The sequence below is a fragment of the Amycolatopsis sp. NPDC004378 genome, from assembly GCF_053602455.1.
Genome location: NZ_JBSGDR010000002.1, coordinates 54,695 through 165,256 on the forward strand (window position 1 = coordinate 54,695; position 110,562 = coordinate 165,256).

The 110,562-nt window shown below is 66.1% G+C and carries 128 protein-coding genes, 1 tRNA gene and 1 pseudogene (1 of these 130 running past the window's edge); 42 read left to right on the forward strand and 88 right to left on the reverse strand.

The window, feature by feature from the left end; all coding sequences use genetic code 11:
• Positions 1–189: 189 nt before the first annotated feature.
• The 4 genes from ACWEN0_RS07795 (at position 190) to ACWEN0_RS07810 (ending at position 3,496) form a co-directional block, all read left to right on the forward strand.
• Entirely contained in the window at positions 190–1,293 is a 1,104-nt protein-coding gene (locus ACWEN0_RS07795) for a globin domain-containing protein (protein WP_451971938.1), read from the forward strand.
• 53 nt (positions 1,294–1,346) lie between these two features.
• A complete protein-coding gene (locus tag ACWEN0_RS07800) occupies positions 1,347–2,063 on the forward strand; it encodes a dienelactone hydrolase family protein (protein WP_451970015.1) in 717 nt (238 codons plus the stop codon).
• 144 nt (positions 2,064–2,207) lie between these two features.
• On the forward strand, positions 2,208–2,966 hold the full coding sequence (locus ACWEN0_RS07805) for a lytic polysaccharide monooxygenase (protein ID WP_451970017.1): 759 nt from the start codon (positions 2,208–2,210) through the stop codon (positions 2,964–2,966).
• Positions 2,951–3,496, forward strand: coding sequence for a DUF305 domain-containing protein (locus ACWEN0_RS07810; RefSeq protein WP_451970019.1), 546 nt, complete (start codon positions 2,951–2,953; stop codon positions 3,494–3,496). The genes ACWEN0_RS07805 and ACWEN0_RS07810 overlap by 16 nt, the downstream gene beginning before the upstream one ends.
• 76 nt (positions 3,497–3,572) lie before the next feature.
• Here ACWEN0_RS07810 and ACWEN0_RS07815 read toward each other — a convergent pair whose 3' ends face one another.
• Entirely contained in the window at positions 3,573–3,701 is a 129-nt protein-coding gene (locus ACWEN0_RS07815) for a hypothetical protein (protein ID WP_451970021.1), read from the reverse strand.
• Between the two features lie 3 nt (positions 3,702–3,704).
• On the opposite strand from ACWEN0_RS07815, the gene ACWEN0_RS07820 reads away from it, so the two are divergent.
• The gene (locus ACWEN0_RS07820) at positions 3,705–5,255 is read left to right on the forward strand and encodes an ABC-F family ATP-binding cassette domain-containing protein (RefSeq protein ID WP_451970023.1); all 1,551 of its coding nucleotides are present in this window, start codon (positions 3,705–3,707) and stop codon (positions 5,253–5,255) included.
• Between the two features lie 52 nt (positions 5,256–5,307).
• Here the strand turns inward: ACWEN0_RS07820 and ACWEN0_RS07825 are convergent, their stop codons facing one another.
• From ACWEN0_RS07825 to ACWEN0_RS07850, 6 genes are all read right to left on the reverse strand, one after another.
• Positions 5,308–5,733, reverse strand: coding sequence for a heat shock protein transcriptional repressor HspR (locus ACWEN0_RS07825; protein WP_364510460.1), 426 nt, complete (start codon positions 5,731–5,733; stop codon positions 5,308–5,310).
• A 5-nt stretch (positions 5,734–5,738) separates the two neighbouring features.
• On the reverse strand, positions 5,739–6,911 hold the full coding sequence (gene dnaJ / locus ACWEN0_RS07830; RefSeq protein ID WP_451970025.1) for a molecular chaperone DnaJ: 1,173 nt from the start codon (positions 6,909–6,911) through the stop codon (positions 5,739–5,741).
• Positions 6,912–6,941: 30 nt separating this feature from the next.
• Positions 6,942–7,649 (reverse strand): nucleotide exchange factor GrpE, encoded by a 708-nt coding sequence (grpE, locus tag ACWEN0_RS07835; protein WP_451970026.1) that lies wholly within the window; start codon positions 7,647–7,649, stop codon positions 6,942–6,944.
• Complete coding sequence (gene dnaK, locus ACWEN0_RS07840; protein WP_451970027.1) at positions 7,646–9,511, reverse strand: molecular chaperone DnaK; 1,866 nt, start codon at positions 9,509–9,511, stop codon at positions 7,646–7,648. The genes grpE and dnaK overlap by 4 nt, the downstream gene beginning before the upstream one ends.
• Before the next feature lie 274 nt (positions 9,512–9,785).
• Positions 9,786–10,019 carry a hypothetical protein gene (locus ACWEN0_RS07845; RefSeq protein WP_451970028.1) on the reverse strand — a complete coding sequence of 78 codons (234 nt, stop codon included), beginning with the start codon at positions 10,017–10,019 and terminating at the stop codon, positions 9,786–9,788.
• A gap of 30 nt (positions 10,020–10,049) precedes the next feature.
• Positions 10,050–10,820 carry a DUF4097 family beta strand repeat-containing protein gene (locus ACWEN0_RS07850; RefSeq protein ID WP_451970030.1) on the reverse strand — a complete coding sequence of 257 codons (771 nt, stop codon included), beginning with the start codon at positions 10,818–10,820 and terminating at the stop codon, positions 10,050–10,052.
• A 175-nt stretch (positions 10,821–10,995) separates the two neighbouring features.
• Here ACWEN0_RS07850 and ACWEN0_RS07855 point away from each other — a divergent pair, with 175 nt between their 5' ends.
• Positions 10,996–11,529 carry a YbhB/YbcL family Raf kinase inhibitor-like protein gene (locus tag ACWEN0_RS07855; protein ID WP_451970032.1) on the forward strand — a complete coding sequence of 178 codons (534 nt, stop codon included), beginning with the start codon at positions 10,996–10,998 and terminating at the stop codon, positions 11,527–11,529.
• Position 11,530: 1 nt separating this feature from the next.
• Positions 11,531–11,968, forward strand: a complete 438-nt coding sequence (locus ACWEN0_RS07860; protein ID WP_451970034.1) for a GNAT family N-acetyltransferase — start codon at positions 11,531–11,533, stop codon at positions 11,966–11,968.
• Between the two features lie 10 nt (positions 11,969–11,978).
• On the opposite strand, the gene ACWEN0_RS07865 is transcribed toward ACWEN0_RS07860, so the two are convergent.
• The 4 genes from ACWEN0_RS07865 to ACWEN0_RS07880 are packed head-to-tail and all read right to left on the reverse strand — an operon-like array spanning position 11,979 to position 13,801.
• Positions 11,979–12,413 (reverse strand): GNAT family N-acetyltransferase, encoded by a 435-nt coding sequence (locus tag ACWEN0_RS07865; protein WP_451970036.1) that lies wholly within the window; start codon positions 12,411–12,413, stop codon positions 11,979–11,981.
• 28 nt (positions 12,414–12,441) lie between these two features.
• Complete coding sequence (gene cynS, locus ACWEN0_RS07870) at positions 12,442–12,888, reverse strand: cyanase (RefSeq protein WP_451970038.1); 447 nt, start codon at positions 12,886–12,888, stop codon at positions 12,442–12,444.
• Positions 12,889–12,914: 26 nt separating this feature from the next.
• Positions 12,915–13,475 carry a TetR/AcrR family transcriptional regulator gene (locus ACWEN0_RS07875; RefSeq protein WP_451970040.1) on the reverse strand — a complete coding sequence of 187 codons (561 nt, stop codon included), beginning with the start codon at positions 13,473–13,475 and terminating at the stop codon, positions 12,915–12,917.
• A complete protein-coding gene (locus ACWEN0_RS07880; RefSeq protein ID WP_451970042.1) occupies positions 13,472–13,801 on the reverse strand; it encodes a DMT family transporter in 330 nt (109 codons plus the stop codon). The genes ACWEN0_RS07875 and ACWEN0_RS07880 overlap by 4 nt, the downstream gene beginning before the upstream one ends.
• Before the next feature lie 154 nt (positions 13,802–13,955).
• Here ACWEN0_RS07880 and ACWEN0_RS07885 point away from each other — a divergent pair, with 154 nt between their 5' ends.
• The 3 genes from ACWEN0_RS07885 (at position 13,956) to ACWEN0_RS07895 (ending at position 18,000) form a co-directional block, all read left to right on the forward strand.
• Positions 13,956–16,172: a (Fe-S)-binding protein gene (locus ACWEN0_RS07885; RefSeq protein ID WP_451970044.1), complete on the forward strand. Its 2,217-nt coding sequence runs from the start codon at positions 13,956–13,958 to the stop codon at positions 16,170–16,172.
• A 320-nt stretch (positions 16,173–16,492) separates the two neighbouring features.
• Positions 16,493–16,966, forward strand: coding sequence for a DUF742 domain-containing protein (locus ACWEN0_RS07890; protein ID WP_451970046.1), 474 nt, complete (start codon positions 16,493–16,495; stop codon positions 16,964–16,966).
• Positions 16,967–16,983: 17 nt separating this feature from the next.
• Positions 16,984–18,000, forward strand: coding sequence for a cation diffusion facilitator family transporter (locus ACWEN0_RS07895; RefSeq protein WP_451970048.1), 1,017 nt, complete (start codon positions 16,984–16,986; stop codon positions 17,998–18,000).
• Between the two features lie 10 nt (positions 18,001–18,010).
• Here the strand turns inward: ACWEN0_RS07895 and ACWEN0_RS07900 are convergent, their stop codons facing one another.
• The 3 genes from ACWEN0_RS07900 to ACWEN0_RS07910 form a co-directional block, all read right to left on the reverse strand.
• Positions 18,011–18,700 (reverse strand): CAP domain-containing protein, encoded by a 690-nt coding sequence (locus ACWEN0_RS07900; protein WP_451970051.1) that lies wholly within the window; start codon positions 18,698–18,700, stop codon positions 18,011–18,013.
• Positions 18,701–18,856: 156 nt separating this feature from the next.
• Positions 18,857–23,386, reverse strand: coding sequence for a DUF7507 domain-containing protein (locus ACWEN0_RS07905; protein ID WP_451970054.1), 4,530 nt, complete (start codon positions 23,384–23,386; stop codon positions 18,857–18,859).
• A 105-nt stretch (positions 23,387–23,491) separates the two neighbouring features.
• Positions 23,492–23,962 (reverse strand): MarR family transcriptional regulator, encoded by a 471-nt coding sequence (locus ACWEN0_RS07910; protein ID WP_451970057.1) that lies wholly within the window; start codon positions 23,960–23,962, stop codon positions 23,492–23,494.
• Between the two features lie 73 nt (positions 23,963–24,035).
• Between ACWEN0_RS07910 and ACWEN0_RS07915 the strand changes: the two genes are divergently transcribed.
• On the forward strand, positions 24,036–25,232 hold the full coding sequence (locus tag ACWEN0_RS07915) for an FAD-dependent oxidoreductase (protein ID WP_451970059.1): 1,197 nt from the start codon (positions 24,036–24,038) through the stop codon (positions 25,230–25,232).
• Here ACWEN0_RS07915 and dcd read toward each other — a convergent pair.
• On the reverse strand, positions 25,229–25,810 hold the full coding sequence (dcd, locus tag ACWEN0_RS07920) for a dCTP deaminase (RefSeq protein ID WP_451970062.1): 582 nt from the start codon (positions 25,808–25,810) through the stop codon (positions 25,229–25,231). The genes ACWEN0_RS07915 and dcd overlap by 4 nt on opposite strands.
• Before the next feature lie 22 nt (positions 25,811–25,832).
• Positions 25,833–27,026: an oxygenase MpaB family protein gene (locus ACWEN0_RS07925; protein WP_451970065.1), complete on the reverse strand. Its 1,194-nt coding sequence runs from the start codon at positions 27,024–27,026 to the stop codon at positions 25,833–25,835.
• 110 nt (positions 27,027–27,136) lie between these two features.
• On the opposite strand from ACWEN0_RS07925, the gene ACWEN0_RS07930 reads away from it, so the two are divergent.
• Positions 27,137–27,210 (forward strand) — tRNA-Gly (locus ACWEN0_RS07930).
• Between the two features lie 96 nt (positions 27,211–27,306).
• On the opposite strand, the gene ACWEN0_RS07935 is transcribed toward ACWEN0_RS07930, so the two are convergent.
• From ACWEN0_RS07935 to ACWEN0_RS08070, 28 genes are all read right to left on the reverse strand, one after another.
• A complete protein-coding gene (locus ACWEN0_RS07935) occupies positions 27,307–28,470 on the reverse strand; it encodes a site-specific integrase (protein ID WP_451970068.1) in 1,164 nt (387 codons plus the stop codon).
• Between the two features lie 3 nt (positions 28,471–28,473).
• Complete coding sequence (locus ACWEN0_RS07940; protein WP_451970071.1) at positions 28,474–28,692, reverse strand: helix-turn-helix domain-containing protein; 219 nt, start codon at positions 28,690–28,692, stop codon at positions 28,474–28,476.
• Positions 28,674–30,026, reverse strand: coding sequence for a replication initiator (locus ACWEN0_RS07945; protein WP_451970074.1), 1,353 nt, complete (start codon positions 30,024–30,026; stop codon positions 28,674–28,676). Before ACWEN0_RS07945 ends, ACWEN0_RS07940 begins: the two co-directional genes overlap by 19 nt.
• Positions 30,027–30,112: 86 nt before the next feature.
• Positions 30,113–30,715, reverse strand: coding sequence for a DUF2637 domain-containing protein (locus ACWEN0_RS07950; protein WP_451970076.1), 603 nt, complete (start codon positions 30,713–30,715; stop codon positions 30,113–30,115).
• Between the two features lie 29 nt (positions 30,716–30,744).
• Entirely contained in the window at positions 30,745–30,990 is a 246-nt protein-coding gene (locus ACWEN0_RS07955) for a hypothetical protein (RefSeq protein ID WP_451970078.1), read from the reverse strand.
• A 107-nt stretch (positions 30,991–31,097) separates the two neighbouring features.
• Complete coding sequence (locus ACWEN0_RS07960) at positions 31,098–31,313, reverse strand: hypothetical protein (RefSeq protein WP_451970081.1); 216 nt, start codon at positions 31,311–31,313, stop codon at positions 31,098–31,100.
• Positions 31,300–31,530, reverse strand: coding sequence for a hypothetical protein (locus ACWEN0_RS07965; protein WP_451970084.1), 231 nt, complete (start codon positions 31,528–31,530; stop codon positions 31,300–31,302). Before ACWEN0_RS07965 ends, ACWEN0_RS07960 begins: the two co-directional genes overlap by 14 nt.
• Entirely contained in the window at positions 31,530–31,745 is a 216-nt protein-coding gene (locus ACWEN0_RS07970) for a hypothetical protein (protein ID WP_451970087.1), read from the reverse strand. The genes ACWEN0_RS07965 and ACWEN0_RS07970 overlap by 1 nt, the downstream gene beginning before the upstream one ends.
• A complete protein-coding gene (locus ACWEN0_RS07975; RefSeq protein WP_451970090.1) occupies positions 31,745–33,136 on the reverse strand; it encodes an FtsK/SpoIIIE domain-containing protein in 1,392 nt (463 codons plus the stop codon). The genes ACWEN0_RS07970 and ACWEN0_RS07975 overlap by 1 nt, the downstream gene beginning before the upstream one ends.
• A 137-nt stretch (positions 33,137–33,273) precedes the next feature.
• Positions 33,274–33,465, reverse strand: a complete 192-nt coding sequence (locus tag ACWEN0_RS07980; protein ID WP_451970093.1) for a hypothetical protein — start codon at positions 33,463–33,465, stop codon at positions 33,274–33,276.
• A 44-nt stretch (positions 33,466–33,509) separates the two neighbouring features.
• Positions 33,510–33,758, reverse strand: a complete 249-nt coding sequence (locus ACWEN0_RS07985) for a hypothetical protein (RefSeq protein WP_451970095.1) — start codon at positions 33,756–33,758, stop codon at positions 33,510–33,512.
• Positions 33,759–33,799: 41 nt separating this feature from the next.
• Positions 33,800–34,021, reverse strand: a complete 222-nt coding sequence (locus ACWEN0_RS07990; protein WP_451970099.1) for a hypothetical protein — start codon at positions 34,019–34,021, stop codon at positions 33,800–33,802.
• A 96-nt stretch (positions 34,022–34,117) separates the two neighbouring features.
• Positions 34,118–34,300, reverse strand: a complete 183-nt coding sequence (locus ACWEN0_RS07995) for a hypothetical protein (protein WP_451970101.1) — start codon at positions 34,298–34,300, stop codon at positions 34,118–34,120.
• Positions 34,301–34,564, reverse strand: coding sequence for a hypothetical protein (locus ACWEN0_RS08000; RefSeq protein ID WP_451970104.1), 264 nt, complete (start codon positions 34,562–34,564; stop codon positions 34,301–34,303).
• A gap of 28 nt (positions 34,565–34,592) precedes the next feature.
• Positions 34,593–34,820 (reverse strand): hypothetical protein, encoded by a 228-nt coding sequence (locus ACWEN0_RS08005; protein ID WP_451970108.1) that lies wholly within the window; start codon positions 34,818–34,820, stop codon positions 34,593–34,595.
• On the reverse strand, positions 34,817–35,008 hold the full coding sequence (locus tag ACWEN0_RS08010) for a hypothetical protein (RefSeq protein WP_451970111.1): 192 nt from the start codon (positions 35,006–35,008) through the stop codon (positions 34,817–34,819). Before ACWEN0_RS08010 ends, ACWEN0_RS08005 begins: the two co-directional genes overlap by 4 nt.
• Before the next feature lie 144 nt (positions 35,009–35,152).
• Complete coding sequence (locus tag ACWEN0_RS08015; protein WP_451970114.1) at positions 35,153–35,371, reverse strand: hypothetical protein; 219 nt, start codon at positions 35,369–35,371, stop codon at positions 35,153–35,155.
• Positions 35,368–35,598: a hypothetical protein gene (locus ACWEN0_RS08020; protein WP_451970117.1), complete on the reverse strand. Its 231-nt coding sequence runs from the start codon at positions 35,596–35,598 to the stop codon at positions 35,368–35,370. Before ACWEN0_RS08020 ends, ACWEN0_RS08015 begins: the two co-directional genes overlap by 4 nt.
• Before the next feature lie 108 nt (positions 35,599–35,706).
• Positions 35,707–35,931, reverse strand: a complete 225-nt coding sequence (locus tag ACWEN0_RS08025; protein WP_451970120.1) for a hypothetical protein — start codon at positions 35,929–35,931, stop codon at positions 35,707–35,709.
• Positions 35,928–36,167: a hypothetical protein gene (locus tag ACWEN0_RS08030; RefSeq protein ID WP_451970123.1), complete on the reverse strand. Its 240-nt coding sequence runs from the start codon at positions 36,165–36,167 to the stop codon at positions 35,928–35,930. Before ACWEN0_RS08030 ends, ACWEN0_RS08025 begins: the two co-directional genes overlap by 4 nt.
• On the reverse strand, positions 36,164–36,379 hold the full coding sequence (locus ACWEN0_RS08035; RefSeq protein ID WP_451970126.1) for a hypothetical protein: 216 nt from the start codon (positions 36,377–36,379) through the stop codon (positions 36,164–36,166). Before ACWEN0_RS08035 ends, ACWEN0_RS08030 begins: the two co-directional genes overlap by 4 nt.
• Positions 36,380–36,402: 23 nt before the next feature.
• Positions 36,403–36,681 (reverse strand): hypothetical protein, encoded by a 279-nt coding sequence (locus tag ACWEN0_RS08040; protein ID WP_451970129.1) that lies wholly within the window; start codon positions 36,679–36,681, stop codon positions 36,403–36,405.
• A 19-nt stretch (positions 36,682–36,700) separates the two neighbouring features.
• Positions 36,701–36,934, reverse strand: coding sequence for a hypothetical protein (locus ACWEN0_RS08045; protein WP_451970132.1), 234 nt, complete (start codon positions 36,932–36,934; stop codon positions 36,701–36,703).
• Positions 36,934–37,164, reverse strand: coding sequence for a hypothetical protein (locus ACWEN0_RS08050; RefSeq protein WP_451970134.1), 231 nt, complete (start codon positions 37,162–37,164; stop codon positions 36,934–36,936). Before ACWEN0_RS08050 ends, ACWEN0_RS08045 begins: the two co-directional genes overlap by 1 nt.
• Positions 37,165–37,168: 4 nt before the next feature.
• A complete protein-coding gene (locus tag ACWEN0_RS08055; RefSeq protein WP_451970137.1) occupies positions 37,169–37,408 on the reverse strand; it encodes a hypothetical protein in 240 nt (79 codons plus the stop codon).
• Positions 37,405–37,644, reverse strand: a complete 240-nt coding sequence (locus tag ACWEN0_RS08060; protein WP_451970139.1) for a hypothetical protein — start codon at positions 37,642–37,644, stop codon at positions 37,405–37,407. The genes ACWEN0_RS08055 and ACWEN0_RS08060 overlap by 4 nt, the downstream gene beginning before the upstream one ends.
• A complete protein-coding gene (locus tag ACWEN0_RS08065; RefSeq protein WP_451970142.1) occupies positions 37,641–37,925 on the reverse strand; it encodes a hypothetical protein in 285 nt (94 codons plus the stop codon). Before ACWEN0_RS08065 ends, ACWEN0_RS08060 begins: the two co-directional genes overlap by 4 nt.
• Before the next feature lie 183 nt (positions 37,926–38,108).
• The gene (locus tag ACWEN0_RS08070) at positions 38,109–38,477 is read right to left on the reverse strand and encodes a hypothetical protein (RefSeq protein WP_451970144.1); all 369 of its coding nucleotides are present in this window, start codon (positions 38,475–38,477) and stop codon (positions 38,109–38,111) included.
• Positions 38,478–38,738: 261 nt separating this feature from the next.
• Here ACWEN0_RS08070 and ACWEN0_RS08075 point away from each other — a divergent pair, with 261 nt between their 5' ends.
• Complete coding sequence (locus ACWEN0_RS08075) at positions 38,739–39,158, forward strand: winged helix-turn-helix domain-containing protein (protein ID WP_451970147.1); 420 nt, start codon at positions 38,739–38,741, stop codon at positions 39,156–39,158.
• Between the two features lie 362 nt (positions 39,159–39,520).
• Here ACWEN0_RS08075 and ACWEN0_RS08080 read toward each other — a convergent pair whose 3' ends face one another.
• The 4 genes from ACWEN0_RS08080 to ACWEN0_RS08095 form a co-directional block, all read right to left on the reverse strand.
• Entirely contained in the window at positions 39,521–39,850 is a 330-nt protein-coding gene (locus ACWEN0_RS08080; protein WP_451970149.1) for a hypothetical protein, read from the reverse strand.
• A 323-nt stretch (positions 39,851–40,173) separates the two neighbouring features.
• The gene (locus ACWEN0_RS08085) at positions 40,174–41,361 is read right to left on the reverse strand and encodes a cupin domain-containing protein (protein ID WP_451970151.1); all 1,188 of its coding nucleotides are present in this window, start codon (positions 41,359–41,361) and stop codon (positions 40,174–40,176) included.
• 191 nt (positions 41,362–41,552) lie between these two features.
• Positions 41,553–43,112, reverse strand: a complete 1,560-nt coding sequence (locus tag ACWEN0_RS08090) for a hypothetical protein (RefSeq protein ID WP_451970153.1) — start codon at positions 43,110–43,112, stop codon at positions 41,553–41,555.
• Between the two features lie 168 nt (positions 43,113–43,280).
• Entirely contained in the window at positions 43,281–44,696 is a 1,416-nt protein-coding gene (locus ACWEN0_RS08095) for a helix-turn-helix domain-containing protein (protein WP_451970155.1), read from the reverse strand.
• Between the two features lie 481 nt (positions 44,697–45,177).
• On the opposite strand from ACWEN0_RS08095, the gene ACWEN0_RS08100 reads away from it, so the two are divergent.
• Positions 45,178–45,444, forward strand: a complete 267-nt coding sequence (locus ACWEN0_RS08100) for a hypothetical protein (protein ID WP_451970158.1) — start codon at positions 45,178–45,180, stop codon at positions 45,442–45,444.
• Here the strand turns inward: ACWEN0_RS08100 and ACWEN0_RS08105 are convergent.
• Together ACWEN0_RS08105 and ACWEN0_RS08110 are read right to left on the reverse strand one after the other, a co-directional pair.
• A complete protein-coding gene (locus tag ACWEN0_RS08105) occupies positions 45,439–45,708 on the reverse strand; it encodes a hypothetical protein (protein ID WP_451970160.1) in 270 nt (89 codons plus the stop codon). The two genes, ACWEN0_RS08100 and ACWEN0_RS08105, sit on opposite strands and share 6 nt — an antisense overlap.
• Positions 45,701–45,922, reverse strand: coding sequence for a hypothetical protein (locus ACWEN0_RS08110; RefSeq protein WP_451970163.1), 222 nt, complete (start codon positions 45,920–45,922; stop codon positions 45,701–45,703). The genes ACWEN0_RS08105 and ACWEN0_RS08110 overlap by 8 nt, the downstream gene beginning before the upstream one ends.
• A gap of 263 nt (positions 45,923–46,185) precedes the next feature.
• On the opposite strand from ACWEN0_RS08110, the gene ACWEN0_RS08115 reads away from it, so the two are divergent.
• Both ACWEN0_RS08115 and ACWEN0_RS08120 read left to right on the forward strand, forming a co-directional pair.
• Positions 46,186–47,052 (forward strand): helix-turn-helix domain-containing protein, encoded by an 867-nt coding sequence (locus ACWEN0_RS08115; protein ID WP_451970166.1) that lies wholly within the window; start codon positions 46,186–46,188, stop codon positions 47,050–47,052.
• A gap of 6 nt (positions 47,053–47,058) precedes the next feature.
• Positions 47,059–47,259 carry a DUF397 domain-containing protein gene (locus ACWEN0_RS08120; RefSeq protein WP_451970169.1) on the forward strand — a complete coding sequence of 67 codons (201 nt, stop codon included), beginning with the start codon at positions 47,059–47,061 and terminating at the stop codon, positions 47,257–47,259.
• Positions 47,260–47,270: 11 nt separating this feature from the next.
• On the opposite strand, the gene ACWEN0_RS08125 is transcribed toward ACWEN0_RS08120, so the two are convergent.
• The 5 genes from ACWEN0_RS08125 to ACWEN0_RS08145 form a co-directional block, all read right to left on the reverse strand.
• The gene (locus tag ACWEN0_RS08125; RefSeq protein ID WP_451970172.1) at positions 47,271–48,014 is read right to left on the reverse strand and encodes an ESX secretion-associated protein EspG; all 744 of its coding nucleotides are present in this window, start codon (positions 48,012–48,014) and stop codon (positions 47,271–47,273) included.
• Positions 48,015–48,020: 6 nt separating this feature from the next.
• Positions 48,021–49,202, reverse strand: coding sequence for a hypothetical protein (locus tag ACWEN0_RS08130; RefSeq protein ID WP_451970175.1), 1,182 nt, complete (start codon positions 49,200–49,202; stop codon positions 48,021–48,023).
• A gap of 38 nt (positions 49,203–49,240) precedes the next feature.
• Positions 49,241–49,882, reverse strand: coding sequence for a DUF3558 domain-containing protein (locus ACWEN0_RS08135; RefSeq protein WP_451970178.1), 642 nt, complete (start codon positions 49,880–49,882; stop codon positions 49,241–49,243).
• Between the two features lie 2 nt (positions 49,883–49,884).
• Entirely contained in the window at positions 49,885–50,385 is a 501-nt protein-coding gene (locus tag ACWEN0_RS08140; protein ID WP_451970181.1) for a hypothetical protein, read from the reverse strand.
• A gap of 286 nt (positions 50,386–50,671) precedes the next feature.
• The gene (locus tag ACWEN0_RS08145; RefSeq protein WP_451970184.1) at positions 50,672–50,944 is read right to left on the reverse strand and encodes a helix-turn-helix domain-containing protein; all 273 of its coding nucleotides are present in this window, start codon (positions 50,942–50,944) and stop codon (positions 50,672–50,674) included.
• 386 nt (positions 50,945–51,330) lie between these two features.
• Between ACWEN0_RS08145 and ACWEN0_RS08150 the strand changes: the two genes are divergently transcribed.
• On the forward strand, positions 51,331–52,440 hold the full coding sequence (locus ACWEN0_RS08150; RefSeq protein ID WP_451970186.1) for a hypothetical protein: 1,110 nt from the start codon (positions 51,331–51,333) through the stop codon (positions 52,438–52,440).
• A gap of 467 nt (positions 52,441–52,907) precedes the next feature.
• Here ACWEN0_RS08150 and ACWEN0_RS08155 read toward each other — a convergent pair whose 3' ends face one another.
• Together ACWEN0_RS08155 and ACWEN0_RS08160 are read right to left on the reverse strand one after the other, a co-directional pair.
• Positions 52,908–54,032 carry a hypothetical protein gene (locus ACWEN0_RS08155; protein ID WP_451970189.1) on the reverse strand — a complete coding sequence of 375 codons (1,125 nt, stop codon included), beginning with the start codon at positions 54,030–54,032 and terminating at the stop codon, positions 52,908–52,910.
• Between the two features lie 54 nt (positions 54,033–54,086).
• A complete protein-coding gene (locus ACWEN0_RS08160) occupies positions 54,087–54,836 on the reverse strand; it encodes an SDR family NAD(P)-dependent oxidoreductase (RefSeq protein ID WP_451970191.1) in 750 nt (249 codons plus the stop codon).
• A gap of 535 nt (positions 54,837–55,371) precedes the next feature.
• Here ACWEN0_RS08160 and ACWEN0_RS08165 point away from each other — a divergent pair.
• Positions 55,372–55,959 carry a LuxR C-terminal-related transcriptional regulator gene (locus tag ACWEN0_RS08165; protein ID WP_451970193.1) on the forward strand — a complete coding sequence of 196 codons (588 nt, stop codon included), beginning with the start codon at positions 55,372–55,374 and terminating at the stop codon, positions 55,957–55,959.
• Between the two features lie 240 nt (positions 55,960–56,199).
• On the opposite strand, the gene ACWEN0_RS08170 is transcribed toward ACWEN0_RS08165, so the two are convergent.
• Positions 56,200–56,583, reverse strand: a complete 384-nt coding sequence (locus ACWEN0_RS08170; RefSeq protein ID WP_451970196.1) for a DUF6355 family natural product biosynthesis protein — start codon at positions 56,581–56,583, stop codon at positions 56,200–56,202.
• A gap of 124 nt (positions 56,584–56,707) precedes the next feature.
• Positions 56,708–57,325 carry a histidine kinase gene (locus ACWEN0_RS08175; RefSeq protein WP_451970198.1) on the reverse strand — a complete coding sequence of 206 codons (618 nt, stop codon included), beginning with the start codon at positions 57,323–57,325 and terminating at the stop codon, positions 56,708–56,710.
• Positions 57,326–57,642: 317 nt separating this feature from the next.
• On the opposite strand from ACWEN0_RS08175, the gene ACWEN0_RS08180 reads away from it, so the two are divergent.
• The 7 genes from ACWEN0_RS08180 to ACWEN0_RS08210 all read left to right on the forward strand — a co-directional run bounded on the left by ACWEN0_RS08180 (position 57,643) and on the right by ACWEN0_RS08210 (position 64,956).
• Positions 57,643–58,857: a nucleotide disphospho-sugar-binding domain-containing protein gene (locus tag ACWEN0_RS08180; protein WP_451970200.1), complete on the forward strand. Its 1,215-nt coding sequence runs from the start codon at positions 57,643–57,645 to the stop codon at positions 58,855–58,857.
• 78 nt (positions 58,858–58,935) lie between these two features.
• Positions 58,936–60,198: a nucleotide disphospho-sugar-binding domain-containing protein gene (locus tag ACWEN0_RS08185; RefSeq protein WP_451970203.1), complete on the forward strand. Its 1,263-nt coding sequence runs from the start codon at positions 58,936–58,938 to the stop codon at positions 60,196–60,198.
• Positions 60,199–60,202: 4 nt separating this feature from the next.
• Positions 60,203–60,991 (forward strand): NAD-dependent epimerase/dehydratase family protein, encoded by a 789-nt coding sequence (locus ACWEN0_RS08190; protein ID WP_451970205.1) that lies wholly within the window; start codon positions 60,203–60,205, stop codon positions 60,989–60,991.
• 19 nt (positions 60,992–61,010) lie between these two features.
• Positions 61,011–62,231 carry a cytochrome P450 gene (locus tag ACWEN0_RS08195; protein WP_451970208.1) on the forward strand — a complete coding sequence of 407 codons (1,221 nt, stop codon included), beginning with the start codon at positions 61,011–61,013 and terminating at the stop codon, positions 62,229–62,231.
• A 143-nt stretch (positions 62,232–62,374) separates the two neighbouring features.
• Positions 62,375–63,508, forward strand: coding sequence for a cytochrome P450 (locus ACWEN0_RS08200; RefSeq protein WP_451970212.1), 1,134 nt, complete (start codon positions 62,375–62,377; stop codon positions 63,506–63,508).
• A 10-nt stretch (positions 63,509–63,518) separates the two neighbouring features.
• Positions 63,519–64,319: a class I SAM-dependent methyltransferase gene (locus ACWEN0_RS08205; RefSeq protein WP_451970215.1), complete on the forward strand. Its 801-nt coding sequence runs from the start codon at positions 63,519–63,521 to the stop codon at positions 64,317–64,319.
• 319 nt (positions 64,320–64,638) lie between these two features.
• Positions 64,639–64,956: a DUF6355 family natural product biosynthesis protein gene (locus ACWEN0_RS08210; protein ID WP_451970218.1), complete on the forward strand. Its 318-nt coding sequence runs from the start codon at positions 64,639–64,641 to the stop codon at positions 64,954–64,956.
• A gap of 265 nt (positions 64,957–65,221) precedes the next feature.
• On the opposite strand, the gene ACWEN0_RS08215 is transcribed toward ACWEN0_RS08210, so the two are convergent.
• The 9 genes from ACWEN0_RS08215 to ACWEN0_RS08255 all read right to left on the reverse strand — a co-directional run bounded on the left by ACWEN0_RS08215 (position 65,222) and on the right by ACWEN0_RS08255 (position 72,279).
• Positions 65,222–65,587, reverse strand: coding sequence for a hypothetical protein (locus ACWEN0_RS08215; RefSeq protein ID WP_451970221.1), 366 nt, complete (start codon positions 65,585–65,587; stop codon positions 65,222–65,224).
• 40 nt (positions 65,588–65,627) lie between these two features.
• Complete coding sequence (locus ACWEN0_RS08220; protein WP_451970224.1) at positions 65,628–66,179, reverse strand: LppA family lipoprotein; 552 nt, start codon at positions 66,177–66,179, stop codon at positions 65,628–65,630.
• A gap of 12 nt (positions 66,180–66,191) precedes the next feature.
• Positions 66,192–67,889, reverse strand: a complete 1,698-nt coding sequence (locus ACWEN0_RS08225; RefSeq protein WP_451970227.1) for an alpha/beta hydrolase — start codon at positions 67,887–67,889, stop codon at positions 66,192–66,194.
• On the reverse strand, positions 67,889–68,209 hold the full coding sequence (locus ACWEN0_RS08230; protein ID WP_451970229.1) for a hypothetical protein: 321 nt from the start codon (positions 68,207–68,209) through the stop codon (positions 67,889–67,891). Before ACWEN0_RS08230 ends, ACWEN0_RS08225 begins: the two co-directional genes overlap by 1 nt.
• 135 nt (positions 68,210–68,344) lie before the next feature.
• On the reverse strand, positions 68,345–68,602 hold the full coding sequence (locus ACWEN0_RS08235; RefSeq protein ID WP_451970232.1) for a hypothetical protein: 258 nt from the start codon (positions 68,600–68,602) through the stop codon (positions 68,345–68,347).
• A 187-nt stretch (positions 68,603–68,789) separates the two neighbouring features.
• A complete protein-coding gene (locus ACWEN0_RS08240) occupies positions 68,790–69,242 on the reverse strand; it encodes a histone-like nucleoid-structuring protein Lsr2 (RefSeq protein ID WP_451970235.1) in 453 nt (150 codons plus the stop codon).
• A gap of 160 nt (positions 69,243–69,402) precedes the next feature.
• Positions 69,403–69,660 (reverse strand): hypothetical protein, encoded by a 258-nt coding sequence (locus ACWEN0_RS08245; protein ID WP_451970237.1) that lies wholly within the window; start codon positions 69,658–69,660, stop codon positions 69,403–69,405.
• Between the two features lie 120 nt (positions 69,661–69,780).
• Positions 69,781–70,479 (reverse strand): hypothetical protein, encoded by a 699-nt coding sequence (locus ACWEN0_RS08250; protein ID WP_451970239.1) that lies wholly within the window; start codon positions 70,477–70,479, stop codon positions 69,781–69,783.
• A 39-nt stretch (positions 70,480–70,518) separates the two neighbouring features.
• A complete protein-coding gene (locus ACWEN0_RS08255) occupies positions 70,519–72,279 on the reverse strand; it encodes a hypothetical protein (protein ID WP_451970241.1) in 1,761 nt (586 codons plus the stop codon).
• 885 nt (positions 72,280–73,164) lie between these two features.
• Between ACWEN0_RS08255 and ACWEN0_RS08260 the strand changes: the two genes are divergently transcribed.
• Entirely contained in the window at positions 73,165–73,350 is a 186-nt protein-coding gene (locus ACWEN0_RS08260; protein WP_451970244.1) for a hypothetical protein, read from the forward strand.
• A gap of 613 nt (positions 73,351–73,963) precedes the next feature.
• Positions 73,964–75,091 (forward strand): plasmid pRiA4b ORF-3 family protein, encoded by a 1,128-nt coding sequence (locus ACWEN0_RS08265; protein ID WP_451970247.1) that lies wholly within the window; start codon positions 73,964–73,966, stop codon positions 75,089–75,091.
• A 169-nt stretch (positions 75,092–75,260) separates the two neighbouring features.
• Here ACWEN0_RS08265 and ACWEN0_RS08270 read toward each other — a convergent pair whose 3' ends face one another.
• A complete protein-coding gene (locus tag ACWEN0_RS08270; protein ID WP_451970249.1) occupies positions 75,261–75,641 on the reverse strand; it encodes a hypothetical protein in 381 nt (126 codons plus the stop codon).
• Positions 75,642–75,745: 104 nt separating this feature from the next.
• A complete protein-coding gene (locus ACWEN0_RS08275; RefSeq protein ID WP_451970252.1) occupies positions 75,746–76,072 on the reverse strand; it encodes a hypothetical protein in 327 nt (108 codons plus the stop codon).
• Positions 76,073–76,205: 133 nt separating this feature from the next.
• Between ACWEN0_RS08275 and ACWEN0_RS08280 the strand changes: the two are divergent.
• Both ACWEN0_RS08280 and ACWEN0_RS08285 read left to right on the forward strand, forming a co-directional pair.
• Positions 76,206–76,253: pseudogene (locus ACWEN0_RS08280) on the forward strand (hypothetical protein); the annotation flags it as partial.
• Positions 76,254–76,454, forward strand: a complete 201-nt coding sequence (locus ACWEN0_RS08285; RefSeq protein WP_451972028.1) for a hypothetical protein — start codon at positions 76,254–76,256, stop codon at positions 76,452–76,454. It begins immediately after the preceding pseudogene.
• A gap of 119 nt (positions 76,455–76,573) precedes the next feature.
• Here the strand turns inward: ACWEN0_RS08285 and ACWEN0_RS08290 are convergent, their stop codons facing one another.
• A complete protein-coding gene (locus ACWEN0_RS08290) occupies positions 76,574–76,936 on the reverse strand; it encodes a DUF3558 family protein (RefSeq protein WP_451971941.1) in 363 nt (120 codons plus the stop codon).
• Between the two features lie 630 nt (positions 76,937–77,566).
• On the opposite strand from ACWEN0_RS08290, the gene ACWEN0_RS08295 reads away from it, so the two are divergent.
• From ACWEN0_RS08295 to ACWEN0_RS08305, 3 genes are all read left to right on the forward strand, one after another.
• Complete coding sequence (locus ACWEN0_RS08295) at positions 77,567–78,265, forward strand: LPD29 domain-containing protein (RefSeq protein ID WP_451970256.1); 699 nt, start codon at positions 77,567–77,569, stop codon at positions 78,263–78,265.
• Between the two features lie 81 nt (positions 78,266–78,346).
• Positions 78,347–78,538, forward strand: coding sequence for a hypothetical protein (locus ACWEN0_RS08300; RefSeq protein ID WP_451970259.1), 192 nt, complete (start codon positions 78,347–78,349; stop codon positions 78,536–78,538).
• A gap of 245 nt (positions 78,539–78,783) precedes the next feature.
• Complete coding sequence (locus ACWEN0_RS08305; RefSeq protein ID WP_451970262.1) at positions 78,784–79,137, forward strand: hypothetical protein; 354 nt, start codon at positions 78,784–78,786, stop codon at positions 79,135–79,137.
• Positions 79,138–79,371: 234 nt separating this feature from the next.
• Here the strand turns inward: ACWEN0_RS08305 and ACWEN0_RS08310 are convergent, their stop codons facing one another.
• The 5 genes from ACWEN0_RS08310 to ACWEN0_RS08330 all read right to left on the reverse strand — a co-directional run bounded on the left by ACWEN0_RS08310 (position 79,372) and on the right by ACWEN0_RS08330 (position 84,345).
• Positions 79,372–79,797, reverse strand: coding sequence for a peptidase inhibitor family I36 protein (locus ACWEN0_RS08310; RefSeq protein WP_451970265.1), 426 nt, complete (start codon positions 79,795–79,797; stop codon positions 79,372–79,374).
• Positions 79,798–80,003: 206 nt separating this feature from the next.
• Positions 80,004–80,606 (reverse strand): LppA family lipoprotein, encoded by a 603-nt coding sequence (locus ACWEN0_RS08315; RefSeq protein ID WP_451970267.1) that lies wholly within the window; start codon positions 80,604–80,606, stop codon positions 80,004–80,006.
• 5 nt (positions 80,607–80,611) lie between these two features.
• Positions 80,612–82,363, reverse strand: a complete 1,752-nt coding sequence (locus ACWEN0_RS08320) for an alpha/beta hydrolase (protein ID WP_451970270.1) — start codon at positions 82,361–82,363, stop codon at positions 80,612–80,614.
• Entirely contained in the window at positions 82,363–82,680 is a 318-nt protein-coding gene (locus ACWEN0_RS08325; RefSeq protein WP_451970272.1) for a hypothetical protein, read from the reverse strand. The genes ACWEN0_RS08320 and ACWEN0_RS08325 overlap by 1 nt, the downstream gene beginning before the upstream one ends.
• Positions 82,681–83,160: 480 nt before the next feature.
• Positions 83,161–84,345 (reverse strand): AAA family ATPase, encoded by a 1,185-nt coding sequence (locus ACWEN0_RS08330; protein ID WP_451970275.1) that lies wholly within the window; start codon positions 84,343–84,345, stop codon positions 83,161–83,163.
• Positions 84,346–84,796: 451 nt separating this feature from the next.
• On the opposite strand from ACWEN0_RS08330, the gene ACWEN0_RS08335 reads away from it, so the two are divergent.
• Both ACWEN0_RS08335 and ACWEN0_RS08340 read left to right on the forward strand, forming a co-directional pair.
• Positions 84,797–85,216: a DUF6573 family protein gene (locus tag ACWEN0_RS08335; protein ID WP_451970278.1), complete on the forward strand. Its 420-nt coding sequence runs from the start codon at positions 84,797–84,799 to the stop codon at positions 85,214–85,216.
• Between the two features lie 86 nt (positions 85,217–85,302).
• On the forward strand, positions 85,303–85,932 hold the full coding sequence (locus ACWEN0_RS08340; RefSeq protein ID WP_451970280.1) for a hypothetical protein: 630 nt from the start codon (positions 85,303–85,305) through the stop codon (positions 85,930–85,932).
• Between the two features lie 178 nt (positions 85,933–86,110).
• On the opposite strand, the gene ACWEN0_RS08345 is transcribed toward ACWEN0_RS08340, so the two are convergent.
• From ACWEN0_RS08345 to ACWEN0_RS08360, 4 genes are all read right to left on the reverse strand, one after another.
• On the reverse strand, positions 86,111–86,707 hold the full coding sequence (locus ACWEN0_RS08345) for a hypothetical protein (protein WP_451970283.1): 597 nt from the start codon (positions 86,705–86,707) through the stop codon (positions 86,111–86,113).
• A 432-nt stretch (positions 86,708–87,139) separates the two neighbouring features.
• On the reverse strand, positions 87,140–87,871 hold the full coding sequence (locus ACWEN0_RS08350) for a hypothetical protein (protein WP_451970286.1): 732 nt from the start codon (positions 87,869–87,871) through the stop codon (positions 87,140–87,142).
• 15 nt (positions 87,872–87,886) lie between these two features.
• A complete protein-coding gene (locus tag ACWEN0_RS08355; protein ID WP_451970289.1) occupies positions 87,887–90,373 on the reverse strand; it encodes a hypothetical protein in 2,487 nt (828 codons plus the stop codon).
• Between the two features lie 871 nt (positions 90,374–91,244).
• The gene (locus ACWEN0_RS08360) at positions 91,245–91,892 is read right to left on the reverse strand and encodes a hypothetical protein (RefSeq protein ID WP_451970292.1); all 648 of its coding nucleotides are present in this window, start codon (positions 91,890–91,892) and stop codon (positions 91,245–91,247) included.
• Positions 91,893–92,268: 376 nt separating this feature from the next.
• Here ACWEN0_RS08360 and ACWEN0_RS08365 point away from each other — a divergent pair, with 376 nt between their 5' ends.
• Both ACWEN0_RS08365 and ACWEN0_RS08370 read left to right on the forward strand, forming a co-directional pair.
• Positions 92,269–97,122, forward strand: coding sequence for an AAA domain-containing protein (locus ACWEN0_RS08365; protein ID WP_451970294.1), 4,854 nt, complete (start codon positions 92,269–92,271; stop codon positions 97,120–97,122).
• On the forward strand, positions 97,119–97,994 hold the full coding sequence (locus ACWEN0_RS08370) for a DUF4145 domain-containing protein (RefSeq protein WP_451970296.1): 876 nt from the start codon (positions 97,119–97,121) through the stop codon (positions 97,992–97,994). Before ACWEN0_RS08365 ends, ACWEN0_RS08370 begins: the two co-directional genes overlap by 4 nt.
• Before the next feature lie 424 nt (positions 97,995–98,418).
• Here ACWEN0_RS08370 and ACWEN0_RS08375 read toward each other — a convergent pair whose 3' ends face one another.
• Both ACWEN0_RS08375 and ACWEN0_RS08380 read right to left on the reverse strand, forming a co-directional pair.
• Positions 98,419–99,540: an ImmA/IrrE family metallo-endopeptidase gene (locus tag ACWEN0_RS08375; RefSeq protein ID WP_451970299.1), complete on the reverse strand. Its 1,122-nt coding sequence runs from the start codon at positions 99,538–99,540 to the stop codon at positions 98,419–98,421.
• Positions 99,537–100,145 carry a hypothetical protein gene (locus ACWEN0_RS08380; RefSeq protein WP_451970302.1) on the reverse strand — a complete coding sequence of 203 codons (609 nt, stop codon included), beginning with the start codon at positions 100,143–100,145 and terminating at the stop codon, positions 99,537–99,539. The genes ACWEN0_RS08375 and ACWEN0_RS08380 overlap by 4 nt, the downstream gene beginning before the upstream one ends.
• Positions 100,146–100,289: 144 nt before the next feature.
• Here ACWEN0_RS08380 and ACWEN0_RS08385 point away from each other — a divergent pair, with 144 nt between their 5' ends.
• Positions 100,290–100,787 (forward strand): hypothetical protein, encoded by a 498-nt coding sequence (locus tag ACWEN0_RS08385; RefSeq protein ID WP_451970305.1) that lies wholly within the window; start codon positions 100,290–100,292, stop codon positions 100,785–100,787.
• On the opposite strand, the gene ACWEN0_RS08390 is transcribed toward ACWEN0_RS08385, so the two are convergent.
• A complete protein-coding gene (locus ACWEN0_RS08390; RefSeq protein ID WP_451970307.1) occupies positions 100,788–101,198 on the reverse strand; it encodes a helix-turn-helix domain-containing protein in 411 nt (136 codons plus the stop codon). It abuts the gene before it with no gap.
• A gap of 275 nt (positions 101,199–101,473) precedes the next feature.
• Between ACWEN0_RS08390 and ACWEN0_RS08395 the strand changes: the two genes are divergently transcribed.
• The gene (locus ACWEN0_RS08395; RefSeq protein ID WP_451970311.1) at positions 101,474–102,217 is read left to right on the forward strand and encodes a helix-turn-helix domain-containing protein; all 744 of its coding nucleotides are present in this window, start codon (positions 101,474–101,476) and stop codon (positions 102,215–102,217) included.
• Position 102,218: 1 nt separating this feature from the next.
• Here ACWEN0_RS08395 and ACWEN0_RS08400 read toward each other — a convergent pair whose 3' ends face one another.
• Positions 102,219–102,971 carry a hypothetical protein gene (locus ACWEN0_RS08400; protein ID WP_451970314.1) on the reverse strand — a complete coding sequence of 251 codons (753 nt, stop codon included), beginning with the start codon at positions 102,969–102,971 and terminating at the stop codon, positions 102,219–102,221.
• A gap of 218 nt (positions 102,972–103,189) precedes the next feature.
• Between ACWEN0_RS08400 and ACWEN0_RS08405 the strand changes: the two genes are divergently transcribed.
• Positions 103,190–103,816, forward strand: a complete 627-nt coding sequence (locus ACWEN0_RS08405) for a hypothetical protein (protein WP_451970317.1) — start codon at positions 103,190–103,192, stop codon at positions 103,814–103,816.
• A gap of 255 nt (positions 103,817–104,071) precedes the next feature.
• Here ACWEN0_RS08405 and ACWEN0_RS08410 read toward each other — a convergent pair whose 3' ends face one another.
• Positions 104,072–104,416 carry a peptidase inhibitor family I36 protein gene (locus ACWEN0_RS08410; protein WP_451970320.1) on the reverse strand — a complete coding sequence of 115 codons (345 nt, stop codon included), beginning with the start codon at positions 104,414–104,416 and terminating at the stop codon, positions 104,072–104,074.
• A 405-nt stretch (positions 104,417–104,821) separates the two neighbouring features.
• Here ACWEN0_RS08410 and ACWEN0_RS08415 point away from each other — a divergent pair, with 405 nt between their 5' ends.
• Entirely contained in the window at positions 104,822–106,867 is a 2,046-nt protein-coding gene (locus tag ACWEN0_RS08415; protein ID WP_451970323.1) for an ATP-binding protein, read from the forward strand.
• 14 nt (positions 106,868–106,881) lie between these two features.
• Positions 106,882–107,538 (forward strand): response regulator, encoded by a 657-nt coding sequence (locus ACWEN0_RS08420; RefSeq protein ID WP_451970326.1) that lies wholly within the window; start codon positions 106,882–106,884, stop codon positions 107,536–107,538.
• A gap of 98 nt (positions 107,539–107,636) precedes the next feature.
• On the opposite strand, the gene ACWEN0_RS08425 is transcribed toward ACWEN0_RS08420, so the two are convergent.
• Positions 107,637–109,154 (reverse strand): hypothetical protein, encoded by a 1,518-nt coding sequence (locus ACWEN0_RS08425; protein WP_451970329.1) that lies wholly within the window; start codon positions 109,152–109,154, stop codon positions 107,637–107,639.
• Positions 109,155–109,286: 132 nt separating this feature from the next.
• On the opposite strand from ACWEN0_RS08425, the gene ACWEN0_RS08430 reads away from it, so the two are divergent.
• Positions 109,287–109,484, forward strand: a complete 198-nt coding sequence (locus ACWEN0_RS08430; RefSeq protein WP_451970331.1) for a hypothetical protein — start codon at positions 109,287–109,289, stop codon at positions 109,482–109,484.
• 35 nt (positions 109,485–109,519) lie between these two features.
• Here the strand turns inward: ACWEN0_RS08430 and ACWEN0_RS08435 are convergent, their stop codons facing one another.
• Both ACWEN0_RS08435 and ACWEN0_RS08440 read right to left on the reverse strand, forming a co-directional pair.
• A complete protein-coding gene (locus ACWEN0_RS08435; protein WP_451970333.1) occupies positions 109,520–110,098 on the reverse strand; it encodes a Fic/DOC family protein in 579 nt (192 codons plus the stop codon).
• Positions 110,095–110,562, reverse strand: partial view of a type II toxin-antitoxin system antitoxin SocA domain-containing protein gene (locus ACWEN0_RS08440; protein ID WP_451970336.1) — the 3' portion only. 105 nt of this gene lie beyond the right edge of the window; the window shows 468 of its 573 coding nt (coding positions 106–573); its start codon lies off the right edge, out of view; the stop codon is at positions 110,095–110,097. Before ACWEN0_RS08440 ends, ACWEN0_RS08435 begins: the two co-directional genes overlap by 4 nt.

Genomic DNA, 110,562 nt, shown 5'->3' on the forward strand with positions numbered 1-110,562 from the left:
ACGCGCATCTGCACGGGAATGCGCCTACTGTCGAGAACCCTCGGGGGCGGCACCGCCACAGCGACGCCGCGACCACGGCGCGAAATGCCTTTGCACGACTGGAGAAAACCGTTCCCGATGAGTGCCGATTCCCTGAAGATCTCCGCGCCCGTGGCGACCGTTCCCGTTTCCGCCGTGGAAGGTCGCGAACTGGCCCGGCTGATCCGTGAAAGCTTTGCCCTGATCGAACCGAAAGCCGACGAACTCGCGCAGTACTTCTACGGCGCGTTGTTCGTGGTGGCCCCGGATTGCCGCGACCTGTTCCCGGTGACCATGGCGACCCAGCGCAGCCGGCTGCTGCGCGCGCTCGTGTACGTGGTGCAGATGGTCGACCGGCCCGACGAGCTGGTGACGTTCCTCGGGCAGCTCGGGCGCGACCACCGGAAGTTCGCCGTCGTGTCCCGGCACTACGACGCCGTCGGGGTCGCGCTGCTGGCCGCGCTGAAACGGTTCCTCAAGGACAAGTGGACCCACGAAGTCGAATCGGCCTGGACGACCGCGTACGGGCTCATCTCGAAGACCATGCGGGAGGCCGCCCAGGCGGAGACCGGGCCGGCGTCGTGGGCGGCGACCGTGCTCGAGCACCGCAAGCTCGCGCGCGACGTCGCCCTGGTCAAGGTGCGCACCGAGGGCCTGCTGCCGTACCGCGCGGGCGGGTACGTCAGCGTGGAGGTGCCGCAGCGCCCGCGGTTCTGGCGCTACTTCTCGCCGTCGAACGCGCCCCGCGGCGACGGCCAGCTCACCTTCCACGTGCACGCGGTGCCCGGCGGCTGGGTCAGCGGCAGCATCGTCAACCACACGAAACCGGGCGACGTCTGGCGCCTCGGGCCGTCGATGGGCGTGCTGAACGTGCGGCCGACCACCACCAAGCGGAAGCTGCTGATGATCGGCGGCGGCACCGGCGTCACGCCGTTGCTGGCCATCCTCGACGACCTCGCGCGCTGGAAGCGCAACCCGCCGGTGCACCTGTTCTTCGGCGGCCGAAGACCCGACGACCTCTACGCACTGGACGACCTGCGCCGGTTCGCCGCGACGGCCAAGTGGCTGACGGTCACCCCGGTGACCGAAGAGGGCGCGCTGGCCGGGGGCGACCGCGGCACGCTCGCCCACGCCGTGACGCAGCGGGGCACGTGGAAGGACCACGACGTGCTCGTCTCCGGTTCGCCGCCGATGATCCAGGCGACCATCGCGAAGCTCCTGGCCCGCGGCATCGACCTCGAACGCATCTCCTACGACCCGTTCACCATGGACTGAGGAACTCTCAGCGGGCCGGGCGGCCCGGCCGGAATCTCGCTATCTTCGCCGATATGGAGATGACTATTCCGGTTTCGGACGGCACGATCGGCGGCTACCTGGCGGAGCCCGCCGGCGAGGGCCCGCACCCGGGCGTGGTGCTCATCCACGACGCGTTCGGGCTGAGCCAGGACACGAAGAACATCACGGACCGCTTCGCCGCCGAGGGTTACCTCGCCCTCAGCCCCGACATGTACTCGCGTGGCGGCTTCCGGCGCTGCGTGCGTCGCGTGTTCTCGGACATGTTCGCGAACCAGGGCCGGACGTTCGACGACATCGAGGCGGCCCGCTCGCTGCTGGCCGCGCGCGAAGACTGTTCCGGCCGGATCGGCATCGCGGGCTTCTGCATGGGCGGCGGCTTCGCGCTCATCGCGGCGTCCCGCGGGTTCGAGGCGTCCGCACCCTACTACGGGCAGCTGCCGAAGAACCTCTCGGTGCTCGACGACGCCTGCCCGATCGTCGCCAGCTTCGGCAAGAAGGACTTCTCGCTGCGCGGTGCCGCGGCCAAGCTCGAGACGGCGCTCACCGAGCGTGAGATCCCGCACGACGTCAAGGAGTACGACGGGGCCAGCCACGGGTTCGCGAACAAGGTCGAGGTCGCGCCGCCGCTGAACCTCCTGCTCAAGGTCGTCGGCTTCACCTACCACCACGAAGCGTCCGAAGACGCGTGGCACCGGGTGACGACGTTCTTCGGTGAACACCTGCGGCAACCGGCCCCACCTTCGCACTGAGCCGAGCGGGCGAGCGGTTTCGCCGAATGGTCGTAGTTCGTTGACCGTTGTGCCCGATTCACCTTATGGTCTAGACCACATCTTCCCCGGATGTGCTCGTTCGTCCTCCCCTGGAACACCGCTGTTCCCCCTCGAGGAGCCGAAATGACCTGGAAACGCAAGCTCTTCGCGGCCACAGCCGGCGCTCTGCTCGCCCCGGTGCTGGTCGTCGTCCTCCCCGCCACGACCGCGAGTGCCCACGGGTACGTCTCGGACCCGCCCAGCCGGCAGGCCAACTGCGCGGCCGGGAAGGTCCCGAACTGCGGCCAGATCGTCTACGAACCCCAGAGCGTCGAAGGTCCCAAGGGCCTGCGCAGCTGCAACGCCGGGCTGGCGCAGTTCGCCGAGCTGGCCGACGAATCGAAGCCCTGGCCGGCCAAGTCGGTCGGCACGTCGGTGACGTTCAACTGGGTCTTCACCGCCCGGCACGCCACCAAGAGCTACGAGTACTACGTCGGCAACACGCTCGTGGCGTCGTTCAACGGCAACGGCCAGCAGCCACCGGCGACGGTCCAGCACACGGTGAACCTTTCCGGCTACTCGGGCCGGGTGAAGGTGCTCGCGATCTGGAACATCTCCGACACGGCCAATGCGTTCTACAGCTGCATCGACCTCCAGATCGGCGGTGGCGGGACGACCCCGCCGCCGACGACCACCCCGCCCCCGACCACGACCCCGCCGCCCACCACGACCCCGCCCCCGACCACCACCCCGCCGCAGAGCGGAACGTGGGCGCCCGGCACGGCGTACCAGGTCGGCGACGTCGTCACCTACGGCGGCGCGAGCTACCGCTGCATCCAGCCGCACACCGCGATCGCGGGCTGGGAACCGCCGAACACCCCGGCGCTGTGGCAGCGTCTGTGAGGGTGCTGCTCGCCGTCGTCGCGCTGCTGCTGACGGGCTGCAGCGCGACGGCGGCTCCTCCCGCCTACAACGCGGCCGACGTGATGTTCCTGCAGATGCTGATCCCGCAGAACCAGCAGGGCATCGAGATCGTCCGGCTGGCCGCGAACCGGCAGTTGCCCGGCGAGCTGAAGGTGCTGGCCGCGGCGATCGAGTCGACCCAGCAGACCGAGATCGACGACATGAAGGGCTGGCTGCGCGCCTGGTCCCAGCCCGAGACGATGGACCTGAACCCGCAGGCCCACGCGGGCCACGGCGGCATGCAGATGACGACGCCCGACGTCGTCGGCGCCCTTCGGACGGCATCGGACCGCGAGTTCACCCGCAAGTTCCTGGACGTGCTCACCGGCCAGCAACAGGGCGCGGTCGAGCTGGCCAGGACGGAGAACGGCGCGAGCGGCGGCGTCAACGGCCCGGCGCGTGACCTGGCCCGGCGGGTCATCGAATCCCGGACCGCCGAAGTCCGGCAACTGCTCGACTTCAAGGCCTGACGCCGGGAGCGCGGCCGCCCGAAATCCGGTTGGCCGCCGCGCTCCCGGCGGCTAGCCTCGCGATCATGATGTACTCCTACGCGGTCTTCGCGAGGTTGCGCACCCGCCGCTGACGGCGGCGCACCTCTTCGTCCTTGCCCGCCGTCCCGGTCATCGCCGGGCGGCCCCTTTCGTGCTGCCCGGCTCCTTCCGAGCTGCGGAGCATCCCTTGAATTCCCTTGCGACAGACCATGTCCACCTGCGCGCGGAAAACGTCGGCGTCACCCTCGGCTCACGCCGCGTGCTGCACGACGTGAGCGTCACCGTCTCACCCCGGTCGCGGCTGGCGATCGTCGGCGAGAACGGGCGTGGCAAGACCACGCTGCTGCACGTCCTCGCCGGGCTGCGGGCGCCCGACCAGGGCACCGTCCACCGCGCGGGCACCGTCGGCGTCGCGCGGCAGGCGCTGCCGTTCCGGTCCGGCGAGACCGTCGGCACGCTGACCGCCGAAGCGCTGCGTGCCGCCCAAGACGCGTTGCGGGCCCTCGACGCGGCCGTTTCGGACTTCAGCGAAGACCACTACGCCGTCGCGCTCGAAGCGGCCACGCGCCTCGACGCGTGGGACGCCGGACGCCGCGTCGACATCGCCCTCGAAGCCCTCGGCGCGTGCACCGACCGGGCCCGCGAGCTGAGCACGCTCTCGGTCGGGCAGCGCTACCGCGTGCGCCTGGCCTGCCTGCTCGGCGCGCGGCACGACTTCCTGCTGCTCGACGAGCCCGGCAACCACCTCGACGCCGCCGGCCTGGCGTTCCTGACCGACCGCCTGCGCGGCCACGACGGCGGCGTCGCGCTGGTCAGCCACGACCGCGCGCTGCTCGCCGACGTCGCGACCGAGTTCCTCGACCTCGACCCCAGCCAGGACGGCCGCCCGCGCCGCTACGCCGGCGGCTACCAGGCCTGGCGGGACGGCCGCCGCCGCGACCGCGAACGCTGGGTGCAGGAGTACGAGGAGCAGCAGGACACGCACCGGCAGCTCACGCTCGCGGTGGCGCGGGCACGCGACCGGCTCAGCACCGGCTGGCGGCCGGACAAGGGCACCGGACGGCACCAGCGCCAGTCCCGCGCACCGGGCGTCGTCCAGGCGCTCAACCGGGACCGGGCGGCGCTGGAAGCGCACCGCGTGACCGTGCCCGAGCCGCCGTTGTCGTTGCGGTGGCCCGATCTCGGCTCCGGCGCGCAGGCACTGGTCCGCCTGCACGACGTCGGCGTCGCCGACCGTCTCGCGGGTCCGGTGACGCTGTCGCTCGACCGCGGCGACCGCCTGCTCGTCACGGGCGAGAACGGCGCGGGCAAGTCGACGCTGCTCTCCGCGCTCGCCGGCGAACTCCCGCCGACGACGGGGGCGGTCCGGCACCTGCCCGGCGCGAAAGTGGCCCTGATCGGCCAGGAAGTCCCGGCGTGGCCCGGGGAACTGACCGCCCGCCGGATCTTCGAGCAAGCCGGGGTGCCGTTCTCGGGCATGGGCCTGCTCGACGCGGAAGCCGTGCGCACGCCGGTCGGCCGGCTGTCCCAGGGCCAGCAGCGGCGGCTCGACCTGGCCCTGCGGCTGGCCGGGCGCCCGGACGTCCTGGTCTTCGACGAACCGACCAACCACCTGTCGGCGGTGCTCGTCGAGGAGCTGACCGAGGCCCTGCTCACCACCCCGGCCGCGGTCGTCGTCGCGACGCACGACCGCCGGCTGCTGGCCGACCTCGCGGCCTGGCCGCGGCTGGACCTCTGACGCACGAAGGCCTCCCCGAACTCGCCGGGGAGGCCTTCGCCGTGTCGGAACGTCAGCGGCGCTTGGGCCGCCAGACCACCATCGCGGTCTGCTGGTTGAGCGGGACCAGGTCCCGGCGGTAGGACGCGTGGGCCGCCGCCGCGGCCTGTTCTCCGGCCGCGTACGCCGCGGCCAGTTCTTCGGTGAGCTCGGCGAGCCGCGCCCGGAGCGCGTCGACCTGGTTCTCCAGCTCGATGATGCGCTTGATGCCGGCCAGGTTGACGCCGTCCTCCTGCGACAGGCGCTGAACCTCGCGCAGCAGCGCGATGTCCCGCATCGAGTAGCGCCGCCCGCCACCGGACGTGCGGCCCGGCGACACCAGGCCCTGCCGGTCGTAGGTGCGCAACGTCTGCGCGTGCATCCCGGCGAGCTGAGCCGCCACCGAGATGACGAACACCGGGGTCTCTTCGTCGCCTTCCTGCGGAATCCCGCCGAACATCCCGCTCACCTGCCTTCGAGCAGATCGGTGATCTCGGGCCGGGGGTCGTGCCCGGCCATCGCCTCGGCGTACGCCTCCAGTGCCTCGCGCGCCTTGTCGTCCAGTTTGGCGGGAATCGCCGCCTGGAGGGTGACGAGCAGGTCACCTTGCGAACCGTCGCGCTTGGCGATGCCCTTGCCGCGCACCCGCAGCACCCGCCCGCTCGCCGTGCCCGGTGGCACCTTGAGCGAGACCTTGCCCTCGAGCGTCGGCACCGTGATCGTCGTGCCGAGCGCCAGTTCGGTGAAGTCCACGGGCACGGTGATCGTCAGGTCGAGGCCCTTGCGCCCGAACAGCGCGTGCGGGGCCACGTGCACCCGGACGTACAGGTCGCCCGCCTGCGCGCCACCCCGGCCCGGCTCGCCCTGACCGGCCAGCCGGATGCGCTGGTCGTCGTCGACGCCCGGCGGGATCCGGACGGTCAGCGTGCGGGTCCGCGTGCTGACGCCTTCGCCGCCGCACTCGGGGCACGGGTCGTCGATGATCTGCCCGCGGCCGCGGCAGTCGCGGCACGGCTCGGAGAACGCGAACGCACCCTGGCTGCGGCTGACCAGCCCCGACCCGGAACAGGTCGGGCAGGTCCGCGGCGACGTGCCCGGCTTCGCGCCGTTGCCGCCGCACGTCGAACAGGTCGCCGGGCTCGACAGCCGCAGCGGCAGGGTCGCGCCCTTGACCGCTTCGACGAAGTCGATCCGGACGTCCGTCTCGACGTCGGCGCCGCGCTGCGGCCGGTTGGCCGTCGCGCCCGCCGTCGTCCGGCCGCGGCCGAACAGCCCGCCGAGGATGTCGCCGAGCCCGCCGAAACCGCCCTGCTGACCGCCGGCGCCGGCCTGGCCGAAGATGTCGCCCATGTCGAAGCTGCCGGTGCCGCCGCCACCGGGGAAGTTGAACCCGCCCCCGCCGCCGAACAGCCGCCGCGCCTCGTCGTACTCCTTGCGCTTGCTCGCGTCGGAGAGCACGCCGTAGGCCTCGGAGACCGCCTTGAACTTCTGCTCCGCCTGCGCGTTGCCGGCGTTCGCGTCCGGGTGGTTCTCCTTGGCCAGCTTGCGGTAGGCCTTCTTGATCTCGTCCGCTGTGGCGTCGGAGGAGACGCCCAGTTCACGGTAGAAGTCCTTGCCGATCCATTCCCGTGCGCTCATCGGGCGTCTCCTCCTTCCACTGGGTTTCCGTTACTGCTGCCGGTCATCGAGTCCGCCGTCGAGTGGCAGCTCGCCACCGACGGACGGGTCCACCGGGGCCGCGCCGGGCTCGTGGTCGGTCACGCCGACCAGCGCCGCCCGCAGCACGCGGTCCCCGAAGCGGTAGCCGCGGCGCATGACCACGGTGACCGTCGGTCCCGCCACGTCCGGCGAGGTGTTGTGCTGCACGGCCTCGTGCACGCTCGGGTCGAAGGCCTCGCCCTCGACGCCGAACGACTCGAGCCCCGCGCGCTGCAGGCCGCTGATCAGCTTTTCGCCGACGGCCTTGAACGCCCCGGTGAGGTCACCGTGCTGCTCGGCCCGCTCGAGGTCGTCGAGCAGCGGCAGCAGGTCGTTGACCACGGTCGCCTTCGCGCCGAGGACGACCGCCTCGCGGTCGCGCTCGACGCGCTTGCGGTAGTTGGCGTACTCGGCCTGCAGGCGCTGCAGGTCGGCGGTGCGCTCGGCCAGCTCCTTCTCGACGTCGGAGACGACCGTCACCGACTCGTCCACAATGGACTCGCCGAGCGAGGGGCCCGCGTGCTCCACGGGCGTGCCCTCCGGCTCCGGCGCGGCGTGGGCCGGACCGGGCGGGCGGACCTGCCCGGTCTGGGGGTCCACCCGCCGCCGATCGCGTACGACCACCGGCTCCTCGGGGCCGCGGCCCTGGTTCTCGGATTCGTCGTAGCTGTGGGTCACTTCTTCTCGTCCTCTTCGACGATCTCGGCGTCAACGACGTCATCGGCCTTGGCCTGGCCACCGGCCGCACCGGCGTCCCCGGCCGCACCCGCGGCACCCTCGGCGCCCGGCTGAGCGGCGTTCGCGTTGGCGTACAGGGCGGTGCCCAGTTCCTGCGAAGCGGCGTTCAGCTTCTCGATCGACTCGCGGATCTTCGCCGAGTCGGTGCCCTTCAGGGCCTCGTTCGACTCGTCGATCGCCGACTTGACCTTGCCCTTGAGGTCCTCGGGCAGCTTGTCGTCGTTGTCCTTGAGGAACTTCTCGGTCTGGTAGACCAGCGTCTCGGCCTGGTTGCGCGTCTCGGCCTCTTCGCGACGGGTCTTGTCCTCCTCGGCGTGCGCCTCGGCGTCCTTGACCATCCGCTCGATGTCGTCCTTCGGCAGCGCGGAGCCACCGGTGATCGTCATCGACTGCTCCTTGTTCGTGCCCAGGTCCTTCGCGGTCACGTGCACGATGCCGTTGGCGTCGATGTCGAAGGTGACCTCGATCTGCGGCACGCCACGCGGGGCGGGCGGGAGACCGGTCAGCTCGAACATGCCGAGCTTCTTGTTGTGCGCGGCGATCTCGCGCTCACCCTGGAACACCTGGATCTGCACCGACGGCTGGTTGTCGTCCGCGGTGGAGAAGATCTCCGAGCGCTTGGTCGGGATCGTGGTGTTGCGCTCGATGAGCTTGGTGAACACGCCACCCTTGGTCTCGATGCCGAGCGACAGCGGCGTGACGTCCAGCAGCAGGACGTCCTTGACCTCGCCCTTCAGCACACCGGCCTGCAGCGCCGCGCCGACCGCGACGACCTCGTCCGGGTTCACGCCCTTGTTCGGCTCGCGGCCGCCGGTCAGCTCCTTGACCAGCTCGGCGACGGCCGGCATGCGGGTGGACCCACCGACGAGCACGACGTGGTCGATGTCGCCGACGGAGATGCCCGCGTCCCGGATGACGTTGTTGAACGGCGCCTTGGTCCGGTCGAGCAGGTCCGAGGTGATCTTCTGGAACTCGGCGCGCGAGAGCTGCTCGTCGAGGAACAGCGGGTTCTTGTCCGCGTCGACGGTGATGTAGGGCAGGTTGATGCCGGCCGAGTTCGAGCTGGACAGCTCGATCTTCGCCTTCTCCGCCGCCTCGCGGATGCGCTGCAGCGCCATCTTGTCCTTGGTCAGGTCGATGCCGTTCGTGGCCTTGAACTTGTCGACCAGCCACTTGACGATGCGCTCGTCCCAGTCGTCACCACCGAGGTGGTTGTCACCGGAGGTCGCGCGGACCTCGACGACGCCCTCGCCGATTTCCAGCAGCGAGACGTCGAAGGTGCCACCACCGAGGTCGAAGACCAGGATGGTCTGCTCCTTCTCGCCCTTGTCCAGGCCGTACGCCAGCGCGGCGGCGGTCGGCTCGTTGACGATGCGGAGCACGTTCAGGCCGGCGATCTGCCCGGCCTCCTTGGTGGCCTGCCGCTGCGCGTCCTCGAAGTACGCCGGGACGGTGATCACCGCGTCGGTGATGGTTTCGCCCAGGTACGCCTCGGCGTCACGCTTGAGCTTCATCAGCACCCGGGCGCTGATCTCCTGCGACGTGTAGTTCTTGCCGTCGATCTCGGTCTTCCAGTCGGTGCCGATGTGCCGCTTCACGGACCGGATGGTCCGGTCGACGTTCGTCACGGCCTGGTTCTTGGCCGGCTGACCGGTCAGCACTTCACCGTTCTTGGCGAAGGCGACGATCGAGGGGGTGGTCCGGGAGCCTTCCGAGTTGGCGATGACCGTCGGCTCGCCGCCCTCAAGGACGGCTACGACCGAGTTGGTCGTGCCGAGGTCGATGCCGACCGCTCGCGCCATGGTGCTTTCCTCCTGTGTAAGCCTGCTGTGTACGTGACCTGCACGTTCGTCCCCGCCTTGAGCGGGCACGTGGCAAGTTTAGTCGGGTCCTCACGCACCTCGTCAAGCCGGACTTGAGTCGACTGCGCTCAACCTTCGTACCCAGCCTAACGAGCCGTTCCCGGTTCTTGTTCCCGGGTTCCGCGGGATCGCCCGGCCTGAGTGGGTGTGATGCCGCTCACCAGACCCGCGCCGAGGCGGCTGCCCACCACGCCTGGCCGCGTCGCCGGCCGGTTCAGGAGCGGCGGCCGGTCCAGGAGGAGCGGAAGAAATCGGGGTTTCCTTGCTGCACAACGACTTCCGCCGGAGTGCCGGCCCCGGAAGTCACTCGATAGTGGGAATCCGCGGCGACCGGCACCCCCAGCGCCGGTGCCGCGGCCTGCTCCCCGCGGGTGAAGCCCACGACGCCGAACATCGCGACGGCCCCCAGCAGCGCGGCCGCCAGCACGCGCCGTTCGATCTTGCCCATGGTGAAAACGCCCCCGTTATAAGGAAAAGGTCAGGCCGCGCGGACCGTGACGCTGCCGCTGTCGGTGGTGAGGTCGAGCGTGTTCGGCGCGGAGCCGTCGGTCGGGACGTCGACGCTGCGGTGCCCGCTGTCGCTGTCGCCGACGACGCGGTACGGCCCGCCCGGCACCCGCACGTCGATGCTGCCGCTGTCGGCCTTGATCGTCACGTTGTTCGCCTGTACCAGCGAAAAGTCGACCCCGCCGCTCGACGACGTCACGTCGACCGGACCGCGGACGCCGGTGCCCCGGATGCCGCCGGAATCGCTGTGCAGCTGGACCTCGCCGACGTTCCGCAGGTCGGTCCCGCCGCTGTCCATCCGCAGTTTCACCAGGCCGGGCACGTCCTCGACCCGGGCGTGCCCCGAGTCGGCCTGGACGTCCACGCTCGCCACCCCGGCGATGTCGAGCCCCCCGGAGTCGACCCGGCCGGTGACGGGCACGCCCGCGGGGACGACGACTTCGAAGTCGACCGAGCAGTTGGTCCCGCAGTCGGTGAGCACGAGCTGGTCGCCGTCGACGCGGTAGAAGGTGTCACCCGGTTTGCTGCGCCAGTGGTAGTCGACTTTTTGGTGCACCGTCGACGGTCCGGTGCCGGTGCGGATCTTCACCGACCCCGCGTCGCCTTCCAGCTTCACGCTGCGGATCGTTTCCGAAAGGGTCTGGGTGTTCTCGAAGTCCGAGCCCCAGCCCCAGCCGAACGCGGTCGCCAGGCCGACGCCGATCAGGACGATGCCACCAAGAGCCAGGAGCGGGCGTGCCATGGTCGTTGGTCCCCTCAGTGTTGTTCCCTCTGCGTGAGAAAACGTTAGGACCGGGGGAAGGGCGGGCACATGGGGGTAACCCCCCGAAAGACCCTGAGATCCGTCCCTGACACGCGGGGGCGGGGCCGGGGGCCTAACCTGGCGCCAGACTCCAGTTCCGTGATCAGGAGGATCCATGCCGCAAGCACCCGGCCCGTACGAATCCCTGCCCGACGTGCCGTCCTTCACCCTGCGCAGCACCGACGTGGCCGACGGCGAAACCCTGGCCACGCCCCACCTCTCCGGCATCTTCGGCGCCGGTGGCGAGGACCGTTCGCCGCACCTGTCCTGGGAAGGCTTCCCCGCGGAGACGAAGAGCTTCGCGATCACCTGCTACGACCCGGACGCCCCCACCGGCAGCGGGTTCTGGCACTGGGCCGTGTTCAACGTCCCGCCCTCGGTGACGGAGCTGGCCTCGGGCGCGGGCGACGGCTCGGGCCTGCCGGAAGGCGCGGTCGCGCTCAAGGGCGACGGCGGCGTCAAGCAGTTCCTCGGCGCGGCGCCGCCGCCCGGGCACGGCCCGCACCGCTACTACTTCGCGGTGCACGCGCTGGACGTCGACAAGCTGGACGTGCCGGAGGACGCGACTCCCGCCTTCCTGGGCTTCAACATGTTCGGGCACACCCTGGCCCGCGCGGTGCTCACCGCGGTCTACGAGAACAAGGGCTGACGTGGGAAGGCCACTCCCGCCGGTCCGGGTCGTCTCCCCGGACGACTGGCGGGAGTGGCGCGACCTCCGGCTCCAAGCCCTTCGCGACGCTCCGCACGCGTTCAGTGCCACGCTCGACGACTGGCTGGGCGCGCCCGAGGAACGCTGGCGGGAGCGGCTCCGCGGCTCCCACAACGTGATCGCCGACTTCGCCGGTGGACCGGTGGGAATGGCCACCGGCTTCCCGGACGAAGGCACCGTCGAACTCGGCACGATGTGGGTCGCGCCGCCCGCGCGCGGGCGCGGAGTCGGCGAGGCGCTGGTCCGCGCGATCGTCGACTGGGCGGCCCCGCGTAAGGTGACGCTGCGGGTCGCCGACGGCAACACCGCCGCTCTCGCCCTCTACCGGCGGCTCGGGTTCACGGGCGACGGCCGGCTGGAACACCGGGCAGAGTCTTGAGAAGCCGGCGTCAGCGCAACGACTCGGTGTTCACGCCTTCGCGTTCCAGGTAGCGGCCCTTGGTGTGCTCGCCGAAGCCGAACTGGCGGTACAGGCCGTGCGCGTCGGCGGTGTGCAGCATCCAGCGGAAGCCGGCGCCCGGACCGTTGTCGATCATCTCCCGCACGAGCTCCTTGCCGAGGCCACTTCCGCGCGCGGAGCCGACGACGAACACGTCGGCGAGGTAGGCCGAGCTGACGCCGTCCGAAAACGCCCGTGCGAAGCCGACCTGTTCGGTGCCGCGGTAGGCGCCGACGACTCGCCACGAACCCGCGACAGCCGCTTCGACCTGCTCGCGCGTGCGCCAGCGGCCCCAGTAGGCCTCGGTGGAGAGGAACTTCCACACCACGTCGAGGTCCAGCCGGGCCCGGTCGTCGTCGAGTTCGTGGTCACCGAAGATCCGCATACCCCGGAAGTTAACCCAGGCGGCCGGATCAGCCCCACTGATATTTCAGGAACTTCCCGTCCATGGTGACGACCACGCGCTCGCCGCCCGGGTCTTCGCGCCGCGAGACGTCGAGCTTGAAGTTGATCGCGCTCATGATCCCGTCGCCGAACTGCTCGTGGATGAGCTCCTTGATCGTCGGCCCGTAGACCTGCAGGACCTCGTAGAAGCGGTAGATCGTCGGGTCGGTCGGCACCACGTCGTCCAGAGCGCCGCGCGTGGGTTGCAGCCGCAAGGCAGCTTCGGCCTCGGAGTCCAGCTCCAGGACCTGGGCGGCTTTCGCGGCCAGCTCGGCGGGCACCGGGTGCTGGCCCAGCAGCGCGGACGTCGTCCACGCGAGCGGCGCGTCGAGGGTTTCGGCGAGCTGGGCCCAGCTGAGTCCGAGACGGACCTTCGCGGCGAGGACGGCTTCGGCGGCTTCCTGCTTCGTCGTCATGCGCCCGACGCTAGAGCCGGGGTGTTTCAGCGAGGTTTCAGCAGGTAGTCGACGACCGGGCGCAGCTCGTCGGCGGACGGCGGCTCGTCGTCGATCAGGCCCTGGATCAGCAGCCCGTCGATGCCCGCGAGGAACACCCGGAACGCCACTTCGTCGTCGTGGCGGACCATCGACGTCAGGACGTCGAGCCAGCGCCGGGCGGCCGGGCGCAGCTCCGGCTTCCGCGCCGCCAGCAGGTACAGCTCGTACTCGGCCATCGTGCGGCCGCGCCGCGGGCCCAGTGCCTCGGCGAGCAGGCCCGCGACCTCCTCGGCGCCGCGGGAGCCCCGCGAGCGGGCCCGGTCGATCATCCAGTAGACCTCGGTCGCCATGTCGCGGGCGCATGAGATGAGCGTCGCGATCAGCAGGTCGTCCAGCGACGAGAAGTGGTACGTCGTGGACGTCGTCGGCACGCCGGCCTCGGTCGCGACCGTCCGGTGCGTGACGCCCGCGACGCCGTCGCGCTCGATGACCCGCAGCGTCGCCTCGATGATCTCCGCGCGCCGCTTCTCCCCGCGTGCCTTGCGGCCGTCCACCTGCAGTTTCACGTCGACGCGCTCCCGACTTCGATCAGCACGACGCCGCCGATGACCAGCGCCAGCCCGGCGATCATGGCCGCGTTGACCGGCTCCTTGAGGAACACGACGCCGACGATCGCGACCAGGGCGACGCCGGCCGCGGCCCAAATCGCGTACGCGACGCCGATCGGCAACCCCGTCTTCAGCACGTACGACAGCGCGACGAACGCGACGGCGTACCCGGCCACCACGACGATCGACGGCCCGAGCTTCGAGAAGCCCTCGGAGAGCTTCAGCGAGACCGTCGCGGACACCTCGGCGGCGATCGCCAGCGCGAGGAGAAGGTACGCACCCATAGGGGTGAAAACTACCTGAACGATCGTCCCGAAACAAAGAGCGACGTACACCACATCGGTGGGACTTAGCCCCACTCAACGGGTTACTCATCAGTAAGAAGCATTAGTCTGCCCGAACCACCACAGCTCGATCCGGACGAAAGGCACCCGAACGATGGGCGCTCTGCAACTGACGCTCGGCGGGATCTCGGTCCTGCTCGGCGTCGTCGCCTGGGGAATGTTCGCCGCGACGATCGCGCGCTTCGTGCGCGTCATCCGTCTCGGGCAGCCCGACTCGACGCGCAACGGCCCCTTCATGCCCCGCATGAAGACGTTGGTCAAGGAGTTCGCCGCGCACACGCGGATGAACCGCAAGCGCAGCGTCGGCCCGGCCCACTGGCTCGTCATGTGGGGCTTCCTGCTCGGCTCGCTCGCCCTGTTCGAGGCCTACGGCGAGGTCTTCGTCCCGACCTGGGGCTGGCCGGTCCTCGACGACTTCCCGCCGTTCCAGCTGCTCATGGAGCTGCTCGGGGTGGGCACGATCGTCGGCATCCTGGTGCTGATGGCGATCCGCCAGCGCAACCACCCGCGCCGCGCCGACCGCCAGAGCCGCTTCCAGGGCTCCAACTTCAAGTGGGCGTACTTCATCGAGGCCGTCGTGCTCATCGAGGGCATCGGCATCCTCGGCGTCCGCGCCGCGAAGGCCGCGCTGGGCGCGCACGAGACGCCGACCTGGGCCGCCTTCGTCTCGAACCCGGTCGGCGAGCTGCTGCCGGCCAGCCCGAACCTGGTCACGGTGTTCGCGTTCGTCAAGCTGATGAGCGCTACCGTCTGGCTGATCGTCGTCGCGCGCACGATGACCATGGGCATCGCCTGGCACCGCTTCAGCGCGTTCTTCAACATCTACTTCAAGCGCGAGGCCGACGGCGGCGTCGCCCTCGGCGCGCTCAAGCCGATGATGAGCGGCGGCAAGGTCCTCGACCTCGAGGAAGCCGACCCGGACGAGGACACCTTCGGCGTCGGCAAGGTCGAGGACTTCAGCTGGAAGGGCTGGCTGGACTTCTCGACGTGCACCGAGTGCGGCCGCTGCCAGGAGCAGTGCCCCGCGTGGAATACCGGCAAGCCGCTGTCGCCGAAGCTGGTCATCACGCAGCTGCGTGACCACGCCTACGCGAAGGCGCCGTACCTGCTGGCCGGCGGCAAGCGGGACATGGCGGGCGACGAGGTCGGCCTGTCCGGCGACAACATGTACGCCGGGATCGACGTCCTCGCGATCGCCGAGTCCCAGAAGGCCTTGATCGGGGACGACGGCGGCGTCATCGACCCCGACGTCCTGTGGTCCTGCACCAGCTGCGGCGCCTGCGTCGAGCAGTGCCCGGTGGACATCGAGCACGTCGACCACATCGTCGACATGCGCCGCTACCAGGTGATGATCGAGTCGAACTTCCCGAGCGAGCTGAACGGGATGTTCAAGAACCTGGAGAACAAGGGCAACCCGTGGGGCCAGAACGCCAAGGACCGGCTGGCCTGGACCGAGGACCTCGACTTCGAGGTGCCGGTGTTCGACGGCGACCTCGGCGACGCCGAGTACCTCTTCTGGGTCGGCTGCGCCGGCGCGTTCGAGGACCGCGCGAAGAAGACGACGCGCGCCGTCGCGGAGCTGCTGCACATGGCCGACGTCAAGTACACGGTGCTCGGCTCGGAGGAGTCCTGCACCGGTGACCCGGCTCGCCGCGCCGGCAACGAGTTCCTCTTCCAGATGCTGGCGCAGCAGAACGTCGAGGTCCTGAACTCGGTGTTCGAGGGCCGTGAGCGCAAGGCCCGCAAGGTCGTCGTGACCTGCGCGCACTGCTTCAACACCCTCGCCAACGAGTACCCGGAGCTGGGCGGCCAGTTCGACGTCGTGCACCACACGCAGCTGCTGAACCGCCTGGTCCGCGAGAAGCAGCTGGTGCCGGTGGCGCCGGTCGCCGAGGACGTCACCTACCACGACCCGTGCTACCTCGGCCGCCACAACAAGGTGTACGAGGCGCCGCGCGAGCTGGTCGGCGCGACCGGGGCGCAGCTGCGTGAGATGCCGCGGCACGGCGACAAGTCGATGTGCTGCGGCGCGGGCGGCGCTCGCATGTGGATGGAAGAGAAGATCGGCAAGCGGATCAACGTCGAACGCGTCGACGAGGCGCTCGGCACCGCGCCGTCGAAGATCGCGACGGGCTGCCCGTTCTGCAAGGTGATGCTGAACGACGGCCTCACCGCGCGGCAGGCCGACGGCAGCGCGAGCGAGAAGGTCGAGATCGTCGACGTCGCGCAGATGCTGCTCGAAGCGGTCAAGCGGAAGCCGGAGCCGAAGCCCGTCGCCCTCGGCGCGCCGTCGCTCTCGGAAGAAGACTGACGCGATTCGCAGAAAACGCACGGCCCCGGTCAGGACTTCCTGGCCGGGGCCGTTTTCGATTGCGGGAAAGACCGCTCCGGCGAATTCGTAACGGCTGAACTACCCGTTGTCACAGCGGCCGAAGGCGTCCACTAGCTGGGATTTCCGTGATGGCAATCGATTACCCGAAGATCGTTCATGATAATCACTGAAATGGCCCATCGTGCCAATGACAAACGACGACCTGAAGACTGGACATCCGGCGTATCCTGACGTTTCCTCGCCGCCACCGCTGCCTGCGAGGACCCACTCGACGATCACGGAATCAGGGGGCAGCGAGGATGGGCGACGACCTGCGGACCACGGGCACCGGGCGCGGGGAAGATCGTCATTCCGCCACCGGCAGGCACGCCCTCCGCGAGGATCCGCCCGTCGAGGAGAGCCGGATCACCGAGCCGCTCGGCCACGTTCCCGCCCAGCGCACCCTCGTCCGCCCGTACGTCCTGACGCGCGGCCGCACGCAGTCGCGGCGGCACCTGGCGATCGAAGCGCTCGTCTCGACCCGGGCCGGCGCCCACTGGAACGGCGCCCGGATCGCCGGCGAGTTCCGCTCGGTCCGGACGCTCTGCCGCCACCCGCGCTCGGTCGCCGAGGTCGCGGCCACGCTCAGCGTGCCGCTCGGCGTCGTCCGCGTGCTGCTCGACGACATGGCCGAGCAGGGCCTGGTCACCATCCACGACACCCGGGTGAACACGGAAGGCCGGCCGGCGGTGGCGCTCATGGAGCGCGTGCTGCACGGCCTGCGCCGCCTCTGACCATTACGCTCACCAGGGTGACCGAGGACAACGGGAACGCGGGGGGCGAAAGCACCCTCACCGTTCTGCTCGCCGGGGGCGTCAACCTGGCCATCGCCGTGATGAAGCTGATCGCGGGGATCATCACCGGGTCCGGCGCGATGCTGTCCGAAGCGGCGCACTCGGTGGCCGACACGTTCACCGAAGTCCTGCTGCTGACGGCCTTGAAGCGTTCGTCGCGCCCCGCCGACCGGATGCACCCCTTCGGCTACGGCAAGGAGCGCTACTTCTGGTCACTGCTCGCCGCCGTGTCGATCTTCGCTTCGGGCTCGATGTTCGCCCTCTACGAAGGCGTTTCGACGGTGCTCGGCCACGGCGAGGCCCAGAGCACGTCGATCCTCAGCTACATCGTCCTGGCGGTCGCGTTCTGCCTCGAGGGCACGTCGTGGCTGCAGTCGATCCGCCAGGTCCGCCGCGAGTCGAAAGACGAGAACCGGACGTTCTGGACGTACCTCCGGCTGATCGACGACCCGGCGCCGAAGACCGTGCTGTTCGAGGATTCGGCGGCGCTGATCGGTCTGCTGCTCGCGTTCTTCGGCATCCTGCTGCACCAGCTCACCGGCTCGGAGATCTGGGACGGCGCCGCGTCGATCGCCATCGGCCTGCTGCTCGCCTGCGTCGCCTACCTGCTCGGGCGGACGAACCGGGGCCTGCTCATCGGGCGCCAGGCCGACCCGCAGATCGTCCGCGGCATCCGCGACCACCTCTCGGCGGCGCCGGAGATCGAGGCCGTCGTCGACCTGCAGACGATGCTGATGGGCACCGACCAGGTGCTGGTCTGCACCCGCGTCGACTTCGACGACTCGCTCGGCGCCGCGGACCTCGAACGCGCCTGCGTCCGGCTGGCGGCCGAGCTCACCGAGCAGTTCCACGACGTCACCGAGGTGTTCATCGAGCCCGTGCCACGCACCGATCCCGAGCTGCGGGCGCGGGTCCTGGAGCGCTACGGCGACATCGCCGAGCGGTGGAACCGGCAGGTGCCGGGCCCCCAATAGGGCTTCAGCCTCAGTAGCCGAAGTCCTGGACCCAGTACCAGCCCTTCGTCGTGACGCCGACGCCGATCTTGGTCAGGGAGCAGTTCAGGATGTTCGCGCGGTGGCCTTCGGAGTTCATCCACGCGTCCATGACCTGCGCCGCGGACGTCTGGCCCTTCGCGATGTTCTCGGCGCCCGGCTTCGAGTAGCCGGCGTTCTTGATGCGCTGGTCGAACGTCGTCCCGTCGAGACTGGTGTGGGAGAAGAAGTTCTGGGCGGACATGTCGTCGCTGTAGTCCTGGGCGGCCGTGGTCAGGTGCGGCTCTTCGGACAGCGGCGCGCAACCAGCCTTCGCGCGCTCGTCGTTGACGAGGTCGATGACCTGCGCGGCGGTCGAGGGCGCGACGCGGGCCGCGGGCTTGGTGCTCGGCGGCGGCGCGGCTTCGGACGTCGTCGGCTGCGGGCTTTCGCTGGTCGTGCTCGGCGCCGGAGCCGCGCTGGACGTCGCCGGGGCCGGGGCGCCGGTCGTGGGCGGCGTCGTGGTGCGGACCTGACCGCCGGCCAGGTCGGTGCCGCTGCCGCCACCCGACCCCGCCGGCCCATGGGGAAGCACCAACGCCGCGGCGCCCAGCTCGGCGGTGTTTCCTTCCGCCGAAGCCATCCAGGTGCCGGCCGCGGCGGAAAAAACGCCGATCAGCACACTGAGTGACACCATCACCACGCGAGCACGTTCACCAATGGGGGACACGGCGCGAGAACGTATCACGGGACGATTACGGCGAGAACCCTGCGAACGCACTGGTCACATTTCTTCGGCACGACTTGTCGCCGAAGGGTCCGGAATTCGCCGCAATCGGACGCTGGCCCGTTACTCCATTCAGCCGCTTCGGACGACGAAGGTGGCTTCGCCGGAAGCCGTCACCGGACGACCGGTCGGGTCCTCACTGGAGACGGTCACCCTGCTCGTGAAGCCTTCCTTGCCGGCGATCGTCGTGCAGGTGTAGGTGATTTCCGCGTCGGGCGCGAGTTCCGGGACGCGGTGCGCGCAGGCCGGCGTGTGGTCGTCCACGACGGAGACGGCGGTGAGCGGCACGTCGCCGGTGTTCTTGACCAGAACGGAAAAGGTGACGGTGCCGCCAGGGCGGGCTTCGTACGGCGTCGCGTCCTTCATCACCGCGATCTCGGGGTGCACCACATCGACTTTTTCCTCGGTTTTCGAGTGCACCGCGCGACCGGTCGGGTCCATTCCCGTCACGTCGGCGGTGGTGGTGAAGTCGTCGTCCGGCGCTTTCCGGGTGCAGGTGTAGCTCTGGTTCGCGCCGGCGGCCAGCACGTCGAACTTCTTGGCGCAGGTGCCGTCATCCACAATGGACACGCTGGTCAGCGGGACGTCGCCGGTGTTGGTCACGACGACGGTGAAGGTGACGTCGTCGCCCACGCGGACCGTTGCGGGCTTCGCTTCCTTCGCGATCTTCACGGCCGGGTGGATGACGTCGACGTCCGCGGTGTCCTTCGCGCTGACCGGCGGGCCGACCGGCGCGGTGGCCCTGGCTTCGACGGTGCTCACGACGTCGTCCTTCGGGGCCGTCGCGGTGCAGTCGTACTTCTGCGTGGCGCCCGCCTCGAGCTTGTCGAACGTCCTCGCGCAGGCCTGTTCACCGGTGACGGCGACCGCGGTCAGCGGCACGTCGCCGGTGTTGGTGACGGTGACCGTGAACGGCACGGTGTCGCCTTCGCGGAAGGGCCCCTTGGTCTCGTGCACGATCGAAAGCCCGGGGTGCAGGACGGTGTAGGACGCGTTGCCGGTGGCGCTGACCTGGCGTTTCGTCGGATCGGTGCCGGTGGCGGTCGCCGAGGTCGCGAAATTGTCGGTACCCGCGGTTACCGTACATGTGTGGCGCGTGACAGCGCCGGAAGGGAGGGTGCCGATGGTCCGAGCGCACGCCGGAGTGCGACTGTCCGCGAGGGACACGTCGGTCAGCAGGACGTCCCCGGTGTTCGCGACGACGAGGGTGAACGTGACGGTGTCGCCTTGCCGGACCCGCGCGGGCGCGGCGTCGTCCGTGACGGTGACCGCCGGGTGGATGACATCGACCGGTACCCCGGCGGCCGCGGTCACCGGACGGTTCGTGGCGTCGGTGCCGGTGACCTCCGCGGTGGCGGTGAAGTCGGCGCCCCCGGCGGCTTGGGTGCACGTGTAGGTCTGCTTCGCCAGCGGTTCCAGCCGGCCCAGGGTTTTGGCGCAGCCCGGCGCTTGCTTGTCGGCTACGGAAACGTCGCGGAGCGGGCTGTCGCCGGTGTTGGTGACGGTGATCGTCGAGGTGACGGTGTCACCTTGGCGGACAGTCGTCGGATCGGCGGACCTGGTGATCGCGACGGCCGGGTGGATGACATCCACCGCGGACTCGGCGTCAGCGGTCACGACGGACCCGACCGGCGGCGTGCCGGTGACGTGAACGGCGGCGGCGAAGTCGTCGCCCGGGGCGGTGAGGGTGCAGCCGAAGTCCCGGGAGGCGCCGGGATCGAGAGTGCCGTCGAGGACCTGGGCGCACCCGGTGGCGCGTGCCTGCGGACCGGTGGTTCGCGCGGTGGGCGGAGTGCCCGCGGCTTGGCTGTCGGCGCCCGCGACCTGTTCGCCGGCGTGCGGCACGCCGACGGCCACCGGCTCGCGAGAGACGTGGCCCGCCGGCGCCTGGCCCGTGTCCTGCCGGACGGGCGAGTCCGTGACTCGCAACGCGGTCAGGGGCACGTCGCCGGTGTTGCGGACCGTGATGCGCAGCGGCACCGCGTCGCCCTCGCGGAACGGGCCGCCCGTCACCTCGGCCGTGATCGCCACGGCCGGGTGCTGGACGGCGAACGCGGCCTCGGCGGTGGCCGTCACCGGGCGGGCCGTCGGGTCCGTGCCCGTCACCGCCGGCTTGTTCGTGAGGCCGGCCGGGCCCGCGACCGTCGTGCACGTGTACGCCGAAGTCGCCCGCGGCTGGAGCGTTCCGAGCGGCTTCGCGCAGCCCGCGACCTGGTCGTCCGCGACCTTCACGTCGGTGAGCGGCACGTCGCCGGTGTTGGTGGTGGTGATCGTCCACGTCACTGTGTCGCCTTCGCGGACCGCGGCGGGCGAAGCCTGCGCGGCGAGCGCGACGGCCGGGTGGATGACGTCCACCACGGCGTCGCCGGTGACCTTCACCGTGCGGCCGAGCTCGTCCTTCCCCGACGCGGCGGCCGTGTTGGTGAAGTCGTCCGGCGGGGCCGGCGTGGTGCAGGTGTACGTCTGCCTGGCCCGCGGCGGCAACGCGCCGATCGTCTTCGCGCACGCCGGAGTGCGGTCGTCGGTGACGGCGACCTCCGTCAGCGGCGCGTCGCCGGCGTTGGCGACGGTGATCGTGAACGTGATCGGGTCGCCGGGCCGCACGACCCCCGGCGAGGCGTTCTTCGTGAGCGTCAGCGCCGGCGTGATCACGGTGACGGTCGCCGACGCGGTGGCGGTCACCGGCCGGCCCGAGAGGTCGGTGCCGGTGGCGGTCACGTGCGACGTCGTCGTCGCGGACGGGTTCGCCGTGCACGTGTACGTCTGCGTCGCGCCCGCGGCCAGGCTGTCGAACGCGCGCGAGCACGACGTCGTCGTGTCGTCGGTGACCTTCACCTGCGCGAGTGGGCTGTCACCCGTGTTCTTGACCGACACGGAGAACGTGACGGCCTCGCCCGCGTGGACCACCGGCGGGGCCGCGGTCTTGGTGACCGCGACGGCGGGCGCGATCGTCGGCGCGGGTGCGTCGGCGGTGGCCGTGACCTGCTTGCCGAGCTCGTCGGTGCCGGTGGCGGTCGCGGTGTTGACGCCGTCGGCGATCGGCGCCTTCGCCGTGCACGTCGTCGTGCGGCTTTCGCCGGGCGCGAGCGCTCCGGCGAGCGTGCACGAAGGGGCCTTGACGTCGGCGACCGCCAGGCCGGAAAGCCCGGTGTCGCCGGTGTTCGTGACCTTGACCGTGAAGGTCGCGGTGTCACCGGCGCGGTAGGCGGGCTTGTCGGCCGTCTTCGTCAGGCCCAGCGCCGGGTGCAGGACGTCGACGTGGGCGGACGCGGCGCCGTCGAGTGCGTCGCCGGGTGCGGTCGTGCCGGTCGCCTTCGCCGTGTTCGTGAAGTCGTCGGCCGGTGCCGGGCCGGTGCAGTCGTAAGTGACGGTCTGGCCCGGCGCGAGCGTGCCGAGTGGCTTGGCGCAGGCCGGGACGACCTGGTCGGCGACCTGCACGCCGGACGCGGGGAGGCCGCCCGGGTTCGTCACGGCGACGGCGAACGTCACCGGGTCGCCGGCGTGCGCCTTCGGCTGTTTCGCGTGCATCGCGACGTGGAGTTCGGGCACCGGCACCGAGAACGCCATGTTCTGCGCGAGGTAGGTGTCGCCGCTGGTGACGAAGCCGAGCTTCGCGCTCGTCGCGCCCGCCGGGATGGTGTCGACGTCGAACGCCTTCGCGTCCACGCTGAAGTTGTTCTTCACCCCCGGCGCGGCGGCGTTGTCGGCGTTGGAGATGAAGAAGTTCGACGTCCCGCCGGTCGCGGGCTCGGCCGCCGGGGTGCCGTCGACGAGGAACTGGTCGCCGGACTCGCCCCAGTCGCCGTCGTACGCGGTGACGCCGATGTGCGCGTCGGCGGCCGCGGCGCGGAAGCCGGTGATCGTCGTCTCGGTGGGGGCGCCGGGCGTCTGCCGGACGTGCCCGTCGTAGACGACGACCTTGCGCTTGTTCGGCGCGAAGTCCGGATTGCGCTCCGGGTAGGCGTAGACCAGCGAAACCGACCAGCCGCCGACGCAGCCGAAACCCTTGGGGGCCCACACGTTGCCGACCGTGAGGTCGAGCGCGGACCCGGTCGGCGCGCCGGCGAACTGGGCGGTCACGTCGGCGTTGGCCGAGTAGTACTGGCCCGGTTCTTCGCTGAAGTTCGCGGGGGCGACATCGACGGGCTTCGCGCTGCCGACCGAAAGCCGGACCTTCTGCGCGGCGGGTGTCCCCGGCGGCGGGACCGCGGGCACGCCTTCGCGGAGACCGCACGTCGTCCCGGTCGTGTTTCCGGCCCAGTTCAGGCGGGCGAACGCGATGCGGGCGCCGGGCGGGATGCGCACCGACGCGCTGGCCGAGTCGAACGTGCCGGGGTCGGCGTCGACGTCGGCCCACTGCATGAAGAAGTCGTCGTTGGCCAGCGTGTCCTTGCGGTCCGCGGTGTTCGCGCACGCCGCCGGCGTGGCGACGGCCCCGGAGACCGGCGCGTGGTCGGCGGCGACCGGGCAGCGCAGGACGCCGTTGCCCGCGTACAGGAAGTCTCCGTAGACGACGTCGTCGTAGCCGACCGAGAACGGCGGGGCGTCGGCCGCACCCGCCGACGGCGTCAGCGCCGAGGCCAGGAAAACCAGTGCCAGCACGAGAATCACGCGAAGCGGTCTTGCGGGCAACGGCACTCCTCGCCACCTCCGGGGCCGAGACGACCTTGGGAGCCTGGCACGGGAACGGGCTCGGCGCCCCGAATCTCACCCGTCCGTGGCGCCGGTCAGCTTGGCCGTCGACTCGTGGGTGAGGGCCGTGGCCGCTTCGACGAACCCGATCACCGTGCGCAGTTCGTCGTCGGTGTAGCGGTCGCACAGCTCGTGCATGCCCTTGACCAGGTGGTCCCACAGGTGCACGCCGCTTTCGATGGCCTTCCGGTCCAGCGCGATGAGGACGCGGCGCCGGTCGTCGGGGTGCGGCTCCCGGTTGACGATGCCCTTGCGCTCGAGCCGGTCGATCATCGCCGTCACCGAGGCGGGCGCCAGCCCGGACAGCCGCACCAGGTCCTTCGGCGTCTGCGGCCCGAAGCGCGCGAGGTAGTCCAGGACCTTGGTGTCGACCGCCGACAGCCCGCGCGTCGCGGCGATCGCGGTGTGGAACATGACCGTCTCGGTCGACAGCTCCCGGGACCTGAACAGGACGTCTTCGACCAGTTGTGCGCGCTCGCTTGACACGGGGACCAGCTTAGCCCACTCTTTAGTTCGACAGAACGAATTAGTTTCTAAGAGATTCGAGGGGACGAACGAGATGACCAAAGCGCTGATCATCGGGGGCGGCATCGCGGGCACGATCACAGCCATCGCGCTGCACGAGGCCGGCCACGAGCCGGTGCTGTTCGAGGCCTACGACCGGGGAGCCGAGGGCGTCGGCGCGTTCCTCACCCTGACCGTGAACGGCCTGGACGCGCTGCTGCCGCTGGGCCTGAAGGACGTCGTCAAGGGCGTGGGCTTCGACTCGCCGCGCATGGCGATCGGGCTCGGCAACGGCACGAAACTGGCCGAGTTCCCCCTCGGCGGGACGCTGCCGGACGGGACCGTCAGCCAGACCGTCCTGCGCTCGGATCTCTACGTCGCCCTGCGCGACGAGGCGACGCGGCGCGGAATCCGCGCCGGGTACGGCAAACGCCTGATCGGCGCGAGCCAGACGGCTTCGCAGGTCAGAGCGGAGTTTTCGGACGGCTCCCACGAGACCGGCGACCTGCTGGTCGGCGCCGACGGCCTGCGTTCGCGCGTCCGCACGATCCTCGACCCGGACGCGCCGGCGCCGCGGTACGTGCCGCTGCTCAACACCGGCGGGTTCGCCGAAGGCCTGTCGCTGCCGGACGAGCCGGGCGTGCTGAACATGGTCTTCGGCAAGCGCGTGTTCTTCTGCCACGTCGTGAGCCCGGTGGACGGCCGCGTCTGGTGGTTCGCGAACCCGGCGCGCCGGACCGAGCCGACCGCGTCCGAGCTGGCGACCCTGGCCGGCGAGAAGCTGCGAGCCGAACTGCTGCACCTGGTGGCGCCCGACCGGACGCCCGCCACCGAGGTCATCCGCGCGACCCGCGAGATCTACCCGGCCTGGCCGACGTACGACTTCCCGACGGTCCCGGTCTGGCACCGCGGCCGCATGGTGCTCATCGGCGACGCGGCCCACGCGACGTCACCGGCGGCGGGCCAGGGCGCGTCGATGGCCATCGAAGACGCCGTCACGCTGGGGAAGTGCCTGCGTGACGTGCCCGAGGTCGAGCAGGCACTGGCCACCTACGAGGGGCTTCGGCGCGAGCGCGTCGAAGCCGTGGTCGCGGCGGGCAAGCGCAACGGCGAGCAGAAGGTGATCGGCCCGGTCGGGCGCGTCGTCCGCGACTTCTTCATCAAGCGGGCGTTCGCGAAGCCGTTCGACGAGGACCCGAACGCCTTCATGTGGAACCACCACATCGACTGGGACGAGAAGATCCCCGCCTAGCGCCAGGTGTCGACGCGGTGGAAGTTCTTGTACGCCCGGCTCGGGGTCGGGCCGCGCTGCCCCTGGTAGCGGGACCCGGCCTCGCTCGAGCCGTAGGGGAACTCGGCCGCGCTGGACAGCCGGAAGATGCACAGCTGTCCGATCTTCATGCCCGGCCAGAGCGTGATCGGCAGGTTGGCGACGTTCGACAGCTCGAGCGTGATGTGCCCGGAGAAGCCCGGGTCGATGAAGCCGGCGGTCGAGTGCGTGAGCAGCCCGAGCCTGCCGAGCGACGACTTGCCCTCGAGCCGGCCGGCGAGGTCGTCGGCGAGAGTGACGAGCTCGAACGTCGAGCCGAGGACGAACTCGCCGGGGTGCAGCACGAAGGGCTCGTCGCCCTCCTTCTCGACCAGCGAGGTCAGCTCGTCCTGCTGCAGCTGCGGGTCGATGTGGGTGTACTTGCTGTTGTCGAAGACCCGGAAGAACCGGTCGAGCCGGACGTCGATGCTGGACGGCTGGACCATGGCGGGGTCGAAGGGGTCGATGCCGAGCCGGTCGGCGTCGAGCTCTTTGCGGAGGTCACGGTCACTGAGCAGCACCGGGGAAGCCTATCCGGTGGGTTCAGGCGGCCCGCATGTGCTGCGCGTACGTCGTGTCGGGCGCGAAGATCTTCTCGAGCCGCTTCACGTACCCGCGGCGCCCGGCCTCGCCGATCCGTTCCTGCAGCAGAGTCGCGCCGGGAATGAACCGCCGCACGGTCTCGGCCGCGAAGTTGACGCCCGCGACACCGACGATCACCGCCTGCGCGACCGGGTCGTTCGGCAGGCCGAGGAAGTCGGCGTTGGTCTTCCCGAGCACGAGCCGGCTGATCGAGGAGTGCACGGCGACGGAGACGTGGGAGAGCACCTTCCCGACGGCGCCGCGCCCCTCGCCGACGGCGGCGTTGGCCTCGATCAGGGCCTTGGCGAGCCGCTTCGAGTCGTCGTCGGGGATGAACTCGGTGGCGGCGAGCAGCCAGAGGAGGCGCCAGGCGTCCTCTTCACCGGTGGGCAGCAGTTCGTCGTCGACGCCCATGAGCCAGCCGACGTAGCGCCAGAGGTGCAGGATGTCGCCGCGTTCGCGGGCGGAATAGCGGAGGCCGAGCAGCTGCGTGCCGAAGACGTAGACGAGCGAGAAGAGCAGGAGGGTGCCGGCGGTCTGCACCTGGTTGACGGGCCGGTCCCAGGCCGCGTAGTCCCAGTCGTCCCGCCGGTTCATCGCGGCGCGCACGTGGGCGTGCACGAGCCGGATCCGCAGCGCGGAGGCGTAGCCCTTCTCGCCGTGCTTGAGCGCACCGGGCGTGGTGACGTCGATCCACCAGGCGGCGGTCTCGACGAGCCGCCGGGCGGCCTTGTGCTCGATCTCACCGGTCCCGACCAGCGCTTTCGTGGCCCGGGACGCGAGGTAGCCGCCCATCAGCGACATGTCCCCGAGCGGGAAGAGCCCCAGCAGCCCGGCCCGCGTGATGGCTTTGGCGCCCCGCTCGATCCGCTCGTCGTCGACCCAGTACGGCTTCGCATCGACTTGGTCGAAGAAGGCCTTGAGCGGCCCTTCGGCGGCAGTGCCGTTCCTCAGAGCATCTTCGAAGAGCTCTCGGCCGCGGCCCGTGGGCTGCCCCGCCATCCAGGCGACGACGTCGTCGGCGAGCCGGTCCTCGACCTGCGCGAACTCCCGCAGCCGCGCGACCTGCCGCTCGTCACCCCGGATGTCGCCCTCGATGAACAGCCGTTGGGCCAGCCGGAACCCGCCCTGGCGGAACAGTTCGGGCTCGTCCATGGCACTCACCTCCGAGGTCGACAACAAGTGTTGTCACTTGAAGCGCGCACGTCAAGGAGGGAGGGGTCTGGACAGGGGGATCACGGCGCCGTGTATGCTTGCGACGCACTGCGGATGTAGTTCAATGGTAGAACATCAGCTTCCCAAGCTGAATACGCGGGTTCGATTCCCGTCATCCGCTCCAAGGAAGTTTCCGCAGGTCACAAGGGGTGTTTCCCGGTTCGGGGGGTGCCCTTTTCCGTTGCCTAGCTGAGGCTCCAACAACATGCCAGCAACATGTTCAGTCGGTTTGTTCTGCGGTCAGATCATCAGCTGGACCCCAGTCGTCTTCGTCGACCAGGCGCGAGATCCGGTCGGCGATGTCCTGATCCGCTTCGCTGGTTTCGTGCTGATAGCGGATTGCGGCTCGGACGTCGTCGTGCCCCATCCGCGCCATCAGGTCCGCAAGCGACGAGCCTGCCTTGGCTGCCCATGTGTTGCCCGCGTGGCGCAGGTCGTGGAAGTGAACACCAACCAGGCCCAGGTCAGCCATCAACTTCGTCCACTTCACCCGCTGGTCGAAGTTGGATTTGCGGACCGCCTTGCCGCTGCGTTCACCGGTGAACAGCAGAGCCTCGGGCTCGGGACCGACCCACAGTGCCAGGTGGGCGAGCAGCTTGGCCCGGATTGCCTTCGGCACCGCGACCGTGCGCAAACTAGCGCCCGACTTCGGCGGGCCTTCGAGAAGCCCCTGTCCGACGACCGGGACGAACGCCTCTTGCACTTTGACCCAGCTGCAGTCTTCGGCCACGGTGCACCGACGCAGTGCCGTGACCTCGCCCCAGCGCAGCGAGCAGAACGCCGCCAGCAAGACGAGCATGAAGTAGCGCGCCGGCACCCTGGCGGCGATCGTCAGTACCTGTCGAGGAGTGAGCGCGGGCCGCTTAGGGGATTTCTCCTTGTCTGCGCCCCGAATTCGGCAGGGGTTGCGTTTGAGGATCTCGTCTTCGTTGACCGCGGTGTTGAGGATCGCGCGCAGCAGCCGGTAGGCCTTCGCGGCAATGATCTCAGACGTTCCAGCGGCGAAGAGGTCCACTCGCCACTGGCGGATCAGCGCGGTCGTGAGATCACCGAGTTCCACTTCGCCGAGAAACGGGATGATTTTCCTGCGCAGCAACCATGTGTAGGTTTCTTTGGTGCGCGGCCGGAGGCCGGGGCGCTGCACGATCCACTGTTCGCCGTAAGCCTCGACCGAAACCTTGACACGGTCAGGGTCGGTCCAGTCACCCGAGATGATGAGCGATTCGATGGCGTTGAGCCATCGGTCCGCGTCACGCTCTTTTTTGAACCGGTGCGGCGCAAAGTGCCGCTTTCCATTAGGCGCAAGGTAACTTGCTTGATATTCGCCGAGCGGGGTTCGGCGAATGCTGCCGAACCTTCGCTTTTTTCCTTTGCTGTTGGGCATGTTCTACTCCAACTTGGTGAGGTCACGCAGGACGGATTCGCGCGTGACAGGTTCTACTCGCCCGGCCGCCATGAAGTCTTTGAGGTCTTCTTTGCCGATGCGGACGTGGGAACCGGCTTTATAGAAGGGGATTCGTCGCTCTGAGATGAGCCTTCGCACAAATCTTGTGCTGGTATTGAGGTAACCGGCAGCCTCCTCTACCGTCAAGTATGTTTCGTCCATTGTGGATAACTCCTCTCCGTTCGAGAGCGAGCCGGTTCTCGCGAGGCGATGCGTGCAGCGATAGCTGCGGCCAGTTCCGTGTCGGCGTCGTCGCGGTAGCCGGCACCGGCGAACGACCAGTGGTTGACCACTGTTACTGGTGCCAGCTCGCCGATTCCTTGCGAGGCAAAGAGTTCGTGTTGCCGGAAGATTTTCCGGTCACCGCGAATTTGCGTGAAGGTTGTTGAGTAGTAACGACTTTTGGTTAGGAAATGGCCGCGGAAGCCGAGCATGTGACACCACTTACGAAGGTTGAGGTCGCGATACTGCTCGAGTCCGCCAAGCCTCCATGCACTGCGCATCATCGTCTTGTGATGCGACGGCACCTTGAGATAGTCGAGGTGACGTTCGGAGCGGATGGGGCGGTCTGCGCCGCTGGTTGCGCCTGTTCCTTTGGTGGCGTACTTGGCGATGTAGGCGGCGAGTTTTGCTTCGCTGATCGCGCCCTGGTCGTCCTCGAAGTCGGTCCCGACGCGCCGGATGTCGAGCTGTCGGCCCCACCGGAGGTGCAGCGGGGTGTCGTCGGGGTGGGTTGTGCGGACAACTACCCCGCGGGCAGCGGCGCGGACCGCCGCATCGAGCATGTCGTCGCTCGCCCACGACGGCGGGGAGTCGGCGGGGCCGCCGGGCCCGTCGAGGCGGACAACAGCGTGGAAGTGCACGAGGGCGCGCCTCTGATACTCGGCGACTTTGCCGTAGGACACCCGAGCAACAGCAGGGAAGTCCCGGACCCGGATGCCGGCCAGCCGGGCCAGCTCTCGACGCAGCCGGGTGACGAATCGGCTCCACAGCACGCCGGCATGCGCTTGCCAGAGCACCGCGCTGTTGTAGTCGTACCTGTCCGGGTTAAGCGGGGTGCCCAGCTGCGGGTCGCCGTTGTGATGGTGTCTCCCGCAGCGGCAGGGCACCCTGACGCCACGGCGACGGGCCGGCTGTCCGTGGACTGGCCCGAAACTTGGCGCGGTCAGCGTGATGAACGCGCGAGGTCGGTTGGTGATCGTGGTGGGTACGCCTTTGGTTCCGCCGGCCAGGCCGGCGCGCACGAGGTGGAACGCGTCGGCGGCGTATTCGCGCGAGCACCGGGGACAAACGGTGTCGCGCCGGTTGCCGCAGGTGGTGAGGACGGTGCCGGTGAACGCGTGCAGCAGCCGTCCACTGGGAGCGTCGTGGATGCGGGAGTAGCCGGTCAGGCGGATGGGCCGTGCGCAGCCACCGACGGACAGGACTTCCGCTCGCCAGCGGGCGTAGCCGGGCGAGGTCAAGCGTGCGGTGATGCGGTCTTCCAAGGTGAACATGGGCACACCTCCAGCCAGAAAGGAAGGTGGGATTGCGGATTTCCAAGACGGTCCGCGCGCACCTGACGGTGGTCAGCGGGACCGCGCTACTGGTTAAGATCTCGCAGGATCCGATCAGCCAGCGGGCCGGGAACCCGCGCGGTGCGCCGGATGTCCTCGGCGGTGACGTCGCGGCCTTGCGCGTGGGCTTTCTCAGTCGCTTCGATGACCCGCTGCGACAACGCGGCCGGCAACTGCGCTGTTGCGACTGCACGCGGTGCTGGCGCGGGTTGCCGTCCGGCCGCCATCGGCGCGGTCTGGGTCGCGGCCGCGCTCTCCACCTCGGCTGCGGGCGCGGCGTCGCCGTGGGTGCGGAGGGCGAGTTTGACGATCAGGATGAAACTTGCCGCAGGCATGGCCGCGACCAACCAGCCCGCCGCAGTGGGTTCTGCCAGTGCGACCTGAGCGGTCATCTGTACCAGCAGCGCCCCGGACATCACCGCGATCGGCAGTGACAGCCGTCTAGATTTTCCGGCGAGGTGGTCTCGGCGCACCTCGAACCCGGCGACCAGCACGAGGCATTCGATGACGACCGCGTCGGCCCACGCGAGCCAGCCGGCCTGGCCGTGGCTGCTGGCCCAGTCGTGGGTGTGGGTGAACCCGGCGGCAGCGCCAACTCCGCCGACGATCACCGTCGTCAGCACCCGCATTACCGCCGCGAGCCGGGTACCTGCGGTGTTCACTGGTAGCGGCGGAGCCGGTCGAGACCATCTCGCCACGACTGCGCCCGCTGACGATAGTCGTCTCCGTGATCGTGCAACAAACCCGCGAGGGCGTCGGCCAGTTCGATGAGATCCTCATACAATCCGGCGCGGTCTTCCACTGGCATGTTGTCGCGCACAGCGTCGGCGAGGCGGCTGCCGCACCGTTCATACTGCGCGACGGTGTCGACAATTTGGACCAGGTAGACATCGGCTCCAGTCACGGTCGTGCTCCTTTCTGTTCGAGCATGGTGTCGATCACCGTTCGGTGGCGTCGGCACAGGGCGCTGGTACCTGCCGGTAGCCGCTCCTGGCAGTGACATCAGGGGCTCTATCGCCGCTCCTGCGCGCGCTTGGCGTACTGGGTGGCCTGAGAGTGGAACATCGCCGTGAGTTGATCGGCCAGGTCCGCGAGTTCCCGGTGTAGTCCACGCCGAACTTCGGCCGGCGCCTTGTTGTCTATGGCCTCGGTGAGACGATCTTCGGTGCGCCAGTACTGGTCCGCCGTGTTGTTGATGATGTCCAGGTAGATGTCAGCTCTGCTCATGATGTTTTCCTTTCTTTTCGAGCATCTTGTCGATAGCGGCGCGATGACCGCGGTAGAGGTCGGCCATGACCTCGTGCGCAGCGACGAGGTCATGCACCAGATCGGACAGGTGTTCCAGATCGCTCTCACGCGGCAGCCGTCCCGCGCCGAAGCTATGCCGGTAGTCGCGGGTGAGGTTGGTGATCCAGTCGGTTTGGTCGTCAACGTCGTCGAGCATCAGCGCCTCCGTCCGAAGCTGCGTGATTCGTGGCGGGCAAGGTCACGCAGCCCGAACCGCAGACCGACGACCGTTCCCAGCGAGAAGACAGCCAAGACCCAGAACAAGGTCGAGAAACCCTGCGCCTGGTGCACCAGCCACAGCCCTACGATCGCGGGCGCGGTGAGTTTGGTGTAGATCCAGACTCGCCAGACGATGAAGCCGATCCGCCACATCACACGACTCCCATCTTCATGACCCGGCGCAGCTGATCCGGCAGACCCGCGTGCTCGGCCGACTCGGGCTCGGGTGTGGGTTCAACGACCGCCGGCGTCCAGGTGCGGCCTGCGCTGACAAACGCGACCAGCTTCGCGAGGTCGGTGTCGTCGACGTAGGCAGCGCGTACGCGGACCGGGACGCGGGAGCGCTGTTGGATGACGTAGCCGATGCCGGCGGTCTCGGGGATTTCCGGGATCTCGTCCGCGAGCGCGCCCCGGAGTCGGGCGTTTTCACCGAGGACGCCGTCGACGTGTGCGGCGGCGGTCAACCGCAGACACACCCTCAGCGTGAACAAATCCCTGATGCTGACGGTGTCTTTGGTGGGTTCCTGCACCAAGCCCCACAAAGAGTGGCCCGTCGCCCGGCCCTGCGACGCCACCAGAGCCAACTTGCGGCGTGTCTCCCGGGCGACCAGCGGATCACCGTACGCGAGCAGCGCGCCCAGCTCGTCGAGGATCAGGATGTTGAGCGGGGTCTCGCGCGAGGGTCGGATCGTGCGTCGCCGCAGGAACGCGAACCGCCGTTGCGTTGCTTGCATGTCCGCCAGGTAGTCGCCGATCAGCTGGGAACAGGACGCTTCGGTGTCGGCGTAGCGGTGACAGATGTCCTGTAGTTGCGAGAATTCGAGCTGCTTCGGATCGCAGCACCAGATCCGGACGATGCCGTCGCGGATCAGCGGAGCCAGCCCGACCAGCAGGCTCATCGGGATGCTGTTCTTGCCCGCGCCGGTCGCGCCCGCCACGAACAGGTGCTTGCCCCGCACCGGGATGCGCCAGTCGACCCCGTGTTCGGTCTCGCCGACGTACACCGAGTCCAGATCGACCGCCTCGGCGTCCTCGGGCATGTCTGGCGGTGGGATCACGTCGGCGAATGGTTCTCGCCGCTCGATCACCAGACCGGCCACACCTGACTTGACTCGCTCGACCGCGACCCGCTGCACCCGCAGCGTGTCGGCAAGCTCGGCGAGCTTCGGTTCGAACGATGCAGCTTTCTGCCCGGGCAGCGTGCGCACCCAGATGCTGTCGATGTTGGGTGAATAGCTGCGGACCCGGATGATCCTCGGAACCCGTTCTTGCCGTGTGCGCCTGTCCTCCTTTGACAGGTCGCACGCGGCCATCGCCAGGAACCACCGCGGCCCGATATACACCGTCCATCGCCGTATCGCCGACCGCAGCACCGGCGCGGCCAGGCGGTCGAAAGACGGCGGGTGACTGCGATACCAGGTGAGACCGGCCACCGTCACCGCTCCCGCCAGAACGGCTGGAGGCAGCGGCCCGAACACCGCGACCGCATACGCCAGCCCAACGGGCATCAGTGTCCACAGCGGATGCCGAGCCAGCCACACCATGACCCGAATCTCGGCGCCCGTACGTCGCTTTGTCGCGCCACCTTCCATGAGATCAGCCTCCTTTCGTTTACAGGGATGGAATTTTCGCTGCGCGTACAGTCAGACCAATGGTCCATTGTGGACATATTTTTGGCGGGTCAACCTGGTTCGGCGATCTTGTTCAGGTCGTCGACCACGTACCCGGCGAGAGTGTTGAGACGGACATACAGGACCATCAGATTGAGCCCATAGGTTTTGGCTTGATTGGCCAGGACGCGGTTGACCGAGGCGACCAGCGATGCCGACGCCTGAATGGAGTCGCCGTAGTCGCGGATCTTCTTCGCTGTCACTAAGTAGTCTTCAGCGATCTCCAATAGGACTGTTCGTGTCGCCATCACATCTTGGCCTTGCCGGCCGCGGCTTGTTTCCGCATGACGTTGAGCACGTCGTCCGCCAGCGCATCCAGCCGGCGCCCGTAGGCGTACAAGTCGATCGAGTGACCTCGCGCGATCGCGCCCAAGCCGTCCTCGGCCGTCCCCACGACGGTGGCGTGAGAGTCGAACCTGCCGCTGATGACCCCGAGGGCCAGGCCCATCTTCCGGTAGGAATCGACCAGTTTCATCAGAATCGTCGCATCAATCATCACAGCACCTCACATCGCAATGTTGTTGTCTCACTTGATGTTCACCGGTTCTTGATCGCGTTCACCAGACTCGCCAGGGCGGTCAGCTTCCGGCTGACCATCATCAAATTGACGGTGATCGAGGTGGTGTACACGGACAGTCCGGAATGGACATCCGCGACCGGTTCGGCGATGTCACGGACCCTGCCCTCCAGCAGTTCGGCTTCCGCCTGGATGTCGGCGAGAGTCGCGAGCAGCAGGTCACGCGAGGTTCGGTGAGGCATCGGCATTCCTTCGTCTTTCTTTTTCCGGGCAACAAAAAAGCCGACCCGCACCTCGCGTGCGCGATCGACTTCTCGCAGTGTCCCTGTGCAGTGATGTCAGGTGATGGACGCTCGCGCGTCCGACAGCGACACCGACAACAGCGCCGCGGACCTCGCGACCTTGTCGTGCCTGGCCAAGAACCCTTCCCTGCGCGCCGGGATACCGTGCATCGCAGCCTTCAACAGCCGTAGCGCGACGTCGAGCGCATCGAGCGCGCGATCAACCTCGTGGGATGCCATCTAGAGCCTCCAATCCTTACTGACCAACTCGGCCTCATACTTCTTCCCTTTGTCACGCAAGTCGTCCAGCGAGTCGAACGTGGCGTTCCAGTAGCCGCGCAGCTCTCCCTGGGTGGCGACGGTGTAGCCCGCCGGCTTGTGCCCGTCGTCGACCCGCTCGATCAACGGCTTGCAGTCCTCCAGCGCGATCAGCACCATGTCCATCGCCGACACGAACTGCCCGTACCTCTCGCGCGCCCGCCGGTTGATGATCTCGATCTGCATCCCCTCGCTCCTTATCTCTTCTCTCTGTTCAGCCGCCGGGTCTGGTCTCTTCGACCGCGGTCGCGATCTTCTGCAGCCGCACCGCCAGCTCCAACGCCACAGCCACGTTCTGCCCCGCCAGGCGTGCCCCCTCGACGCTGACCGGATCTATCCGGCTCTCGCACTGTGCCAGGTAGCCGGCGATGACATCGCCGACGAGCCGCTCGGCACTTCGGAGAGCGTCGATGAGATCGGCCCGCTCCGATGCGCCGGTCACCGCGTCCGCCCACTCTCAGCTTCGGTGTCGCCGCGGTAGAGATCCGCGATCGCGGCGAGCGAAGCCTGAAACCTGTGCAGATCCTCGGTGGCGTCATGCACCCTCACCAGCAGATCGAGATCGATCTCCTCGAACAGATAACGCGACGCACCGAGACGTTCGATCACCAACGCGACCGCGTAGTACATCCTGTGCAGGGTCGCGACCGTCAGCTCGCCCGCTGACCTTCCCATCAGCTCTCGCCCGCCTGGGCCAGCACGATCTCGACGTCGTGGCACATCGTCAGCTCCTTTCTTCCCGTCGCCGCAAGGCCCGGTGTCCACGACCGCGGCTCAGCAGGCCGCCTCGACCGCGGCGGCGAGCTGCCCCAGCCCGATCGCCAGGTTCAGCGCTTCACTCCCGGTCGCTTGGGCAAGCTGCCCAGTCTCGGTGTTGACTCGCCCGATGAGGCCGGACGCCCGGAACATCAGGATGGCGATGTCGTTGCCGACCAGCTGTTCACTTTTCCTGAGGAACGCCGCGAGTTCGTCTTGCTCCCACTGGGTGGTCATGTCGCCCTCCGTCGCAGATCAGCAAGGTCGCGTCCAAGAAAGTCAGCGACGAGGCCCACCGAGACATGAAGACGATGCAGGGCCGTGATCATCGACTCGGCCTGCACCTGCAGCTTGAATGCCCTGAACTCATACATCTGATCGTCGAAGCGGTCGATCAGCGTGATGAGCACCCGGTGTCGCTCCCACAACGCGTCCACCACCCGGTCTTCCGTCTGCGCGTCCATCAACCCCTCCCCGCGACGTAAGGAGAGTCGTTCTCCAGTGCGTTGGGTCTGCGAGCAGAGCAAGCTGGCCGCTGCGGAGCGGTGTTGCGCATTGTCGGCTCCTTCCTGTCATTGTCCGCGGGGGCTGGATTCGATGACCGCGATGACGTGGCTCCACCGCAGGGTGAGGTTCATCGCCTGCCGGCCCGCTGCCTCGGCCATCTCCGCGACGCCGGTGTCGGTCTCGGCGATCTGTTCGCATGCGCGCGCCAGAAACAGGGAGACCGCCCCCGTCAACGTCGCCGTCGTGTACAAGCATTCGGTCAGCTTGGCGCGCTGCGCCGGGGTGATCACGAGGTTTCCCGGCGGGAGCGAGCGAGTCCGCGGCCATAGAAATCGGTGAGGATTCCGAGGCTGACCTGAAGAAAGTGCATGTCCGCGATGAGATCCTTGACCGTCACCAGCAGGTCCGTGTCAACCCGCTCGATCACGGGGAGCTGCTCGCGGCAGCCTTCGATCATGGCGTTGGCGGCCAGGTGCATCTTGTTTATCATCTCCACGATCTGCTCTCCGCTGACCGGGCCGCTCACGAGGTGTGTCCCGTTGAGCTGTCGTCGGCGGGGAGTGCGTCGACCAGTTCGATCAAGCTGGCCATGTCGCGGCCGGCCAGCAACATATGGGTGCAGATCGCCAGCAGGTAGTTCGAGAAGCCGATCCGCATCGGCTCCACCAGCGGCAGCAGGTGATGCACCACTGCCTCCAGGTGCAGCAGCGACGTGCGGGTATCGGTGAGGGTGTCCACCACCCTCGATCGCGGCATCGACATCACGCACCGACCTTCGCGGCGCGGTTCCCGCCGGCCAGCTGCCGAAGCACCCGAGGCGGGACCCTCAGCTCTCGCTCGCACTCGGCCGCCACACCCCACCACACCGACCCGGGTTCGGGCCGGTCGCAGTAGATCTCAGCCAGCCGCAGCGCGATCCACGCCTGACGGGTGCTCAGCAGGTGGCGGGGAAGCCACGACACCACCCAGCCGCCGGTGACTCGCCGCGCGGTGTGCGGGCCGATGTCGCTGGCCATCGACTTGTCTGTTGTCCGGATCAACGGTGTCTCCTTCTCTCATCTAGGTCTCCGGTAGGCGGTGCGCCATGTCCTCAAGACATCGGGTGAACAAAGCCAAGTGCGCACAGAAGTCGAGCAGCTGATTGCCCGCTTCGTGCCCGAGCAGCGCGAACCCGATGCTTTCGTGGTGGAGAAGCTCCTCGCTGCCGTGCGCGAAGACGCCCAGCTCCCGCACCACACTCACCTGCCCGGCCAGGTACTCGACGATCGTCAGCACGCGCTCTCGTGTCGGCATCACGACGCCCTGTCCCGCTGGGCGCGCAGCTTGTCCCCGAGCAGGTCCAGACGCAGCTCCAGGTTCGAGGCGTCGATCGCGTGCGACCCGGCCATCGCCGCGGCCGCTTCGTCGAGCGGTTCAAGCTCGCAGGCGATGTCATCGAGCACGGTGCAGAGCCGGCCGAGGTCCTTCGAGCCTTCCCAGAACCCGGTGATCAGCGCATCCAGCGCGGTGATCGATTCCGTCATCGCGTCACACGCCCCTCCCTGTGTTATCTGATTGGTACTGGCCCAGCGCGTCGGTCAACTCCGGCACGAGCCGGGCGAGCCCGCGGGCTAGCAGAAGTACAGCCCGGCCGGCGTCGCGGGCCGCTTCGCCAGCGAAGTCGTCCACCTCGCTGATCTCCGGCGCCGCCCGCACGATCGCCCACCCCATCAGCCCTACGCCCAGGGCACTGACCTGCAAATATTCGATCTCGTCGGACCACCTCACCGGCCGCCTCCTTTCTCTTTTCGCCGTACTGCGGCGCCGACCTGGTGACTGATCGCTTGCAGCACTTTCGCGATCTCGAACGCCTCGTCGGCCAGGCGGCGAAGCCGCGGACCGAACCGCTCATCCAGGCGCGCCAGACTCCGGGCACAGGCGGCGTAGTCATCGGCGGAGCTAGCCAGAACTTCCGCGCTCCCGGTCAGCAGGATCACCAGCTCCTGCCCCTGCGACCCGTTCATTCCGCCACCTCGACCGAGACATCGGGGCCCTGGGTACGCAGCCACGCGGACCGGAACCCTCTCGGCAGCCCGAGCTCACGCTCGTAATCGTGGGCGACGGCCGACCAGGCCGAGTCCTCCGCGGGGTCGCCGCTGTAGATCTCGGCCAGGTGCATCGCGATGATCGCTTCCTTGCGATCCAGGATGCGTTTGGGCAGCCACGGCACCTGCCAGTGATCCAGCCGATACGCAGGCGCATCGACAGCGTCGCTGACCATCACGTTGTCTGTCACACGAATCATGCATCCTCCATAAAAGTGTTGTCATGTATAGGAAAAGTTGCTGCGGCGTCCACAACAACGGTTGTGAACGCCGCAGCTTTTGGGCATGAAAAGTCCCACTATGTATTTGTCAAACAACACCGGCGCATCGAGAAGTCGCGCGCCGCGAAAGATCAACCCAAGAGAGCGCCTGGGCTTCTGGCGCTAGTCCGTGTCGCTGGCGTAGCTCGAGGCCGCGTACGCCGGCACCGCGCCGCCGACAGGCTTGAGACCGTCGGCCTTGAACCACTGGCCGGACGAGGCGATCAACCTCGGGTTGTCGCGGTCGGGGATCTCGTAGGTGTTGAGCAGTGGGTTGATCAGCTCCACCACCGTGCCCTCGGTGTAACCATCGCCGGGGTCGACACCGAGGTTCACGCGGATTTCTTCACCCTTACCCTGACGCTTCCCTTCGACCGCCTTGGGCTTGGCGAACACAGCGACGACGAACTGCAGCTCGCCGTCCCTGTTCGTCACCGGCTCGAGCTCACCGGTGTCCAACTGCCTCGTCTTCACCGTGGGCGGCTCGGTCACCCGCAGGGTGTAGCCGCCCAGGTTGATCGGAACGTTGTCCACTGACTCCTCCTCACACCAATTGGTACATCTGTCGCAACTGTAGCATCTGTCGTGCGACAGTCAAGAGTCAGTTGTGCGCCAGATGCGACAGAGGGGCGGGGTATGAGTCGACAAGTAGTCGATAGACAGTTCGACAAGCAGGTGAGACATCAGTCGATAGACGATCGAGAGACGAGTGCCGGATAGGCACAAGGGCAACAGAGCGTTACTCTTGGCGCTATGGCTGAAGCCCGCGCGCGCCCCGACTCCGCCGCAGTCCGCGCTCACCAGGTCGCGGACAAGATTCGCGCGTCAATCGAGGCCGGCGAGTTCAAGCCAGGACAGCGACTACCACCGAACTCCGAACTCACCGAGCGCTACAACGCCGCCAAAAACACCGTCGTTAAAGCGATCTCCATTCTCAGCGACCAGGGCATCGTCGAGTCGATCGAACGCAGCGGGGTCTTCGTGCTGAACCCCAACGACGCCGCCCTCGCCGAACAGATCGTCAACGAGGGCAATAGCAACGCGCTTATGGCCGAACTCATACGCCGCATAGATGAAATGCAAGAACACATTACGGAACTACAGGAGGACCGGAAGAGAGACCAGGAGAAGATCCTTCGCCTGGAGACTCGACTGGACTCGTCAGCCGACTAAGCTCATCAGTCAGATAGCCCAGGCGCGAGAGAACCGCCTGTGCACGCCGAATCTGTTCCTGCCGCTTAGCGCCGTCCTCACCTCGGTGATCGTCCGAATCTCCAGTCTCGTCGTCCGCCACTGCACACCTTCTCACTGTTCGCCGCGGTAGGCGCAATGAACGCAACCGGCCCCGCCGGCCCACGCGAGCCGAGCATGCTCACATAAAGGGACGTGGGGAAGTCCGGGCGCACACCGCCCTCTTTCAAAGTTGAGAAATTTTCGAGCGTAGTAAACCTAGAACAGTGAGTATTCGGTTCATTGCAGAATCATCACTAATGTGAGAACCAACACGAAACATTCGCATTGCAATCTGCATTTTCTCAGCGCCGATGCACATCAGTCGTTCGGGAGCTGTCGCTACCGTGACAGTGGCCGCAAGCGTGAATGCCAGCGCTACCAACTTTGACACGGTCGTCAAACACATCTGGTCGGTCCAGGAAGTCCTGTAGCCACGACAGCCGGGCAATGCCGAACTGGTCACGCAGACGTCGCCACACCGCGTTCAACGCTCGCCGCTCCTGCGCGATCCGCCTCTCGCGGCGGCGGGTGATAGCGCCGACCACCTCGACACCGAGGAGAATCCCCGCCGCGAGACACCCGCCGGCCACCGCTAGCAGCAGCACAGTCGACACCGGAAAACTGGTCATCATGTCACCGAGCCTGGTTCGTCGCCGGGATGGCAGCCTTCGTCGGCTGCGGCTCGAGAGCGCTCACGACGTGGCGTTCGAGCAGGTTGTCAGGCATGGTCCCGCGCCCCTTCGTCTCAACGGCTGTACCCACGGCAACCAGCATGAACGGCTTACTCACCCCTGCCCTGACCAGCACTGGGGGATCTTTCCCCAGCAGTGCTCCGGACGTTGACCAGCCCAAACGTGACGACGGAGCGACGATAGTCTCTAACCGTGAGTAGTGCGAGGGCCAGATAGGCCGTTCCCGCGGAAGGTTGCCGCCAGGACACCCTCCCGGTGGCAGCTCAGCGAAGGACAACCACTCCGGCCTTCATCAGCTCGAAGATGACGTCGGCGACCTGACGATGGGACAAGGTCGGCGCAGCGTCGAGGATGCCCGACACTGTCTTGGGATCGCCGCCGAATATTGCGTCGAACACGTCCTTCACAGCAACCGGAAAGGACCACTGTCGACCGAGCGCCGCGAACACAAACCCCTTGCCGTCAGGTGTGGGCGTCATTGCCGCCCGCGGCACCAACGGGACGACATCATGACTCGCTCGCGCGAGGACATTATTGGTGTCACCGACGTCCGGCAAGCTAAAATATGGAATACCGCGACCAATTCCGTCGGAATACGCAAAGAAGTCATCGAGTACATCTTCTGACCGCCACAGCGAATCCCAAACCTCCGCGGCCTTCTCAAGGTAAGCCGCCTGCTCTGCATCGTCGGCGTGACGCGGAATCCGCCGCCGAAATACCTCATGTTCTTTGGCTCGATTCACGAGCCAGTTGAGTAGATCGATGCCCACGTCGGGCGTCACGCCTACTGACACATGAAGTGACGGGCCTTTGAGAGTGCTTACTGAATGCCACCAACCGCTCGGCACGTACAGCACATCACCGGGAGCGACGTCAATCTCCGCGAGCGGATCATTCTCAGGTCGCGGGTTTCTCGCCACGTCATAGGGCAACGGCGATCGTCGCGTCTCGCCAAATATCTTCCAGCGCTTCACTCCGGCAAGCTGAATAATGAACACGTCATGGTCGTCCCAATGCGTCCCGAACCCGGGGACCGCCTCCCAACTGGCAAACAAGTTGGAGAAGACGCGGACGCGGAGCTCTTTTTGCAACAAAGCCGCGAGTTCACGCAGAGGTTCGTGCGCCTGGTCAATTCTGTCGACTACGAGCGTCGCGCCGCCACGGAGCTCCGTATAGAGACGATTGATGACGAGGCGGCGATACGGTTGCCCGGCCGTGCGGCCGATCTGCTCGGTGTACCGGTCAGGGGGCACCAGGGTTCCGGCTCGAGTGACACGGATCCGAGGATCTTCGAACCATTGAGTTGCCAGGAATCGATTCAGCGTCTCCCAACCCGCCAAGTGCTGAAATCGATCTGGACTGCCAGGGTAGTGACACCAAGCCTGTCCGTAGATGTCGCCGAGGAACTCGTGAACCGGCTGCGGGGAAATCAAGCTCAGCAGAGTGTCCATGCGTGAGTTACCCGCGCTACCCGAGGTCTTCCCAATAGCGCTTTTTGGTGGGATCGTCCACACTGTCGCCCGTTAACGTGTCCCATTCGGCATACTCATAGGGCTGCAGGAGGGGTTCGAGTTCGGTAAGGAGACTGACATTGTCGCCAGAGAGGTGGTCGGCCATATTCGGGTCGCGCCTTTCGAACTAGTCACCCGTGAAGATGCGCTGCAACGCTAGCGGCGGTTACGCCGGTGAAATCCTCGACAGCCTGGCAGATATGTCGTCCCGCCGCCGACGTGGAGGCTCCTTCTCTACTGGCGAGCGCGTCCTGGAACTGTCGCATGCGGGAGACAACCCATTTGACGCGTTGTTGTGGCACTAGCTCGAACGCGGGGTTGAGCGCGTCGCCAGCCCCTTCGACGTCGCCGTCGAGAAGTCGGACATGGCCGAGCACGATGTTCGCGGCAGCTTCACGGTCCACTCCTCGTTTCTCCACGGGCATGCCGGCATACAGCTCTACCGCGTCCGTGATCGCGCTGCGGGCATTCGTCACATCACCAAGCTCTAGATATGCGGTCGCCGATTCGTAGCGGAATTTTCCTTGCGGGAAGCTAAAAATGCCGCCCAGACGATCGAATATCTCGCTGTCGCCTTGCGCTGAACTATAAGATTCCATCGCGGTTTGCAGAGCATCCCGCGCTACCTCCGGTTGCCCAGCACGAGATGCGCACTTTGAGATCGACAGGTGCAAGCTGGCACGAGAGACGGGCTCACTGGCCCACTGCACACCTGACTGCGCTAACTCGAGGGCTCTGCGCGGGCGCTTGTCTCGCAGCGCCTTTGCCGCCAAAGCTTGCCGCGCCCATGCACGCAGAGAATTGTGGCCAATGATTTCCGCGTAGGCCCACGAGGCCCGTGACTGCTCGATCGATGCTGGCGTGGACCCCAGCGCGTCGCTGAGGTTCGCCAGGAGCGCGCAGGTCACCGCGGCCAGGTAGTAGAGTTGCGTGGTTTGCCGTGGATACTGTTTTCGGTCCAGCAGCCGATAGATCGCGTCTCGAACCTGCACGGTGTTCGAAAACACAATCAGAGGGTCAAGATAGGCACGTTCCCGATACAGCCGCTCTATTTCATCGGCAATCTCGTCAACGGTGAAATCCGGCATGATAAGTCCCTGGGAATCCTCTGCGTGAATTCGCGACTCCTGAGCTGCGCTGACAACGAAGTCGTGGATTGACACTGGTGTCGACAGATCTTGCCGCGACCGAGACAACGGTACCTCAGCGGTTTGCACTATCGAGACCCGAATGGGTGACTCGGCAGAGCTACTGCGCGACACAGGCTTCGAATCATTGTCGTCGTCAAGCACTTTCGCATCCGCAGAAGCCGCATCAAGCGCGACCAACTCTTGCTTGGTGAACTTCTCGCGGTCGCGATAGTCAACGAGATTCCGCGAGGCCGTCCCATACACGCGCGCCAGCACCGCTAGAGTCGTTAATGTGGGTTTCACGCCACCAGGCGGCCAGGCTTCGAAATCACTGATACGATTTCCGGTCATAGCCGCATCGTTCGCGTCGACCAACCGGTTGTAGCGGTCGGCAGCTTCCGCCTGCGTCCATCCCTGAGCGTGCCGCCATGCCTGGCGGGGCCTGAACCCCCAACGCGTGGCCATCTCCGCGGCGATCTGGTCGAGGGTGCAGCCCTGCTCCTGCATCTCGCGTCGGAGTCGATCGCGTTGCGCCTTGCTGGCCGGGCCCTCGCGCTGCATACGACTGCTACCGCCTCTGCTCCAGACTCGGCCAGTACGCCTCACACGATACGTGCCTGCAGCGCCCCATGGCTACCCACAGCCAGCGCCCGTTCGCACTGAGTGTCGCGATCGTCGCTGGCCAACAGCCCGCGCACCACCGACGAGACCACATTCGACGAGCTCGGCTCAGATCGTCTCGTTAGGCTTCAAGTCCGCTAGCAACTCTCGTACCTCAGTGTGTTTCGGGTAGAGGGTGGCCGCCTGGCCGACCCACGACAATCGGTCGGTCAGCCGAGCACTGTGCAGGGCCGCGACCTGCGGCAGCACCAGACGAGCGGTCTTCACGCCGGCTTGGGGATTTCCCGCGCGCAGCTGGCCGGCGGCGATCGCGATCTGGTCGCTCGCGCGGGAGCGGGCATCGGAAGCCGGCCGGGCCTCGTACGAGCGGGTTGCGTACAGCACAGCATTCTCCGCATAAGCCCGGTCACGGGCCGACAGCGCCGTGTACACCATGCCGCTGATCCCGTCGATCTCTTCCGGCCCCATGAACGCCAGCCACGCCGGCGCTCGCTCCGGACCGGGATCACGGGCCAGCTCGTCCCCGGCGCGATCCAGCAGCCCGATCGCGTTGTCGGCCCGGCCGAGTTCCGCGTTCGCCCACGCCGACGACAGATGCATCAACGCGACCGCACGCGGCACCCCGGAGTCCTGCGCGGCGAGCTGCCCGAGCTGGAACATCTTCAGCGCGCCGTCCCCATCCTGGTCGTGCAGGTAGATGCGACCCAGCTGGAACAGGACCTTCGCGGCCAGGTCGTGCGCGTTCACGTCTTTCGCGAGCGCCAGGCCGGCCGCGAGCCACGCCCGGGCCTGCTCCGGGTCTCCGGTGTCGAACGCAGCCCATCCCGCGGCGCTGTAGAGGTCGGCGCTGGCGAGCTGCACCCGCTGGCGCACGGTATCCGAGGCCGACGCGGTCAGCAGGGCGCGTGCCCACCCGATTTCTCCGGCCGCGGTCGCCACCACAGCGCCCCCGCCGAGCAGGTCATCGCGTGCCCGTAGCGCCAAGACACTCGCTTCGAGCGCTTCGGCTTCCCGCACCCCGATCCGCCCGGCCGACTGGACCGGGACAGTAGTCGCGTTCGCCGGCTGATCGAGCACGCGGGCGAGTTCGGCTGCGCTCACGCCCGCGATCGCGGCCTGGGCTACCCACGTGATGAACGCTCGACGCTGCATGTCGCTACCTCCCGGACCGGTGTCACCCGGCATCCAGGAAGCCACACCACCCGCAGCCGAAGCGAGCCCCTGGTGCCCGGCCGGGTCGAGGCCCGGACTGTAGGCAAGCCCCATGAGACCTCGCGGGATACCGAGGCCGGTCGCGATGCGGGAGAGCAGCTCGTAGCTGGACACGATCCGCCCGCGCAGGATGTCGCTGATCTCTGGCTGCGCTTGCCCGGTCAAACCGGCGATCCTGCGCTGAGAGATACCACGGGCCTTGAGCAGGCGAAACACCTCGGCCATGTCACGGTTGGCCAGCGCCTCGCGCATAGCGGGCTCGTCCCACACGGCCGGGTCCGGTGGTCCCTGCTCGTAGATCGTCGTCCGCATCGCGCGTCGCGCCCCCTGTGCCGCCAGCTAGACGTAAACAGTTGGAATACTACCCAGAGTAGACGCGAAGGGACGCGATGTAGAGCAATGGATGGCGGAAAAATAGGTCCGAACGATAGGCCCGACCTATCACTTCACGACGCTCTCGCAGGTCAGCGCGCCCCATAGCCACCGCCGAAGAGGCCCGGCCCAACACCCGCGTTTCGCTTCGACAGGTCACCGCGGCCGAACCCCGGAGCCTCTCGCCCACCGAGGACTCGTTCGAGCACGGTGGTGATCGCGGTCGTTCGCGACGTCCGACCGCCGGCCAGGCGTCCCGGCTTCCCCGCGGCCACACCACGCAGGCGGGGCCGCTTGGCCACGGCCGAGGGGAGGCGCGCTCCACCAGCCCGACCGGAGACCCCCCTCCTCCGCAGGCAGGCACAGCGACCGCGCGCCCCTCGGCCATCCACAAGACGGACAGCCCCCTGGGAGAGTTGGCATGGATACGGCGCGGCTCCTGTTGTGCGCCGCGCTCATCCTCGCCCCACCGGCCGCGTACACGGTCGGGATCATCATCTACAACCACCGGCGGCGAGCTCGCCTTCAGCGAGGACGGCCGACCATCGCGGACATCACTGCTCGCATCACAGCCGAAAAAGCCAACCAGGAACACCGCGACGAGCACACCGACCAAGGCGCGGAGCCCGAGCCAGCGGGCCTGCCGCCTGGCTGGCATTGGCCTGGCCGTGATCAGGACCGGCTATAGCTCGCGCCGGTAGAGCTTGCGTCGTCGGCGCTCGCCAATAGTGCGCTCAGCGGTCACGATTTCCTGCCGCAAGACACCCGCCTCAGCTTCACCTAACGCCACTCCAAACCAGCGGCGAGCCGGGTCGGCGCGATCAGCGATCGTGATTTCCACCCGCAGATCACCGGTGACTCGGCAGCGGATATACGCCGAATCGAACACCAACCCCGATTCCAATGAAACGTCGCCATATAACTCTTTTTCCCATGGCACGCCGTCATTCATCGTCGCCACCCGCGTCAGCGGAGGTGGAAACCACGTTGCCGAGAATGCTGGGCAGAGCCCGCACCGCCTCACCGGTCAGGGTCAAAGAGCAGTACGCCGAGCCCAGCGCGCTACCCAAATCAAACTCAATGCCGCCGTCGCGCAGGAAGCGCGTGGGCACGTCATCGAGATCATCAATGGCTATCGTTGTGCCGACAGTGATTTTACTACTCAAGGCCCCGAACCCCTTTCGTTCATGGTGCTAACGCTGCGAACTATCACCGTGAGCATGTGCGTGAACGCTGAAAGGCATAGGGTTTACCTGCTGTGCGCCTTCATGACGCGAGCCCTATGATTTCCACCATCCGAGCAGCCTGGAAACCACTTAAGTGCGAAATACACACTTAAGACAAGGCTTAAGGCCTGAAAAGGCTTCACTAATCAACCGATCGGATTAATGGGCGCGTGTGTTTTCGCGCGTCGAGAAGGGCACATGCAATGGGCAAGATTCGGCCAACGGTCGACCGGATGCAGCTTGGGCGCGCCATGCGCGGTTACCGCGTCAAAGCCGGAAAGACGCTTGCCGATGTAGCCCAACTGTTGAGGTGCAGCACGACGCGCATTAGTTCCTTCGAGGATGGGCAAGCAAACCTCAATGTTCGCGAAGTGGAAACGCTCACAACATTCTATGTCGTCCCAGGTGCAGAAGCAGAGGCAATCGCCGAACTTGCCGCCCAAGCGCGGAAACGGTCCCGGCGCAACAACTACGCCAACCAGCTCCCTGAACAGTTTTCGCGTTTCTCGCTACTCGAAGACGAAGCGTCACTTATCATGATCTACCAATCTGGACTTATCCCCAGTCTTGTGCAGAGCCCGCTTTACATGCGGGCGATACGGGAGGAAAGTCAAGGCGTCACCTGGAGCGCCGACGAGTTAGAGATGCGAATTTCTTTTGCACTCAAGCGGCAACAAGAACTCGCCAACGCGGCCGACACTAAGCGAATCCACATCATACTTGGCGAACACGCAGTTACCGACGTCTTGAGGAACTACGACGTGATGGAGCAGCAATTAAGGCACCTGCTCGGAATCGCGTACACGCAGCCCTCCATCACTCTCCAAATATTGCGCGCTTCAACCCCGAAAAGCCCGGCCCGCTCGGGCGGTTTCACCGTCTTTGACTTTGACGGGCGCATGGATCGTGTCGCCGCCGCCTCCGTTCTCGCCGGACCGCTGAACTTCATAGAAGACCCACAAGAAACAGCGGAGTTCGACGCGCTTTTTACTCGATATCAGCAAAACGCGTTAGATCAGGCGCAAACGATCGATTACCTCGCTCAACTTGTCGACGACATGGGAAAGTGACCATCAATGCACCCCCGGCACAAATGGTTCGTCAGCAGCCGCACCGGACAAAACAACGACCCCGCCTGTGTTGAGGTCATGTTCCTCGACGATGCGATTTGCGTCCGTGACACCAAATCACGGCACAGAGGTTTACTTGCAGTCAGCGTTTCCGCGTGGCGGAACCTCATCGCTGAAGCCAAATCAGGACGACTCGATATTTTCTGAATCAGCAACGGCTATCCGGTCAAAGCCTCTGCGGTGTCGTTCAAGGTTTTGATGACATCGCGGGGCGTCCCCGGCGTTAGCACAATGTGTTCGTCGCCGGTGAGGTAAGTCAGGACGCGTCCGCCGTCGTCAGCCAAATCTAACGCGGTGATCGGGGACGAAGCGACCCGTTCACCCCGGTAGCGGGTGGCGGTGTAGAGCTGGTGCACCGCGACCCGCTCCCGAGCCATCACCGCCCGCAGATAATCCAGATCAGCGGTATCAGGTTCCTCGTCCAGCACGCTCGCCGCTTGCGGCGGTGACTCGAACACCGCACGCGGAACCCGCACCGCCCGGACCGGTGCACCGTCCACATCCGGCAGAGTGCCCAGCAGGCTGGTAGCCAGCCGCGCGGCCGGGACCGTCTCCACAACCACCCGGCCCCCGGTAGCGGTGATCCGTGCAGCGTGATCCCCCGCAGCAGCCACCAAGACCCCGTGATGATCCGGGTAAGACAGCGCATAAAACTCGCGCTCCGGTAAGGCGAGCAGCCGCAGCATGCTAAACCACAGCGGGCTGATCCGGTCACGCCGCGCTAACCGTGCGCGCGTCAGCACATCCATGGTGCGGGTGTGCAACTCGTCGCGTTCGTCGTCGGTGACGAAAAAATGGATATCGGTACCGACGACAGGCGGCGGGTCGCCGAGATCGAGCATTCCCCACGCGGTCACAAACTCCATCACGGTGAAGGTGACCGGTGTTTCCAGTACGGTCACGCGCGGCTAGCCGATCGTCGGTTTCGTCACACGCATACCCGTTACCGGGTCGATCCCGCTATCGGGGTCGTTCTCGTCTTCGGCCGGGAACAACACGACCTCATCAAGCCCATAGCGGCGCTTGTGTTCCTTGTCCTCTTCGCCTTTGCCACGCCCCGCGCCGTTGGCCATCCCACCAGGTCCACCACTACCGCCGGTGAGGCGGGAGCCGGCCAAACCACGGCCACCCCGCGCGACCGGCTCGCCTTCGACCATTCCCGCGCCCGAACGCACACCCCCGCCAGGGGCCTGCCCAGAGCCCGAGCCGGGGAGCCTGCCCGCGCCGCTACCCGACCCCGAACCGGAACCGACCCCGGACAGGCCGCCGGTTCCGACGAACGGACCAACCGAAACCCCACTGCCGGGGCCAGTGCCGCCGGGGACCTGCACCGGAGCGTTCACCCCACCACCGGGGAGCCCACCACCGGGAAGCGTCGCGGGCGGCTGGTAGGCCGCCGCGCCGGTACCGTCGTCGCTCCCGAGCCCGCCAGGCTTACCCGCGCCCGGCGGCGTGGTGCCACCCGGACCGACCCCGCCGGGACTCTGTCCAGGACCAGTGCCGGGAGTGGTGCCCGTTCCGGGGGTGACCGTGCCCGTATCGGGGGCGCGGTGCTTGCCCGCCGTGGTGCGGCTCGTGGTCCCGGTCGTGCCTTTCGTACCGGTGGTGCCGGGGTCGATGGACACCGTGCCCGCGTCAAACGGCTTCAATTGGCCGTAGTCGGTTTGCAGACCCCTGCCCTGCGAGGTCGCGTGGTCGTAGTACTCCATATAGGTCTGGGTGTTCAGTGCCTGAATTTGGTTGTAGCGCTTGGTTTCCGCTTCGCTATCAACCCACCACGGCGTGACCGACCCGAACACTTTTTGTGCTGGGGGATCGACGTCTTCCATCTTCGCCGCGACCGTCTGATAGTAAGCGGCGGTGCTCTGCACGTTGCTCGCGTTCTGCGTCAAACTGTCCCCAGAAACACCGACCGCGTTACCGAACGTCGCGAACCGGTTAATCGCAGCGTCCGCACCCTTACCGGAGTACGCCTGCCGCAACTCTTCGACAGCTTTCGCGACATCATCGCTGAGGCTTCGCTGATCCTGCCCGATGGTTAGCGCATCGTCCGATGTGGACACCCATGACGTGATGTCGCCGCGCTTCATTGCTTTCACAGCCTCAGGAATCGACTGAGCCACGACAATCAGCCCGCCTTCTTCTTCAGGTTTTCCACAACGGTGCCGGCCGCCCTTGCAGTCGACTCGCACGGGTCCGCGCCCGCGTCTTCCTTCGCGCTACTCAGGAACCCTGTGACATCAACAGAAAGATCGTCAGCGATCCCGACACTGATCGTGCAATCACCAGTCGTGAAGTGATGCGCCACCGCTGGAAACCCGTCGATCGGGGAAAGTTCTTTCCATGCTGGGGTCGCCGGTTTCACATTCGCGTACACAGCGCTAAGCCCAGCGTGGGTTTTCGTCACGTAAGTCACCGCAACCTTGGCGGACGTAGACGGATTGTACCACGAACAGGACGCGCCCGTCGCGATCGAATCAGGCTTGCCAGGGTTCGAGTTGCCGAGTGCTTGCTGGACTTGCTCTGGCGTGAGCGCGTCAGAGCAAGGGTCCCCGGAAAGCACTGCCGCCGGGAGCGGATCGGCCACCTTCGGTGCGCCGCCGTAGGGCAATGCTTGCCCTGTGGACGACGGGACGGAAGTGTTCCCGGTTGCTGTATCTCCCGACGTCGAAGGCGCGGGGGATGCGGTTCCGGGCGCTCCCTTGTCAGTGCAGGCGGAGAGCACTACGAGTGAAGTCAACACCATGGCGGCGTAGGCGATTCGGCGCATAACTAAAAGTATCCCCCATCATTCGACGCAGGCGCTCCAGCCTTCCCGACTGTCGTAGCGGCATCTTCGTCATCGGCGACCGTGAGTCCTAGCGCTTTTCGGAGGCTTTTGATAAATGTCTTGAGGTATTTCACTTGGCCATCGATTTCACTCACGCCGTTATCAAAAGCCCGAGCAAAAGGAGAAAGCGCCTCGAAAAAACCGGGCGTTGCTCCGTTGGTCGCCAACTTGTTATAGGCCTGGCTCGCCATATCGTCTGACGGTGGTTTCATCTGCTGCAAGGCCATCGCTCGCGACTTCTGGTCAGTGAGCCGGTCCAAAATCTCTTCAGCCTTCGCCAGCACGGCGTGCGCGGCGTCCTTGTCAAGGGCGATGTCCTCGCCGCTGCGCGTCGCGGCGCTCAGAGCGTCCGTCGCGCCCTTGAGCCGCGCCTTATGTACCTCTATCCCCTCCGTGACCGGCTGATATTGCCCGTCAGGCAGGTTGCCCTCCCACGTCGACACCGCGTGACCCTCCCAGCCACCCGCGCGCCGTCCTGGGTGATCGGCGCGACCTATCGCGGCGTGATCGGTTAGACCGATCGGCCGCGCGTATCACCGTAGCGGATCGCCTACCGCGAGTTGAGCGTTACGGACCAGTAAGTCACCACGGCCACCCCAACCACCCGCGCGGGCAGGGTTGCCCAGTTCGCCAGACAGCCGCCGCCAGAGGGTGCTACCGGGATTGGGCCATCGGGGTGCGTCGGCCAACGACACGAAGCGCTGCGACCTGCGGCGACGCGGGTGGGGGCTACCAGTCGGGCTTGTCTCGATCGGTCGGCGGCACGGGCAGGTCGGACACCAGCACGCCCGCGTTGAGCTCCAGGCCGTAGGCGATCTTGAGAAGGTTGATCGTGCTGGGGTTGCGCTTGCCGCGTTCGACCTGGCCGATGAACGTCCAGTGCAGCCCGGCCCGCGCGGCGAGCCTCTCCTGGGAGATCCCGAGCGCTTCCCGCTGCGCGCGTACTCGTTTGCCCAGCTCAAGCAGGGTTTCAGCGCCTGGGTGGGGTGTCGATGGTGCCATGATGCACCCATCGAAACCGTCCCGCGCGTTGTGATCCAGAGTGTCATCGCCCCATGGATATATGCCGGGCGTATTCCCGTCCCAACTGTCTGCGTATAGCCTCCCTGCTACCCCTCACGTTGGGGTGCGTCAGGACGCACACCGGTGTGCCTGGCGTGGTGGTTCGAGAAGTGCTCGAAGGGAGGACCCTGTGGACACACCCAGCGGCGGCGGAGGCGGCACCTCGGCCGGAACCGGCCCGAAGAAGTAGCCCGAGCGCGGCACCCGCGCGAACGCTGAACACAACGAACGGCGGCACCCCGGACCTGATACGCCCGGGGTGCCGCCGTTCGCCATTGTATCCCCGGCCGTTTTTGTGTTGTCGTGAATCCGTATTGTGTTTGTTTGTGGGTGATGATCGGGACTCGGTTCTGCAGCGGCTCTATCGAACGCAACTCAAACTCTTGGGAACGATCGTCACCGCCGCCGGGGTGATCCTGATGTTTGTGGCGCGGATTCCCGCCGTGAAACAACTACCGGTGTTGGAGTTCATCCCGTTTAACGAGTTCGGTTCCACCCTTCTCACGCTGGGGTTGATCGGTGTCGGCTGGGATTACGTCCGCGCCCGCGATCTTGAACAGCGCACCGACGAACGACTCGACCAATCCCACAAGCGCAACAATCCCGCCGCCGCGAACGCGGTCGTAGCAGCGTTGACCGCAAACCCGGACACCATGCGCACACTCCTTGCCCCCGACGCGATCCGTGCCTTAATTGAATCCGGGATAACGGTCGAATCCGGCGACGATGCGCCGTTAGCTCTTGACACCTATCGCCAGATGCGGCGCATGTTCACCGAGGCCAGCGAACGCCGCTATAACACCCGCGTGGCCATCACGCTGTCACCGTTTCGGGATGGCCCGGCGCGGGGTGCGGGCGCGATGTTTGTTGTTACCCAGCAATGGGAATACAGCGCACGCGTTCTCGAACTCGCCCGCTTCTACAGCGTGCCCACCTATGCCGACTACCACGCCAGCCAGGCTGACCTGCACGCGGCGCAAGTGTGGATGTTCGAAGACACCGACACCCTCAACGCCGCGTCACCGGAGGTGTTCGAGCTCGTCGGTTTCACCGTCGACGGACACCCAGCCCGCATCACTCACGACACCGGCGACGACCAGCAGAGTTACACTGCGACGCCTGCTATGTCCGTGACCGGCACCGACACCGCCGGCGGTTTAGTGCGGATCGCGTACACGTTCCGTGCTCTCGTGCCCGCTGCCGGACACCTGCTGACGCTGGACTTCGACAAACCCAGCAGCAATATCGAGGTCACCTTGACCCACGCGGCTACCGATATCCACCGCGTGAATCTCACACCGCACCTGGGCTCCACCGGCGGCCGCATGGTACGCAGCGAACCGGACACCGCCGCGATGATCGCAATAAGACATGACGGTTTGATCGCACCCGGCGCGGGACTCGCCTATACCTGGACACTCGCCAGCGAACTCTAAAGTCCCTGCCCCCAGCCGCGACAACACCTGACCTGTCACTAACGACCGCCCCCAAGGGCCGGAAAGCCCTGGTAAGGCCCGCCCCGAGTTTTGGCCTTGGTGGACGCTGCTCCCGTCGCCGGGAGGCGAGTGAGATCGGTAGCGATCCCACCCGCCTCCGCGACGATCGCCAAGACCGGTGCCCAATCTTAGCGGCGGCCCGCGTGCACCGACACCACCGCATCAGCAGCCTCGTGAACACCTCCACGACCACCCGCGGTACGACGAGAGCTCGCGCAACTGCCCAATCGCCTCCGCCACGTCCTGCAGGGGTTTCCACATCGGTAGCCGACATTCCCGTAACGGCACGCGCGAACGGCTTCCCCTGAGTCAGCACGGATTTCCGCCCACCCACTCCAACCACAGCCACGGACCTGCCGCGTGACGTGTCAACGGGTCACCGCCTCGAACTCATAGCTCGAGCTGCGTTAAGTCGAGTTCGAGTGGAAGGTTCGCTGTTGCGGCGGCGACTCCTCCGCCTCTGGCGATTCCGGCTCATCAGCCGAGCGATCGAGGACCTCGAGCCGGCACATCACGAACTGCCGACCAGGGACCACGCTGTCGCTGGTTCCCACCGCATGGAAACGGACCTCGACCCAGCCCCTGTGAATGGTCTTCAACGCGCCCTCAACGGGCCGGCACCGTCTACCCGGGTTGTTCGCCGCGTGGCGCACCAGCAAGAGAACACCGTTCAAATCGCGTGGATGCACCATAGTGCGGAGGCTGCTGTCCGCCGGCACCGGCACGCCGAGGCCGGCGAAGTCCTCGCTGGTGACCGCGACCGAGTCATGAACCGCGTCAACCACCATGAGCGGGTCGGTCGTGATGGCCGCGTAGGCCCCCAGCTGCCGAAGAAGCGAGGTCGACAGCTGCGCAGGCCTTGCGTCGACCGTCGCGGAAAAGCCGCGGTAGTAGGTGTCAGACTTCTTGCGGCCAACAGCGCGGACGCTGCGGCGCGAGTTCGTCGCGACATGCCACTGCTCCATGAACTTGATCAGCGGTTTGTCGACCTCGGCGTCGCGGAAGTCCTGCATGATCGCCGTTGTCGCCACACGCGACTCCTCTGTCAGGATGCTATCCATGAAGCGGTACGGGTCGCGCCCAGACGCCCCGCCGCTCCAGTCATTGTTCGGAGCGTCTACCCCGTAGAACCTGGGCGCGTCCTCGCCCCACCACTGCTGTAGCGGCTCAGCGGCCCCGGCGGGCGGTTCCTCCCACTCCCACACCGCAATCGCCGGGCAAGACGGGAACGCGGCTCCGGTATCGACATAACATGCTTGCACCGCGATCAACGCGCCGTCCCGGCCGCCGAGCGCCGGCTTGACCCACACGTCGTAGCAGCCGGACTTGAACCGCGCTGTCGCGCGCTGCTCGATGTGAGACTCCCGCGCAGACTCAATCAGCGGTGCGACAACCTTCTTCACAACCAGGTCAGCATTGTTCGTCGACACACCGGTATAGAGCGCGCCGCCGATCGCGTAGAGCAGGCCAGCCTCGTCCAGCAGAATCCACTGCCCCTTGTGCCGAGTACTTTTCGCACCGTCCATGGTCATCACAACTCCCCGGGAACCCTGAAGTCGACCACACAGGCTGATGGTCACGACCCTCTAGAACGTCGCGCCACCATCGAGTTCAAGGACCGCGCCGGTCATGAACGCTGACTCATCGCCAGCAAGGTACAGGGCAACTTCCCGGATCTCATGAGGATCGCCGATTCGCCGCAACGCCGATGTCTTCTCCAGCACCGCGACGACCCGATCGTCCCACGATTTCGACATCTCAGTCCGAAACGGCCCGCACTGAATGGCGTTCACTCTCACACCGCGCGGTCCGAGCGATTGCGCAAACGCCTTGGTGAACGTGTTTAACGCAGCCTTGGCCACCGCGTACGGAACGAAAGGATCTTTCGGCCGGACCGCACCGGTCGAGGTGATGTTGATGATCGAGCCGCGGCCCGCCTCAGCCATCTGGGTCCCGAAACCCTGCGACAGAGCGACCGCCCCGAGCAAGTTGACCTCCAGAACCTTGCGCCACATGCGCTCGGTCAACTCGGCGATATCGCGGTAAACCGGCGCAGCACCCGCATTGTTGACCAGAATGTCCGCTTTTCCGAAGGTATGCCGCACGGTGTCAATGAGACCTTGACACTCGATCCAGTCACCGACATTGCACGATACGGCGAGCGCTTCGACGCCGTAGCGGGAACGAACCTCCGAAGCCGCATGCTCACATACTTCGCGTTTGCGACTCGCGATGACCACTGCAGCCCCTGACGCGGCATATGCCTCGACGATCTCCCGGCCAAGCCCGGTACCCCCACCGGTCACCACAGCCACACGACCCTCAAGCGTCGTCAACGTAACCCCTCCCCTCAGCACGGCGCTGACGCGACCACAGCAGCCGAACCCAGGAAGCGTAGACGATCAAGGCGAGCGCAAGAAAATAGCCCATACGAGTTAAACTGGAAGCCTTAATGGGCACTCTTGGTAGCCAAAAGGGCCACTCGCGGCGGCGCGGCCAAGTCTGCAGACCTGTGGCCTACTGACCAGTAGGCAGGTAGTATCACGTCGGACATTCACCGAAAGGTGACATGCTTCGTGGCCCGCTCTCGTTTCTTCGAGGCGTGGCTGGCTAGACCGTGCCGCGAGCACCGGCCTGCACCTCGGCGGCCTCGTCCGTCGACCACGCGTGCCTGCTATGCGACCCAGTCGAGCGGCGCCAACAGCCACACCAGCGAAAGGCAACGAACGCTGCGAAACTATCCAACCGTATATTTCGGACACGCCCGCCGACACGCGGCGCCGCGACAGAACTAACGAGGGAATAGTCCTTTCGGCAAAACACTATTCGACCACAGCGAGACATGTCAATAAGTCATCCGAGGGGGATGTCTTGAAGATAGCTTTTTTCGGGTTCACACCTGTCGAGCTTCTTGGCATTAAAACGGCACTTGTTAACCGCTTCGCCTCCACCGAACTGGTATTTGACCAGCCTGCCTCTGATCACCCCGCTGCTTCTGACTCTATCGACCTGGTCGTCATCGACCCCACAACGCCAACGCTAAACGTCGGCCTGACTGCGTGCCGCGAGTTGAAGTCTCGCCCTCATCCGCCACTTCTGGTCGCCTTCAGCCCCGTTCTTCACGCACGCGACGCTGCGGTCCTCCAGCTATCAGGAGTCGACAGCTTCGTAGCGAACACCGAACCAGTCGAAAGCCTCGCCGCTGCCATCAAGGCGTTACAGCGGGGCGAGAAAATTTGGATTCTCGGAAGGACCCCGAACCGCCGTCCCCCGATCCCCGCTGCCGACGGTCTCACACCCCGGGAGGAGGAGGTTCTGGTCATGCTCGTCGGCCGGTACACGAACAAACAGATCGCGCGCGCTCTGTCGATCAGCCTGAACACCGCGAAGAACCACAGCGTGTCCGTTCTTCGCAAACTCGGAGTGAGTCGTCGCACGCAACTATTTGTTGAAACGTGACCCGGCACAGGCAATGAGAAGTACCGGCGCGGTATTGTGCTGCATGTGGCGCTCGCTGCGACAGCGGCCCAGGCAGGGGTGCTGATCGCCGCCATTGATCGATCGCAGAGGCAGTGGCGCGCCGGGAACACGTGAGCTCAGGCCGTTGAATTGAGGTGACTGCGGCTGCCGGGCAGGGGATCGTCGTACATCCCGGCAGCCGCAGTCGTTCTATCTACAGGGCGCGGCCACTGCCAGCTCTCAGCAGGTCGCCTTCGTGTAGGCGGTTTGGACCCAGTAGCCAGGCCAGACCTTCATGGCGTTGGGACCGACGCACTCGTCGTACTGATCCCCGTGGTAAGGGACCACGTGAATGTAAGCCCCGAAGTTCGAACAGTTGTTGTACATATCGAAGCTTCCCCCCGGCGCCATGGGGAAGTGCGGGGTAAACCCGCAGGGATAGCCCGGCGCCTTCATCGTAGCTTCCGCGCTCGCCGACACAGGTCCACTCGCCTGGCTCGCGGACGCCGGCGTGGCGAACGCTGCGCCCACGATCGAAAGCCCTGCCGCGGCAGCCAAGACAACGCGTGTTCCCTTCACAGCTGGTTCCTTTCCGTACACCTTGCCTCGGCGACGCTTTTGCATCGCTCAAGGCCGGACGGATCCAGTCTGTCGAGATTCCCAGCCAGTCAAAGACGCTTCCGGCACTACCTACGGCGTAAGCACATGCAGTACCCACATAGTGCTTGCAGAATCGCAAATCGTGCTCTCAGGTCAGACCTCGCCCCTTATCACACGCATGCGATTCGATTACACAGATCGACCCCTGGGTGGCTACTGAAAACGTGAGCGACGTGTCGACGTCACGAAGAAGATTCTCAAGGCGACCAGCCCAGTGTGCGGTGTCCACAGACTCATCGCGAGCACCGAGTTCGATCACCATGGTTGATTCATTGAACTGAACGCGCATGGTCCTGATGCTGCGGTTATCGATGGCGAATGCGGCCACCACACGCAAAGCGTGAGCGGTCGCTTCTCGCGCTGGCTCACTAATGCTGTCGACCACATTCGGCAGATCGGCGTCGATGCCCGCCCCTGCCAAGGCGATCTTGATTTTGACCGCTTCGCCCAGCAGCGAGATGGCATCCGGCTGGCCGGACAGGAATGCCCTGACCTCCCCCAGGGCTGTCCTGGAGGCAGACTCCGCTTCACGCACTTGCGCCAGCGCGAGGTCGGTGTCGCCGGCGACCTCGAGTACCCGCCGGGCGGCACCGGCCCTGACCGTCACCGCGGCGAAGACGTGGCCCAAACTATCGCAAAACGCCCGGGCAACCTGCTCAGGATCCAGGACGGGCAGCTGGTCGGAGCAGTCTTTGTGATCGTTCATACCCTCAGTGTGCACAAGCGGTCACTGTCCGACCATGAGACCCGTCATGGAGCGTGCATGACGGATGTCACGGGTCACCAGTGACCGGTCAATAGAGGATGGCGACTGCGCGCTCCAAGCGTCGTGCGAGGCGGGTGTACGACAGCTGACAGAAGGCCGGACACCCGCCCACCGCCGCCGAAGATCCTGGGCCGGCACCCTAGTACTTATGTCACTACGGCGGCACTGGGCGATTCCAGTGCGCGAGTGACCGCTAAGAGATGATGTGACGCTGCCGCCCCGGTGCAATCGTTGCTTGTCAGAACGAGGGGGTGACTATGCGCGTGCTGTTTACGGTCTCGGACTACGTCTCCCACTACTTGCCGATGGTTCCGCTGGCCTGGGCGCTTCAAGCAGCTGGCCACCAGGTGCGTATCGCGTGCCCTCCGTCCCAGGCTGGCGCGATATCCGGCGCTGGCCTCACTCCTGTGCTGCTCGACAGCGGTCCGAGCGCGATCACTCTCGCCAGGTTCGCCTACTATTTGCGGGCCGTCCGCGGCACTGATCCCGAGCTCGGCCTGCCGCTCCACCCGGTGACCGGCCTGCCCCTGCATGATCGCGGCGAGCTCGACATGCGGTCCTTCGCTCGACGAGCACACGCCTACAGAACGGCGCTGGACAAAACTATCGACGACACGGTCCAGTTAGCTCGTGTGTGGCAACCCGACCTCGTCATTCATGACCTCTTAAGCCCTCAGGGCGTGCTCGCCGCGAAAGTCGCCGAGGTACCGGCGATCTGCCACCTGTGGGGCCCGGTTAGCACGCACGAGACCGACCCCGATCTCGTGCTGACCCCGCCCGACACCAGCAGCAGCTTCCCGCGGTACGGCCTCCCGGAGTGGAGCATCGATCTCGTCGACTACGTGATCGACCCCTGCCCGAAGCAGCTTGCCGGCCCCACACGGCTTCGCAGGCTCCCGGTCCGGTTCCTGCCCTACAACGGGCCCGGCGCAGCGCAGCAATGGCTTCTGAAGGCTCCAGAGCGGCCACGCGTCTGCCTGGTCTGGGGTGACTCCGTCACCGCGATCTTCGGGCAGAAAACGTTCCTCGTTCCCCACATCATGACCGCCCTAGCCGATCTGAACATCGAGCTCGTCGTGACCTGCTCGCGATCGGTCGCCGAAACCCTGTCCCCTCCCGCCAACACCACAGTTCTCAACAACTTTCCCGTACGACACCTGACGCCGTCCTGCTCGGCCGTGATCCACCACGGCGGCGCTGGCTCGGGAATGACCGCGGCCTGGGCCGGCGCACCCCAGCTGACCCTGCCCTACCTGCCCGAGCAGCACGCGAACGCGCGCGCCTTCCACAGGGCCGGCGTCGCACTCAGCATCCCCGGACCCCGCAGCAGCCTCCAAGCGATCCGTGAGGCAGTCACCACCCTCATCGAAGACACCAGCTATCGCGAATCCGCGTTATCGCTGCGGGACGAGATCGCGGCCGCGCCCACGCCCGCGCAACTAGTCCGCGAACTGGAACACCTAGCGGCCTGACCCCACATACCCGTAGCGCCAGTCACGTCCCACACCGGTCGTCACCGGGATCGGACACCCAAGCGACGAGGAGTTCACGTGCGAGTCCTCTTTGCCGTCTCGGCATGGCCCAGCCACTTCTTCCCCATGGTCGGGCTGGGCTGGGCGCTGCAAGCCGCCGGCCACGACGTCCGCGTCGTATGCGCCGAGACCCTCACCGGCCACGTGAACGCCGCCGGGATGACCCCCGTGCCTGTCATGGCGACCGTCGACATGGACATGGTCGGCCGCATGCACAACGTCGCCCAGGTCCTGCGTGGCAAATGGCACTACCAGCATCCCCCGCTACATCCGGTCACCGGTGCCGAAGTCGACGACTTCAGCGACATCGACGTCACCGCGATCAGCCGCGACCTCACCCGGCAACGACTAACCGTCGGCCGGGCAAACGCCGACGCCATCACCGAGTTCGTCACTGGGTGGTCTCCCGACCTCGTCATCCATGACTTCCTGTGCGTCGACGGCATCCTCGCCGCGCGCACCGCCGGAATACCCGCGATCTTGCACACCTGGGGCCCGATGGGAACCGAGGAGCCGGAGATCTCCACCGCCAACGGCGCACTGTTCTTCTCCATGCTCGGCGTCAACCCGTCGCTCGCGCGCCGCGGGCTACCGCGGATGAGCTTCGACTTGATCGAACACGTGATTGATCCGTGTCCGCCGAGGCTTCGCCCGCCGCTGCCCGGCAACCGGATGCCGATCCGCTACATCCCCTACAACGGCGCCGGCGCACAACCGCTATGGACTCTCGAGCCGCCAGCCCGCAGTAGAATCGCCGTGATCTGGGGTCAGTCCTGCTTCACCCTATTCGGCACCCGAGCCTCCGCGTTCCCGAAGGCCTTGGAAGCCGTCCTCGATCTCGACGCCGACTTCGTCCTGACCGCTAGTAAAGCCGACCTGGCGGAGATCGCCGGGCTGGTAGACGCATCCGTGCAAACGGTCACACAGCTGCCACTCAACCTGCTGCTTCCCACGTGCGACGTCGTGATCCATCACGGCGGCGCTGGCTGCACCATGACCGCCCTCACGCACGGCGTGCCGCAGCTACTCATTCCGCACGGACTCGATCAGGAGATGATCGGAACCCGGGTCGCTGCCACCGGCGCGGCGATTAGCATCCCGAGCTACTCCGCCAGCCCCGAGAAGATCCAGCAAGCGACGATCAATCTGCTCTACGATCCGAAATACCGGGCCGCAGCGCGGACGCTCGCCGCCGAAGCCCACGATCTGCCAGCGCCCGCCACGGTGGTGCCCGCGCTCGAGCAGCTTGCGTGGACGTCGCAGCGGAAACTGGGGGCGTGACACTGTGGACATCGTCGGTGCAGGCTTTCTCGCGCGGCACCTCGCCCCGCTGGCTGGGCGTCACCCCGACTCGGTGGTGCTCGCCGCCGGAGTCACCGCCGTCGCGTCCGCGACCGAGGCCGATTTTCGTCGCGAACGGGACCTCGTGGTCCAAAGCCTGGCCAGATGCCGTAGCACCGGTAAGAAGCTGGTGTTCTTGTCCACCGCGTCTACCGCGCTCTACAACGCCGCGCCCGCAGCCGGCAGCGAGCACGACGCAGTCCGGCCCAGTACCCCCTACGGTCTGCACAAATACTCCCTGGAGCGCACGATTGCACGGTCGGCTGTGGACTATCTCGTGCTCCGCCTGGCACATGTGACCGGGCCACACCAGAAGCCCTACCAGCTCGTGCCCTCACTAACCAGCCAGGTTCGACGCGGCACCGTTCAGATCTACCGCGGCGCTACACGCGACCTGATCGACGTCGACGACTTCGTCACGATCGTCGACAAGCTGCTCACGGCCGGCGTCACCGGTGACGTGGTCAACGTCGCTTCTGGCGTATCGATTCCTGTCGAGCGCATCGTCGACCGCCTCGAAGCCGGGCTCGGCATCGCCGCCCACCGCACCACTGTCCATAGCGTTAGGGCTCACGCGGTGTCCATTGACAAGCTGCGCGGCCTGGTCGCCGGTCTTCCGAACTTCCGACCGGACTACCCGCTGGCAGTCATCGACCGCTACCTCGCGGCCGCCGGGCTCCTCACGGCGCCCGATCTGCCCGTCCGGCACCGGCCACTTGCCCAGCATCACTGAACGGAAAAGCGAGATGATAGTGCCACCACTCGACCCAGGCGTCGCCATGCTGCGGCTACCGCCCGACGCCGAGCCCTACCCGCTGTTCAACGACATCCGGGCGGCCGGGAATCTTGTCGCCAGTCGGCTCGGGTTCCATCTGACAGCCACCTATGACGTTGCCAAGGCTGTACTGCAAGACGACCGGTTCGGTGTGGCAAGCCCCTCCCGCATGACCCGGCCATCCCGGCTGAGCAGCTCGCAGGACGACCATCCCATCGACGACTGGTTCGTCTTCCGCAACCCACCCGCCCACACCAGGCTGCGGCACATTGTCACGCCTTTTTTCACCGCGCGCGCCGTGGACACGCTCACACCACTTATCGAGCACATCGTCGACGAGACCATGGGCGAAGTAGCCCGGCGAGCCGAGTTCGACCTCGTTGAAGACTTTGCACTGCGGGTGTCGATGCGAACCGTGTGCGCTGTGTTAGGCGTTCCCCGCAGCGAATTCGAGCAGCTCCTGCAGTGGGGACCGATCGTGGCCGAATCCCTGCACGAGACCCCCGATCCGGCCAAATCGCGGCAACTGCGCGGCACCCTGGCCGAAGTCGCCGACTATTTCGCTGGGCTACTGCGCCGCCGAACCGCCTGTCCGGACGACGACCTGGTGAGCTGGCTGGCGACCGCCCGGCTCGCCGGCCGGATCACCCTCTCCGAAATCATCGCGTGCTGCCAGCTTGTGCTCGTGGCGGGTTTCGAGACCATGGCCAGCTTGTTCGCCAGCGCAGTGCACATCCTGCTCGAGAACCCGGCCCTGCGCGCAAAACTCAGCAGCCGCGGTGACCGCGGGGCCGCCTTCCTTAATGAAGTGCTGCGGCTGCATCCCCCAGTGCGATGGGTCAGCAGGCGGACCCAGGAACCGCTGACCCTGGCAGGAGTGCGGCTGCCCGCCGACGCCGGTGTCGCCGTGCTGGTCGCCGGAGCCAACCGTGATCCGGCCGCCTTCGCCGAACCGGATGCCCTCGATCTGGACCGGTCCAACGGCAGGCATCACCTCGCGTTCGCGGCCGGGGCGCACTACTGCCTCGGCGCCGGCCTCGCCAGACGTCAGGCAACGATTGCACTGTCGACTCTGTTTCGCCGCTACCCCGATCTGCAGCAGGCAGGCCCGCTGCGGCACGGCCCGTCCCGCACTCTGCGCACAACACTGAGCATGCCCGTACGGACCGCATCATCGGAATCAGTGATGCTGCGATGACACCAGACCTGGCACCGCACCGGCCCGCCACAACCCGTGACGGCGCTAGGCTACCCCCTGACCTGGGGGACCTGTCGTTCTGGGCCCGGCCCGAACGCGAACGAGCTGACGGTTTCGCCGCGTTGCGGGCGCTCCATCGGCCCGTGTTCTTCGCCAATAGCGCGGAGCAAAAGCACAGCGAGGGCTTCTATGCTCTGGTCAGGCACGCCGACGTTCACGCGGCCGGGCGAATGCCCACCCAGTTCAGCTCGCAACCCTCCGCCGTGAGCATCACCGACCCGCCCCAGCAAGCCCGCCGGCACGCCACGTCGATCATCAACATGGACAGCCCCACCCACGGCCAGTTCCGGCGATTAGTAGCCGCGCAGTTCACCCCGCGGCGCCTCGCGCGCCTCGACGCCAGCATCCTCACCGCGGTGCGGCAGATCACCGACGAACTTATCGACCGCGGCGCCGGTGACTTCGTTGCCCACGCAGCGGATCGCCTGCCACTGCGGATCATCTGCGACATACTCGGAGTCCCCCAGGAATACCGGCAAGAGATCCTTGAGAGCTCCCGCGCGATCATCTCGATCACTGATCCGGAATACCGCGATCCCACCAGGACCGACCCGGTCACGACAGGGCTCTTGACGGCCACAGCTCGCCTGCGGCGGGTACTCGCCGCACTAGTCACCGACCGAAGGCGGCGCCCGTCCGATGATCTGATCTCCACGCTCGCCGCAGCCGTCGTCGACGGACGGAAGATCACACTCGACGAGATCGCGTCCTTCTTCATTCTGCTGTGCACAGCCGGCAACGACACGACCCGAGCTGCGATCGCGCACGGACTCGTGCTCTTCACGCGCCACCCGGACCAGAAGTCATTGCTACTGGAAGACCTGCGTGGCCGCATCGGCTTAGCTGCCGAAGAGATCGTTCGATGCAGCTCTCCTGTGATCTGGATGAGGCGAACCGCGACCTGCGACGTCGACCTGAACGGCAACCGGTACCGGCGAGGCGACAAAGTGGTCCTGTACTACTGGTCAGCCAACCGCGACGAACGCATCTTCCACCAGCCGGAGCGGTTCAACATTACCCGATCACCCAACCCGCATCTCGGCTTCGGCGGCGGCCCGCACTTCTGCCTCGGCGCGCACCTGGCCCGCCGGGAAATCACCGCCATGTTCCAGCAGCTCTTCCAACGAGCACCGACCATCCGCGCAGACAGCGAACCAGCGGCGCTGCACTCGGACTTCGTCAACGGCATCAAACACGTCACCTACATCGTGGACTAACAGGAGCGACATGACCGAGCAGATCGTCACCACCGACGACGACACCACCCGAGGAGCCACACTCCCCGAGCAGGTGTGGGACAACCCACACCTGTTCACCGAGAAACTCGACGAAGTCGCCGAGAGCGGCATCCCGTGCCAGCAGCTGGAGCTTACATCCAACGCGCTTCCCTGCACCCGACACGACTTCCAGGAACTGGGTGTCACCGGCATCGAGTTCGCGGCCTTCAAGACCGCGCACCCATCAGGCCTGGGAACCGATCTCATGGGACTCCACACCCACGACCTGGCCACAACACCCGGGAACCTCTACCGCGTCAACCGCGAAAGCTACTTCACCCAACTCGACATCCGGCAGCCGCTGCCCTTCGAAGACGACTGCCTCGACTGGGTCTACGCCGAACACCTCATCGAACACGTCACACTCGAAGTAGCCGTGGCATGGCTCACCGAGGTCCGGCGGGTCCTCACGCCCGGCGGCCTACTCCGACTGACTACTCCTGACCTGCGCAAATACCTGGAATCGTACGTTCGTGGCGACGACTTTCTCACCACGCACCGTCGCAGGCTGCGGGTTTTCGGCGACTCAGTCCCGGATCGTCGCGCGTTCATGATCAACCAGATCTTTTACTTCTACGGACATTGCTGGATTTACGACGAAGAAGAACTACGGCACGTCGTCGGCCGCGCGGGCTTCGATGCCAGTACCGCGCAGCGGACCATGTTCAAGCAAGGCGCCCGCCTCGACGTGGCGCGCTTGGACCGCGGCTTCCGACGCGATGAAACAATCTACCTTGAACTACGGAAGTAAACCTCAAATCCGTCGCACTCAGACCTTGGCCTGCTGGCAAGCGGACAGTCCAATCTCGCGCTGCGCGATCGCTCAGTGCGCCGAGTGACGACAGTTAATATCAGCATCCCACAACAGCCCCAATCACCCATCTCTTGATGAAAAGGCGCGAGCAAACGCTGACTAGTACCAGCAAAGTACTACGCGAAAACCCCACGCCGAGGGCACCTGGGGAACGTTTTCCCGTCACGAAAACCAGGCCATTCTAAATCCTGCCCGGCTCCACGTCCCAGGGTGCTGGCAAGCCAGATGACTGTTGTCTTGGTGAAAGGATCTTGCGTTGAAGCGGACCATGATTGTGACGGGCGCACTTGCGTCGCTGACTCTTGCGACCCTCGCGCCGTCGGCGTCAGCCAGTGAAGCGGCACGAGGGGCGTCCCCTGCCGAGCCGGGCTGGCCGTGTGGATTCACGCCGCACATGTACATGCCGGGCGGCACTTACGACATGTACAACAATTGCTCAAACTTCGGCGCGTACATCCACATTATTCCGAAACCGGGGATCGCCAACCCGTACGACTACTGCGTCGGCCCGGGCAAGGTTTACCTGTGGCCCGGGAACACCATCCAGACCGCCTACACCAAGGCGAGCTGCTAAACGCGCTGACCTTAGCGCACTCACCTAATAGACACACTGGGGCTGCCGGGGTCGGGAACCTCCCGAACCAGCAGCCCCAGCGTGCGTTTTCCGAGCTTTGCGCCGCCTTTGAAACCGGAGACCACCGTGCCGACCGGACACCCACACGGTGTCCGGTGCGAGTTGCCTGGCACCTACAGCAACTTCTCGACAGTCAGTGACCGAGGTGCGTTAGCCGCTCTGCCCGGGGAGCACATCGAGTACGCAGCAAGAAGGCCGGAGTATTTCACCCGACAACGAACGTCAGGTCAATAGTGGCGACAGCCGCGAACACCGCAGCACCGGCAAGCAAGCCCAACCACTTCGGCCTCGCACCACACTCAAGTAACTCAACGCTGATCCACGCGACAACACTCGCCGCCGCATAGCCAGCGAACGGCAGCCACCACGCGAGGTTCTGACCCGCGGCGGTGCAGATGAATTCCGCATCGCCTGGCCGGCAAGAATCGCTGCTCAGCGCCCCGCCGATCGCGAGGATCACCGACAGCGCGCCGCACATGACCGCCAGCACCCAGCACACCAGCGTGAACAACACCGGTCGCCGAGATGACAGGCTGCCGTCATCGAGCTCGAACGAGGGCATCTTGTCCACAACGGTCCTCCGGCATCACGAGCCCTTGAGCTAGGGGCCGCTACTTCTTGATCAGGTGACACCCCGTCGTGAGCGCAAGCAGCGTGTTCTTCGCGGCCCCGATCGACAGTTCCGCACCATACTGATCGTTCAGATTGAACTCGGCATCGCCATTACGGTTTGCGTCGAGCGAGACCGTGGTAAACCCGTAGCCGCCGGCGACCTCGCGCACCAGCTGCTTCACCTGCTCCCACTGCGGCAGCAACGACGTGGTGTTCGACCACCGCGACAAGAACTTCGTGCTCGCTTCCTGCTCCGTGAGCGCCGCGAACTGCTGACCGCATCCGCTGAAACGGACCGAGTCGGTGTATTCGACCCACGTCGGAAGACCGAACTCACTCGAGAGCCGCTCACGGATCGCCGCGCGAAGCTTCTCATAGCCCGCGATCGCGTCGGCCAACGTCGGGCGAGTGGCCAGCTGTGCCTGCTGTTGTTGCTTCGACATCGAAGGTCCCGTGGGTTGAGGATCAAGGTACTGGCGGCCGTCGCTGCATCCTGTCAGCAGCAGAACGCCGGCCAGTGCCGCGGCGACCGGCCAGTTTCGTGGCGACACGTGATCAACTTCCTAGTGGGCGGGGACCGTCAGCTGGGGCTTGCCGGCCACGATCGCGGCGATGTTGTATTTGCTAGTGCTATCAGAGCCGTCGGGCATCGTCTTGGTGTACTCGCTGTGCCCGTGCGAGGCCGCTAGCGGCGCCCCCTCAGGGCCCGTCGCGGCGTCCGCCGACAGTTGGCTCATGCCATCCATCGCATACGGGGCGCGCCCATACCGCCAGGTTTCCGGAACCCACTGAGCGACCGGGTCACCATCGGCCTTGATGTTATAGGCGTGCCCGCCCGGCACCTTCAAGTCGGCGGCGGTGTTGTCGATGCCGAAGTGATCGGCCACCCCGGGAGAGCCGAACACGACCGCGTCGTCCACGCCGGTGCCGCCGTGCGTGAGGCTGATCCCGGTCACGATCGAGCCCTGCGAATGCCCGAGCGCGGTCAGATGCGGGTCAACCGGGCGGGACGCGTTGATGCCCTCGTCGAACTTGGCGAGTTTGTCCCCGCCGATGTCGGCGTTCTCGCCCGTGACAAGGCCCAGCAGCGAACCGGTGTCGTCGCCTGTGCTGGGCTCGTAGCCGATCCAGGTGACCGCGGCGACCTGCGACATGTCCCCGCCGCGCTGCAACATCCGCTCCGCGCTTTCACGAACCCCGTCCATGTCATGGACGTAGCCGTTCATGTTGCCATCGACCGTGGAGTTCATGCCCGGGGTAAACACGGCAACGTGCTGCGCGGTGTCGACGTCACCGGTCGCGATCGCCGCTTTCGGGTGGTCACCGGTCATGTCCAGCGACATCAGCTGCCGGCTGGTGTTGAGACTGCCATCGGGGTTGTGCATCATCCCGGTGATCGCATCCAGCGCTTTGAGCCGCTGCTCAACACGGGCGATCTCATCCGAGTCGCCGCCCTCCCGCCGGAGCCGGTCTAGGTCTGCGGCGAAAGAACGTTTCTCCTGATCCAGTAGGTTCAGGTTTGCCGTGCTGCGGTCGGCGGCTTTGATCCCGTCCCGGTTGCCGACCCAGTCCGGGTGCTGCGCGATCAGCTGCTGGCGTTCGGCGTCTGAGAGCGCGGCCCACCAGGCGGCGTTCATCGACGGATCCGCGTCCACCGCCGGCGGAGGCATGACCGAGGGGAACGCGACCGCGGCTCCGGCGTTGCCGGCCGCGGCCAAGCTCGTGTTCTCGTTGTCATTCGCTGTCGCGTCGATGACCTGGCCGGCCTGGATGAGGCCCAGCACCGAGCACAGTCCCTCATCGACATTCACCGCTTGCCGCAGGACTTCCTCGACCCGGTCCTTGAGCTCCTCCGCGAGCCGATGGCGTTCTTCAGCGGCGAGTTCCTGCTGCCCTTCCGGCACCTCGGGCCCACCGTTGTCGATGATCGCGCCGTCAGCGGCGATGGTGAAGTGATTAGCGGCGGCGATCGACTGGGCTTCACGCACCCCGTTCTGCACACCGGTGATCGCGTCGCCGGTCTCGGCCGCGGCGCGGCGCAGAGCAGCGATGTCCGCGGCGTACTCCTCAAGACCGTCGATGACCTGATTGACCTCACCCGCGGCGGCGCTCGCGGCGGCACCGTGCCAGCCGTCGGGGGTGTTGATGTCGCGCAAGTCGTCCGAGCAGGCGATGAGCTTGTTGTAGGCGTTGTTGATCGCCCCGACCGCGTCCTGCAGCACCGCCGGATTCCAGCGGGTCGCGTCAGCCCAAGTGACCATCAGCTCGCCTTCACCGGGCCCCGCACTGTGGCGGTGGTGATGTCCAACGCAGCGGCTGACTCTTGCCCGGCGTAGCGGTCCGCCGCCGTGGCCATGTTCCCCGCGTGCGTATCCAGACGGGATTCGAACCCGCTCTCACGCTGCACCAGAGCGTGTTTCACCTGAGCCATCACGAGCGACGCACGCGACCCCGGCATCCCCAGATCACCAGCCGGTATCGCGGCCGCGCATCCCGCACCGCGCAGCCCGTCAGCAACCCGCCCAGCGGCCTGCCCCGTGCTGCGGATCTTGTCGATGACCACCTGATAGCCCGAACCCACCACGCCTCCCCGTCGTCGGTAACCACCGGTCACCCTACGACAGCACAGCGCACCCACTCAACCTTTCAGACCAGCCACTGGCAGGAAAAACAGCAGGTCACGCGGATCTACCCACCCGGGCTTGCGTAGATCTACTCAAGCCCGGGGTTGATCGTCGAGGAGACCATGACCGAGGCCCTCTGCTCCTGACCCGGTGCGGGCGCGAGCGCGAGCGGCGGCGCGATCGAGCCGGTCGATCAGCTCCTGCACACCCGGCGGAGCGCTGCCGTCGGCAAGCGCCTGCCGCAGCGTCGTCGCGGCCCGCTCCAGCTCGTCTGCGGCCTCACCAAGCGTGTCGGCCGCGGCTGCACGCCGATCGTCCCGGCCGCGCTGTTCACCGATCACATCAGCCATAGTCGCCCCACACCCCTTTTCGGTTTCGAATGCAATAACGATAATTCGAAAACCAAGAAAAGGTGATCACCGCACCCGATATCGCGTGACCTAAACAATCGACACAATATTGGTAGCGGCCCGCCAAGACCTCATGAGCACCCTCACAAACCACCCCCATCCGATGGTTCGAGGGCGGAACGACACTCTAGGCGTCGGCCTTCTTCCTGGAGGCGCGCCGGCGGGCGGGCTTGGCCGGCGGATCGGGCTCGACAACCGGCTCCGGCTCAGCGGCCGGGGCGGGGATGCCTGCTTCGAAGGCCTCGGTGACCTCGTTCGGGATCCGGCCGCGCTCGGAGATCCCGTAGCCGTTGGCCACCGCCCACGCCCGCACCTGCTGGTTGTACTCGCGGTCGGTGCCCTGCCGGTTCCCCGCCGCCGATCGGGTCGCCGTGGACTGTCCGGCGGCGACCTTGATCCTGCGGCCGCCGGTGCGCTGACCGGCGTCGATGTAGCGGGCGAACTCGTCGCGCAGCGCCTGCGCGTTCTCGTCCGACAAGTCGATCTCGTAAGACACGCCATCAAGCGCGAACGGCACCGTCTGGGTCGCCTCCGAGCCATCGAGGTCGTCCAAGATCTCGACGTGCACCTTCTGCGCCATCACAAGAACCTTTCACCAGTTCACAAAGGATTTCTACCCCGCCGGGGCGGGCTTGGCGCATGCTAACCGCGGGGAAGCCGGACCAGCGCCGCGACACTCCCACCCGAGCGCATGACCACCATCCCACCCCGACGACGCTGCCCTCGGGCAACGGCAGCGCCTACCGACGAGCACTACGCTGCGGGAGATGATCAGCAGCGCAGAAGCACAGCTCACCGAGCTGGGCCTCGAAGTGATCGAGTAAGACATCGGCCGCGCCGACGAGCCCGGCGTCATCGGCTTCATCTCGGTCGAATGGCTCGACCCCGACCACGCCAGCTACCCGGCCACGCTCCTGGTCAAGCCAGGCGTCACCGCCGAAGACCGGCAGCTGTTCGCGCGGTGGTGCCTCGACATCATTGCCCGCTGGGTGCAGCATGGCCCCGAAATCGACGGCTGGCAACGTCGCGCATCCGACGGCGGCTGGCAGAAATGGGCCCGCAAGATCGACCTGCCACCACCGGATTGACCACGCGGGCCATGCGCAGCTTGGACGGCTCTATTCGACGAGGCCAGCGCTGCGCGCTTCCCGCAAGCCCATCGTGTACACCTGCTGCTTCACCAGCACCCGACCGCGCGAGCTCAAGCCGGGGAACACCATGAACCGGACCGGGGCATGCGGAGTCGACGACTTCCACGGCTCCTGCCGCTCGGGGACCAGCAGCACACCAACCGGCGCGGTGTCCTCGACCTCGAGATCGCGGGCTTGACGGATCCGGCTGCGCAGCACATGCGCCCGGGCGATCACCGCGTCGAACGCCTCCCCACACGCTTCGGGGGTGATCACCAACCTTGACCGCACCCGACCCGCGATGTCCACATCCGGCCCGAACAGGCAGTCCGCAACCGTAGCCATCACGGTCGCGACGTTCTCACCGCGCTGATCGAGCCCCGCAGAGCGTCGATACGAACGGACAAACGCCTCCACGTAGGCATTGACCTCACCAAACATCTCCGCCGTGTAGGCCCGATCCGCGGCCTCCACAGTGCTGATCGGGCCACCGGTCACCCGGGCAAGCGAACCCGACCGAGTATCAACACGCCCAGTCGTGTCGCCCGCAGCCTCGACACCACCGTCGACGTCCGATGACGACGCTGCCGGCTGACCGGGCTCACGGAACGACACATCGGCGGGTGGTCGACGGCGGCCCAGGCCCCCCATCCGCCACCGCGCCATCGCGCGCTCAAAACGAGTCATCATGACACACCACACACCTCTCGCCCCGCCGAGCCGGCTTCACCGAGCACTGAACTGCAACGTCGCTTCCTGTTTGGCGCCGTTCGCTTCCAGCACAGCGCTCACGTGCATCTCGGTTTCTCCGAACTTGACCGAAACAACGATTCCGCGTTTGTCCAGATCCAGATGCTGCACCTCACTGAGGTCAATCTTCAGCGAGCAACTCGCGAATAATTCACACGTCTTGTGGTCGAGATAGCGAGGATCGACGTCTGCGGTTCGGAAGAAATCAATCGTCACACTGTCGGTACTCCCGCTAATCGGCACGTAGTACTTGACGACCTCGTGTTCGACGGGCACCAACTGACCCGCCTTGATGAACACGTCGAACCTGTTCGAGCACAGTTCAACGCCGTAGGCATCGCGCACCATTGACGCGACAGGGTCAACACCGTGCTCGAACTCCATACATAGGTCAGTGCCCACGGTGTAGCGGGAGCGTCGAGCTCGGACCTTGGGGTTGTAGGCGAACCGGACTGCGCCTTCAACAACGTCCACCCGCGGCTGCGGAGTCACCGCGACCACCGCGCGCCCACGAAGATGCTCCGCCAGGCGGTGCCGGAAATAAGGCGACTCAGCGAACCCGCCCGCCAGCAACACGAGATCCGGCTTATCCGCCGGCGCCGCCTCGGCGGTCATACTGTCGAGTCGGCGGTCTACCAGGGCGAGGATATCCGGGATCACCGCGTCGAACGCCGAACGGGCTTCATCAGCGCTGATCCAAATATTCTCGTCGTCACCGTCCTGCTCGGTGTCCAACCGGTCGGCGACCTCGTCGCTTAACTGCTTGGCCAGACTCATCTTCCGGCTCAGCAGGATCGTCTCCTCGCCCGCGGCGGTGACCGTGCGTTTCTTGGTCTCCCAGTCCTCCAGCAGCTCGGTGATGGCGTGCGGGGCTGCCTCGTTGATCCTGTCGAACTCCGCTTGCCCACCCAACCGGTCGATCAGCACCCGGTCTTTCAACGCGCGGTTGACATACAGCGACCCCTGCGCGATGCCTTCCCGGTCGATCTCCGTCAGATAGCCCTCGGCGTCGATTGCGAAGCAGGTGATGTCGATTGTGCCTCCACCAGCGTCGACCACCATGAACCGGCAATCGGCCGCCAGGTTCCCGCGCCGGCGCGCCTGACCGTCGACAGTGACGTAGTCAATGCCCGAGACTTGAGCGTTGTGCGCGACCGCATCCGGCTCGAGCGCGAGCAGCAGCTGCTCGTCGCGCTCACCGGAAGGCAAACCCGCCTCATACGCGGCGCGGCGCACCAGCAGCTTCTCCCGGTCGTCCCACATCGCCGGCACAGTGACACACCAGCGGATCTCCTCTTCCTGCAAACCGGGGAAGTGACAGCGCAACTCCGCCAGCACCGTGCGGTAGACGTGGCCGAGGAACCCCGCGATCAGCTTTTCCGGTTCAGGCTCGTCATCGGCCAACCCGATCCCCGACGTGGCCGCGGTAGCAGTGTGCGACTTCGGTGCGAGCGACATCTTGAACCCGTGCAGCAGCCGCACACCGCTACCCGGCCGGCCCGCGCGCAGGCGGCCAGCCTGAGCGAACGCGTCGAAACCCCACGCCACGATCCGGTTCTCCTCATCGACCAGCACCGCGGTCGGGGTCTTCACATCGATACCCGGGCGGCCGCCCGGCCAGCCCTCGAACACCGAAATCCGGGCAGGGTCCGCCTGGCCCGCGATCACCGGCACCCATCCCACGGACGTTCCGTGCGTGCCCAGGTCGACACCGACCACCACCCGATACACCGTCATGACCGCTCTCACTCCACCGAACATCGCGCGATAAGAACGCGCGACGCTAGCAACCCCGGACGGGGCGAAGGTCCCCACTCACTCCGACGTGGACACCATCCACCCGGACTGGTGACGGCAAGGCCAATCCCGGCGGCCATATGGGCAGAACTGCTAGCCAGATACCCACCCGTCGGCGAACGGTCAGATTGCACGGCAAGCGGTCATCGCGTGCGGATTGGTGCGCATCTGCATGTGCGAGTGCATCCGCCCAGCCCCTCGACGTGGACCGATCGTCCACCACTCGCGCGAATCACACACGAATGGATGACACGCGAAACACCGTGCGGTGACCAGAACGGATTTCAGTGCCGCGCTCCGCGGCACATCGCCGCGACAATCACACGATCAGGGGAACTGGCGAGTACGCGATTACCTGGGGCGAAGGAATAATCGCCGTTCGGCGACGAGATCAAGAAACCACCCAGTAACACCCCAACCATGCCCGAGGTTCGGCCACAATGGACAACGCGACGCCCCGACCCGGCCGACGAGAGACCAGGTCACCAGGCGGGGACGTCGGCACAAGGAAGAAGCGGCTCCCCGTTGCAGGAGGAGCCGCTTCAACGTTCGACAACCCCATCAACCGGTGAGAGTCAAATGAAGGATGCCAACGTGACGAGAGTACCGCCGTGTCGCGGCCAGGTGCCAGAGGAAACGCGGCCCGACCAGGTCACGTCAGCGAAATCACGGCCCGACCACCACAGTGGGTGTCACCCGCGTGAGGTCACCCTCGACGAACTGCTCGACCTCACATCCGAGCCCACAGGCCTGGTCACCGAGCCGGCCTGTCGCCACGCCCGACAGAGCCGGCACCCACGCTAGCTCGAACTCGCGCACAACACCATGTTCGGCAGCTGGGCCAACACCACCCGCACACTGCTGTACTGGTGCGCGCTGATAGCCGCGATCATCACCGTCACGATCGTCGCGACCCCCGCGCTGCAGGCGGGCAGCCTCGGCTTGGGCGGCTTGTGGTGGCTGCACCGCCGACGGTTGCGTGCAGCACCCAACCCAGCCATCACCGTGTGACCGGCGGCTAAAACTACCCAGGTGCGCATGCCGCTGAGGGAGGCAGCGGCATGCGCACTCCACCCGCAGTGCCGCGGGCGATGACCACACCCCATGCGGGCGTCTTCGCGTCGATGCAACGCGACCGGTCCCCAGTGATGACGCGGCAGACGGGTGACACAGAGGGAAACCTAAGGGGCAACACTGCTATCCGAACGCACTGCAACTCGGCCGCAGCCAACCTCGACTCAGTCGCGCCCGCCGTACGATCGTGAGCGTTGACTCATCCCTACGACCGTCCGAGTCACGAGCCAGCACCCTCGATGGTCGGCGAGCCGAACCATAAGGCCGAGCAACAGGCTCGCCGACCACCACCCCACCCCATAGGCCCTTGCTAGCCGAGCAGCGCCGCCGGGACGTGTACCGAGCCGGCAAGCCAGGTACGCCTTCTCGAGATTCGGGGACTGGCGCACGCGTTCACCGCACATTCGCGAGCACGCCCAACCGACGCGCGGACACCGGTCGCCTCCTTCGTCACCCGTCTCGCCGCACCTGAGCCGCGGCCTCACCGTTCCCGTGAGACGCGCGGTCACGTGCTCGCGAGATCTGGCCAACGGCTCGTTAGTCTGCGAACGTGAAAACCACGCGAATCCAGGTTCGATTGCGCGAAGTGCAGCCCACGGTGCTGCGGGTCATCGACATTCCCACCTGCAGCACATTGCCGGAGCTGCACGACCTGCTGCAGGCCAGCCTGGGGTGGACAGACTCCCACCTGCATCAGTTCGTCACCGACCAGGCCACCTACGGTGTTCCCGACGACGGCTGGGACGAGCAAGACACCCAACACGACGAGACCAGCATCCGGCTGCGTGATCTCCCAGCACGCTTTGAGTATCTCTACGACTTCGGCGACGGCTGGACCCACGACATCGAAATCCTCGGCAGCGGCGGTGTGCAGCCCGGTTGCGTCTACGGCGAAGGCCCCTGCCCACCCGAAGACTGCGGCGGCCCGGACGGATACGCCCACCTTCGCGAGGTACTGGCCGACCCGCACCACGACGACCACGACGAGCTGCGCAGCTGGGCGGGCGAGCTGCCTGACTTCGATCACGCGGCCACCGATCTGGCCATCCAGCAGACCGCCGGTTCCGTGCCCGACAGCGTCCGGCTCCTGCTCGAACTGGCTACACCAGGTGTCACCCTCACCCCCGGTGGCCGGCTGCCTCGCGCGTTCGTCCGGGACGTGCAGCAGCACCGCCCCCACTGGCACCCGAACCTCAACGCGAGTCCGGCCGCACGTGAAGACAACCTCGTGCCACTGGTCGCGCTGCACGATCTGCTGCGCAGAGCCGGCTTGCTGCGCCTGGCCCACGGTGTCCTGGCCCCCACCCGCGCTGCAAAAGACGATCGGGAGATCGTCCGGCGGCTGCGCTCGGCGTTCCCGCCAGGCGAATTCACCACGGTGCTCAGCGGTGTAACCCTCGCCGTCCTGACAACCCAGGGTCCCCGCCGGCTCGCTGAACTGGCCGCCCAAGTCCATCCGCTGCTTGGTCATGGCTGGGCAAGCGCCGACGGCGCGCCACTCACAGAGATAGATGTGCAGCTCACGATCAGCCGCCTCGGTGCGGACCTGCGCGGCCTCGACCTGATCAACGTCCACGCCGGGGCGTGGCGTGCGGGCTCCTCGGCTTGCACACTTCTGCCCAACGCCACCGCACTGGCCCGGGTGTGGTCCGCTGCCCGCGCTGCCCCTGAGTCCTGAACAGACCAGTCACCGGTTCCCGCTCAGCTCCGTCCCCGGCGGTACCCGTGGCCGGCCACCACGAATCCAATTTGCAGTCTCGGCTTCGCGCACGCAACCTTGGCGCTGCCAGACACAACCGCATGACCTACCCCCATCAGGGGGGGGTTATAACCGGTGTCGATCGTGCTTAGAAAGACCACTGTTTTCCAGCGAGAGGAACATCGACCACACGGTTCTCCGAGGCCGACCAGAGCACCAGGTAACTGTTTCCGTTGGGGTGCTCGACCGACGCGATACGCAGGTCACCGTCCGGTTCACCGTCGGCATCGACCTTCAACGGCTCCCACGTCACCCCGCTGACATCCAGCTCACTGATCACGCGCTCTCGACACTCGCGTTCTTCCGCGTCGCTTCGCTGCTGGAGATCACGCTCATACGAGAGCAATTCGGAGATGACCTCATGCGTGAGACGCTGCATTAACCTGTCCGGCAGAAAAGTGACAAAAGGGGACATCGAACGATGCAGTCGCCGCGACAACTCAGCGCTCTCGATATCAAGCCTGTTCATGTCGCCATTGTATCAACGAACCTCGTACCCACATGCCACGGCAACAATGCCGCCGTCATTACCATACCGATTCGGAGTTGCGACCACAGACCTTCAGGTCGCCCTCACTCCGATCGTGACCCCAACACCTTGTTGCGCAATTCCTCATCACCGTCAAAGAACTTTCGCGCAAGAACGCGCAACTCGTCACGAAACCGCATGTAGTACAGCGGGAACCACAGCAGGCCGCCCAATATGAGACCAGTTCCTATTCCCCAAATCCGCAGCCCCGCAACCTCATCAATGCCGAGCCCGTAATGAATCGACAAAACGGCAACACCTAGCGGCGCGGCAATATAGAAGACCCAGGCGGCGGGCGAAGACACGTACCCACGCCAGGCGAACCTGCGCACGAACTGATCAATATCAGAGTCATCTAGTGGCTTCATCACGCGAACAAACGATACTCCACCAGTTGCGCGCTAGGAACAGAATTCTGTTATTGCCAGCGCGCCGCGCGCGCTCAAGCCGTTCGGGCTGTCGGTCCCGCAGTACGCCGCGCTGTTTGCCCTCTCCCAGGCGCCGTTGTCGGGCGCGCAGCTCGCCCGGATCTGTTACGTCACGCCCCAGACCATGGCCTCGATGCTGGCGACCTTGGAAACCGAGAAGCTGGTCGAACGCACACCTTCCGACATCCACGCACAGGTGCTCGTCACCAAGCTCACCCGGACCGGACACTCCGTCTTCCACAAAGCGAACGAAGCGGCGCTCGCCGTCGACCAGCGGCTGTCCGCAGCGTTCACCGACGACGAGGAAAAACCTTGCGCGAACTGATGCAGCGCGCGATCAACACGCTCACCAAGCCTAACTGAAATAGCCCCGCAGCGGCAACGCGGCCAGTTGCGACCGGCCCATCAAGCAGCGATGTCATTGCATTCCCTGTCCCGCGGCTATCAGGCCCCCGCTTTCAGCGTGGCTACGACAACCTCAGCGGCCCTGCCTGCCGCCAGACAGGGTTCGGGGTAATGCGGCGACGTCGTCTGGAAGCTGGCAATGATGTCCACGGCCAGCTCGTCCCGAATACCGACGATCACACTGCAGGTGCCCTTGCCCCTCAAATCCTCAGGATCTGAGTACACCGCCGGGTAACCAGAAATCTCGGTCGGCTCGAAGAACGCGGTCTCGCCACGGGCATGCGCCGAGTAAACCCCGCTCAGACCGCCTCCTCCGCGGACCGCCAGCGCGACCTCGACGTTGTTGATCGGATCATCCGGATCTTCCCACGCGCACTTCGGGCCGACCCCTGCTTTGCGGATCTTCCTTTCGGTCCGTCAGCCCGGCGATCTCTCCACCTTGCTCCGGCGTCATCAGCCCGCACGGGTCCCTCAGGTACCGGTCAGCGGAGAGCGGGTTGAGTACCCGGGGCGCGCCGTACCCGGGCACCTGCCTGTCAGCCGCCCACGAGGACGGCGACGGGGCAGGTGCGGCCGCGCCAGTCTTCGGTGTGCTGCAGCCACCGGCCAACGGTACCGCTGCGATCACGACAGCCACCACGGAAGCGGTTTTCACAGACGTTCTTCCCTTGCCTAGCGCGACTTCGCGCAATGCGACTCGGCTTACCTCAAAAAACAACTAACACTTCACCTGCGCCGACAACATAACCCAAGAAGGCATTTAATGATGCAAATAATCTGAGACAAGTAAGACCTTCTGCGCTAGGACCATTGCTTGGCTTCCCTTTCCGCACGGCGAGCTGTTCGCCGCCGCGCGGCCGGTTCGGAGCTGCGACCGCGGGCGGTCCCCACACAGCGCCAGCCATACCCCGGCGGGGTGTTGTTTCCCCTGCGGTGATGGGGGCGTCGCAGCGTGCCTCGGCGCGCCGGGATGTCAAGCGGTAGCACGGAAACTTTTCGCTGAATCCGGCTCAGCCACAGTGTTCTCTCCTCATGTCGATCGCTGAGCCGGGCGAAAACTTTCCGCGCCACCCGCACCGCTTGACATCCCTTTCTCGCGCCGAGCTGCGAAAAAACGGCCCCCACCACCAAGGGCAAAACAACGTGAGGAGACCAAAAGTGATCAACAGCAACGACATTCCCGTCGCGAGCAGCCGATGGATCGACACCGCCGACGTCGCCAAACTCATCCGCACAGAACTCAAGAAATCCTTTCCTGGCATCAAGTTTTCGGTACGGAGCAGCCGGGCCGGCGGATCATCGATCGACATCTTCTGGACCGACGGCCCCACCACCAACAACGTCGACCGTATCATGCACGCCTTCCAAGGTGGCCGGTTCGAGAGCATGACCGACTGCCCCTACCAAGCCGAATCCTGGTACTGCCCCAACCACGGACCCCGCGTCGCCCAAACCTACGGCAGCGACGTCGACACCAACAACCGACTCCACGACTCCCGCTGCTGCGCAGCAGCCGAACTCGTGAAATTCAACACGCGCTTCGTGTTCACCCACCGCAAACTGTCCCCGGAGTTCACCGCCGAACTCGCCGCACGCGTCCGTAAAGACAGCCGCATGTCTGCTGACGGACCCCTCAGCGAACCGATCCCCGAAGGCACCCGCTGGTACTACAACATCAACTCCGACGTCCACAACGCCGTTTGGCGACTGTCCAACGACACCACCCGCTAACCAGACTCGGCTGGGGCGCGGGAACCACCCACGTCCCAGCCATCTCGCAAGCGCGCCACACCACATCTTCAAGGAGTGATCATGAACGGTTTCCCTGCCCAACCCGAGGGCCCGACCGCGGCACCGCGAGCCGCTGCGTTCCGCACACTGCGCGGCATCATCGACGAACTCGCCGAACTGAACTATCCCGGAGGCGAGTTCGAGTATCAGATCGACGCTCTCGCCGAAGCCTTCGCCGCCTACCGCCAATACAGCGGCGACCACACTACTTGATATATATCCGGCCGTAGCACTTCACCGTCGCGTGGAGAGACCAGCGACTGACGGTGCGCGGCAGGCATCGAGCCAGCCCCGCCCCGACCTCGCCGAGCGCCCCTTCACCTCACCAAGTTCGCGCCACGCACCACACCGGCGCAAAGCAAACCACACACCCACCACCCCATGGCATGGCGGCGCGGGAATACTCGACCCAGACAGTCTCGAATTACCTCAGCCACACCAGAAATGAGAGAAGCGCGATGCCCACATGGAACTACCTGCAAATACAGATTCTTCCCGAAGACCACCTGCTTTCTCCGATGATCGGACCAGGCCATCTAACCTATGACGACGCGCACACGGAAATCACCAGCATTTTGAACCGCAGCGCTGGTCTCAAACCGGATCTATTCGCTCCGGCCCTCGCGACCTGGCTTCATGGAGCCAAGGACGACACCGTCATCGCCGGTCCGTTCGTGTACGCGCTCTACCAACACGACGATCTCAACCCGCGCAAGGCGGCGACAGTCTGGCTCGAGGACTTCGCCGCAACGATGCGCTCCACCGGTCTTGACGTCCAGATCGCCGCTCTACCTGACACACCCACCAGCTAGAAGAACAGGACTTTCCACTGTGGCCGATCGTTCCAGCCGGCCGCTCGGCGCGGACGCCTGCACGCGACAGTGTCTGCCATCTCGGCACCCGCACGCCGCGGTGGCGTCCGTGGTCACATGAGGCCGTCGACCACGGACGCTCCGGCAGACGCCGCCGTCAGCCACGCCCTGAACGCTCAGCACGCCGACGAACCACATCGAGAGCCACTAAGGACGACACCTGCGCCTGGCGGCCTACTGCGGTGTGAACGACCGGATCTGGTAGCTGCCCTGCAGGTTGCCGCCCGCGACCGACGCGGTCGACCCGACCCGGGAGTTGTAGTTGGTCTGGGTGTAGTACTGGACCCGGTGGCCCGTGCCGTTCCACACCGACCGGACATTCTGGCCGCGCTGGATGAACGAGCAGTCATCCGCGGTGTTCGCCTTGCTGGCCTGCGACCACCGGCACCGGGTACCGCCGCCGTTCCAATCGCTGTAGATGCAGAACCAGCCCGACGGGCAGTCATACGCCAGCGCGCCGTCCGGAGCAGCGACCGACACACCGGCCGACCGGATCGTGGCCGTTGCCGCCGAGGCGGCCGGAACAGCGCCGAACACAGCCGCTGCCATCACCGGCACCACCGCGAGAACACGGGCAGATCGCATCAGGAACTCCTTCAATTCTTGGATGAATAAATGGAGAAGAGCAGGACCGCATCCCGGATGCCTTCAGGCAGGAAGATTCGGCCCCGCAACAACCGTGCCGCAGATGATCAGCGCCGTCGACCGGCCACATGGAGGACACACGATCACCAACGAGTGGATCACCGGCTCACATCACGTAGCCACCCGGCAGCCAAGCACGCCACACTCGGACCGAACAGCCACTACTGGGTCGGCGGTACCGACGGTGTCCCACGCGTCTTCGCCTGCGGCGTCAGGTGACAACCGGTCGTGACATCCAAGATCACGTTCCGATCCGCACCGAACGACAAGGACGCGCCGAACGCGTCAACCAGCGTCAGCTGATAGTTGCCGGGGGCGTCGGAGGAGAGCGCGACGGTCGTGAAACCAGCACCTCCAGCGAGTTCGGTGACGGTTTTCTTCGCCCCGACCCAGAATCCCGGTTGCGGCGGGCTGGGGGCGTACCAGAGCCCGAGGTGGGTTCGGGATGCGTCGTAGTCGTCGAGGTCGGCGAACTCCGGTGCGCAGCTGGTGGTGAGCTCGTTCGGTTTCTGCTTCCACGGCGCGACCCCGTGGGTGTGCTCGAGGGTGTCGCGGATGGTGGCCAGCAGATTCGTGTAGGTGCCGACCATTTGGTCGATGGTCGGTCTGCGGGCGAGGCTGGCGAACTGTTGCTGTCGTTCGGTCATGGTGTCTTCCGGGGTGGCTGGTGGTGTCGGTGACCGTGTCCCGCACGCCGCGACCACCGCGAGTAGCGCGGCGACGACGGCGAGGGTGGCGATCGGGCTGCGCTGTGGTCGGGTCATGGCGGTCAGTTCCCGGCGATCGCGAGCTGCGGCTGACCACTGACGATCGCGGCGATGTTGTAGACGCTGGTCGAATCGGCGGTGCCGGTGAACTTGAGGTACTCGCTGTGCCCGGTAGAACCGAGCGTCGGCGGACCGCCGAGCGGGGCAGCCGGGTGCGTGGACAGCCGCTGCATACCCGGGATGTCGGTCGGGTCGCTGCCATACCGGCCACCGGAGAGGGTGCCCACGTCCGCGACCACGTCGTCGTCGGCTTTGAGCGCGTAGGCGTGCCCGTGGGGGACCTGCAGCTGGTTCAGCTCGCCCGCGGGGCCGCCGGTGGTGCCGACCGGATTGTCGGAAATCCCGGGGGAGCCGAAGAACACCGCGTCGTCCACGCCGGTGTTGTTGTGCAGCGAGATCCCGGTGGTGAGCGATCCCCATGAATGCCCGAGCGCGGTCATGTGCGGATCGACCGGGCGGGACGCGTTGATGCCCTGGTCGAACCGCGCCAGTTTCGCGCCACCTGCCTCGGCGCTGCCGCCGGTGATCAGATCCCCGTAGTTCCCCGGATCCACGTTGGTGGCCGGCGGTTCGTAGCCGAGCCACGCCACCGTGGCGACCGTCGCCCCGGGGTTGCCGCTGCGCGTGAGCAGCGCTTCGGCGGTGGTGCCCACGTGCGCCATATCGTTGACGTAGCCGGTGAAGGTGTGATCCACCGCGGAGTTCATGCCGGGGGTGAAGATCGCGACGTGGTCGGCGGTGTCGATGTTGCCGTTGGCGACTGCGGCTTTCGCCTTGTCTCCGGACATGTCCAGCAGCAGCAGCTGCCGGTCCGGGTTCAGGGTGCCGTCCGGGTTGTGCATGAGCTTGCTGACGGTGTCCAGAGACGCGAGCTTGGCTTCGACCTGCTGCAGCTGCTGGTATTTGGTGCTGGGCACGTTGATGCTGTTGTGCAGCGCGCGCGGGTCCCTACGCAGCTCGTCGGCCTCCGCTTGGAGCCGGCCGCGTTCCCGCTCCAGCATCGCCAGGTTCGCTTGGTTGCGGGCCCAGCCGGCGATCCCGTCCCGGTTGCCGATCAACTCGGGGTGCTCGCGCACGAACCGCTGCTGCTGCGCCGGCGAGAGCGCCGACCACCAGCCCGCGTTCTGCGTCGGCGTGCCGTCCCCGGCCGGCGGGTCCATGATCGACAGCCCGGCGTGCGCTTCGCCGAGTGAACCGGCCCAGGCCACGTTCGTGGTCTGATTGTCGTTGGCGGCAGCGTCGATGACGTGTTCGGACAGAATGCGGTCGAGCACGGCGCACACGTCGGCGTCGATGTCGCCGGCCTGCCGCAGCGCCTGGGTGACCCGGTCGGTCAGCTCGGCGGCGACCCGCTCGCGTTCGCGCCCGACATCCTCACGCTGCGCCTCGGGAATATCCGGGGACACGCCGTGGTCCTGGATGTCGCCGGTGTCGGCGATGGTGAAGTTGTTCGCGGCGGCGAGGTTGTCCGCTTCGTGGACGGCGTGCGCGACCCCGGTCAGCGCATCTCCGGCTTCGGCCAGGGCGCGGCGGCCGGCGGCGATCTCGGCGGCCCATTCCTCGAGACTGTCGATGATCGCGTTGCCCTCATCCGCTGCGGCGGTCGCGGCGTTGCCGACCCACCCGTAGGGGGTGTTGAGGTCACGGACGTCATCGGAAGAGGCGACGAGCTTGTTGTACTGGGCGTTGAGCGCCCCGATGGCGTCTTGCAGCGGCTGCGGCTTCCACTGCCGCAGATATCCCCAGGTCAGCATCACACCGCCCGCGGGCCGCGCGGCGCCGGGATCGTCGTCAGCTCGTGCGCGGCGGCCGACTCGTTGCCCTCATACAGCTGCGCGGCCGATCGGGCGGCCTCCGACAACCGGCCGAGCCGGGCTGTCAGATCACCACGCCGGCGCTGCCAGCAGCCACGCAGAGCAGTCAGTTTGCCCGGGCACTGGCCACCCGGCATACCGGCGTCCCCGGCCGGCAACGCCCCCGAGCAGTCGATCGCCGCGAGTTCGTCCGCGACCCGGCTCGCCGCGCTCGCCACGGCCAGAACCTTGTCGATCACCACCTGATACCCCGACATGCCCGACACCCTCCCCAAAGTGTGGCCCTGCGTGATCGCGATGTGACGCTACGCGCCGCGTCCTGATCGGACAACGGCCCCACCGGGACTGGATCGTTCCAGTCCGTGGTGTTTAACCCGTCCGAACCAAGAAAAAGCGAGCACGCGAAAATGCGCGTGCATCTGCGCACGTAAAGCCGTCAATTCAGCTACGTGCGATGCCCAAATCGCCAGCCGTATCGAGTTCGTCCACCTCGCGCCGAAGCGCGTGATTCGATCACGAGCCCAGCGGGGGACAGCAGCGCTCGCTCACTCGCTCCTTGAACGCTGATATCAATGGTGGTGGCCAGCCATTGACAATGGCCACCAACGCCGCCCGGCGAGTGTCCACTCACGCCACGCGTTCACTGTTCAGGATGACTGCCTGACCAAACCGGAACCGCGCCGGCCATCAGCTAGCCCGGCGGGGCATGTTTCCCGCAGGGCTAACCGACAAAGCGTCTACATAGTCACGGCCACCGCGGCGGCGGCACCATCGACATCGGGAATCGCTCCGAATCGCCCCGCCAGATACGCCCGCTCCAAGTTCTGCGACGTCCGGACCCGCTCCCCGGCGAACTCCGCCAACGCGCCCAGCCGCGTCGCCCCGTCCGCGGTCTTCTCGGTGAACCACACCTCGTCCCGATTCAGATGATTCAGCAAACTCACGTCATGACAGGTCAGGACAAGCTGCGCGCCCCGAGGATTGGTGACCGAACTCTGAAACAGGCCGATCACCGCCGCGGACACGCGCGGATGAAGCCGTCCTCCCAGGCCGTCGATCAGCACCAGCGAACCGGTCTCCAGCGCTGCCGCTATCGGCACCACCAGGGCGCACCACGCCCGGACCCCGCCAGATTCCTCCCCTACATCGACCACGACCGCCTCGCCGGCGACACGACGCGAAACACCGGTCATCCGCCAGGCCGCATCCGGCGTCTCCCGCGACCTCTCCACAATCACGTCATCGATGCTGTCGTCGACCAACCGCGCCAGCTGGACTGCGAGGGCATGACGTTCCGGCATCGCCTGTGGGTCGCACCAGTGCATCTCACCGCCAGTTCCGCGGCCATCCAGCACGGACATAGCGAGCAGGTCAGCCGTGAACCCTGACACCACCGGGACCTGCCAGCGTCGCGCCACTGACAGCACCAGAGCGCTGGGTGTCAGCAGCTCCCGCACCGAGGAAAGCCGCCCCATCCCGCGCTGGATGATGAGCTCGTCACCGTCGCGTTCGAATACCCGCCGGCGTCGCCCCTGCGGGTAGTGAAACAGCGCCTCGTAGCGGACCGCGTCGCGGTCGAACTCAAGAACATACTCACAACGCACCCCGTCGATCACCGAGTCGATCGTGAAACCGCAGCGGCCATCCTGCTCTGCGGCGAGGGCGTGCGGCTGGACGGGGATGCGCTCATCCCAAGAGTGCGCGCTGTCGCGGACAGCGTCACGCAGCCACGCGAGCGCGGCGAGCACTGTTGATTTGCCCGATCCATTCGGGCCGAACACCGCGGCGACCGTCAGCACGCTCTCACCCACGCCCAGCACCGGCCGAGCGGCTTCACGCCCGCGGTCAACAGCGACCATCGACAGCTCGACCGGATCCAGTATCGACCGAAAATTCCCGACTTCGAACCGAATCAACACCACACACTCACCCCTCGTTCATCACATTCAAGGTGACTATATCTCCTATTTCGTCAAAGAGAAACGAAAACACGCTTTTATTGACAATAAGATTGCCAATAGAGTTCCGCGTCTCCAGGGGCGCGCTCACAGAACGAGTCTTCGGATCGTCGGCGACGAGCGAGGACGCGCCCGCGTTGCGGTCGGTATCAACCTGCAGCTGCGGCCACAGGACTCCACGACGCCCTTGGGGCGTTTTCCTGCCACAGCGGTGGGGGCCTCGAACCCTGCGTCATCGCGCCGGACTGTCAAGCCGCAACAGAGAAACTTTTCCGCCGACCTGAACCGCGCACCCCGCCACAAAACTTTCCCCGCTCCCACACGGCTTGACAGCCCTCTACCGCGACGACACACGAAAGCGCAGCCCCACCGCGAGGGCAAAAAACGTTGGTAGAGAAAGAAAGGACTCAAAGCCATGACAACCCCATGGGACGACCTGCCCATCATCGACGTCTACACCCGAGCCGACGCGATCAACGACGGCACCCTCATCAACGCCACACCCGAACTCCTGCGCAACGCCGGCATCCGCTACCCCCTTGCCTACACCGCGGCCGCCTACCAGGACTGCATCGCCTGGACCAAACAAGACGACACCCGCAAACGCACCAGCCAAGACCAGGCCGGCCGGGAATGGGACGTGCTCACCGCAGCCGCTCAAGCCATGCGCGCAGCCCGTGACCTGCACGCCGACATCATCGGATTCACCGTCCTACGGGTGCCCCGGGAAGGACGCGGCAGCACGCCGCGCCGAGTCACCCTTTATGTCCACAGCGGACCCGGCGACGACTCAGCGCCCGTCCTCACCATCATCACCAGCCCCGACGAGCTCTAACCCCTTCCACACGCCACAGCAGTGGGGAGCCCCGCCGCGCCAGCAACCCGGGCGGGCTCCCCACCTCCACCGCATAGGAGCACACCATGAACCACACCGCGAACACCAGCCAGCAGATCACCCTCCGCGACCCGTACGGAACCGCGACAATCACGACCGACAGCAACCCCGACACCGGCCGCGTCCTCTACCGCGTCACCGCGCCCCGCATCAGCGGAACCCTCACCCTCTACCCGGTCGCCGACATCACCACCGGCACGCTGCCCATGATCACCGGCACCGGCGTCGACTTCGGCAACACCCTCAACGACACCACAACGCACCGCCGCTCATGGGCACCCTGCCCGGACCCGCTCACCATCAACAAAGTGCAGGTCGTCGGCACCACCCAAATCATCACCCACGAGAAAACCGAACACAGCATGCTGCTCGTCTACGGGCTACGCGCACAAGCACCCTTGAACAGCGAAGCACTATCCGACCCAGGACAAGACCGACTCGACGCGCTCATACGCGCCCTCTATCCGCACTGGCACGCCCGCGACGACATGGACACCCTCACCACAGCAGTGATCCGCATCGCGGCCACCGCAGAAGCCCGGCAAGCACGAACCGACGCCGACCGCCGGCAACGCGACATCGACCGACTCACCGCCGAACGCAACCGGCTCTTCGCCGACGCCGACACCTACCAACAACTCGCCAACCCCACATAAAACGTGGCCGCCGACGCCAGGGAATCAACCCCGGCGCCGGCCCCACACCTGCCTACCTGGACCGGCCGGCATCGAACCGGCCACATCCAGACGAGGGACAACCCCTCGCGCACCCCCGCGCGAGTATCTCGCCTTCCAGCGCCACCGCGACGCACCTCTTCACGGGGCACAACGCCGTTCACAAGAACCACGTGTCGTTACTGCGACCCAGCAGCCACCACAACGCCGCGTCCACACCGGAAAAGAAATCCCGCTTCACCTCAGGCCGATACAGAAACCCGGTCGCCAGATGATGCTCGGCATCCACCCGAGCGGCCGTTGGCCGGGAGCCGTTCCACCGCTCCCGCATCGACGGCGTCAGCTGCGCGTATCCCTGCGCCCAGCCCAACGCGTGAATGGCCCCGCGTGTGAGCTCGTTCTTCTTCTTATCGACCGCGCCGTGAAGCAAGGCGGCAACCTCAGCGTCCGGGCGGAGTTTCGGAGCGGGATCGGCGATCCCAAGACCCGCGACAACCTCGGCCGAATCGATCCCGGTCTTCTCCACGATCCCGAGCGCGATACTCGACGGCCACGGATACGGCTCGGACACCGCAGTGAGCCAGATATCCGGGGCATCGCTCGTGGTCTCGTTGCGCCACAGCTGCGCATAGAAACCTCCCGTGCCCGGATCCCAGCCCCACACGCTTTGCTGTTCCCAGCCCAACAGGAAAATGCCATCAGTCAACGACCGGCCAGGACGGGCCTCGTGGTTACGCGAAGGACTCGGAGTGATCACAACGGCCAGTATGCCAGCCAACCACGCCGCCGACGGGCGTACTGCGGAGACTGCCCGCACGCCTGCCAGGAGCTCTCCAACGCCGCTCAGGAAGGGAACCGCTGCAGCCGAAGGACGGCGGCTCACCAGCGTCGCGCCGCGCGAAACCGTTCACGTCAATATTGCCAACCGCCGCCTTCAGGCCCGAAAGTGGCGTTACAGGAAATCGAACAGGACAACAATGCAGCTATCGACGTCAACAACGCCTTGATCTCAGCGGAAGCGCTCAGGCAGAACTACCAATTCCCCTCCGGCGTCTCATTGACATCCTCGCGGCCCGTTCGCCATACAAACCGAGCCGAGTGGCCGCCCAAGCAATCGAGCCCACACGCGCGCAGCACTTTCTAGACGCAATTGTGCTCAAGCAAGGTGATCGAACTCTGCCAGGAAGTCTTACCACTCAGATTCGTCACCGCTCCACCCTATTGACCATCCCATGGTGGCTAGTCGCTCAATCGCGGAATCCATCATCGGCCGCCCTGGCTCCTCGCGGTCGTACCACAATGACCAGTTCACTACGATGTCTATTGTTAACGCGTCGTATTGGTTGACAACGGTTAACGCAAAAGGGAAAGCCTCCGGCATGCTTTCCAGTGGCCCAGCTATCCACGCGCCAGTTTCTCTCCACCGAACCGGGTATTCGAAGTGGTAGTTGTTGTGCTCGATTTGCAAGCCGACACCTTGCGCGAGAATCATCTTTTTCGGGAGCATGATATTCATAACCCGAACATGCAGACGATCCCATTCCAATTGTCCGTCGACACCTGCCGAACTGCCTACTGCCGCTTTCTCGCGCAGCCAGGAATTGGCGAGATCGGGATCCAATCGCCTGGACGCCGCAACGTTCACCGTCGTGACATCGCCATATGCGGACCCTGCGGCGAGTTCTGCTTGGATCTCGTGAACGCGAAGAAGATGCTGCGACCAGGTGAACTTTCCCGCGTCGTCGACTGATTCTAAAGCCACTTCGATAGTCAATGGTTCGATAAAATCGCGCGCGAACAAAAAGATGCTCTCGATCGCCGCGTCAGCCAGTGCGAGATTTTGATTTGAGTTTTTCCCCCCCAACCCTAAAGTGCCGAGAATGTGAACGCCATCGTCGTCCCTGCTGTGAATCTCACTCAAAGCCGCCCGCCTTTACTATTGCGCCTCTTGAACGTGCCACGTAGCACCTTTCTTACACAGAGTCACCACGCGCCCACTGTCCTGGTGGACCAGACTCACTTTGTCCAAGGCGTGAAAGTAGGTTTTACTAGTAAGCCGTTCAGCCAGGAGCTGATACAGCGTGGTAATTTGAATTACCCTTCCATCATCATTGGCTGTTATTCGCACGCTCCCGTCGTATCCAAGGTCCGAAGTTACGTTTCCCCCTCGCTTCCGTCCTTTTCTTAGCCTCAAATAGACACACGCCTCGAGCTCTCCAGGTATTTCATCGTGGATATTCTTGCGCTTGTTGACCTTTTTGACGACATCGGAGATCGTGGCTGTAATGTCGTTGACCGTTTTAACCGGCTCCTGGATGGATTTCACCTCCACGCTGCGGGTGATCATTCCATCTGATGCAGCCTCGGCGATGTCGAAGCTTGCCGAAGGTTCGCCTTTTGAATTGACCTTCGTCTTAGCGTCCTCGTTCACACGAACGGTTGCCGCAGGGTTTTCTAGCGCCATCCGGCGGGCAGTTTCAAGCTCGAGAAGCACGTTGCGAAACTCCCTCGGCTTCTTAACCGAGTTGTAACGCATCCATTCTCCGAGTCCTTCGATGCGCCCTTCGTCTTGCAGCCGGGCTGCTGCCTCAAGCTGATGCAAAGCGGAATCTTCTAGAAACTTGTCGAGCCCTTCCTTTGGCAACACGCCATCTGATAGTGCTTCAGGCCATGCCGCGACCGTCAGTACGCGCATCAGCCGGTCGTGCGGGTGCCACGGCAAGCTCCTGCGCAACCCAGGGCAATAGACCCAACCATCGGGATCCGTCCGCCGGTAAGGCACAACCTCCGCGCCCGAGCGTCGCCCCGGTGACCCAAGCTGCAACCACTCGAGCGCGGCGTCCGACCACACTGCCCGCCCACGGCCTCCAGCAGGCAGTAACCAGCTGTCATCCGCCCCCTCCATCCGCACGTACCGTTGCCCCTGCCCGTGTGCTATATCCTCGTCGTCGCGAGCAGCCCTGGCCTTGGCCCACCACTGCCTCACAGCCTCCCAACGCTCATATCGCGCGCGACGAAGCCGGCCTCGCCACAGCCCAGGCTCCGGTGGAACGAAGTTCGCAGGCAGCCCGCTCAGATCACGCTGCATCAACCGCCACGGACGCCCCACAAACCGCAGGCCCACGCCGCCCAAGAGCAACGTCACCAACACCATCACCGACAGCTGCGCAAACAGTGCGATATCCGAACTCATCAACGCGCGCAGCACCACCGCATCGACACCCGCCAGCACCGACAACACCAGCAACCCCAGCGCCACCGATCCGGCGACCTTCGCGACCCGCCGTAGAGCGTCCGGCTGCACCAATCCGACCAATCCAAGCAGCGGAGACAACACCACCAGCAGCCGGAGCCCGAGCTGCGAAAACAGCACTATAAGCTTCGCTACCAGCAAGAACACCGCATAACACAGTGCCTGCCCCAGCGCCAGAAAACCCGCGCCGAACCGGCTGCCCCCAACACCAGTGAACGCGTCCGTCGCGGGCCCGAGCTTGCCCGCAGTGTCGGTATAGGCAGCTTTCTTACGCTCGATCACCGCCGGGTCGACATCCGCGCCAGCCCGCAGCTCGTCCCACGTGAACGCCTGCGCATCCAGCAGCACCAGCCCATACTGTCGTGCCTGCGGCGCATCCGGCGACCCGAACTCACCCCGCAACCACGACCGATACACTACCTGCTCGAACAACTGCTGTGGTGGCTCATCTCGCGCGGCAGGGTCGTCACTGTCGCCGAACACGCCGGCCTGCATGTCTGTGGTCAGCTGCATCACCGTCGCGTCCCACGGCCCGACCAGCCGGAATAACGCCAGTGACGAGCTCGCCAGCCACAACCCCGCCAACGCCGACACGCCTCGTCGGCTCACGCCAGCGAGATCACCGCGCCAGGCACGGACCAGCATGACGAGCGACAGCAGCAGCGCCACGACACCCAGCAGCTGCATGAACACGTTGCTGTACACCCGCTGCGCGCCAGCCTTGATCGCATCATCGATCGGACGCAGCAAACTGTCACCGGTAATCGCGTAATGCATGCCATTGGTGGTGGCAACCACCACCTTCGCACCATTAAAGAACGTGTTACCCGCCCACGTATCCAACGACGAGCCCGACGAGGCGACCCCTGCCAGCGGACTACACGACGTGTCGTAGGCGTACCACACCATGCCGGCATAGCCGTATCGGTCATACGCCGTGGCCGCCGTCTTCACCGAATGCTCGCTGTCGACCACCGCAACCAACCCAGCGGTAGGGCGCAGCGGCTCAGGGGCCTGCCCGCACCCGGCAGCGTGAGCGACCGGCGCAACCAGCAGCACCCGAAACCAGACCAAAACAACCACGGCCACCATCGCGACGAGCCGGATCCGCACACGCTGCAGCTGGCAAGTTCCCACGCGCATGAGCAGCCGGGCCGTTACCCGTTTCACGACGTCTCGGCGTCGCTGACTACCTCAACGCGCCCCTTGCGACACCTTCGCGATGTTCGCCGACCGTGCCCTGATCACCATGTAGACCCCCTCACGCCGCCACTGCCCCTCGTCACAGCTACACCACAAAGAGTAACCAACAACGCCATCCGGGGGAAGGTCTTTGCGTCTCTACGGACCTCCACCTAGTCACAAAGGCCTCCGGGAGGCCGGTGCAGATGTCGCGATCCACACCGAAGCCGGAGGCTCTCCACGCCAAGAGCATCCGATCACCACGATCGCAACCTTCCCGGGCACCACACCTAGGCACGCGTGCGACGTGCCACCGACACCTGTCGCACATCACCCGACGGAGGACACGACGTGCCACGACTGTTGTGTCGAGAGTTTCTTTTCTTGTTCAAGGCGCGGCCCCTGCGGGGCCGCGCTGCCGGGACGGGCACCCGGGGCATGCGGCCTGGCGGCCGGTCCCCGGGGCCCGCCCGGCAGCGGGCTCCCCGACAAAGATCACAAGCCGCGATCGGGTGACAGGCGCGCTGTGACCGCCTATCCGCGCTGGCCGCGGCATACGTTCAGCCTGCGGGCTCGGCCCTGCTCTCCCTCCCCCTCGGAGCAGGTCGAGCCCGCCACGCAACTAACGGGCGCCTGAGATTCGGCCTCGAGCGGCTCTTACTCGTCCTCGCCGGACCTCTCCAGACGCGGCGGTCCTACGTTGTCGGGATCGACGGTCAACACGCTCGGCGCTACGAGTTCATCGCCGACCCACACCGGTGCGCCCAGGATCTGCCGCCGCTCGTCCCCCGATAGTGGGTAGCGCCAGCCCAGCACGTCGAAAGCAGGCGGTACACCACCGGTCCCACCAGCCCAGATGTCACGGCCGGGGCAGAAGGACAGCGACCTCCTTCGCCACACGCAACGTGTCCGCGCCAGGATGACCACCCACTGCCGCTGCTTCCGCCACCGTCACCTGCGCACCGTCCACGGCCGCCGCGAAATACGTTCCGTCGAACGTGGCCTCCGGGTGACCGACAGCCGCAGCGTTCTTCGGGGTGATCGATCCCGTCCCGTTCCGGGTCACCAGAGCTTTGAGCTGCTGCGCGGTATCCGAATCGGACGTTCCGATCCACGAGACCGACACCGCGACCGTGCCGCCCTTGCCGTTGGACACCGCCGCCGTCAGCCGCTGAAGCCCCGTGCACGGATGCCCAGCGAAAAAGCCGCGGACCTGGCCGTACGAACTGGCTACGCACGACCTGCTGGATTCCGGCTTCGCGTGCAGCTCACGCCAGCACAACTGCTGCCACGCCGTCGTCCGGTGGCCGGCCTCCGCCTCAGATTTCGCGTCCCCGCTGCTGGCCTGACACGAGCCGGGTGCCGCGCCGGCGAAACCACCGTTCGCATCGACGGTCACCGCCCCCGCGATCGCAAGCCCCAGAACCACCGCTACTGCGACTCCACCCCCTTTCTTAGGCGTGAGTGGATAAACCTTGCCGTTTTTGTTTGTCCGAAATTCCGGCACCGAGCCCCTCCCCGTGGCACAACCCTGTGAGCTCCGACACAGCGCAACACTTCACGCTCAACGGAAGAACAGAGGATTGTGCACAGCACATAGCCGTGAGCGCCACCACAACGCTCCAACAATGGCCGAACGGCTCAGCGGCGACAGCTTCGCGTCCGCGGCTCATCGCACTAAGCACACTGTCGGCAGGCCAGCAGATGCACTGATCACCCCACTGGCTCAGACGTCTTCGCGGTTCACGACCACAGGGGCGACATAGGGTGATCAACAATGCCTCCAAGTTCGTGAGGGATTTCCCCCATATCCGCCTCGCACTGCAGCTGGCATCGCATACCCGCCAGGTTCCTGTCGGACGGCTGTATCGACACGGAAGACATTGCAGAGATCTACCGGCGGACCTGGCTGCCGCAGAGTCTTCGACGTCAATCGCAATCCGCGAACGACCAGCAACGTCGGCGCTAGCGAGCGCACTGCCACCCGCCCCCCTACACGAGTTGACCGGTTTTTGTCACGTTTCTGTCCACACCACGTGAAGTACGCGCTGCGAGCTGCACCGCAGCACCGGACACCTCAATTCGCCGCCGGGCAGCCTGCGATTACTGCAAACGGGGGTTACCGGCGCGTTGCCAATTGCGTCAGCTGCGATCGGCAGGGAGGCTGTCCTGTTGATCACTCCCAGGGGAAGGTGACCATGGCCGCACCTGCCAGCGACCGCGACGTACTCGACCAAACCATCAGCCTCATGGACTTCCTCGCCGAAGTCACCGACGCCGCCAACCGCGACCCCAACCGCGACATCACCGCCGACGAAGCCGACGCGCCCGACCCGCTGCTCTGGCTCGACCACCTTCCCGACGGCCTGACCCTGACCCCGAAAGCACCCGATGACGTGCTGCTGCGCGTCCGGCCACCCAAAACCATCCTCGAACCGCGCCCGCCCGCGGCGCTGGCCGGGTGGATCGACTCGCCCGAAGCCCGCGGACCGGACAGCCAGCCACCCCGCCTGCTCACCACCGGCCCCGCCGACGTCGACCAGGAACACGCGATCACACCACCGGCCAGCGTCCGGCAAGCGTTCGACCGGTGGCTGGCCCAGTGGCGTGAGTGGAGCCGGGACCAGCTGCGCTCCCGCGCCCGCCGCGACCTCTACGAATCTCTCGAACGTGCCGCGAAAACCCTGGAACAGCAGGACGACGAGTACGAGTTCGTCCTCGCGGTCGGCCTGGTCCGCTGGCACACCGGCGACGGGGACGAGATTCGCCGGCACCTGATCACCGAACCAGTCCGCCCGCAGCTGTCCCGCGACACGGCCGAGGTGACCGTCTCGTTCATCGGCGGCACACGCCGATTCGAAGACAAAGCCCTCTTCACCGAGGTCGACGGTTATCAGCCCGACCGCGGCCGCACCACCCGCCAGACGATCCTCGAGAGCGACACCGGTCTGCTGGACCCCGGGCTGCTCGGCGACGTCGAGGGCTGGCTTGGGCTCGCCGTCGCCGACGGCTTCACCTCGCTGCGCCGTCCTGAGGATGTCACGGGTGAGCTGCCTGACCGGCTGGAGCTTTCGCCGTCGCCGGCGTTGCTGCTGCGGCCGCGCAGCCGGGAACTGCTCGCCGACACCTACCGCAAGATCGCCGCCCAGCTACGCGAGCCTGATGCGCAGGTGCCGGTCGGGCTGGCGCAGCTGGTCGCCGACACCGAAGCCGACACCCGCGGCCGCTGGCTCACCGCGCAGAACGCCCCCACCGGCGACATGCTCGGCGAGGACCCGCTGTTCCCGCTGCCGACCAACGCCGAGCAGGAACGCGTGATCGACCTGCTCCGGCGCGAAATCGGGGTCGTCGTCCAAGGCCCACCGGGAACCGGCAAGACCCACACCATCGCCAACCTGGTCAGCGCGCTGCTCGCCCGGGGGATGCGGGTCCTGGTCACCAGCCAGAAAGACCAGGCCCTCAAGGTGCTTCGAGACAAAATTCCCGCGGATCTGCGCAGCCTCTGTGTCCTGCTCGCTGGGGGCAGCAAAGACGCCGCCAAAGAGCTCGAACGCGGCATCGACGCGCTCTCGAATGCGATCGGCTCGACCGAAACCGCGGGCCTGCCCCGCCGGGCCCAGCAGCTCGCCGACGAACGCCACAACCTCCTCACCCGCAGCGCCGAGCTCAACACCCGGATCCGCCAGCTGCGCGAAGTCGAATACCTCCAGCATCCGCCGGTGGCCCCCGGCTACAGCACCAGCCGCTACGCCGGGCCGCTGACCGACATCGTGCACGAAGTCCAGGAACACGCCGCGGCCTACCGGTGGATCCCCAGCGTCGATCTGACCTGGCCCGACAAGCCGCCACTGGTCACCGGCGACATGCTGGAGCTGCTGACCCTGACCCGCCAAGACAGCCCCGCACGGCGGATCCGCGCCGGGCAGCAGATCCCCGAGCGCCGCGAGCTACCCGACGCCGGTGAGCTCGCCGACATCATCGCCTCCGAGCAGCACGCCCGCGACACCGCGCACGCCGACACCAGCACCCTCACCCAACGCCTCGCCGCGCTCGGCCCGGAGGTCTTGGCGCATCTGCGTGGTCTCGGCGACCAGGCCCGCACACAACTTCAGCAGCTGGGCTACGGCGAGGACCACACGATCCCGCCGGCGCGCGGCTGGGTCGGGATCGCCGTCGACGACCACCTCGCCGGCCGGCATCACGGACTGTGGCGGCGGCTGTATGCCGAGCGGGAGACCGCGGACCGGCTTCAGCAGCAGATGCGCGACCTGGGCCTGCAGTTCGCGGTCGAGCTGCCCCCGGTCGGGAACTACGGCATCGGCAAAACCCGTGGGCTGCTCAACAACGGCCGGGCGTTGCGCGACTACGTCGCCGGTGGCGGCAAGATCCGCAAGTTCGCCAAGTCCGCCGCGCAGAAACAGGCCGAGGAGTTCTTGACGGTCGTCACCGTCGACGGCACCGCACCGCAGAACCTGGCACAGATCAACGCCGCCCTTTACCGGCTCGAAGCCGAGGTTGACACCGTGCAGCTGGCCGGGTTGTGGGGCGAGGCTGGTGTGACGATCGCCGGCGAATCCCTCACCCGCGCTCTGTCCGAGCTGGCCGACAACACTCGAATGCTCGACCACATCGTGGCCTTAGCCCAGATCCACGGCGTGTTCCGCGAAACACTGCTGCGCGCCGCCCTCTCGATCGACTTGTCGACCGTCACGGCGTTCGTCCGCGCGATCGACGCCGTCCCGGCAGCGCTCAACTACGTCGCGTTGGAGCAGGCCCGGCACCAGGTCGCGGGCCTGCAACAGAAAGTCGCCGCATGGGCGGCTGCCGAGAACGCCTGCTCGGAGCTGGCGTTGCTGGTCAAAGCCGTCGCCGACCGTGACCTCGACGCCTACCGCACCGGCCTGGACGCACTCGACCTCGCCCGGCACGACCGCGCCGCCGAGCAGCGCCGCGCGCAGCTGGCCCGCACACTCCGCAATGTTCACCCGGCCCTGCTGGAGCTGCTCGAAGCGACCGCCGACGACCCGACCTGGGACCAGCGCCTCGGTGAGCTGCCGGCGGCATGGGCGTGGTCGAAAGCCGAGCAGTTCATCTTCACCACCCGCAACGCCGAGGACGAACGCCGGCTGGTCGCCGAGTTCGACGTGGTCGAAGACCAGATCCATCGGGTCACCGAACAACTCGCCGGCGTCCAAGCCCTGTCAGCCTGCCTGAACCGGATGACCGACGCCCACGCGCGGGCGTTGCGCAGCTACCGCGAGCACATGAGCCACGTCGGCGCCGGTGGCGGCAGCAAAGTCCGCGAATACCGCAAAGCCGCGCGCCAAGCGATGGAGAAAGCCAAGGACGCGGTGCCCGCGTGGGTGGTGCCGTTGCCGAACCTGCTGGAGAACATCAGCGCCGTGCGGGACTCGTTCGACGTCGTCATCGTCGATGAGGCCAGTCAGGTCGGGGTCGAGCAGTTGTTCCTGTTGTGGATGGCGCCGCGGGTGATCGTGGTGGGCGATGACAAGCAATGCACCCCCGGTAGTAGCCGACTCGGCAAAACCGAGGCGCTGTTCGACAGCCTGCACGAACATCTGTCGGGGATTGATGAGGAGATCCGGCTCAACTTCACCGCGAAATCCCACCTCTACGGGCTGCTCACGGCCCGGTCGGGGAGGGACGCGGTTGTGCGGTTGCGGGAGCATTTCCGCTGCATGCCCGAGATCATCGGCTGGTCGTCGACCCAGTTCTACGGCGACGACGACCGGCCCGGGCTCATCCCACTGCGCGAACGCACCGCCGCCGACCTCGAACCGCTGAAGGTGGTGACCGTCGAGGGCGGCTACGTCAAAGGACGCGACGCCAGCCGCCGCAACCCTGCCGAAGCCCAGCGCATCGTCGCCCAGATCGCCGAATGCCTCGACGACCCGCGCTACGACGACAAGAGCTTCGGGATCATCGTCATGCAAGGCACCGGGCAAATCCGGCTGCTGGAACACGAACTCAACGCCAAGATCTCGGCCGAAGACCGCCAGCAGCGCAAGATCCGAGTCGGGATCCCCGCGAACTTCCAGGGAGACGAACGCGACGTGATCTTTCTGTCCATGGTCGTCGCCGACGAGCCCCGCGCCCAGCGGGCTCCGATCTTCCAGCAGGCGTTCAACGTGGCCGCCAGCCGCGCCAAAGACCAGATGTGGCTCTACACCTCCTTCGGCATCGGCGACCTCAAACCCGACGACCTGCGCGCCTCCCTGATGGGCTACATGCTCGCCCCGCCCTCGGTGTTCGGCACCTCCCCAAGCCTGGAGGAAGTCAGCGACACCACGAGCACCGCACCATTCGAGTCCCTGTTCGAACAGAAAGTATTCCGGGAGATCAAACGCCGCGGCTACTTCGTCGTCCCCCAGTACGAAGTCGGGTCCCGCCGCCTCGATTTGGTCGTCGTCGGTGACGGTGGCCGGCTCGCCGTCGAATGCGACGGGCACCTCTGGCACACCGGCACCGCCCAGCAGATCTCCGACGCCCGCCGCGACCGCGAACTACGCCGCATGCGCTGGGACGTCATCCGGATCCGCGAAAGCGAGTTCGAATTCGACCCCGACCGCGAACTCGAACCCCTGTGGCAACGCCTCGACGAACGCGGCATCCACCCCGACGACATCACCGACACCACCCAGCGACCCGACGACTGGACACCCGTGACCCTGCCCGACGACGACACCGACACCACCACCGAGGGGAACACCCTGTGACCAGCACGACCGAACGCCCCAGCGACGACGTCCTGGTGGAACTGGACGACAACGTCCTCGACCGCCTGGCCCTGCTGATCTGCGGCGACGACGGCTCCAAGCACTACCGCACCGGCAGCGAGATCACCCGGTTCTTCACCGCCGCCGGCTGGCGCCGCGTCAAAGACCTCGACGGCGGCCGCTACCGCGCGGTCCTCGAGACCCTGCGCAGCCGCCGCAAAGACTCCGAAGCACTCAAAGCGGTGCTGCTGCGGCTGGCAGACCCCCGCGAGTACCTCGACGACGACGAAACGCGTGTCGCCGTCCTTCAGGAGCTCAACGAACTGCTCGCTGTGGAGGGCTACCAGGTCATCTACAAGTCCGGCCGGCCTGTCCTCATCGCGCAGACTCCGACGATGAACCGGCCGGCGATGCAGGCCCCGGTGCAGCTGACCGCGAGCCTGGCCGATGTCGTCAGTGACGCGGCGTTCGGCGAGCAGCTCACAGCCCGGCTGGATGAGGCGCAAGCCTGCTGGGACCACGGCGCGCCCACCGCGGCGATCATCATGCTCGGCAGCCTCCTGGAAGGCGTGCTCTACGACGTCGCGCTCAGCCAGCACAGCGACGGCCCCGCCCCTACCGATCATCTCGAGAGCCTGATCAATCTCGCGCAGGCGAAGGGCTGGCTGCCCAAGGACGTTGTCGACTACGCCCACGTGCTGCGCAACCACCGCAACCTCGTGCACCCGAAAAAGCAGTTCACGCAAGGGTATTCGCCGAAAGACAGCACCGTCCGGATCGCCTGGAACGTGGTCGTGGCCACGATCAACGACCTCGCTGCGCTCAAGAGCCCGCCCAGCAACGGGGCTGACGCCAACGGTCGCGGTCAGTAACCCGTCTCACGCCATCACGCGAGGAGGACGGACATGCACTGCGGCTAATACTGCCTGGAAGTGCGCAAAAACAAGAACGGGACGGTCCCGAAGCACTCCGGCGAAATCGAAGTCTTCGGATGGGCCCAGAAAGAGTGCCGAGGCTCGAGAACAACCGACTACACCACGCCAGCACCGGGTCGAAGGTGCCGCCGACGCGCCAGAAACCCCTGCCCCAGCTGTGGCAAGACGCTCCGCGTGAAACAGGACGGGCGTTTTCCCGCACGCACCACAAGCGGTTCAGAATGCGGGGTGTCGAGAGCAAACAGGTAGCTACTCAATGGCATAGCGAGCCCGCGGACCTCCGTTTACCGGGCACCTTACGCTCCGAGTCGCCGCACCCTTGTCGCCCGCCAGAACAACGTCCAGCGGGACTGGCGGCCGGTCACGGCGATCGTCGACCCTGCCTGCGCGCATGCAAGCTCACCACATTGTCCGACACGGGAATAGTGTCATGGCGCGGCTCTGGCAGGAATGGCAGCTCGTCCGCCCTCGCATGCCGGTTAAGCACCATGAACGCTAATTCGTGCGACCACTTGGACTCCTCGACCATCAGCTCGACGTTCGGCCCCGCCCCGTACCGGATCTCCGCCGCCTTACGGAACCCGCGAGGCTTTTCCACCGGCACATGCCCGGGCTCATGCTGATTCCAGCCCCTCGAGCTCATCTGCTTATACAAACTGGTGGCACGGTCTTGGTCGATGAACCCGACTTCCCGCGCCCGCCGGATCAGGCTCCGCAGCGACACTCCCCACTGAGTCTTCACCATGGTCAACGCGCTCAACGTGACCCGCCTAGGCAGGTCCGAACGCATGCTCTCCAGGGGAGTCAACAGCTCCGCAGCAAAGGCGTCGGCCTCAGCTTCGACCTCTTTGCCCGTCTGCCCTGCACGGTGCAGCACCAGATGCCCTAACTCGTGCGCGAGCGTGAACCGCAGCCGATCGCCAGGAACTCCGTCCAACAACGCCACCACTGGGATGTCGTCATGCCAGGCGCAGAAACCATCCAGGTTGCTCTCACTGTTCGGCAAGCCGAGCACACTCACGCCTAAACGCTCAACTGCCAGCACCACATACGGCAGGGGGCTGGACTCATCAAACCCTAGCCACCGGCGAACCTCCCCAGCCGCTTCCCGTGCTGGCACACCATGCAACGTTGTCATCGTCACCGGTATCGGCTGCGCGCTGGTCAACAGCCGGCGGTACTCCTCGTCGATAACGTCGGCCCAGCCCAGCGCCGCGCTGCGTGTCCGCTCGGTCAGGCTACTGCGGGCACGAAACTGCGGGGAATGCGCCACCAGGCCCGGCACAGACGGTCGTTCAAAAAACTCTGGGCTCACCCCCAGATTCGCCGCGACGAGCGCAGCGGTGTGCACGTCGAGCTCGGCCTTGCCCTTCTCGATCCTCGACAGCCTCGGCTGGGTCAGCTCGGGTATTTTTTCGACAAGCGCAATCTGCGTGAGCTTATGCAGCTCACGCAGCTGGATAATACGTTCGCCTGCGCTCATCCCAGTCGTTGCGCTCCTAGGCCCGGGTATTCGGCGACAGCGGGCAGCAGCTCAAGGTCGGCGGCTCGCATGGTCGCCATCGATCGCTGAAGCGTCCCGCGCCAATCGAGCTTCAGGCTGTCGCGGCGGTGTGAGCCGCCCAGCGGCCGGAACAAGGTCAACGGCTCGACCAGCACGCCGTCCTTGTCATGCCACAGCAGGATGATGTTGTCGGTCGGCACACCGGCCAAGTCCAGCGCGGGCTGCTGGCGCCAGAACTCCTGGCGCTTCGCCGACGGTCCCGGGATCGGCAGGACCACGCGGCCCCTCCTGTCGATCGTCGGCCTCAAGATCTTGAGCGCTATCCCACCATAAGTGACCAGCAGACCAGACATGGGGTTCGCGGGGCGTCCAGTGTCCTCGTCAACAGCCTGAAGCCCAGCGGCCTTGAGTTTGTCGCACACCGTCCGGCGGGCCGAATGAGCGAAGTACCAAGGGTCATCTGGGCGTTGCAGGCCGCGGCGAGCATGATCGGCCGCCGCGGCCGTCAGGCCCGCGTCCAACGCGTCGAAGATTGGCTTGATGACCGGCTGGAGCCTGCTCACCGTCTGCCCAAAGGATGCCATGCGCATATTATGCCAGCGATGTTCACATGTTGGCCGCAAGCCTTCCCTTCCGCGTGTCCAGGCATGGTCGCTTAGATGCCGCTCGCAAGATGAACAGCCCGTCCCAGGTCACGACCAGCCGCGGTCACCCCCTATCCCACGGGAATGTCCTACCACGCAAGTAAAGTGGCCTCGGTGATGGCGCGAAAGAACACAGCGACGATCCGGACAGGCCCGTCATCTGACGACGCTCATGACATCGTCTACTTCACTCGCCACCCCGGCGACGACCCCGCCGAGGCCACGCCCGGCCGTGATTTCCTGCGCACCGTCTGCCCAGGCAAGGTCCGGGCGAAGATGCAAGCGGTGCTGGCCGCAGTCGCCGCGGCACCTCCCAAACGCTTCGCCGGCGGCGGCATGTGGGAGGCCATGCACGGCGACATGACCGGCTGGTTCGAAGTCCGCTGCGACGGCCCCGGCAGACACCACTACCGGCTGTTCTGCCTGCTCGACTACGACGCCGAAGGAGTCGACAAGCCCCTGCTCGTTGTCATCGACGGCCGCGACAAACCGTTCAGAACCGAACTCGGCAGCAGCGACTACGCCGCCGTCCGGGCCCTCGGCGACGAATACCGCCGCCGCGACCCGCGCTCGATCAGCTGATCACGGCGACGTAGCCAGCTCCCGCCGCCGCACAATGCCATCGGCGACCTTCTCCGGCTCCTGGGCCACACCCATCCGCAGCGGCGCGGTCACGCAAGCCTGCTCATCCGCGTCCAACGGCTCCAGCGTGATCTTCATCCCCAGCGCCGCGGCCACTTCAGCCAAGGTCCCGATCGTCGGATTGCGCTGACCTGCCGACAGCAGGCGGCGCACCACCGAGGGAGTCTCGCTGATGGACCGGGCCAGCTCAGCCTTGCTCAGGTCGTCAGCCTCACGCGCCTGGTCCAGCATGTTGATCAGCCGGTCGATCGTCTCGATCCGGACGCTCTCGACAATGTAGGCGCGCAGCAACTCCGGGTCTCGCAGGTCCTCGACAAGGTCATCCCAGAAACGGGAGCGCAGGGTCGACATGGTCAGATCACCTCCACAGGAGCGTGACATATATGCTACGCACAACGTGGCGTGCTGGCAAGCCACCACCTCGCCAGCCGCGACCACGTCCGCGGCCCGGGACAGCGACTGCCCAACCCAGCGACGCCGGGACTTCGCCCGAATGCGTGTTCGACTCCCTCGCGGGCGAACGTCACCCGTTCCGGTATCCGCGCTGGCCGAGGGTCCCTTTCTGTCCTACGGACTGATGGACTGCCGCTGTGCCGCCACCCTTGACGCCTCACCAGGTTGAGCTCTTGCGCTGGCTGGGCGAGGGATGTCCTGAACGCGACTGGCCCGACCACAGCCACAAAGTCACCATCCGAGCCCTGCAAAGCCGCGGGCTCGCCACGATCAGCCGCAAACACAAGGTCTGGGCCGCGGCGATCACCGAACGCGGCCGCTTCTACCTCGACCATGGCCGCTACCCGCCGGTCATCGCCAGCCACGCCACCGCGACCGACCCACCCGCGGTACGGCTCGGCCGCGGTCAACGGCGCACCGACCATCCCGTGCCCGACACGACCGCCCGCGCGATGCAGCGCATCGGCCGCCGGCCCAAGCCGCCCGTCACCCGCACCGCGCGCACCATCCAGGAGAGCGTCATGCGCTACAAAGTCGTCGTCACCCGCGTCCAGGTCGCCGAGCGGTTCGTCCGCGCGGCCAGCGAGGAAGACGCCGCCGCCAAAGTGCAGGAAGAGGTCGAGCGGCCCTACGGCTACCTCGGGTCCTGGAAAACGACCGGCACCGAGCTCGACGTCATCGAGGCCGAACAGACCACCGTCATCAAACCCACCTCGCTCGCGGCCGACGGCCCGCTGCTGCTCAGCCTGAAGGACGCCGGCAAAGCTCTTGGCCTGAGCTATTCGACGCTGTATCAGATGGTCGGCCACGGCGACATCGACCATGTCCTGCTCGGCACCCGCAAGTACATCTCCCGCGAACACCTGCTCGAGTTCATCGAACGCAACACCCACAAGGGCTACTACCGTGCCCGCTGACTCACCTGCCGACCGGCACAGCCTGTTTCTGCAACTCGTCCAGCTCGCGCTGGATCTTGCCCGCCCGGCGCGCCGCTGCGTCGGCCTTCTTCTGCGCGCGGTCCCGCTCCCGCTCGGCCTGCTCCCACTCCCGCGTCAACCGCTCCATGTCCGCGCGCCGCCGCACTTCACCGGCCGGCAGCTTCTCCGTCTCCACGATCCCGCGAATCTGGCCGCACTCACCGCACGTCGCCGTGCTCCCGGTCCATCGCTCGTTCGAGCGATGCTGCGTCTTCTCCGCGACGTGCCCGCAGGTGAACGTCAATCGCCACATGTCCAGGTCCTCCGGCCCTGGCCGCGGCGACCTGGTGAAAATCGCCCAGACCTCCTCCAGAACGGCCGGATCGACCGGCGGTGGAGGGCAACAGTAGCCGCAGTGCTCCGCCCGGGAGTTTCCGACCAACCAGCGGTGCGCACGGCAATCACCGTGCCGGCCCAGGTATTCCGCGTTCGCGGCGTCATAGTCGGCGCGCTGCTCGGGAGTCATCTTGATCGGCGGCACGCCCGCACCTAGGCCGTCGTCGATCGGCAGCCCGCATCCCCGGCACGCGGCACCAGCAGCGATTTCCTCTTGGGTCAGGCGCGTTCCGTTCGCTTCCCACTCCCGCTCGCGTACTTCGAACCGGACCGCGTCCTGCTCCGCCTGTAGCGCATCGGCGTAACGACGTTGCGCCGCCCGCCGCGCCTTCTCTTCGTCCGAAAGCCTCTTGCCCACGTTTCTTAAGCGGCTGTCGTGCCCATGTCCTTGAGAGCCACTAGCCGCCATCACCCGCATGACATCGGGCAAACCCCCCGGACGGCCTCCTCCTGGCCGCCGACGGCGGCAGCAACACCACAACGCGATCAATCAGTGACCGGCTCCGGCTCACCGGCACCGTCTCGCTGCCCCTCTGCATCATCGAGGCGCGCGCGTACTCTCACTAGAGTCTGCTCATGCCCCGCACGCGGACACAGCAGATCCGGCTGGTCACCTTCCGGGCGTTCCGCGCCGGCCGGACCTTCATACGCCGCGTTCACCACGAGGCGACCGACGCGTTCGACGGGCAACCACCAGCAGACATCGATGTCCGCGAGTGTGTCGATGCCCCCGGCATGGTGCAGGCGCTCAGCGAACCCGCGACTCTCATCGTCGTGTCCGGACACGGCTTCCGTCCCCAGCCCGGCCTCCCAGACGGCGGAATCGGCGCGACCCGCTGGACCGACGACGGACCGCTGCTTCGATGGCACGAGTTCACGTCCCACAGCCAGGGCCGCAGGATCGCCAGCACCGGGTTGATCATGGACAGCTGCTACACCGGACGACCCGACCATCTCACCACCATCAGCGGCGTGCTCTCCCACGACACCGGCTACGTCGGCTTCCGCTCCACCGTCCGCACCCGGCAAAGCACCACCGTCATCCTGCCGCTGGTCATCGAACTCCTGCGGCAATCCCAGCACACGATCCTCACCCCAGACATCGTGGCCGCCACCGCACACCAGCTCACCGCCGGCAACCCGCATAAAATCCCCCACTGGACACCGGTCGTCACCACTCGGCTCAGCCCACCCGACCAGTGACGTTGTGGCGTGACATCACGGGGGACCACGAACACGCCCGCTACGTCGGCCAGGACGTCATCGACCAGCATAATCCGATCGTCACCAACCCACCCGCCAGCAAAGGCGGCAGCCGCTGCGTTCAGCTGCGACCAGTAGAAGAGGTGCTCGACGAGCCGGGCCTGGCCTGGCATCATCGACCGCGCGCTCCCGGCTGGCACCTGATCTTCGGCGAAGAGTCACCTCCCGCGACCACAGCAGGACAGGTTAGCCGACCTAACCGCCGTCGGGGCTGTGCGCACTGAGGTTCTTGTCGCAGCCCTCCACACGCAAGTCGGCGCGATAGCCGCGTGGCTGTTCCCGGACACACGGGTCACCAGCAGGGGTTCCCGCGTCCACGTAGAAGTTCACCCACTGGCTGGTGTTGTTGTAGTACGAACTAACGTGGTCGTTGACCGCGATTCCGTCGCTAAACCTGTCACCAGCGTAGTTCAGAGCGCTCACACCATAGGCCTTGAAACCACCGGTGAAATAGTAATCCTCCCAGACACAGACCGAACCGTCCGGACACGCTTCGAACGGCGTCGAAGCAGCCCGCAGGGACGGCTCCTGGGACGTCATCGAGGTGACAGCCGCCGCAGCGCTCGATGGCAGAGCAGTCCCCGATGGCGAGGGAGGAGAACTCACGGTCGTCTGCAGGGGAAGCAGCCACGCCGCTAACGCCACGACCACCCCCAACCCTGTCAGGACCGTCGCCCACCCTGCCCACCCCCACCGGCTCACCAGCGCTCACCCGCCATCAGCCCGGTCCCTCGTGCCGTGATCGCTGCCAGCCCCACGTTCTCCCCCTCGGATTCGGCCAACACTGTTTGCACCTCTCGGTAGCAGGACGGTCTCTCCACGTTATGAGCGAGGTGGGTGCGGCCGCTGGTAGGCCAGCCGCAGAAATGCCCTGAGGCCAGCCCCGGGGCGGCGGTGGGGTCTTCCCCGTGGACGGGTTGATCGTCGGCCGGGACACTGTCAACGATGACTACCCGCCAACGGTTCACCACAGTCGCCGGCATCGCGCTCGGCACCGCCGGGCTGCTGGCCGCCTGCTGGCATATCGCGGCAGTTCCCGAGCGGGGCGGGGTTCTCGCCGGCTTCAGCTGGATGAGCATCGGCGTCGCACCATTGTTCGGGGTCGCGGTGTGGCTGGTCCGCCAGCGACCGGAACACCCTCAAGCCCGCAGACTGCTGCTGCTGACCAGCTCAATGGCTGTCTTCGACGGGATCTCGGTACCGGTCCGCGACATCTACGCGGCCAGCGGTGCGGGCGGCTGGCTGTGGCCGGCCAGCACACTCTCACAATGCCTCGCCCAGCTAAGCGTGATCATCGGGGTACAGATGCTGTCCGCGTTCCCCGACGGCGGCGTGGAACGCAGATGGCAGCGAATCCTGCTGCGGCTGATGTGGCTGCACCTGCTGCTACCGCCGCTGCTCCTGCTGGCCAGCCCGAACCTGGTGATCGACCCGTATCTGCTTGACCCGGCTCCGCAGGTGCCGAGCCCGTTCGCGGTGCCGCAACTGGCGTGGCTGGCCGGGCCGGCAGGCGCCGCGGCCAAAGGCTTCGCCGGGCCCATCGTGGTGGCCGTCATCCTCTCATCCCGCTACCTGCACGCCAGCCGGCAACTCCAGGCTCGCATGCGGTCGATGGTGTATGCGATGGCGCTCATCATCCCGGTTTCACTCGCCTACGGCGCGCTCACCGTCCAGTTCGGACAGAACAATCCTCTCTGGCGGCAAGGGGGTCTCGCCCTGGGGATCGTCGTGCTGCTCACGCTCTCGGCCATCACCGTCATCGGGATCGTCCGGCACCGGCTGTTCGACGTCGATGTGACGCTGCGGCGCTCGGTCGTGTTCGGCGTGCTCTCCCTCGGCATCGCCGGTATATATTTCGGTCTGGCCGCCGCACCCGGTCTGGCGCTCGGCAACCGCATCCCGGTTGAGCTCGCCGTAGTCATGACGATCGGTGCCGCAGTTATCTTCCAGCCGCTGCGCCGGCGGCTGGAAAAACTCGCCGACCGGATCGTGTTCGGCGAACGGATCAACCGCTACCAGGTACTGACCGCGTTCGGTTCCCGCCTCGAGCACACCGTCGAACTCGGCGACCTGCTACCACGCCTCGCCGACACCACCCACCAGGGACTCGCCGCCAGCTGGGTACGGGTGACGCTGCCAGACGCCACCGCGGTCGCGGGTCAGCCATCCGGTGAAACCATGCTGACCGTTCCACTCGAACGTGGCCGCGAGATGGTCGGCACCATCGAATGCGGTGCGAAGGACGGCGGCTACCAGCCCGACGATCGCGTGCTGCTTTCCACCCTGGCCGGTCAGGCAGCCACCGCGATCGCCAACGTCCAGCTCACCGCCCGGCTCGCTGAACAGGTCGCCGAACTGGAACGCTCCCGTGCCCGCATCGTCACCGCGCAGGACACCGAGCGGCGCCGGATCGAACGCAACATCCACGACGGCGCCCAGCAGAACGCGGTCTCGCTGATCATGAAACTCCGGCTCGCACGCAACCAGCTCGGCCGCGGCGACCGATCCCGCGACGACGTCTTCGATGAACTGCAGCGCGACACCCGGGACCTGCTCACCGACCTGCGCGAGCTCGCACACGGCATCCACCCGCCGGTACTGAGCGACCAGGGACTCGTTCCCGCCGTGCAGGCCAAGGCCGACCGGGTCCCCCTCGACATCCACGTACACGCCGACACCGCGCTGCTAGCTGAACGCTTCGACGCCGAGATCGAAGGCGCCGCCTACTACGTGGTCTGCGAAGCCCTGACCAATTTCGTCAAACACGGCGCCGCCCACACCGCCGGCATCGAACTGACCACACGCGACGGTCATCTCGCGGTGCTGGTGCGCGACGACGGCACCGGCATAACCTCGGCCAGCAGGAACGGGCACGGGCTCGCGAACCTGCGCGACCGGGTGGAAACCCTTGGCGGCACGCTCACCATCGACAGCTCACCGGGCACCGGCACTACCGTGCACGCCACAATGCCCATCGGAGGCAACAAGTGACTGACCGGCTCCGCGTGATCATCGCCGAGGACCAGTACCTCGTCCGCGAAGGCACCCGCGCCCTGCTGGAAGACTCCGGCGAGGTCGACGTACTCGCCGCGGTCGGCAACGCCGACGAACTACGCGACGCGGTGCGCCGGCTGACCCCCGACGCCGTGCTCACCGACATCCGGATGCCACCAGGCCACCACATGGAAGGCATCAACGCCGCCCACGCGATCCGCGCCGAGCACCCCGGAATCGGAGTAGCGGTGCTCTCCATTCACACCGACGAAAGCTACGCGTTCGCCTTGCTGCGCAACGGCACATCCGGCCTCGCCTACCTGCTCAAAGACCAGCTCGGCGACCTCGACGCCCTCATCCGGGCACTGCGTGAGGTCGCAGGCGGCGGGTCCGTGATCGACCCCATGGTCGTCGAAGCACTCGTCGCCAGGCAAACCAGAAACGCCGACTCCCCGCTAGCCGCCCTCACCCCGCGCGAACTCGATGTATTACGCGAAATGGCCCAGGGCAAAACCAACCTCGGCATCGAACAGGCACTGACCATGTCCCCCTCCACCGTGGAAAAGCACGTCAACGCCATCTTCAGCAAACTCGGCCTCACCGAAGAACCCCTCAACCGCCGGGTCGCAGCCGTCCTCGCCTTCCTCCGGCACCGGCCCACCGACTAACAAGAAACCCAGCCAGCGCGCGGCCCGGACCAGGCCACTGTCGCCACTTCGTGAAACTGATCCCCCAGGAGTTCCTCGGGTTCCAGGGCGAATTTATGTCAGGCTAGCGACGCTTTGCCGGAATCGTGCCCGTGAGCAATCGCGGCATCGTCCGCATACGACACTGACAACGTGACTGGGCTGCGCACAGACGCATCAGCGGGCGGATCTAGCTTCATCAGCTCGTACAAACTAGTACGCAGTACCTGAGCGTTCTTGTTCGCCGCCGCGGCCTGCGAGCGCCGCCCCGCCGCACTGACCGCCTTGGTGTGCTTGATAGCCGCTTCTACCTGCACGCGAAGGTCGCCATCGAGATCAAGCTCCTGCGCTGGGCCGCTGGTCAGGGATCTCTCGGTAGCCATGGACGCGCCATCGTGAGGGCCTTCGCCGACAGCCAGAACAGGAAGTCCCAGCCCCGCGGCGTATACGGTCATTGATCCGTGATCGCCGACGACGCAGTCGGCGGCGATCAGTGCCACACGCTGGTCATCAGTCGGAGGAACCAGGAGCAGGCCAGCGGCGAGCGCATCATGTAGCCATTGCGTGAGCTGCCACGTGCCGTGCGCAGCCCAGACATTCGGGTGCAGGATCAACGCAACGCGGAATTTGTCGGGCGGCAGCTGCGTGATCAGTGTCTCCGGCAGGCGAGGCTCCCGGCCGAGTAATGCGTTCCCGGTCCAGTCAGAAGTGACAGTGACCAGGTGACGTCCCTGATCAACGCCGAGAGCCTGCCGGTAGCGGGCGCGCTGCGGCCAGCTTTCCACGATTCGGTCAAAATACGGGTCGCCGATCACTTGCGCACGATCAACCACCGCAGGAACGACAGTGCGGAGCCTGTGTAAGTCAGCCTCACTGGCGAGACCCAGCATCACCCGGGCATTGCGATTATCGGCCTCGCCGTGAAGCCATTCCGCCGCTAGCCCGAAGATGGCTCGTCGAGGCACCGTTTGTGACGGTTGAACCTTCTCTCCGATCGGCACAATGGTCCTCAACGGCGCCGACAGAACGGCCAACGGCCCGCTCGGCATGAACGTGTCCCAGCCGGCGTTGGTCGTCACGATCAAGTCGAACGCGTGGTTCATCGCCTCTCGCCACGGGATTTCGACCAGCCCGCGCGCCTGCACGAGGCGTGACGCTTCAGAGCCGAACGACAACCTGTCGTGAACGGTAAAGACCACCCGGATTCTGATGTCGCTGCTCAACAACGAGACCACGTCCAGCATCCGCTCCACAGAGCCGTTGCCGACCGCTACTAGCACGGTGCGTTCTGGCGGTACGGTCAACCAGAGGCTTCCGTCCCGCAGCGCCTGGGACGGCCGGCGGCTGTCGATCTCGGCTAACAGGTCCTCAATCGCCTGCCGCTTGCCGATCCACTCGGCTTCGTCACCCCCCCATGCGCGAGCGAGGGCGGCCACGACGTCGCGGCCGGGCAGCCGAGCGCCTTTGAGGGCGGCGTACAGGGTTGACCTGGGGATATTCTCAGCCGAGCTGATCTGATCGATCGTCGGAGCACGACTGCCTAAGTCAGCACGAAGGGCGCGCAGTTCGGTAGCGAACTCCGCGAGCGGACCGTCCACAGGCCCGGTCGATGTTGCGCGTCGAACCATATCTACCCTTCAATGTCTACCCATAGTACCGCTTAGTCTCGCGTGCTACTGTCTCGCTTCATCCGCACCGCACACCAGCCATGCACAAGGAGCCACCTCCCCATGGACAAGCCCGGAGCCCAGCGGGTGCTCCTTGTCATCATCGCCGTCTTGCTCGGCATCATCCTCGCTCTGGTGGCCGGAATCCTCGCATCCCTGGGCGGCGGAAGCACGGTCGCAGCGATCACCAGCGGCGGCATAGCTTTCGCCGGCACAGTCACGCTCGCCCTGCTGGTCATGAATGCCCTGCGACTGTTGTGACAACCGGGTGAAGCCTGCAGGCACACATCACCTAACTACATGCGGACCACAACCGGGGCCAGCACCTGACGTAGCTGCGAGTAGTCCTTCGTACGCCACGCGTGCTCCGACGCGGCGATGTTGCTGACCTTGTCCAGCGCCGACCAGTCGAGCCGGAACCCCGCCGCGGCCGATAACTGACGCAAGAACGCCCGCAACGTCCGGCCGTTGCCTTCCCGGAACGGGTGACAGGCGTTCAGCTCGCCATAGTAATACGCGAGGCGTTCCACGAAACGCTCCAGGCTCAGCCCGATCATCCAGCCGTCGTCTTCCAGGCCCGCCAGGACCGACGAGGTCTCATCCTCAATGAACGGTGTCAACGCGAACGTGGTCCGGCCCTTGTGGATGTTGACCGTACGGATCTGCCCGGCCCACGCGTAGACGTCACCGAACAGTGCCCGGTGAAAGGCCTGCATATGGGTGAGGTTGTACTCGCCGGGCAGCGTCTCCCTGCTCAGCACGATGTCCCGGTACGCGACGATCTCACCCTCGGCCGCCCGCAGCTCCGCCGGGTCCTCAAGGTCGAGCTTGTTCGCCAGACAATCCGTGCCGGGAATCAGGTACGGGTCGGTCACTGACGGCGGGCCCGCCGGATCACGTCCGCGACCGCGTCATCAGCCGACACCGCTCCGCTGGCCACCGCCCGCAGCTTCTCCTGCTGCGTGTCGTCGAACTCCACACCCTCGATCGCCGCGCTCGCCATCACCTGGGAGACCGCAACGTCGATCGGGGATTGCTGGCGGCCGTAAAAGTGCTTCATCTGCTGCCGGTCGATCGCCGTTGACGACCGATCACGCGGCCCGAGTGCGCCTCGCGCGATCAGCCACGGGGCTTCCATGTGCGTCATCTGCGACAGCGACTCCGCCGAGAAGCGGCCGTACTTCTCCAGCACCCACCGCAGCGTATCCCGCTCGAGAGGAGCCAGCTTGGCCTGGTCACCGGCCGGCCAGACCGACACCTGCAGCTGGCCCCGGTGCTTCTCGTACAACGATCGGGTCACCGGACCTTGCGGCCATGCTTCGATCGCGTCCTCGAACAG

Coding starts and splice junctions, on each gene's coding strand:
- ACWEN0_RS07800 (WP_451970015.1), top strand. CDS start 1,347: ATGGAGATGACTATTCCGGTTTCGGACGGCACGATCGGCGGCTACCTG.
- ACWEN0_RS07805 (WP_451970017.1), top strand. CDS start 2,208: ATGACCTGGAAACGCAAGCTCTTCGCGGCCACAGCCGGCGCTCTGCTC.
- ACWEN0_RS07815 (WP_451970021.1), bottom strand. CDS start 3,701: ATGCTCCGCAGCTCGGAAGGAGCCGGGCAGCACGAAAGGGGCCGCCCG.
- ACWEN0_RS07825 (WP_364510460.1), bottom strand. CDS start 5,733: ATGTTCGGCGGGATTCCGCAGGAAGGCGACGAAGAGACCCCGGTGTTC.
- dnaJ (WP_451970025.1), bottom strand. CDS start 6,911: ATGAGCGCACGGGAATGGATCGGCAAGGACTTCTACCGTGAACTGGGC.
- dnaK (WP_451970027.1), bottom strand. CDS start 9,511: ATGGCGCGAGCGGTCGGCATCGACCTCGGCACGACCAACTCGGTCGTA.
- ACWEN0_RS07845 (WP_451970028.1), bottom strand. CDS start 10,019: ATGGGCAAGATCGAACGGCGCGTGCTGGCGGCCGCGCTGCTGGGGGCC.
- ACWEN0_RS07850 (WP_451970030.1), bottom strand. CDS start 10,820: ATGGCACGCCCGCTCCTGGCTCTTGGTGGCATCGTCCTGATCGGCGTC.
- ACWEN0_RS07855 (WP_451970032.1), top strand. CDS start 10,996: ATGCCGCAAGCACCCGGCCCGTACGAATCCCTGCCCGACGTGCCGTCC.
- ACWEN0_RS07865 (WP_451970036.1), bottom strand. CDS start 12,413: ATGCGGATCTTCGGTGACCACGAACTCGACGACGACCGGGCCCGGCTG.
- cynS (WP_451970038.1), bottom strand. CDS start 12,888: ATGACGACGAAGCAGGAAGCCGCCGAAGCCGTCCTCGCCGCGAAGGTC.
- ACWEN0_RS07880 (WP_451970042.1), bottom strand. CDS start 13,801: ATGGGTGCGTACCTTCTCCTCGCGCTGGCGATCGCCGCCGAGGTGTCC.
- ACWEN0_RS07885 (WP_451970044.1), top strand. CDS start 13,956: ATGGGCGCTCTGCAACTGACGCTCGGCGGGATCTCGGTCCTGCTCGGC.
- ACWEN0_RS07890 (WP_451970046.1), top strand. CDS start 16,493: ATGGGCGACGACCTGCGGACCACGGGCACCGGGCGCGGGGAAGATCGT.
- ACWEN0_RS07915 (WP_451970059.1), top strand. CDS start 24,036: ATGACCAAAGCGCTGATCATCGGGGGCGGCATCGCGGGCACGATCACA.
- ACWEN0_RS07925 (WP_451970065.1), bottom strand. CDS start 27,026: ATGGACGAGCCCGAACTGTTCCGCCAGGGCGGGTTCCGGCTGGCCCAA.
- ACWEN0_RS07935 (WP_451970068.1), bottom strand. CDS start 28,470: ATGCCCAACAGCAAAGGAAAAAAGCGAAGGTTCGGCAGCATTCGCCGA.
- ACWEN0_RS07940 (WP_451970071.1), bottom strand. CDS start 28,692: ATGGACGAAACATACTTGACGGTAGAGGAGGCTGCCGGTTACCTCAAT.
- ACWEN0_RS07945 (WP_451970074.1), bottom strand. CDS start 30,026: ATGTTCACCTTGGAAGACCGCATCACCGCACGCTTGACCTCGCCCGGC.
- ACWEN0_RS07950 (WP_451970076.1), bottom strand. CDS start 30,715: ATGCGGGTGCTGACGACGGTGATCGTCGGCGGAGTTGGCGCTGCCGCC.
- ACWEN0_RS07960 (WP_451970081.1), bottom strand. CDS start 31,313: ATGAGCAGAGCTGACATCTACCTGGACATCATCAACAACACGGCGGAC.
- ACWEN0_RS07965 (WP_451970084.1), bottom strand. CDS start 31,530: ATGCTCGACGACGTTGACGACCAAACCGACTGGATCACCAACCTCACC.
- ACWEN0_RS07970 (WP_451970087.1), bottom strand. CDS start 31,745: ATGTGGCGGATCGGCTTCATCGTCTGGCGAGTCTGGATCTACACCAAA.
- ACWEN0_RS07975 (WP_451970090.1), bottom strand. CDS start 33,136: ATGGTGTGGCTGGCTCGGCATCCGCTGTGGACACTGATGCCCGTTGGG.
- ACWEN0_RS07985 (WP_451970095.1), bottom strand. CDS start 33,758: ATGATTGATGCGACGATTCTGATGAAACTGGTCGATTCCTACCGGAAG.
- ACWEN0_RS07990 (WP_451970099.1), bottom strand. CDS start 34,021: ATGCCTCACCGAACCTCGCGTGACCTGCTGCTCGCGACTCTCGCCGAC.
- ACWEN0_RS07995 (WP_451970101.1), bottom strand. CDS start 34,300: ATGGCATCCCACGAGGTTGATCGCGCGCTCGATGCGCTCGACGTCGCG.
- ACWEN0_RS08000 (WP_451970104.1), bottom strand. CDS start 34,564: ATGCAGATCGAGATCATCAACCGGCGGGCGCGCGAGAGGTACGGGCAG.
- ACWEN0_RS08010 (WP_451970111.1), bottom strand. CDS start 35,008: ATGTACTACGCGGTCGCGTTGGTGATCGAACGTCTCGGTGCGTCGCGT.
- ACWEN0_RS08015 (WP_451970114.1), bottom strand. CDS start 35,371: ATGACCACCCAGTGGGAGCAAGACGAACTCGCGGCGTTCCTCAGGAAA.
- ACWEN0_RS08020 (WP_451970117.1), bottom strand. CDS start 35,598: ATGGACGCGCAGACGGAAGACCGGGTGGTGGACGCGTTGTGGGAGCGA.
- ACWEN0_RS08045 (WP_451970132.1), bottom strand. CDS start 36,934: ATGCCGACACGAGAGCGCGTGCTGACGATCGTCGAGTACCTGGCCGGG.
- ACWEN0_RS08050 (WP_451970134.1), bottom strand. CDS start 37,164: ATGACGGAATCGATCACCGCGCTGGATGCGCTGATCACCGGGTTCTGG.
- ACWEN0_RS08060 (WP_451970139.1), bottom strand. CDS start 37,644: ATGAACGGGTCGCAGGGGCAGGAGCTGGTGATCCTGCTGACCGGGAGC.
- ACWEN0_RS08065 (WP_451970142.1), bottom strand. CDS start 37,925: ATGATTCGTGTGACAGACAACGTGATGGTCAGCGACGCTGTCGATGCG.
- ACWEN0_RS08075 (WP_451970147.1), top strand. CDS start 38,739: ATGGCTGAAGCCCGCGCGCGCCCCGACTCCGCCGCAGTCCGCGCTCAC.
- ACWEN0_RS08080 (WP_451970149.1), bottom strand. CDS start 39,850: ATGATGACCAGTTTTCCGGTGTCGACTGTGCTGCTGCTAGCGGTGGCC.
- ACWEN0_RS08085 (WP_451970151.1), bottom strand. CDS start 41,361: ATGGACACTCTGCTGAGCTTGATTTCCCCGCAGCCGGTTCACGAGTTC.
- ACWEN0_RS08090 (WP_451970153.1), bottom strand. CDS start 43,112: ATGCAGCGCGAGGGCCCGGCCAGCAAGGCGCAACGCGATCGACTCCGA.
- ACWEN0_RS08095 (WP_451970155.1), bottom strand. CDS start 44,696: ATGCGGACGACGATCTACGAGCAGGGACCACCGGACCCGGCCGTGTGG.
- ACWEN0_RS08100 (WP_451970158.1), top strand. CDS start 45,178: ATGGATACGGCGCGGCTCCTGTTGTGCGCCGCGCTCATCCTCGCCCCA.
- ACWEN0_RS08105 (WP_451970160.1), bottom strand. CDS start 45,708: ATGAATGACGGCGTGCCATGGGAAAAAGAGTTATATGGCGACGTTTCA.
- ACWEN0_RS08115 (WP_451970166.1), top strand. CDS start 46,186: ATGGGCAAGATTCGGCCAACGGTCGACCGGATGCAGCTTGGGCGCGCC.
- ACWEN0_RS08120 (WP_451970169.1), top strand. CDS start 47,059: ATGCACCCCCGGCACAAATGGTTCGTCAGCAGCCGCACCGGACAAAAC.
- ACWEN0_RS08130 (WP_451970175.1), bottom strand. CDS start 49,202: ATGAAGCGCGGCGACATCACGTCATGGGTGTCCACATCGGACGATGCG.
- ACWEN0_RS08135 (WP_451970178.1), bottom strand. CDS start 49,882: ATGCGCCGAATCGCCTACGCCGCCATGGTGTTGACTTCACTCGTAGTG.
- ACWEN0_RS08145 (WP_451970184.1), bottom strand. CDS start 50,944: ATGGCACCATCGACACCCCACCCAGGCGCTGAAACCCTGCTTGAGCTG.
- ACWEN0_RS08155 (WP_451970189.1), bottom strand. CDS start 54,032: ATGACCATGGACGGTGCGAAAAGTACTCGGCACAAGGGGCAGTGGATT.
- ACWEN0_RS08170 (WP_451970196.1), bottom strand. CDS start 56,583: ATGCAAAAGCGTCGCCGAGGCAAGGTGTACGGAAAGGAACCAGCTGTG.
- ACWEN0_RS08175 (WP_451970198.1), bottom strand. CDS start 57,325: ATGAACGATCACAAAGACTGCTCCGACCAGCTGCCCGTCCTGGATCCT.
- ACWEN0_RS08180 (WP_451970200.1), top strand. CDS start 57,643: ATGCGCGTGCTGTTTACGGTCTCGGACTACGTCTCCCACTACTTGCCG.
- ACWEN0_RS08205 (WP_451970215.1), top strand. CDS start 63,519: ATGACCGAGCAGATCGTCACCACCGACGACGACACCACCCGAGGAGCC.
- ACWEN0_RS08225 (WP_451970227.1), bottom strand. CDS start 67,889: ATGGTCACTTGGGCTGACGCGACCCGCTGGAATCCGGCGGTGCTGCAG.
- ACWEN0_RS08235 (WP_451970232.1), bottom strand. CDS start 68,602: ATGGCTGATGTGATCGGTGAACAGCGCGGCCGGGACGATCGGCGTGCA.
- ACWEN0_RS08240 (WP_451970235.1), bottom strand. CDS start 69,242: ATGGCGCAGAAGGTGCACGTCGAGATCTTGGACGACCTCGATGGCTCG.
- ACWEN0_RS08245 (WP_451970237.1), bottom strand. CDS start 69,660: ATGCTGCACCCAGCGGGCAATGATGTCGAGGCACCACCGCGCGAACAG.
- ACWEN0_RS08250 (WP_451970239.1), bottom strand. CDS start 70,479: ATGACTCGTTTTGAGCGCGCGATGGCGCGGTGGCGGATGGGGGGCCTG.
- ACWEN0_RS08255 (WP_451970241.1), bottom strand. CDS start 72,279: ATGACGGTGTATCGGGTGGTGGTCGGTGTCGACCTGGGCACGCACGGA.
- ACWEN0_RS08260 (WP_451970244.1), top strand. CDS start 73,165: ATGTTCGGCAGCTGGGCCAACACCACCCGCACACTGCTGTACTGGTGC.
- ACWEN0_RS08270 (WP_451970249.1), bottom strand. CDS start 75,641: ATGAACAGGCTTGATATCGAGAGCGCTGAGTTGTCGCGGCGACTGCAT.
- ACWEN0_RS08285 (WP_451972028.1), top strand. CDS start 76,254: ATGGCCTCGATGCTGGCGACCTTGGAAACCGAGAAGCTGGTCGAACGC.
- ACWEN0_RS08295 (WP_451970256.1), top strand. CDS start 77,567: ATGTCGATCGCTGAGCCGGGCGAAAACTTTCCGCGCCACCCGCACCGC.
- ACWEN0_RS08300 (WP_451970259.1), top strand. CDS start 78,347: ATGAACGGTTTCCCTGCCCAACCCGAGGGCCCGACCGCGGCACCGCGA.
- ACWEN0_RS08305 (WP_451970262.1), top strand. CDS start 78,784: ATGCCCACATGGAACTACCTGCAAATACAGATTCTTCCCGAAGACCAC.
- ACWEN0_RS08315 (WP_451970267.1), bottom strand. CDS start 80,606: ATGACCCGACCACAGCGCAGCCCGATCGCCACCCTCGCCGTCGTCGCC.
- ACWEN0_RS08320 (WP_451970270.1), bottom strand. CDS start 82,363: ATGCTGACCTGGGGATATCTGCGGCAGTGGAAGCCGCAGCCGCTGCAA.
- ACWEN0_RS08325 (WP_451970272.1), bottom strand. CDS start 82,680: ATGTCGGGGTATCAGGTGGTGATCGACAAGGTTCTGGCCGTGGCGAGC.
- ACWEN0_RS08335 (WP_451970278.1), top strand. CDS start 84,797: ATGACAACCCCATGGGACGACCTGCCCATCATCGACGTCTACACCCGA.
- ACWEN0_RS08340 (WP_451970280.1), top strand. CDS start 85,303: ATGAACCACACCGCGAACACCAGCCAGCAGATCACCCTCCGCGACCCG.
- ACWEN0_RS08375 (WP_451970299.1), bottom strand. CDS start 99,540: ATGAGCGCAGGCGAACGTATTATCCAGCTGCGTGAGCTGCATAAGCTC.
- ACWEN0_RS08380 (WP_451970302.1), bottom strand. CDS start 100,145: ATGGCATCCTTTGGGCAGACGGTGAGCAGGCTCCAGCCGGTCATCAAG.
- ACWEN0_RS08385 (WP_451970305.1), top strand. CDS start 100,290: ATGTCCTACCACGCAAGTAAAGTGGCCTCGGTGATGGCGCGAAAGAAC.
- ACWEN0_RS08390 (WP_451970307.1), bottom strand. CDS start 101,198: ATGTCGACCCTGCGCTCCCGTTTCTGGGATGACCTTGTCGAGGACCTG.
- ACWEN0_RS08405 (WP_451970317.1), top strand. CDS start 103,190: ATGCCCCGCACGCGGACACAGCAGATCCGGCTGGTCACCTTCCGGGCG.
- ACWEN0_RS08410 (WP_451970320.1), bottom strand. CDS start 104,416: ATGACGTCCCAGGAGCCGTCCCTGCGGGCTGCTTCGACGCCGTTCGAA.
- ACWEN0_RS08415 (WP_451970323.1), top strand. CDS start 104,822: ATGACTACCCGCCAACGGTTCACCACAGTCGCCGGCATCGCGCTCGGC.
- ACWEN0_RS08430 (WP_451970331.1), top strand. CDS start 109,287: ATGGACAAGCCCGGAGCCCAGCGGGTGCTCCTTGTCATCATCGCCGTC.